The organism is Myxococcus sp. CA040A, from assembly GCF_013336725.1.
GTDB lineage: Bacteria > Myxococcota > Myxococcia > Myxococcales > Myxococcaceae > Myxococcus > Myxococcus llanfairpwllgwyngyllgogerychwyrndrobwllllantysiliogogogochensis.
In genome coordinates this window covers 1-88,505 of record NZ_JABUMR010000019.1, presented here as the reverse complement: position 1 = coordinate 88,505, position 88,505 = coordinate 1, and the positions used below count along the sequence as shown (strand labels likewise).

At 68.4% G+C, this 88,505-nt stretch carries 75 protein-coding genes; 32 read left to right on the top strand and 43 right to left on the bottom strand.

Features of this window, described 5'->3' with window-relative positions:
• Window positions 1-110 precede the first annotated feature (110 nt).
• From HUA75_RS44320 to HUA75_RS44270, 11 genes are all read right to left on the bottom strand, one after another.
• Window positions 111-1,232 (bottom strand): LVIVD repeat-containing protein, encoded by a 1,122-nt coding sequence (locus HUA75_RS44320; RefSeq protein WP_174489900.1) that lies wholly within the window; start codon window positions 1,230-1,232, stop codon window positions 111-113.
• Between the two features lie 214 nt (window positions 1,233-1,446).
• Window positions 1,447-1,731 (bottom strand): hypothetical protein, encoded by a 285-nt coding sequence (locus HUA75_RS44315; protein WP_174489899.1) that lies wholly within the window; start codon window positions 1,729-1,731, stop codon window positions 1,447-1,449.
• A gap of 276 nt (window positions 1,732-2,007) precedes the next feature.
• Complete coding sequence (locus tag HUA75_RS44310; RefSeq protein ID WP_174489898.1) at window positions 2,008-3,786, bottom strand: glycosyltransferase; 1,779 nt, start codon at window positions 3,784-3,786, stop codon at window positions 2,008-2,010.
• A 353-nt stretch (window positions 3,787-4,139) separates the two neighbouring features.
• A complete protein-coding gene (locus HUA75_RS44305; RefSeq protein WP_141640772.1) occupies window positions 4,140-4,994 on the bottom strand; it encodes a glycosyltransferase in 855 nt (284 codons plus the stop codon).
• On the bottom strand, window positions 4,991-5,788 hold the full coding sequence (locus HUA75_RS44300; RefSeq protein WP_174489897.1) for a radical SAM protein: 798 nt from the start codon (window positions 5,786-5,788) through the stop codon (window positions 4,991-4,993). The genes HUA75_RS44305 and HUA75_RS44300 overlap by 4 nt, the downstream gene beginning before the upstream one ends.
• Window positions 5,789-5,936: 148 nt before the next feature.
• Window positions 5,937-6,794: a glycosyltransferase family 2 protein gene (locus tag HUA75_RS44295; protein ID WP_174489896.1), complete on the bottom strand. Its 858-nt coding sequence runs from the start codon at window positions 6,792-6,794 to the stop codon at window positions 5,937-5,939.
• Window positions 6,795-6,960: 166 nt separating this feature from the next.
• A complete protein-coding gene (locus HUA75_RS44290; RefSeq protein WP_174489895.1) occupies window positions 6,961-7,701 on the bottom strand; it encodes an Imm49 family immunity protein in 741 nt (246 codons plus the stop codon).
• A gap of 18 nt (window positions 7,702-7,719) precedes the next feature.
• Window positions 7,720-8,283 (bottom strand): imm11 family protein, encoded by a 564-nt coding sequence (locus tag HUA75_RS44285; protein ID WP_217446561.1) that lies wholly within the window; start codon window positions 8,281-8,283, stop codon window positions 7,720-7,722.
• Between the two features lie 69 nt (window positions 8,284-8,352).
• Window positions 8,353-9,030, bottom strand: coding sequence for an AHH domain-containing protein (locus tag HUA75_RS44280; protein WP_141640776.1), 678 nt, complete (start codon window positions 9,028-9,030; stop codon window positions 8,353-8,355).
• 21 nt (window positions 9,031-9,051) lie between these two features.
• Entirely contained in the window at window positions 9,052-10,218 is a 1,167-nt protein-coding gene (locus HUA75_RS44275; protein ID WP_174489893.1) for a hypothetical protein, read from the bottom strand.
• Between the two features lie 20 nt (window positions 10,219-10,238).
• Window positions 10,239-10,697 carry a DUF4150 domain-containing protein gene (locus HUA75_RS44270; protein ID WP_141640778.1) on the bottom strand — a complete coding sequence of 153 codons (459 nt, stop codon included), beginning with the start codon at window positions 10,695-10,697 and terminating at the stop codon, window positions 10,239-10,241.
• 388 nt (window positions 10,698-11,085) lie between these two features.
• On the opposite strand from HUA75_RS44270, the gene HUA75_RS44265 reads away from it, so the two are divergent.
• Window positions 11,086-12,414 (top strand): carboxypeptidase-like regulatory domain-containing protein, encoded by a 1,329-nt coding sequence (locus HUA75_RS44265; protein ID WP_174457980.1) that lies wholly within the window; start codon window positions 11,086-11,088, stop codon window positions 12,412-12,414.
• A gap of 59 nt (window positions 12,415-12,473) precedes the next feature.
• Here HUA75_RS44265 and HUA75_RS44260 read toward each other — a convergent pair whose 3' ends face one another.
• The gene (locus HUA75_RS44260) at window positions 12,474-14,840 is read right to left on the bottom strand and encodes a hypothetical protein (protein WP_174489892.1); all 2,367 of its coding nucleotides are present in this window, start codon (window positions 14,838-14,840) and stop codon (window positions 12,474-12,476) included.
• Between the two features lie 350 nt (window positions 14,841-15,190).
• Between HUA75_RS44260 and HUA75_RS44255 the strand changes: the two genes are divergently transcribed.
• Together HUA75_RS44255 and HUA75_RS44250 are read left to right on the top strand one after the other, a co-directional pair.
• Window positions 15,191-15,625 (top strand): hypothetical protein, encoded by a 435-nt coding sequence (locus tag HUA75_RS44255; protein ID WP_141640780.1) that lies wholly within the window; start codon window positions 15,191-15,193, stop codon window positions 15,623-15,625.
• Between the two features lie 69 nt (window positions 15,626-15,694).
• On the top strand, window positions 15,695-16,273 hold the full coding sequence (locus HUA75_RS44250) for a hypothetical protein (protein ID WP_141640781.1): 579 nt from the start codon (window positions 15,695-15,697) through the stop codon (window positions 16,271-16,273).
• A 139-nt stretch (window positions 16,274-16,412) separates the two neighbouring features.
• Here HUA75_RS44250 and HUA75_RS44245 read toward each other — a convergent pair whose 3' ends face one another.
• The 3 genes from HUA75_RS44245 to HUA75_RS44235 all read right to left on the bottom strand — a co-directional run bounded on the left by HUA75_RS44245 (window position 16,413) and on the right by HUA75_RS44235 (window position 18,835).
• On the bottom strand, window positions 16,413-17,687 hold the full coding sequence (locus tag HUA75_RS44245; RefSeq protein WP_174489891.1) for a lanthionine synthetase C family protein: 1,275 nt from the start codon (window positions 17,685-17,687) through the stop codon (window positions 16,413-16,415).
• A 194-nt stretch (window positions 17,688-17,881) separates the two neighbouring features.
• The gene (locus HUA75_RS44240) at window positions 17,882-18,088 is read right to left on the bottom strand and encodes a hypothetical protein (RefSeq protein ID WP_141640783.1); all 207 of its coding nucleotides are present in this window, start codon (window positions 18,086-18,088) and stop codon (window positions 17,882-17,884) included.
• A gap of 564 nt (window positions 18,089-18,652) precedes the next feature.
• Window positions 18,653-18,835, bottom strand: a complete 183-nt coding sequence (locus tag HUA75_RS44235; protein ID WP_141640784.1) for a hypothetical protein — start codon at window positions 18,833-18,835, stop codon at window positions 18,653-18,655.
• 501 nt (window positions 18,836-19,336) lie between these two features.
• Between HUA75_RS44235 and HUA75_RS44230 the strand changes: the two genes are divergently transcribed.
• The 4 genes from HUA75_RS44230 to HUA75_RS44215 are packed head-to-tail and all read left to right on the top strand — an operon-like array spanning window position 19,337 to window position 27,152.
• Entirely contained in the window at window positions 19,337-22,591 is a 3,255-nt protein-coding gene (locus HUA75_RS44230) for a lantibiotic dehydratase (protein ID WP_174489890.1), read from the top strand.
• Entirely contained in the window at window positions 22,588-23,544 is a 957-nt protein-coding gene (locus tag HUA75_RS44225) for an efflux RND transporter periplasmic adaptor subunit (RefSeq protein WP_174489889.1), read from the top strand. The genes HUA75_RS44230 and HUA75_RS44225 overlap by 4 nt, the downstream gene beginning before the upstream one ends.
• Window positions 23,537-25,756, top strand: a complete 2,220-nt coding sequence (locus tag HUA75_RS44220) for a peptidase domain-containing ABC transporter (protein WP_174489888.1) — start codon at window positions 23,537-23,539, stop codon at window positions 25,754-25,756. Before HUA75_RS44225 ends, HUA75_RS44220 begins: the two co-directional genes overlap by 8 nt.
• A gap of 4 nt (window positions 25,757-25,760) precedes the next feature.
• Window positions 25,761-27,152 (top strand): MBL fold metallo-hydrolase, encoded by a 1,392-nt coding sequence (locus HUA75_RS44215; protein ID WP_174489887.1) that lies wholly within the window; start codon window positions 25,761-25,763, stop codon window positions 27,150-27,152.
• Between the two features lie 9 nt (window positions 27,153-27,161).
• Here the strand turns inward: HUA75_RS44215 and HUA75_RS44210 are convergent, their stop codons facing one another.
• The gene (locus HUA75_RS44210; protein WP_174489886.1) at window positions 27,162-28,076 is read right to left on the bottom strand and encodes an efflux RND transporter periplasmic adaptor subunit; all 915 of its coding nucleotides are present in this window, start codon (window positions 28,074-28,076) and stop codon (window positions 27,162-27,164) included.
• A 241-nt stretch (window positions 28,077-28,317) separates the two neighbouring features.
• Entirely contained in the window at window positions 28,318-28,500 is a 183-nt protein-coding gene (locus HUA75_RS44205; RefSeq protein WP_141640790.1) for a class I lanthipeptide, read from the bottom strand.
• Window positions 28,501-28,822: 322 nt separating this feature from the next.
• On the opposite strand from HUA75_RS44205, the gene HUA75_RS44200 reads away from it, so the two are divergent.
• Window positions 28,823-29,812 (top strand): lantibiotic dehydratase, encoded by a 990-nt coding sequence (locus tag HUA75_RS44200; RefSeq protein WP_217446560.1) that lies wholly within the window; start codon window positions 28,823-28,825, stop codon window positions 29,810-29,812.
• Between the two features lie 51 nt (window positions 29,813-29,863).
• Here the strand turns inward: HUA75_RS44200 and HUA75_RS44195 are convergent, their stop codons facing one another.
• Window positions 29,864-30,655 carry a trypsin-like serine protease gene (locus tag HUA75_RS44195; RefSeq protein WP_174489884.1) on the bottom strand — a complete coding sequence of 264 codons (792 nt, stop codon included), beginning with the start codon at window positions 30,653-30,655 and terminating at the stop codon, window positions 29,864-29,866.
• Between the two features lie 558 nt (window positions 30,656-31,213).
• Here HUA75_RS44195 and HUA75_RS44190 point away from each other — a divergent pair.
• Window positions 31,214-32,506, top strand: a complete 1,293-nt coding sequence (locus HUA75_RS44190) for an adenylate/guanylate cyclase domain-containing protein (protein WP_254628095.1) — start codon at window positions 31,214-31,216, stop codon at window positions 32,504-32,506.
• A gap of 63 nt (window positions 32,507-32,569) precedes the next feature.
• Here the strand turns inward: HUA75_RS44190 and HUA75_RS44185 are convergent, their stop codons facing one another.
• The 3 genes from HUA75_RS44185 to HUA75_RS44175 form a co-directional block, all read right to left on the bottom strand.
• Window positions 32,570-34,612, bottom strand: coding sequence for a WD40 repeat domain-containing protein (locus HUA75_RS44185; RefSeq protein WP_174489883.1), 2,043 nt, complete (start codon window positions 34,610-34,612; stop codon window positions 32,570-32,572).
• 103 nt (window positions 34,613-34,715) lie between these two features.
• Window positions 34,716-35,444, bottom strand: coding sequence for an SDR family NAD(P)-dependent oxidoreductase (locus HUA75_RS44180; protein WP_174461117.1), 729 nt, complete (start codon window positions 35,442-35,444; stop codon window positions 34,716-34,718).
• Between the two features lie 43 nt (window positions 35,445-35,487).
• Window positions 35,488-36,000 carry a hypothetical protein gene (locus HUA75_RS44175; RefSeq protein ID WP_174489882.1) on the bottom strand — a complete coding sequence of 171 codons (513 nt, stop codon included), beginning with the start codon at window positions 35,998-36,000 and terminating at the stop codon, window positions 35,488-35,490.
• A gap of 184 nt (window positions 36,001-36,184) precedes the next feature.
• Between HUA75_RS44175 and HUA75_RS44170 the strand changes: the two genes are divergently transcribed.
• The 3 genes from HUA75_RS44170 (at window position 36,185) to HUA75_RS44160 (ending at window position 41,691) form a co-directional block, all read left to right on the top strand.
• Window positions 36,185-38,434: a S41 family peptidase gene (locus tag HUA75_RS44170; RefSeq protein ID WP_174489881.1), complete on the top strand. Its 2,250-nt coding sequence runs from the start codon at window positions 36,185-36,187 to the stop codon at window positions 38,432-38,434.
• A gap of 586 nt (window positions 38,435-39,020) precedes the next feature.
• Window positions 39,021-41,099 (top strand): sodium-translocating pyrophosphatase, encoded by a 2,079-nt coding sequence (locus HUA75_RS44165; protein WP_141640798.1) that lies wholly within the window; start codon window positions 39,021-39,023, stop codon window positions 41,097-41,099.
• 394 nt (window positions 41,100-41,493) lie between these two features.
• Entirely contained in the window at window positions 41,494-41,691 is a 198-nt protein-coding gene (locus HUA75_RS44160; RefSeq protein ID WP_141640799.1) for a hypothetical protein, read from the top strand.
• 43 nt (window positions 41,692-41,734) lie between these two features.
• On the opposite strand, the gene HUA75_RS44155 is transcribed toward HUA75_RS44160, so the two are convergent.
• From HUA75_RS44155 to HUA75_RS44130, 6 genes are all read right to left on the bottom strand, one after another.
• A complete protein-coding gene (locus tag HUA75_RS44155; RefSeq protein WP_141640800.1) occupies window positions 41,735-42,382 on the bottom strand; it encodes a hypothetical protein in 648 nt (215 codons plus the stop codon).
• A gap of 74 nt (window positions 42,383-42,456) precedes the next feature.
• Complete coding sequence (locus tag HUA75_RS44150) at window positions 42,457-42,723, bottom strand: hypothetical protein (protein ID WP_246136953.1); 267 nt, start codon at window positions 42,721-42,723, stop codon at window positions 42,457-42,459.
• Window positions 42,724-42,887: 164 nt separating this feature from the next.
• Entirely contained in the window at window positions 42,888-43,928 is a 1,041-nt protein-coding gene (locus tag HUA75_RS44145; protein WP_254628094.1) for a S9 family peptidase, read from the bottom strand.
• A 13-nt stretch (window positions 43,929-43,941) separates the two neighbouring features.
• Entirely contained in the window at window positions 43,942-44,625 is a 684-nt protein-coding gene (locus HUA75_RS44140) for an SdpI family protein (protein ID WP_174489880.1), read from the bottom strand.
• A complete protein-coding gene (locus HUA75_RS44135) occupies window positions 44,622-44,909 on the bottom strand; it encodes an autorepressor SdpR family transcription factor (RefSeq protein ID WP_141640803.1) in 288 nt (95 codons plus the stop codon). The genes HUA75_RS44140 and HUA75_RS44135 overlap by 4 nt, the downstream gene beginning before the upstream one ends.
• 153 nt (window positions 44,910-45,062) lie before the next feature.
• Window positions 45,063-46,541 (bottom strand): hypothetical protein, encoded by a 1,479-nt coding sequence (locus HUA75_RS44130; RefSeq protein WP_174489879.1) that lies wholly within the window; start codon window positions 46,539-46,541, stop codon window positions 45,063-45,065.
• Window positions 46,542-46,867: 326 nt separating this feature from the next.
• Here HUA75_RS44130 and HUA75_RS44125 point away from each other — a divergent pair, with 326 nt between their 5' ends.
• The 3 genes from HUA75_RS44125 to HUA75_RS44115 all read left to right on the top strand — a co-directional run bounded on the left by HUA75_RS44125 (window position 46,868) and on the right by HUA75_RS44115 (window position 51,613).
• Window positions 46,868-50,008 carry a P-loop NTPase fold protein gene (locus HUA75_RS44125; protein WP_174489878.1) on the top strand — a complete coding sequence of 1,047 codons (3,141 nt, stop codon included), beginning with the start codon at window positions 46,868-46,870 and terminating at the stop codon, window positions 50,006-50,008.
• Window positions 50,009-50,216: 208 nt separating this feature from the next.
• Window positions 50,217-50,957: a 3-oxoacyl-ACP reductase family protein gene (locus HUA75_RS44120; RefSeq protein WP_174489877.1), complete on the top strand. Its 741-nt coding sequence runs from the start codon at window positions 50,217-50,219 to the stop codon at window positions 50,955-50,957.
• Window positions 50,958-50,977: 20 nt separating this feature from the next.
• Window positions 50,978-51,613: a TetR/AcrR family transcriptional regulator gene (locus HUA75_RS44115; protein ID WP_174489876.1), complete on the top strand. Its 636-nt coding sequence runs from the start codon at window positions 50,978-50,980 to the stop codon at window positions 51,611-51,613.
• Between the two features lie 93 nt (window positions 51,614-51,706).
• Here HUA75_RS44115 and HUA75_RS44110 read toward each other — a convergent pair whose 3' ends face one another.
• A complete protein-coding gene (locus HUA75_RS44110) occupies window positions 51,707-53,809 on the bottom strand; it encodes a WD40 repeat domain-containing protein (protein WP_174489875.1) in 2,103 nt (700 codons plus the stop codon).
• A gap of 135 nt (window positions 53,810-53,944) precedes the next feature.
• On the opposite strand from HUA75_RS44110, the gene HUA75_RS44105 reads away from it, so the two are divergent.
• Window positions 53,945-54,514, top strand: coding sequence for a hypothetical protein (locus tag HUA75_RS44105; protein WP_174489874.1), 570 nt, complete (start codon window positions 53,945-53,947; stop codon window positions 54,512-54,514).
• A gap of 43 nt (window positions 54,515-54,557) precedes the next feature.
• Here the strand turns inward: HUA75_RS44105 and HUA75_RS44100 are convergent, their stop codons facing one another.
• Window positions 54,558-55,505: a LysR substrate-binding domain-containing protein gene (locus HUA75_RS44100; protein WP_246136955.1), complete on the bottom strand. Its 948-nt coding sequence runs from the start codon at window positions 55,503-55,505 to the stop codon at window positions 54,558-54,560.
• 110 nt (window positions 55,506-55,615) lie between these two features.
• On the opposite strand from HUA75_RS44100, the gene HUA75_RS44095 reads away from it, so the two are divergent.
• The 3 genes from HUA75_RS44095 (at window position 55,616) to HUA75_RS44085 (ending at window position 57,735) form a co-directional block, all read left to right on the top strand.
• A complete protein-coding gene (locus tag HUA75_RS44095) occupies window positions 55,616-55,981 on the top strand; it encodes a cupin domain-containing protein (RefSeq protein WP_246136956.1) in 366 nt (121 codons plus the stop codon).
• Entirely contained in the window at window positions 55,978-56,868 is an 891-nt protein-coding gene (locus tag HUA75_RS44090) for an MBL fold metallo-hydrolase (RefSeq protein WP_174465039.1), read from the top strand. Before HUA75_RS44095 ends, HUA75_RS44090 begins: the two co-directional genes overlap by 4 nt.
• Window positions 56,869-57,030: 162 nt before the next feature.
• Complete coding sequence (locus tag HUA75_RS44085; RefSeq protein ID WP_174457822.1) at window positions 57,031-57,735, top strand: class I SAM-dependent methyltransferase; 705 nt, start codon at window positions 57,031-57,033, stop codon at window positions 57,733-57,735.
• 199 nt (window positions 57,736-57,934) lie between these two features.
• On the opposite strand, the gene HUA75_RS44080 is transcribed toward HUA75_RS44085, so the two are convergent.
• On the bottom strand, window positions 57,935-58,840 hold the full coding sequence (locus HUA75_RS44080) for an RluA family pseudouridine synthase (protein WP_141640813.1): 906 nt from the start codon (window positions 58,838-58,840) through the stop codon (window positions 57,935-57,937).
• A gap of 376 nt (window positions 58,841-59,216) precedes the next feature.
• Here HUA75_RS44080 and HUA75_RS44075 point away from each other — a divergent pair, with 376 nt between their 5' ends.
• The 5 genes from HUA75_RS44075 to HUA75_RS44055 all read left to right on the top strand — a co-directional run bounded on the left by HUA75_RS44075 (window position 59,217) and on the right by HUA75_RS44055 (window position 62,797).
• Window positions 59,217-60,230, top strand: coding sequence for a hypothetical protein (locus HUA75_RS44075; protein ID WP_254628093.1), 1,014 nt, complete (start codon window positions 59,217-59,219; stop codon window positions 60,228-60,230).
• A 49-nt stretch (window positions 60,231-60,279) separates the two neighbouring features.
• On the top strand, window positions 60,280-60,756 hold the full coding sequence (locus HUA75_RS44070; protein WP_174489870.1) for a hypothetical protein: 477 nt from the start codon (window positions 60,280-60,282) through the stop codon (window positions 60,754-60,756).
• Between the two features lie 108 nt (window positions 60,757-60,864).
• Window positions 60,865-61,428 (top strand): redoxin domain-containing protein, encoded by a 564-nt coding sequence (locus HUA75_RS44065; RefSeq protein WP_141640814.1) that lies wholly within the window; start codon window positions 60,865-60,867, stop codon window positions 61,426-61,428.
• Window positions 61,425-61,967: a DsbA family protein gene (locus HUA75_RS44060; protein ID WP_174457819.1), complete on the top strand. Its 543-nt coding sequence runs from the start codon at window positions 61,425-61,427 to the stop codon at window positions 61,965-61,967. The genes HUA75_RS44065 and HUA75_RS44060 overlap by 4 nt, the downstream gene beginning before the upstream one ends.
• Window positions 61,968-62,116: 149 nt before the next feature.
• Entirely contained in the window at window positions 62,117-62,797 is a 681-nt protein-coding gene (locus tag HUA75_RS44055) for a MotA/TolQ/ExbB proton channel family protein (protein WP_141640816.1), read from the top strand.
• 9 nt (window positions 62,798-62,806) lie between these two features.
• On the opposite strand, the gene HUA75_RS44050 is transcribed toward HUA75_RS44055, so the two are convergent.
• Window positions 62,807-63,847, bottom strand: coding sequence for a DNA adenine methylase (locus tag HUA75_RS44050; protein WP_174489869.1), 1,041 nt, complete (start codon window positions 63,845-63,847; stop codon window positions 62,807-62,809).
• Between the two features lie 58 nt (window positions 63,848-63,905).
• A complete protein-coding gene (locus HUA75_RS44045; RefSeq protein WP_174489868.1) occupies window positions 63,906-65,531 on the bottom strand; it encodes a hypothetical protein in 1,626 nt (541 codons plus the stop codon).
• 294 nt (window positions 65,532-65,825) lie between these two features.
• Here HUA75_RS44045 and HUA75_RS44040 point away from each other — a divergent pair, with 294 nt between their 5' ends.
• From HUA75_RS44040 to HUA75_RS44025, 4 genes are all read left to right on the top strand, one after another.
• Window positions 65,826-66,527, top strand: coding sequence for a TIGR02269 family lipoprotein (locus tag HUA75_RS44040; protein ID WP_174457815.1), 702 nt, complete (start codon window positions 65,826-65,828; stop codon window positions 66,525-66,527).
• Entirely contained in the window at window positions 66,528-67,271 is a 744-nt protein-coding gene (locus HUA75_RS44035; RefSeq protein ID WP_141640820.1) for a double-CXXCG motif protein, read from the top strand.
• Between the two features lie 137 nt (window positions 67,272-67,408).
• Window positions 67,409-67,747: a hypothetical protein gene (locus HUA75_RS44030; protein WP_174489867.1), complete on the top strand. Its 339-nt coding sequence runs from the start codon at window positions 67,409-67,411 to the stop codon at window positions 67,745-67,747.
• A 110-nt stretch (window positions 67,748-67,857) separates the two neighbouring features.
• Window positions 67,858-68,736, top strand: coding sequence for an aldo/keto reductase (locus HUA75_RS44025; RefSeq protein ID WP_174489866.1), 879 nt, complete (start codon window positions 67,858-67,860; stop codon window positions 68,734-68,736).
• A gap of 87 nt (window positions 68,737-68,823) precedes the next feature.
• Here HUA75_RS44025 and HUA75_RS44020 read toward each other — a convergent pair whose 3' ends face one another.
• The 3 genes from HUA75_RS44020 to HUA75_RS44010 all read right to left on the bottom strand — a co-directional run bounded on the left by HUA75_RS44020 (window position 68,824) and on the right by HUA75_RS44010 (window position 71,889).
• The gene (locus HUA75_RS44020; protein ID WP_174489865.1) at window positions 68,824-70,245 is read right to left on the bottom strand and encodes a hypothetical protein; all 1,422 of its coding nucleotides are present in this window, start codon (window positions 70,243-70,245) and stop codon (window positions 68,824-68,826) included.
• Window positions 70,246-70,527: 282 nt separating this feature from the next.
• The gene (locus tag HUA75_RS44015; protein ID WP_141640824.1) at window positions 70,528-71,145 is read right to left on the bottom strand and encodes a CAP domain-containing protein; all 618 of its coding nucleotides are present in this window, start codon (window positions 71,143-71,145) and stop codon (window positions 70,528-70,530) included.
• Window positions 71,146-71,415: 270 nt separating this feature from the next.
• Window positions 71,416-71,889, bottom strand: coding sequence for a hypothetical protein (locus tag HUA75_RS44010; protein ID WP_174489864.1), 474 nt, complete (start codon window positions 71,887-71,889; stop codon window positions 71,416-71,418).
• 186 nt (window positions 71,890-72,075) lie between these two features.
• Between HUA75_RS44010 and HUA75_RS44005 the strand changes: the two genes are divergently transcribed.
• Window positions 72,076-72,690: a hypothetical protein gene (locus HUA75_RS44005; RefSeq protein WP_174461137.1), complete on the top strand. Its 615-nt coding sequence runs from the start codon at window positions 72,076-72,078 to the stop codon at window positions 72,688-72,690.
• On the opposite strand, the gene HUA75_RS44000 is transcribed toward HUA75_RS44005, so the two are convergent.
• Window positions 72,629-74,440, bottom strand: coding sequence for a serine hydrolase (locus HUA75_RS44000; protein WP_174489863.1), 1,812 nt, complete (start codon window positions 74,438-74,440; stop codon window positions 72,629-72,631). The genes HUA75_RS44005 and HUA75_RS44000 overlap by 62 nt on opposite strands.
• Window positions 74,441-74,631: 191 nt before the next feature.
• Here HUA75_RS44000 and HUA75_RS43995 point away from each other — a divergent pair, with 191 nt between their 5' ends.
• Complete coding sequence (locus HUA75_RS43995) at window positions 74,632-76,869, top strand: HEAT repeat domain-containing protein (RefSeq protein ID WP_174489862.1); 2,238 nt, start codon at window positions 74,632-74,634, stop codon at window positions 76,867-76,869.
• Window positions 76,870-76,951: 82 nt separating this feature from the next.
• On the opposite strand, the gene HUA75_RS43990 is transcribed toward HUA75_RS43995, so the two are convergent.
• Together HUA75_RS43990 and HUA75_RS43985 are read right to left on the bottom strand one after the other, a co-directional pair.
• Window positions 76,952-78,370, bottom strand: coding sequence for an MATE family efflux transporter (locus HUA75_RS43990; RefSeq protein ID WP_174457806.1), 1,419 nt, complete (start codon window positions 78,368-78,370; stop codon window positions 76,952-76,954).
• A gap of 75 nt (window positions 78,371-78,445) precedes the next feature.
• A complete protein-coding gene (locus tag HUA75_RS43985) occupies window positions 78,446-79,345 on the bottom strand; it encodes a bestrophin family protein (protein WP_141640830.1) in 900 nt (299 codons plus the stop codon).
• Between the two features lie 304 nt (window positions 79,346-79,649).
• Here HUA75_RS43985 and HUA75_RS43980 point away from each other — a divergent pair, with 304 nt between their 5' ends.
• Together HUA75_RS43980 and HUA75_RS43975 are read left to right on the top strand one after the other, a co-directional pair.
• Entirely contained in the window at window positions 79,650-81,143 is a 1,494-nt protein-coding gene (locus HUA75_RS43980) for a mannitol dehydrogenase family protein (protein WP_174489861.1), read from the top strand.
• A 328-nt stretch (window positions 81,144-81,471) separates the two neighbouring features.
• Entirely contained in the window at window positions 81,472-81,927 is a 456-nt protein-coding gene (locus tag HUA75_RS43975) for a hypothetical protein (protein WP_174457804.1), read from the top strand.
• 19 nt (window positions 81,928-81,946) lie between these two features.
• On the opposite strand, the gene HUA75_RS43970 is transcribed toward HUA75_RS43975, so the two are convergent.
• From HUA75_RS43970 to HUA75_RS43950, 5 genes are all read right to left on the bottom strand, one after another.
• The gene (locus HUA75_RS43970; protein WP_217446559.1) at window positions 81,947-83,920 is read right to left on the bottom strand and encodes an adenylate/guanylate cyclase domain-containing protein; all 1,974 of its coding nucleotides are present in this window, start codon (window positions 83,918-83,920) and stop codon (window positions 81,947-81,949) included.
• Between the two features lie 72 nt (window positions 83,921-83,992).
• Window positions 83,993-84,679 carry a plastocyanin/azurin family copper-binding protein gene (locus tag HUA75_RS43965; protein ID WP_371746335.1) on the bottom strand — a complete coding sequence of 229 codons (687 nt, stop codon included), beginning with the start codon at window positions 84,677-84,679 and terminating at the stop codon, window positions 83,993-83,995.
• A complete protein-coding gene (locus HUA75_RS43960; RefSeq protein WP_141640834.1) occupies window positions 84,676-85,443 on the bottom strand; it encodes a hypothetical protein in 768 nt (255 codons plus the stop codon). The genes HUA75_RS43965 and HUA75_RS43960 overlap by 4 nt, the downstream gene beginning before the upstream one ends.
• Before the next feature lie 79 nt (window positions 85,444-85,522).
• Window positions 85,523-87,496 (bottom strand): discoidin domain-containing protein, encoded by a 1,974-nt coding sequence (locus HUA75_RS43955; protein WP_217446558.1) that lies wholly within the window; start codon window positions 87,494-87,496, stop codon window positions 85,523-85,525.
• Between the two features lie 99 nt (window positions 87,497-87,595).
• Entirely contained in the window at window positions 87,596-88,315 is a 720-nt protein-coding gene (locus HUA75_RS43950; protein ID WP_141640836.1) for an SDR family NAD(P)-dependent oxidoreductase, read from the bottom strand.
• Window positions 88,316-88,505: the final 190 nt, after the last annotated feature.

Sequence of the window (88,505 nt, the reverse complement as noted above, 5' to 3'; positions counted from 1 at the left end):
CACAGCCGGTCGAACGCCCCCTCATCCGCAGAGGGCAAATACCCGAATGGACCTCTTCCCACGCAACCGCCTCCTTGTATGCGGTCGCGGCAGTATGATCCTTCTCGCCCTTAACTGATCGGCATTGGCTCTAGCGGTTCGGACACGTCGAACACGAGCGTGTTGCTCGAGGGCCAGAGTCCCATGCCGTAGAGGCGGTCCCCGTCCACCAGCACGGTGTGCACGGCGAAGGGGGCGCTGGATGGCACGCGGCGCACGAGCCGAGGGTCCGCGGGGTTGGAGATGTCGAAGACGACGATGCCAGTGTCCTGACTGGCGACGTACAGCGCGTTCCCCTTGGCCCACACGCTGTTCCAGAGCTGGTCGTCTGGGAGGCTGATGACCTTCTTCAGCACGGGCTTGCGCCGGTCCGTCACGTCGAAGACGGTGATGCCGCCCGGCTTGCCCGGGCGAAGGTAGGCGTTGGCGGAGACGGCGTAGGCGTGGTTGTTCGCGACGTAGATGTCCAACGGAGTGCCCTGCTCGACGTACGTTTCCGACACGAGCTCCAGGCCGCCGGCGGACTCATCCTCGCCTTCACGCCACAGCATGCGGTGGGCGTCGGCGGTGGCCCGCTGCACCACCCGGCCGTTGACGCACCGGGCGAAGCAGCCCGTGAAGTAGCGGTTGCTGGGCGCCTCACATCCCGCCAGCACGGTGGTGGTGCTGCCCCCGTCCCGGGACAGCGTGTGGGTGCCGAGGAGCAGGCTGTCCGCGTCGCGCTCCTCGTGAGTGACGGGCGCGTAGTAGAACCTGCTGGGGCCGCCATCGCCGATGAGGCCCATTGTCACGGTGGAGTACGAGCCGCCCACTCCGCCATCCGCCAGCGCGAATTCCCGCCGCAGCCGGACATGGTAGATGCCGTCTTTCGGGACGTTGGCGAGCGTTCGGGCGTCGCAGGCGGACAGGTCGAAGATGGCCGGGTCGAGGCAGCCTCCGGCGGGGCTCTCGCCCACCTGAGGCACGAGCGCGCAGGACGAGAGCACGCCGGGGTCACCCGTGCCGTCTCCCAGCTCCTCCAGCACGGTGTACGTGCCGTCCCAGGGCGGCGTCCCGGAGTCGGGTGTGCCCGAATCCCCGGGGACGCCTGCATCGGGCGTGGGCTGGGGCGAGTCTCGGCAGCCTGGAGTCGAGGAGAGCAGCAGGCTCCACGTGAGGAAGAGCACCCAGGACGAGCGAGAGGAGGACGGCATCGGGGAACCTCGAGGGGAGACGCCATGCATGATTGCGGGCACCACGAGCAAAGTGGCTGCCCCTTTGAATTCGCTCTGCACGTGGGAACACTTGCTCCGTGAAGGGGAACGAGGCGCGCGCGGCGGGGAATAAGCGCGCGACGGCCCGTCTGGTTTCGCGCTTGCACGTCGAGCGGCCCCTCACTCCTCGCCAGGGCCTGCGCCACGGTTCCCGTCACCCCGACCCCTGTTGATGGGCTGGAGCGCTTCGCGAATCTCCAGCCCGTTCGATTCGCTCCCAATGCCCCGGTGACTTGTAGAGGGAGATGTCGGTTTCAAGCAGCGCATTCCGCAGCGCCTCTGTCTGCCCGCTCTCCTCGTAGTTCACAGGCTGGATTCCGTTAGCGTCGGCGATCTGCAGCTCGCCATTCCAGGAGACCACGGCCACGCGGACACCCTTCGACTTGCAAGACTGGACCAGTCCATCGTCCCCGGCATAGATGCCAGGCACCTCCTGCATCGCGCGTAGACGTCGTTTGGAGCCGCGTCCCGGTCGGCCATCAGTCGGTGCGCTGACGTGGTGGTTCTCGGCGGCTGGTGGAGGACGGCAATCATGCTCCATGCGTTGATGTTGTCCCGGTCCTGGGGCATCTGCCGCCTCACGTCGGCGATTTGACGCCGCAGTGCGAGGACCTCGCCAGCGATTGGCTGCGCCTGCTCACACGGCATTTCCCTTATGACAGGGAACCTGGAGGCCAGTGATTGCCTTGGAGACACAGACCCGCCCAGCGGTTGTTCACCCTCGCTTCGCGAGAATTCGCCGGATGAGGTCGTCTTTGACAGCCCTCACCTCGAGGGTGCGAGGCGTCGAGCGCTCGTGGAAGTAGAGGTACTCCGGGATGTACACGGGCTGTCGGCATGCCTCGACGATGGGGAGCATCGTCGCGTAGTCGGTACACTGCTCAATCCACCGTCCGTCGAGCTGCAAGTCCTCCGGTGTGATGGTGTCGAAGAGCCACTTCCTGAAGGCGCGCAGGTGAATCCATACTTCGCCGCCCCAGTGCCGCCGGGGCTCGACGAAGTCGGGGTGGTAGAGTTTCGTCGGCTTATCCGGTCGGAACATGGCCGCCAACACGACGTCGCAGCCCTGCTCATACTCGGCGCGCAGTCGGCCAACGCCGGTACGGCTCAGCAGCGCATCATCCATATCGAGCACCACCACGAGCGTCTCAGGGTCGGCACAGAGTTCGAGGATGCCCAACCGGAAATTGAGGATTCGTCCCGCATGCCGTGCGTGCCGCACCAGCGTGCACCGGCCCCTGAAAGGCTCGAGCAGCGGGCCCATCTGCCACGGCAACAGTCCTTCACTGGCATCGTCGATGAGGACGATTCCGAAGCGCTGGTCCTCCTGCATGGCGAGGCTCCTGAGACAGCGCCGCACCCGTGAAAGGCCCGCATCCTGCCCCTTGATGAGAAACACGATGGACTCATGGCGCTGCGCATACGCCCAGTCCTCGGGGAGTCCCGTGAGGTCCCATTGGCCCCGCTGCCTTTCAGGCACCTGTCCCTGGCCGACCAGGTCGCGTGCGCGGGAGAGGAACGCCTCATCCGTTTTCAAGACGTTCGGTGGGTGGATGTAGAAGGTCCGTGCATCGCCGCCACGCAGGGTCCTCAGCCCATGCCGCTGTTGATGCGCTTCGAGCGAGCGATACCAGGAGCGGGCGAGCCGCCCATCAATCAGCTCGTTCGGGAGCGGTCGACATGCACGAACCCGCTCCAGGTCGAGCAGGCCACAGCGCACCTCAGGGACGAACGCGCCGAGGGGCGCGTCGTACGGCCGCGACTTCACATTTTCGGGCTGCGGGATGTTGAACGCCACCCCCAGGACGTCCTCAGGTGCCGCGGCCGCTCGCATCTCCCCCAGGTAGTCGTGGCCGAAGTCGCGCCGGCCGACCAGCACGTCGAGGTCGCACTGGAGCACGTACCGGGTCTGTATCTGGTCGAAGCCCCAGAGCTGCGGCGTGACGGGTATCCCGCGCGCGGAGTGCGTTACGTCACACGCGAGGCCAAACCATGCCGCGTTCACCGCCGCGACGAGCCCCGGCTCCCCAGGCGCAACCCAGATTTCGTCGAGGGTCGCCTCTCGCTGAAGCTGCTCGGCCGAAGAAATCAGGCCCGGCAGATCCCCCGGCGCGTACTCGCGAGGAAACGGTCCGGGATAGGGGTCCACGAGGAGGATGCGTCGCGCGAAGCGGCGCGGAGACTCGAGCTGCCCGACGATGTGACGCACCTGGGTGAGGAGCATCGCCACATCCATCGCGCACGCCTTGATGAGGAGCGTGACGTCGGAGGCCGGCGCGAGCTCTCGTGGCTCTGTCGGTCCGGCGGTCCTCCACTGCCGAAGCGCGTGCTGGGTGAGCAACTCCCGGTAGAAGTCGGCGAAGCCCGGGAGCCTTGTGAGCGAACCGTCCTCGCGCAGCTCACGGCTGCGCTGTCGAAGCTCCTCATCCGTCCACCCCAGCGAGGCAAGGGTGAATGCTCGTGCCGCGGCGTCGCGGAAGTAGTCCACGTTCATTGGGACAATCCACGCACCAACGTCGATGAACGTCAGTCCGCCCCCTATGCGTCGGCGGAAGTTCGCACGCTTGATGTTTGCGCAGACAAGATTCTTCTCGAGACAAAAGAGGAAAAATTCCCTGACCTCGTCCAGGGAGAGGTCTTCGGCGGAAAGTGTCTCGAACCAAGGGTAGCGCAGCACCCACGTTCCCTCAGAGAACGTCCACTCTGGCTCGGGAATGAAAGGCATGGTGCCGCGGAGTGCACCGCTCAACCAGTCCACCTTCGATGCTTCGATGGCGCCCGGATGAAATCGCTTCTCGACGAATTCGCCAATGCGTTGGACCACCCCCTCCTGGCCCGTCCCCAGAATCATCGTCCGCCGTCCAGCCGTGCCGCCCACACCTGTGCCTGTGCGAACAGGGCCTGCCGCGAGGCGACGTATCGTTCCGAGCGCCGGTTCGCCGCCGTCACCTCTCCCCCCAGGTTGTAATCGCAGTACGACGGGGCCGTGAGCACCGCGCCTGAAGAGGCTTGGTTCAAGAGGAGGTCAGTGACGAGCCAGTGATCCTCGGCGCTCTCGACCTCGGGATACCGCCAACCTGCTCGCGGATGGAGCAGGAGATTGCAGGATGGCAGCTCGTTCTTGGCCGTGCCCTCGGCCATGGACCTCAGCATGGAGAGCACGTGGGCTGGTCGAAGGAGCTCCTCCGTCGCCGGGTTGTCTTGTTCGAGGAGCCGTCCCTCCCGGACGAGCCGGTTTCCACCAAGCACCCAGCGTGCATCGCGGCGGTCACCCAGTGCGCACGCCGAGGCCAGGGATCGCACCGTCGAGAAGCAATCGTCCGCATCGAGTCGAGCGACCCATCGTGCGTTTCGCATTGCCTCAGCAACAAGAGAAAGTGCCGCATTCCGTGCTCGCGATGGAGAACCACACCGTGTGCTGCAGACAACGAGCGGAAGCTGTTTCCGGAAATGACCGACCGTGACCGCCCAGTCGTCGCTTGAATCGTCATCGACCACCACGACCCCGAGGCCGCCGGTGGGGCGCTCCTGCCTCGCGATGGATTCGAGGCATCTGGTGAGTGGCCCGGCCTGGTTGTGCACATTGACCAAGACCACCACCTCGGAGTTCCAGGCGTGCTGTTCGCTGGCGACCGCTGCCACGGATGTCCCGGCAAGGCTCACGGACCGTACGTGCCCGAACCCGGCGAGTTCCAGCGTCATGACGGCTCCTCGAGATGCGAGGCCTTCGGCGCGAGCACAGGTACAGCGGCCTCTCCAGCGAGAGCGGCGGGGAGCTGTCGGCCTGGCTTGTGCTTCCGCCACCAATCCCGGTAGAGCGCAATCCAGGAGGGGGACATCCGCTCCTCGAGCATCGTCGGCCTGATGTTCGTGGGCACGTAATGTCCATCGCGGAATCGTCCGCACAGCCGGCAGTTGCGCTCGATGAGGTCCTCCATTTCATCGTCATCGGTGGGCAGCTCCGTCCGGCCGCCGCCCTCTCCAGTGATGCGCGTCACTCCGCCCGCCACGGCGCAGGGGAAGTAGCCGAGCGGCGTCAATCCCATCCCACAGTCTCGCATGATGGCGCAGCCGTTGCGGAAGTCGGCGTGCCGGTACGCAGGGTCGTCTACTGGGGCAAGGTTGAAGGGCCCGAAGGTTGGTTGCACATCGCTCGTCTTGGCGGAATTCTCAACCCAGATATCCGCTGGCAGCCGGGCGAGCCGCGACCGGACAGCCTCCTCATGTCCGTTGGTCACGACCTCGATGATGCACTCCGGATTTGACCGGCGATAGCGGCGCAGCTCTTCGATGATGGCGAAGAAGGCGGGATGGAGTGTCGGCTCGCCGCCGAGCACACGGATTCTCCGCCAGCGCTTCCCTCGAGCAAGTGATTGCTCGACGAAAGCAGTGACGCCATCGAGGGGCAGATGGAGTGCTTCCGGCGCCTGCCGCACGGAGCGGTTGCAGTTGAAGCAGCTCAGATTGCAGAGGTAGGTGATGTCTATCTCGATCAAGTCCCGGCTGCGGGCGTACTGAGGTCCCAGCACTTGCGTGAGGCCTCGGGACACCCGGAGATGGCGCCACCATGCCCGAGCCCGGTACCACCCTCGCAGCGGGAACAGCCACCGACTTGAGGTTTTTGGTGGCCTGTCGAAGCTGCTCTCAGCCGGTCTCATGCAGATCCCCCCACGGAAGCTGGTGCGGTGGGACATCCTCGCCGCCCGCCTCGATCTCGGTGCGCCGCACGCCGAAAAGACACTCGGCGCGCGCGAAGAACGCCTTGGCCTGTGCCTCCGACAGCTCACCACCATAGAGCCGCCAGAACCAGCGCAGGCCCGAGATTTTCGCGGGTGAGCGCGGCGACGACAACGCATCCCCTTGGGTGGACAGGTGCCAGGTCGCCGTCCATTGACCGGTGTATGCGACGCGGCTCCCCTGTGCGCGCAGCAGGCGGATGGCGAGGTCCCTATCGTTGAGGCTCCGAAGCCCGTCGCGAAAGCCCCGAACCGTCGCCCACAGGCGTCGAGACACGAATGTATTCGACCCCTGCCATCCCGGATTTCCGATGAGGAAGTCGCTGGGGATAAGCCCTTCAGGCAACGCGCGCTCCCGCTCTTGGCCATCCATCACCAGCCGGAGTCCAGACACGACGATGTCGGCTTGCTCGCGTTCGGCGGCACGGAGGTTTTCAGCGACGTGCGACGATTCCCAGGAATCGTCATCGTCGAGGAGGGCCACGAACCCCTCGCTTGACGAGGCGAGCAGGTGTGCCAGCCCGGTGTTCCAGGCGCCCGCGGCCCCATTGGCTCTCTGATTGTCGAGCATGACGAGCGGCAGCGGATGGAGCAGCCACCGCAGTGCCGCCTGCTGTTCGGCAGTGAATGACGCACCGTCATTCACTATGACGACCTCGCGGACCGCGCGGGTCTGTAGGCGGATGGAAGGCAATGCCCGCCCGAAGAGCAGTTCCCAGCGGTTCCTCGTAGCAATTAGTGCTGAGCATCCTGGACGGGGAGTCATCCATCCCTTCTCAGCGCGGCCTGGCGCCAGATTCAAGCCCCTGGGGCCATTCCAGGCACCAGGCTCTGCCCCTTCGCAGCAGTCGGAGTCTCAGTCTCCGCATCTCGGAATCGCCTCGGGATGCGTTCCAGATCCTTCAAATGAGGGGCGCGCTCAGGGGGCTGCCTTAATCCCACCATCGCGCCAGGGAAGGCATCAGCCGGTGCTCCGGTTCCGTCCGGAGCCCCGCCGCCTTCGCCAGACGAAGCAGGGCCAGGCCCTCGATGAAGACATATCGCTCCGTCTGACCTTCGGGAGTAGGGGAGAAGCGTGTCGCCGCGAGTTCGTTGCTGCGCCGATGGTGAGCGCTGGCTGCCTCCACCAGCGCGACCTCGAAGGCGTCGGCGTCCCGGTCGAAGAGTGCTCGGCACAGGCGCTGGCGGGGCTCCGGCTCGGGGTCCAGCTGGGCCATCCGGTCAAGCAGCGCCTCTTGCCGCGCGAGGTCTTGATCACCTTCGAGCAGCAGGACATGGAGGAAGCGACCGTAGACGAAGTCCTCCTCGTACTCCTCCCCGGGTATCCACTGCTCCGGCGCCAACCGCGCCAGCTCCCGTGCAAGGGTGTCCTGGCCGGCGACCAGCGCGTCGCAGAAGGGGTGGATGTTGCCAGCCCCCGCGAAGCGCACGGCTTGCCCGCTGTCCCGCGTTTCTTTCAGCAGCCGGGCATGGGCCTCCGCCGATAGGGTCAAGTGGCGGAAAAAGCCGTCGGTGTCCGCCTCCGCCAGCAACAGGGCGATGCCCAGCATGCGCTCGTGCCGGGAGACCTCGTGCATCCGCCGGGCCCGCTGAGCCGGTCCCTCCGCCGGCTTGCCCATGGCTTCGCGCAATAGCTCCAGCTCAAGGCGGAGGTTGAGGATGACCGTTCGCATGGGGCGGAGGCCGCGGACTCAGAGATCGTAGTTGTCCTTGAGCCTGAGTTCCGCGCCGTAGTCCTCCAGGGGCATGAACTTCATGCCCGTGCAGCCAGCCTGGAGGATCGCGCGGGCCTGATCCTCGCGGACGATGACCAGTTCCGTATTCTCCCCCAGCCGGAAGAGCTTCGTGTCTGGCCCCAGCTTTCCCGGGTCCAGTACCAGCTTCTCGAAGTCGCGGAGCCGGTCCTTGAACAGCTCGTTCACGGTGAAGACCGAACGCTCCCGGTTTACGCAAGCCACCACGTCGAGCAGGTTGGCCAGGTAGTAGGGCTCTGGCACGACCTTCTTCTTGTGGTTGCGCAGCTTCACGGGCAGAAACTCGAAGCGGGCACCCGCGCTGGACGCGAGGATGCCCCGGAGCTTCTCCGAGACGATGTGCAGGCCCAGCACGTTGCGGACGGAGTCCCCCGGCTTGATGCCCCCATTGGGAGCGAAGTCGAAGACAACGTCGGAGGGGAACCAACTGCTCACCGGGACGCCCTTGGTGAGCATGTAGCTCTTGGCGTCGAGCTCTTTCGGAAGCTTCAGGAGCCTCACGAAGGAATCGTCATCATCTTCTTCGGTCCAAGGGTGGTAGTTCATGAAGGCACGGGTCTGCTTGGGCGCCTAGACACTATCATTCACTGTCCTGGCCCCCGCGTTCGCCAGCAGCTTCCAATACTTCTCCTGAAGGGACATCAGCCGCTCCTTGATGTTGATGAGGACCTCCTCCGTGCAGGCGTCGTCGGACAGCTCCTTCAATTCGTTGGACAGCTGGCGAGCGTCATTGGCGACGTGCGTGTCGTAGGTCGGGTGCGAACCCAGATGGTAGGGCAGGTTGTGGAAGTCGCATCCCTTCAGGGTTCCGGGGAGGAAGATGAGGTTGCGGCCGTTGTGGACGTTGTAGTCGACCCGCTTCAGCATCGCGGCCTCGCGCTCGCCGAACAGGGCCAGGAACTGAGCCTGGGGGATGAGGTGGTGGGCCTCGTTCTCGTAAGGCGTGAAGCCCTTGGAGAAGTTCGCGAAGGAGAGGCCGAGGATGCTGACCGCGACGTACTCGAAATAGTAGCGCCCGACGTGCTCGGGACCGTGCGCGAGAATGCTGGGAAGCAGAATGGATGGCTTGGTTCCCCGTGCCTTGAGTGTGGCCAGGATGCGCTTGGGGGTCCGGTAGCGGTTGTTGCGGCCCGGGTCTCCCAGAGTCGCTGCGTGCCCGTTCTTCCGGTAGTTGGTCGCGGAGTCGTCCTGCTTGAAGACCCAGATGCCCTTGCTCTCGGCCAGCTCCGCGAAGATGTGGCGTTTCATGTCCCGTCCTCCGGACCGACTTCAAGAAGAAGGAGGCGCCAGCACATGCAGGGCGCCTCGCTCACCACTGTCGCTTGCAAGCCAGACCAGAATGCTCCGGGTGCCCCCATATCCTCGGGCGAAGGCGCGGGCGGCCATGGTGATGGCCATGGGCGCAGTGGCGGCGCCAATCTCCCCGAAGCAAATCCCCGTGTTCCACGCGGGCAACTCGGAGGGCAGGCCCCGTCCCATCAGCCGGCTGAGCGCGCAGCCCCAGTCATACGCCCGGCGCTCGTCACCCGTCAGGTTGCCGATGAGGCGGCCCGGCTGCTGCGCGGCGGGCAGCGCCTGCCAGACCTGGGCGCAGGCCTCGGCGAGCGCTTCGCCATTCCAGGGGCGCCCCGCGAACCGGTCATGGGGCTCGCGACGCAGCGCGTGCGCCCCGAGCACGCAGTCGATGCGGGCACCCCGCCGCCGAGCGAGCGCCAGGGGCTCCACCAGGAGAAAGGTGGCGCACTCCCCAGGGAGGACTCCCTGGGGCCTGGACGGGGTCTTCAGCAGCCGCAGTGAGTCGAGCGCCTCCACGACGGGCCGGTCCACGTAGCTGTCGATGCCACCGACGATGCAGCGCGAGACGGCGCGTTTCGCGAGCAGCTGTGTCGCGGCGGCCAGTGCATGGAGGAATCCGGCCTGGTCACCCCGAGTGACACGCCAGTGGCCTGCGGGCACCGGGACGTCCGCCAGACGTGTGAGCCGGGTGAGCAGCAACTGCTCCTGCTGTGGGCGCAGTGCCTCCAGGGTGTCCGGTTCGGACTCCTCTTCCGCTTCGGAGTCCAGGCTGGGCTGAAGGCCGCTGGCCTTGGCGGCGGCTTGGAGGGGCAGTCCGCTGGGGAGGTTGAGGACGAGGCCAGTCTGCCTCCAGTCCTCCTCCGGGCAGGAGCGCCGCAGGTCCGACATGGCGACCGCGCCCAGGCGGAGCAGCCGCCCGTTTCCGGTGAAGCCCTCCGTGCAGCCGGCCACGGTGTGCCCGCGGACCGACTCGGCGTTCCCGGTATCCGGGTCGCGCCCGACGTAGTCGTCCAGCGGCGCAATCCGGAGCAGGCCCGCTCTCGCGGCCGCACAACTCGACGGCGCATCCCAACCGAGCGGAGAGACAGCGCCGAGCGCCGTGACAGCGAGCGCACCGGTGGGCCAGGTCTCAGGCGGCATGGCTCGCGCCTCGGTGGAGTTCACTCATCGCAGCATGGGCACGGTTTGTTGGTGGCGCTGTCGCCCATGGCGACGACGGGGCCCTGCATGACGGGGAAGGGAGGCGTGTTCTTGTCGTTGTGGAGCATCAGGTCAAAGGCGCGCGCCACGTTCTTGCCCTCGAACTTCACGTCGAACGAGTAGTTGACGAACTCGGCCTTGCCCTGGGTCTTGCTGGAGGCTACTCCGCCGCCAGCGGTACCGGCCTCGTCGCCGGTGCTCGTCTTGAAGGTGGAGTCATTCACACACACCGGGTTGCCGCCCACGGATACCTTCTTTGTGCCCTTGTCCGTGTCCGAGGACTGCGCCACGTTGGGATAGGGAATGGGCACAGGGCCTCCCGGGCTGGGCGTCCTGCACACGTCTGGGAACGCCGTGCTGACGCCCCCACTGTCCTTGGTCACCACGGACATCTTGTTGACACCCGTGTTGACAGGCATGACGCCCCCCTCGCGGAGATGAACAGGATAGCGCGAGGGGCACGCAGCGCGAGCCTCCCCGAGGAAAATCAGGCGAGCCTGACAAACCTTCATCGCGGCGGCTTGGACACATCCTCCGAAGTTCTGCGTGGACTCCGTACATTGTGGCCGCCTGCACTCAACCTTGTCACGGTCTCCACCGACCCTGCTCCTCCTTGCCGCCCTGCGCCATCAAGTCTCGGTGATACGGGCAATCCACGATGAATCGTCAGCCACCCGACACTTGCTTGTCCTTTCGGGCATACCCGCAGTGTGTGGTTCTTCACGGTTTCACTACCGTGTCCTCGCCGTGCCGGTCGGCGCCAGTCCTGGCGCTGGCCGCAGCAAACGCAGCCGAGGAGAACCTGTCATGACGACGATGAAGAAGTGGTGTCTCTCAGTCCTGGCTCCCGCGGTGCTTTCGTTCGGGTGCCTCGACGGTCCCGCGGTAGGTCCCACGGAGACGGCTCCCGAGGAGGTCCTCGAGGGGACGGTGTCGCAGGGCCTGGCGACCTTCACCGGCACCGTGCTCGACCCCAGCGGTCAGCCGATTGCCGGCGCCACGGTGGTCATCAACGGCATCAACCGGACCACCGACACGGCCGGCAAGTACTTCGTGTCCGTCAACAGCACGACCGGCTACATCATCAGCGTGAGCAAGTCGGGCTTCGCGCCGATGACCGACTACCTGAGCGCGGGCCTGCTCAACAACACCCACGTCCTGCCCCGCGCGCCCATCCGGCAGTTCAGCGCGACGCAGGCCATCACCATCGAGGCCGGTGACCTGTCCGTGGTCATCCCCGCGGGCTCCCTGTTCAACGCCGCGGGCCAGCCGGTGACGGGCACGGTGCTCGTCTCCGCCGCCACCTACAACCCGCGCGGCATGCCGGGTGACTTCACGGCGGTGAACCAGGGCGGCAGGCAGGTCGCGCTCGAGTCCGTGGGCGCCTTCTTCATCGGCGCGACGACGCTCGACGGCCAGCCGGTGAACCTCGGCAAGGACCGGACCGCCGAGGTCACCCTCCGCGTTCCGCAGGCCGCCGGAGGCCGCATGCCTCCCTGTGTGCTCAACGGCACCTGCCGCGCGGCCGGGTGGCGCTTCGACGCGACCATCAACCGCTGGGTGGAGCAGCGCGCCAACTTCCGCCCGAACAGCGCTGGCAGCACCTTCACGCTCATCGGCGGGCCGGCGTCCACGCCCAGCTCGGTCGTCCCCTCCAACGGCGGCCTCGGCACCTGGAACATCGACCTGGAGTTCACCAACCCCGCCTGCACCATCGTCGAGTTCGTGGGCTTCCCCGCGTACTGCTACGACATCAAGCTCAACCTCGCGATGCAGAACGCGGGCAACACCTTCGTCCCCTTCACGGACACGGTGACGCCGGCCATCCCGTTCGTCGTCCTCTACAACAACCGTCCGAACGTGGACCAGGAAGTCGGCGTCGAGTTCCCGCTCGGTGCGCCCGCGGACTGCGCGGCGAACATGACCATCTTCTCCAACCCCAACCCGACGGACCCGTCCACCTATCCCATCTACACCCCGACGGGCGGCTTCACCCAGTTCAACTCGGGCGCGCCCTGGGGCGGCACGGGCTTCCCCAAGTCGACCGTCACCCCCTTCGGCGACATCACCCTGACGGACATCGTGAACAACACCCAGCCGTGCAACTCCACGGTGACGTTCGTCTACAACCCGTAGGCCGGGCCTGAAACCCCGGCGCGGCCTCATGTGGGCCGCGCCGGGACTCACCGGATGAATCAGGTCGGCGTGGTGCAGGTGCAGGTGCTCGCGGGCGCGTAGCAGGCGTTGCTGCTGGCCGGGACGATGGAGTAGCAGTGCGAGCGTCCCGCCATCACCTCCGTGTCCGTGTACGTGGTGCCAGTGACGGTGGCGATCTTCGCCTTGCCGTAGTTGCACGCGGCGAAGCCGTCCGACTTCATCACCCAGTACTCGGTGGCTCCGGCCACCGCGCTCCAGGACAGGTTCGCCTGGCCAACGCCCGGCGTCACGGTGAGCGCGGGCGCCGCCGTGGGTCCACCCGCGCAACCCGCGTTGATGCGGGCCGGCGAGGAGCAGGCGATGTTGTGGCGAGCGAAGGCGGCATAGATGGCCGTCATGTGCGGCGTGCCGTCGATGAGGTTGCCGTTGTCATCGTCCGCCGCCAGCCACTGCATGTAGCCGTTGGTGGCGCCACAGCCGCTGGACGTGCCGAGCGTACAGTCACAGGCGTGCCAGATGCCGATGTTGCCACTGCCCTGGTAGAACAGCTTGTTGCCCATGGTGTTGGCAGTGTTCGCGTCGTAGCTGAAGGGGGCCGCGCGCAAGTCGCGGGCGACGAGGTCCCACGCCGCCTGACGGACGGGAGAGGCCGCGCAGTGGACCTGCCTGCCGCAGGGGCCGCCGCCGCCGCCGCACCGGCCACAGACGAAGTTCTGCGGCGTGGCGGGCGTGTTGGGCACCTGGGCCGCCCAGTCCGCGTCACGCACGCCCGAGCAGCGGCTGGCGCACCAGGGCGCTCCCGTCTGCGCCTCGTTCACGTTGTAGCCCGTGCCGTCCGGCGTCATGCCGCAGCCCTGGTCGACGGTCTGGAAGAAGCCGTGGCCCACGCACGAGGTCGGCAGGCGGTAGATGGCCGCGATGTCCGCGTAGGCCTCGCTGGAGTTGCTCAGCGTGCCGGCGACGTCGTTGTCGTCCATGCCATGGCCCCACTCGTGGTCGAACACGGCGGCGATTTCGCCCGTGTTCCGGCACCCGCCGCCGCTGCGGAAGAAGTTGACCGTGGACCCCGTCCAGAACGCGTTGCAGGTGCTGACGATGTTCATGTTGGAGGTGAGCTGGCCGTTGAGCCACACGTTGGTGGGCAGCCAGCCTCGGGCAATCTGGGCAATCCGGTTCAGCTCGTAGAAGGAGCTGCGCGACGCGGAGGTGTTGCCAGCGGAGAAGCCCGGCGTGGTGCAGTCGTGCTGCCCGGTGACGCCGCCCAGGTCGATGGTGCCCGGGGCGGAGGCGGTGACGGGGCCGCAGTTGTCCTGGATGCGGATGTACTTGCCGTTGAGGGTGGTGGTGGTGGTGCCCGCCGTGTAGTCGAAGACGCCAGCGCTGTCCGTGTAGTCGTTCGGCCCCGGGAAGCCGGTGTCGGCCCACGGCATGGGCGTGTTGGCGAAGCTCACCCCGCACGTCGCCGTCGCGGTGCAGGTGTCCGTGTTGGTCAACAGATAGGCGCCGCCCTTGATGGTCTGGTCGAAGTAGTGGTTGTCGTCCTCGAGCGACAGCACCTCGCCGCGGGTGGCATCCACCGTGACCTTCCAGCGCTCGTGCTCACCGGGCTGCTGGAAGCCGTAGCTCCACACGAGCTGGTGGCCATAGGCCGCGCCGAAGCCCGCGCCCTGGCGGGCCACGGGGACGATTTCCAGCGTGGGGGCCTTCCAGAGCGTGGAGGGGCTCTCGTAGAGGCCAAAGCGCTCGTAGCCCGCGACCATGGCCTGGTCCGCGGCCAGCAGGGGCAGGGGAGAGATGTCCACGTTGGCCCAGGACTCGGTGCCCAGCAGCACCAGGTTGCCGTGGCTGATGGTGGCCGCCATGCGCCCGTAGCGGACCGGGATGCCCTTGAGCTGCTGGGGGATGGAGACCTGCCACAGGTGCTCGGCGATCTGCTCGACGCGGGGCTCTCCCAACTGGAGCACATCCACGCCAATCGCGGCCTGGTTGGCCTCGATGAACTGGAGGACCAGGTCCCCGACGACGGCCGCGTCCACCCGCGCGACGGCTCGACCCAGCTGGTTGCGGACGGAGTCCAGCGTGAGCTTGTTGCCCGCACCGGTGCCCGGGATGAGGGGGACCGAGCCCATGAGGTTCGCGGCCGTGCCCGTCTGGGCATCGACGTAGACCTGGAAGCCGCGGCCGTTGCGCGCGAAGAAGTCATCCCACGCGCTGGCGCCCGAACGGCTCAGCTTCGGCAGCGCCTCCTCGAGCGGCACCTGTCCGCTGGGGATGGTGAGCTCGGGCTTGAAGAAGGCCTGGCTCGCCAGCGAACCCGGCGCGGAAGGCGCTTCTGGCTTGAACGCCCACGCGGGCGCCGCCAGCAGGGCGGTAAGGCAGACAGCGGACTTCAAGACATGGTGCATGGAATGGCTCCCTCGGCAGTGAATGACTGTCTGGAACGGGGATGACGGAGGCCCGGGAGGGCGCCAGAAATCCCCGAGTTCCTTATATTTTACACTTCACTGAGGGTGTGCCCCGGAGGGCGTGAGGAGTGTTGGCCCGCGGACACTCCTGGCGCGGCGGCGGATGGCAGACGCCATTCTTTGTCGTCTCGGAGACAGGGCAGACGCCGGGGCTTCTTTTCATGAGACGCATTGCGACGGAGGCCGGTGCCAGGGTGCGTAAGCCCTGGAATTGTCGAGAGATTGGAGCCTGCTTCCAGGTCCGGTTAACCTCCAGGGCCGCACTTCACCGCTCAGGGAGCCGGTCCGACATGTCCGAGCAGAAGCCCCGCCTCACGCGTCCCGTGGAGAATGTCCGCGCCGAGCTGCTCGCGGACCCAGACACCCAGCGCATCGCCAAATCGGTGGGCATGGAGCTGGCCGCCTACGTGGAGCTGGTGCTCGACTATGCCCAGCACCCGGAGAAGGAGCCGGTGCTGCAGGTCGTCCCGGACGAGGCGCTGCGGGCCGCCGGGTATGATCCACCCTCCATCCAGGAGGTGGGGGAGTTCTTCAAGAGCGCGGCGCGAGGGGAGCTGGGCCTGGGCCCACCGGCCTCCTACTCCACGGGCTTCGAGGCGACCCAGGCAGCCTCCCAGAACAAGCCCTCCCTGCGGGGCGACGAGAACCAGACGCGGGTCGAGGTCGACGAGGCCACCAGCCAGGCCCTCCTCAAGAACCTGCCCCGGGGGCCTGATCGCCTTTGAGGGGCCGGACGCAACTCCGCCGGGTAGTCCCCGATAATCAGGCAAACCTACATTTCACGAGGAAATCCCATGTCCGTCGGCGGCTCCAGTGGCGCGGGTGGTAGCAACGGTGCGAACAGCGCGAGCAACTCCGCGAGCAACGCGGCGAGCAAGGCCGCCGACGCGGCGAGCAAGGCCGCGAACAGCATCAGCAACGCACTGGGTGGGCTCGGCAAGGCATTGGGGGGCCTGGGCGGACTGGCCAGTAGCCTGGGCGGGTTGGCCAAGGGGCTCAGCGACGCCGTCGGCAAGGTCTCCGAGGCCCTCGGCAAGATTTCCGGCCTGCTCGAGAAGGGCCTCAGCGCCATCACCGGTCCTCTCAAGGACATCGTCGGCAAGGCGCTGGACTCCCTGCCGTTCGGCATTGGCCAGCTGGCGAAGCCGTTCGCCGACAAGTTCATCGACAACGGGCTGTCCATGGTGGCCGGTGGCCCGCTGGCGGGCGTGAGCAGCATGCTCGGCCAGGCGCAGAACGTGGGCAAGCTGGCGGACACCGTGGAGACGGTCCGCAATGCGGCCACCGCCGTGGGCGACATCGCGCAGGGCAAGTTCAACGCCCAGCAGCTCGCCGCCTTCGCGCAGTCGCAGCTGCTGCGCGGCGGTCAGTAGTCCTCGCTGGGAGCCCTCGAGGCTCCCGTGTCACCGGCCCCGGTGTTCCATGCTCACGGCATGGGGCCCGGGGCTTTTTCATGGGCGCGTTCGTGACTGTCTTTGACGCTCTTGTGAGAGCGTTCATGGGGCCGCGGTTTCAGGGAGTTGTTTCGGGCGCCACGTCGCGCAGGGACATCAGCAGCACCCGGTCCCAGGACGGCTCCACGGAAGAGGCCGCCGCGAGCAGCGCGAGCGCGATGCCAGCCGTGCCCTCCAGCAGGCCAGGACGGTCCACCCACGATGGTGCACCCTGGTCGTCCTGGCTCCAGAAGGCATAGCCCCCGATGCCCCGGTCCGGCTGTCGTTGCCGCAGGGTGTGTTCCATCCACTGGCACGCCGTGGAAGCGAAGACCTCTTCCCCCGTGGCTTGATGAAAGCGGTTGTAGATGTGGAGCAGCCCGGCCGCCCCATGGCACAGCGGCGCGTCCTTCACTCCCGAGTCATCCATCGTGCGCCGCGCGGCCTCGCGCGCCAGCTCCAGCGCTTCGGCTTCCCAGTCAGGCTCGCGGACCGCGCGGGCCGCAGTGTACAGCGCCAGTGACACGCCCGGGTCTCCGTAGCACCACGCGGCGCGGGTGGGCTTCGGCGTCCTCCCGGGGATATGGGCGTAAGGAAACCGACGACCCGTGTCGGGCAGGCGCTGCGCCATCACCCAGGACCAGGCCCCACGCAGCAGGCGTCGCGCCTCTGGCTCCGCCACCCCGGCCCGGACGGCGCCCGCCAGCACGACGATGATTCCCGGCACGCCATGGGCCACGCCCAGGTCGTGGCGTCCGTCTGGCAACTCGCGCCGCTGGGCCTCGGGCAGCCAGCGCGGCAACGTCTTCCAGGTGAGCCCTTCCGGGCACGTCTCGACCGATTCCGCCAGCCGAGCCACCACGTCCTCCAGGCAGCGCCGTGCATCCGCGCGAGGCAGTCGCTCCAGCGCATACACCCCCAGCCCCACCAGCCCGGTGATGAGGTCCTGGGGCGCGGTCCAAGGCGACACGGCCAGCCGCTGGGCGAGCGCCGTGTCCACGTCCTCCAGCGCGTCGCCTTCTTCCTCCGCGCCGCCGCCGTGCACGTGCTCCAAGGCCCAGGCCACGCCGCTCACGCCGGAGTGCAGCGCCATCCCCATGGGACGGGAGGCCACCGCCTCCATCGCGTCATCCAGGAGCCTCCGCGCCAGGGCGGCGTGGTGCTCGGAGGGTCGCACACGGTCCAGCCACGTGAAGAGCAGCGCCAGGCCCGTGTCTCCCGTCGCCAGTGATGCATCGGGTGCACGGTGCGGGAGAATGTCCTCCAGTGCCCGAGCCAGCGCGTGGGCGACCCGGAGTGTCTGTTCGCGAAGCGCCCCGTCCACGAGGGGTCGCCAGAGCGGGGCGCCGTTCATGCACTGCTTCTACGACGGCTCGGTCTCGTTGGGCACCCCGTGTGGACCGAGTCCATCTCACCTCGGCGTCCAGGGGATGGGTGCCCAGCCAACGACCTGGCCGGCCGGGCACCCATGACCTTCGGAATGAACTTCACGGTGCGGCCTGACGGCGAAGCACGTCGGACAGCGACGTCACGCACCGCGACGGGCGACTACGGAATGATTTCCCCGGCCTGCTCCGGCGCGGTGTCGATCACGCCGCACTTGCCCGAGGGGAAGTTGGTGTAGGGGTTGGTGGTGCCGGTGCCGCCGACGACGCCATCCAGAATCTGGAGCGCCCCCTCATCGATGGAGCGCAGCGTCTCGCGGTGAAGGGTGAGCTTGCGCTTCGCGACGACCGTCTTCTTCGGCTCGTTCATGGGAACTCCTGATCAATCAAGGATGGCGACACGGGTTTCACGTCACGAAGCGTGACGCGGTTCAAAATCCGCGGCGGACAACACTGAATGTCCGCTCCAGACAGATTTGATTATTACACCAAGCCATGAATGCGTGGAAAGGCAGGGACTTGAGGGAAGGGCACATTCACGGGGGAGCGCATCCACGAACCCGATACCCGTGACTCAGTCCGTCACCATGAGACATTCTTGACCCATCTCACCCGGCTCCCGTCCTCGGCCGATTCCGCCAGCCGCGCCACCACGCACACTCCAGACATCGTCGGGTGTCCGGGCGGGGCAGTCGCTCCAGGGCATGCGCCAACGAGTGGGGGACCTCGAGTGTCTGTTCTCGAATCGCCCCGTCCACCAGGGGCCGTCACTGCGCGGAGACGTCCGTGGACTGCTTCCCTGCCAGCTCCCGGATGCGGTGCCTGGCCGGCAGCTTGTCTGGCCGGGCACCGCCAATCCTTGGAGCGCCGTCCCGGTGTGAGCTGGCGGAGGACGTCCGCGAACAGTGAAGCCTCACACCGTGCCGGTGACGGACTATTTGGTCTTTTGGGCCTCCCCGTTGCACTGGCCGGAGGGGAATTGGGAGGTGTAGGTGGTCTTGGTGCCGCCCACGACGCCATCCAGAACCTGGAGCGCACCCTCATCCACGGAGCGCAGCGTCTCGCGGTGAAGGGTGAGCTTGCGCTTCGCGGCAACCATCTTCTTCGGCTCGTTCACGGGAACTCCTGTTCATCAGCGATGACGACACGGGTTTCACGTCACGAAGCGTGACGCGGTGCGGATTCCGCCGGACACAACACAGACAGCCTGCCCGCCACGGACAGATTTCACTATCACATCAAGTCATGAGTGCTTGGAAGGCCAGGGCGCGGAACGGGCGCAATGGCAGAGGATGAGAACATCAGCACCCAGGGCGCCTGCGACCCGGTGGGTCTGTTCGTGAAGCCATCCGTGGACTGCTTTGTGACACCACCGCCAGCCCCTGGAGCGCCGTCACGGTGAAGGGGATGGATGGCAATACAAGGTTCACGCCACGAAGCGTGACGCGGTGCGGAATCCGTTGCAGGCAACCCGCCCGCCTGCCGCGGACCGCCTCAATCATTGCTTCAAATCATTAATTCATGAAAAGCCTGGGACCGGGGAGAGGGGCGCGTTGACGGAGGTAAGCGCATCCACTATCCCCATGCCCACGACCCAGTCCGTCACCATGAGACATTCTTGACCCACGACACCCGCCGCCCCTCCGCGCGGAAGGCTCCCTTCCGTCACGACGGCTTCCTCGCCATCCGCACCCCGCTGCTGTCCTTGGACGTGCTGGTGGAGTGGGCGAGGGGACTCCAGGCGCCAGGCGCCCGTCCAGAGGAGCGCGAGGCGGCGCTGGCGCAAGATCGCACGCTGCTGCGTCAGCGGCTGCGCGAGCACGTGGAGGACCCGCTGGTGCGCGAGGCGCTGTTCATCGCCTCGCCCTCATTGACAGACAGTCTCCCGACGTGGCTGGAGACGCCGGAGTCCGAGTCAGGGCAGAAGGTGGAGCACACGCTGGTGCGCTATCTGTCGCGCATGGCCGGGCGGGCCACGCCCTTTGGCTTGTTCGCGGGCCATGCGGTGGGCGGCATGGGGGAGACAGCGGCGCTGCGCATCCAGGGGCGCTCCGGCGTGCGGCGACACACCCGGCTGGACATGGACTACGTGAGCGCGCTGGTGGCGCACGTGAGCCAGACGCCGGAGGTGCTCAGCGCGCTCCACTACGTGCCCAACTCCAGCCTGTATCGGGCCGGCGGTCAGCTGCGCTACCTGGAGTCGCGGCTGCGCGGGCGTGAGCGCTCGTACCACCTGGTGGCGGTGGAGCCGGAAGCCCACCTGGAGCGCACCTTGGAGCTGGCCCGGGGTGGCGCCACGCTGGCGGCGCTGTCCGCCGCGCTGGTGGTGTCAGAGGACGTGTCCGAGGACGAGGCGCTCGAGTACGCGCGAACCCTGGTGGAGGCGCAGTTGCTGGTGAGCACCTGGGCGCCCGTCGTCACGGGGCCGGAGCCGCTGCCCTCGCTGCTGGAGGCGGCCCGGGCCACCCCCGCGCTGGCGGCCGTGAGCGAGCGGCTGGCCTCGGTGGCCGCCACGCTGGCGGACCTGGACGCGCGGCCCGCCGGCCTGCCGACCGGGGCCTACCGCGAGCTGGCGCGGACGCTGGAGGCGCTGCCGGTGCCGGCGGAGCTGTCGCGACTGTTCCAGGTGGACATGTTCCGCCCCGCGGGCGAGGTGCGGCTGCCTCGCCAGGTGCTGGACGAGGTGGCCCGCGGAGTGACGCTGCTCCAGCGCATCTCCCCCTCGGCGGGAGATGCGCCACCCCTGGCCCGCTTCCGCCAGCGACTGATGGAGCGGTACGAGGGGCGCCCGGTGCCGCTGCTGGAGGCGCTGGATGAGGAGAGCGGCGTCGGCTTCATGACGTCGAGGGCACCCGGCGCGGGCACCGGGCCGTTGCTGGCCGGCTTCTACTTCCCGGTGAAGGGAGGGCAGGACGGCGCCCGGTGGGAAGCGCGCTGGACCCACCTGCTCCACCGGCTGGAGTCCGTGCGCCGCGCGGGAGAGCTGGAGCTGTCGCTGAACGAGGCGGACCTCCAGGCGCTGGAAGCGCCCCGACCGGCGCGGCTGCCGGAGGCCTTTGGCGTGGTGGGCACGGTGCTGGCGGACTCCCAGGAGGCGGTGGATGAGGGCCGCTTCCGCTTCCTGCTGGAGAACGTGCACGGCCCATCGGGGGCGCTGTACCTGGGGCGCTTCTGCCATGGGGACGCGGCGCTGGAGGCGGCGGTGCGGCGCTACCTGCGCGCCGAGGAGGCGCTGCGTCCGGACTGCCTCTTCGCGGAGGTGGTGCACCTGCCCGAAGGCCGCGTGGGCAACATCCTCTGCCGGCCCGCGCTGCGCGAGCACGACCTGGTCTTCCTGGGCCGCTCGGGATTGCCGGAGGCGTCTCAGGTCAAGATGACGGACCTGTGGGTGTCCGTGGAGGAGGGCCGCATCGTGCTGCGCGCGGGCCGGGCGGGGCGCGAGGTGGTGCCGCGGCTGACGAATGCGCACAACTTCGGGGCCCACGGCCTGGGCGCCTACCGCTTCCTGGGCATGCTCCAGTCCCAGGGCGTGGAGGGCTTGCAGTTCCAGTGGGGACCGCTGGCGGATGCGCCCTTCCTGCCGCGCGTGGTTCATGGGCGACTGGTGCTGGCTGCCGCCAGGTGGCAGGTGCGCGGCGACACGTTGAAGGCGTGGGGCGCGGCCCGAGGCGTGGCGCGCTTCGAGGCGGTCCAGCGCTTCCGCGAGGAGGCGCGCCTGCCGCGATGGGTGTGCCTGAGCGACTTCGACAACCAGCTCCCGGTGGACCTGGACAACGTGCTGAGCGTCGAGTCCCTGGTGCAGGTGGTGAAGGCGCGCCCGCGCGCGACGCTGGAGGAGTTGCTGCCCGGCCCTGGGGACGTGTGCATCGAGGGTGAGGCGGGGAGCTACACACACGAGGTGGTCATCCCCTTCCTCCACCAGGCGCCGGAGGCTCGGGAGCCCGCCACGGACACGGCCTCGCCCACGCGGACCCGCGCATCCGAGCCGGCCGCGGTGCGCGCCTTCCCGCCGGGCTCGGAGTGGCTGTACGTGAAGCTGTATGGCGGCACCGGCACGCTGGACCGGCTGCTGCGCACCACGCTGGGCGAGGCCGTGCGCGCGGTGGTGGCGAGCGGCGAGGTGGACCGCTGGTTCTTCATCCGCTACCACGACCCCGAGCCTCACCTCCGTCTGCGCTTCCACGGAAGCCCGAGGCGATTGGACACGGAGGTGTGGCCGCTCCTGCGCGAGGCGTGCGCGAGCGCCCTGGCTTCGGGCGAGGCGTGGCGGCTGCAACTCGACACGTACGAGCGCGAGGAGGAGCGCTACGGCGGCCCCGCTGGCATGGAGGACTGTGAGGCCGTCTTCCAGGCGGACAGCGAGGCGGTCCTCTCCCTGCTGGAGTCCTACCCGGGAGACGCCGGCGCGGACCTCCGGTGGCGTCTGGCGGTGAAGGGCCTGGACGCGCTGCTCGAGGACCTGGGCCTGGGCCTGGACGCGAAGCTGGAGGTGATGGAGCGGCTGCGGCGCGATTTCGGCGCGGAGTTCAGGGTGAAGAGGCCCTTCGAGACGCAGCTGGACTCCCGTTTCCGGAAGGAGGGTCGCGCGCTGGAGGCGCTGCTCCAGACGCCGTCCGACGCGCAAGGCCCCTGGCAGCCGGGCCTGGTCGCCCTGCGGCGCCGGAGCGAGGCGATGAGGCCCGTTGTCGAGCGACTGCGACAGGCGGAAGCCGAAGGCCGGCTCACCACACCGGTGGCGGTGCTGGCGGACAGCCTCCTGCACATGCACGTCAACCGGCTGTTGCCCGCCGACCAGCGTGCCCAGGAGCTCATCCTTTATGACTTCCTGGCCCGCCTGTATCGTTCTCGCCGGGCCCGGACGATGAAGACATGAGCGACGCGCAACCGCCTCCGCAGAAGCTCTTCCGCCAGGAGGCGCTGGAGCACCACGCCCGTCCGGAGGCCCGGGGCTCGCTCCTTCGCATCGTGCCTGGCTGGACGAACGCGGTCTGGTGGCTGGTGGTGTCGCTCGTTGTCGTCGGCGGCGTGGGCCTGGCGCTGGTGGACGTCAACGACTACGCGCGCGGCCCGGTGCTGGTGCGCATCAAGGGCATGGAGGAGGTCACCGCCACCGCCGGAGGCCGCGTCAGCCGCGTGCTGGTGCACCGGGGCGAGCACGTGCGCGCGGGCCAGCCCCTGGTGGAGCTGTACGCGGGCGACGAGACGGCGGACCGGGAGCGGGTGGAGGAGGAGTTCCGCTCGCAGCTGGCCACGTGGCTGCTGGAGCCGCTCAACGCGGACACGAGGCAGGCCCTGGCCGGCCTGCGGGCCCAGTTGGAGCTGAGCGAGGCTCGGATGGGCGAGCGCGTGTTGAAGGCGCCTCGGGACGGACAGGTGGGCGAGGTGCGCGTGCGGGAGCAGCAGTTCCTGGCGCCCGGCGAAATCGTCGTGTCGCTGGTGCGCGAAGGCGCCGAGGCGTGGGCCGTGGCCCTGCTGCCCGGCCAGTACCGCCCCATGTTGCGTGTGGGGCAGCCCCTGCGCCTGGAGCTGACGGGCTTCCCCTATGCGTGGCAGTCGCTCCAGGTGGCCTCCATCAGCGACGAGCTGGTGGGCCCCGCCGAGATGCGCCGCTACCTGGGCCCCGGCCTGGGAGACGCCGTCACCGTGGACGACGGCCCGGTGGTGCTCGTGGAGGCGCGCCTGCCCCGGGAGACCTTCGAATCGGATGGAGAGACGTACGCGTACCACCCCGGCATGGCGGGCGAGGCCTGGGTGAAGGTGCGCGCGCGCAATGGTTGGTTGACGCTGCTGCCGGTGCTGGAGCTGCTCGGGAAGCGCCGTGACTGAGCCCACCCCTCCGCCCTCGTGGTCCGAGCGCTTCCCGGCCTTGCAGCGGCTGGGGGCCCGCTTCGGCCGTCGTCGCATCCCCGTGGTCTCCCAGATGGCGGCCACCGACTGCGGCGCCGCGTGTCTGGCCATGGTGCTGGGCTATTGGGGCCGCCACGTGAAGCTGGACGAGGTGCATGCGGCCGCCGGCCTCACCATTCGTGGCATCTCCGCCCGCGCCATCCTGGAGGCGGGCCGGCGCTTCGACCTGGTGGGCCGCGCGGCGCAGGTGGACATGGACCAGCTCCACCTGCTGGAGCCGGGCGCGGTGCTGCACTGGGAGTTCCGGCACTTCGTCGTCTTCGAGCGCCTGTCCCGCGCGGGCGTGGAGGTGGTCGACCCCGCCTTCGGTCGGCGCCACGTCTCGTTGGAGCAGTTCCGAAAGTCCTTCACCGGGGTGGCGCTGCTCTTCGAGCCCTCGGAGACCTTCGAGACGGCGGCCCCGCGCCGTGGCCCCAATCGCTATCTGCGCCTGCTGCTGGAGGAGCGGCCCGCGCTGCTGCGCGTGGCGGTGATGTCGCTCCTGCTCCAGTTGTTCGCCCTGGCGCTGCCGTCGCTGACCGGCGCGGTGGTGGACCGGGTGGTGCCCAGCGGCGACGTGCCACTGCTGGCCACGCTGGGGGCGGGGATGTCGGCGCTGGTGGGCTTCCAGTTCCTGTCGTCGCTGGTGCGCGCGCACCTCTTGCTGCAACTGCGCACGCACCTGGACGCGCGGCTGACGCTGGGCTTCCTGGACCACCTGGTGCACCTGCCGTTCTCCTTCTTCCAGCTGCGCTCGGCGGGCGACCTGATGAACCGCCTGAACAGCAACGCCACGGTGCGCGAGCTGCTGACGGCGGGCACGCTGTCCGGGCTCCTGGATGGCAGCCTCGTCCTGCTCTACCTGGGGCTGCTGTTCGCCGGCAGCGCGAAGATGGGCGCGCTGGTGACGGTGCTGGCCCTGCTGCAGGGCGCGGTGTTCCTCTTCTCCAGCCGGCGTCAGCGAGAGCTGATGGCGCAGAACCTGGAGGTGAGCGCCTCGGCGCAGAACTACGAGGTGGAGCTCTTCACCGGCGTCCAGACGTTGAAGGCGATGGGGATGGAGGACCGCGCGGTGCAGCACTGGTCCAACCTCTACGTGGACGTGCTCAACGTGTCGCTGGAGCGGGGCAGGGTGTCGGCGCTCACCGACTCGCTCACCGCGACGCTGCGGATGGCCTCGCCGCTGGTGGTGATGGGGCTGGGGGCGCTGCTTGTCATGGAGGGGCAGCTGACGCTGGGGCAGATGCTGGCCCTCAACGCCCTCGCGGCGGGCTTCCTGCTGCCCGTCTCCAACCTGGTGACGACGGCCTTCCAGCTCCAACTGGTGGGCAGCTATCTGGCGCGCGTGGACGACGTGCTGGAGGCGACCGCCGAGCAGCCGCCGGGCGCACAGCGCCGCAGCCACAGGCTGGAGGGGCGCATCCAGGTGGAGGGCGTGTCGTTCCGCTACGGCCCCCACTCGCCGCTGGTGGTGCGGGACGTGTCCGTCACCATCGAACCGGGCCAGTTCGTGGCTGTCGTCGGCGCGTCTGGCGCGGGCAAGACCAGCCTGGCGCACCTGCTGCTGGGGCTGTACCTGCCCAGCTCGGGCACCATCCGCTACGACGGGGTTGCGCTGCCGGAGCTGGAGCTGAAGGAGCTGCGGCGGCAGATGGGGGTGGTGCTGCAGAACCCCTCGTTGTTCCGGGGCGACGTGCGCCGCAACATCGCCTATTCGGACCCGCTGATGCCGCTGGAGGTCGTGCAGGAGGCGGCGCGGCGCGCCCAGGTGCATGACGATATCTCGGCCATGCCCATGGGCTACGAGACGGTGTTGAGCGAGATGGGCTCCTCGCTGTCCGGCGGTCAGCGGCAGCGGCTGGCGCTGGCTCGCGCCCTGGCCTCCAACCCCTCCATCCTCCTGCTGGACGAGGCCACCAACGCGCTGGATGCGCGCACGGAGCGCGCGGTGCAGGACGCCTTGTCGGAGCTGCGCTGCACGCGGGTGGTCATCGCCCACCGACTGAGCACCGTGCGCGAGGCGGACCTCATCCTGGTGATGAAGGGCGGCCAGTTGGTGGAGCAGGGCACGCATGAGGCGCTGATGGAGAAGGGTGGGGACTACTTCGATTTGGTGTCCGCGCAGGACCGTCCGCAGAAGGCGGCGGGGTAGGGCCATGCGCTTCGCGCCGGACGTCATCATGGACCTCACGCCGCTGCCGGAAGGCGTGGGCGGCGTGCCCTTCACGGAGCTGTTGCACGGGTTGCTGCGCGAGGGCTTCGAGCCAGAGGGTTCGAGGCGCCTGCTGGAGGAGGCCCGCGCGCGGCTGGGAGGGCTGCTGCGCCCCGAGGGCGTGGACGACGGTGGCTTCCTGGTGGAGCCGTCGGTGCTCTTCCCTGAACAGGGCGAGTGGTGGTGGGTGCTCCAGCAGGGCGAGGCGCGCTGGCACACGCGGTTGGCGGTGGCGGACGTGGCGGCGGTGGCCGACTTCCTGCGTGCCACGGCGCTCGCCTCCACGCTGGATGAGGTGCGCGAGGCGTGGCCCTTCGACGAGGCGGGATGGCGCGACACGCTCTTCGCACACGTGCCGCATCCCACGCCCTGGAAGGAGCCTTCCGGTCCAGGCATCTACCGGCGCGAGCACGCCAGCGTGGTCATCCGCTCGCGGACGACGTCGGTGCTGGTGGACCCGATTCCGCTCCAGCGGCGGATGAATCACATCGGTCAGGCGCCGGGGAACCTCGCTCCGGGGAGGCTGGGCGCGGTGGCCATCACCCATGGCCACGTGGACCACTGGCACGTGCCGTCGCTGCTGTCCCAGCTGACGGACGCGACGGTGCCGGTGCTGGTGCCCCAGGTGCCCCGGCCCAACCTGCTGACGATGCAGGACTTCGCCCAGGTGCTTGGCACGTGCGGCCAGCGCGCGCTGGCGCCCGGGTGGGGCGAGACGGTGCACGTGGGCGACATCCGCGTGGACGTGCTGCCTTTCTACGGAGAGCAGCCCGCGCCGGAAGGTCCCCCGCTGGGCGAGGGCCTGCGCAGTTGGGGCAACTGCTACCGCTTCACCACCGAGGACTTCAGTTGCCTGTTGCTGGTGGACAGCGGGACGGACCCGGAGGGCCGCATGGAGGCGGTGGTGGCGCGCTCGCGACGGGAGCTGGGGCCGGTGGACGTGGTGCTGTCGTGCCAGCGCGAGTTCCTCTCGCCCTTCTTCGGCGGGCTGAGCCACTACTGGGCCGCGCTGCCATGGGCGCGGCTGCGTGCGTTGTACGCGGACCATCTGGGCGGGCGGTTGCGCAGCGCCACGGCGGGCCCCTCGGGTGTGGCCGAGGTGTGCGCCGCCGCGGGGACGCGCTGGTTCATGCCCTACGCCAACGGCTTCGAGGGCGTGGGCAGCGCCATCCGCGATGTCGGCTGGGGGCTGGGAGAGCCCTCCGAGGCGGCCTGTTGCGCGGCGGTGCGCGACCACCTGACGGCGCTGGGCGCCGACACGAGAGTGCTGGACTGGAGCCCGGGAGACGTGGCGCGCTTCGAGCGCGGCGAGCTGCGGTTGGACGTCACGCGCTGAAGGAAGCGCTCAGGGCACCGTGGCGGCGCGGCCGCGCGCGGGGCTGTCGGGCTGGAGGTACACGTCCGCCACCAGTCCGCTGGCCAGTCGGCCTCGCAGCGCGTCGGGGACTTGGAGCAGGGCCTCCGCCTTCTGGTGGCGCGAGGCGGGGTCCACCTCCGGCGACAGCCGGTCCACCGTGGCCGTCAGCTCCACGCCCACCGTGCTCAACAGCACGCGCACGGTGTCTCCGGGACGCAGCCCGGGGGCCAGCCGCTCCGGCACGGCGAAGCGCAGCCGCAGTTGTTCACTCACCAGCCGCAGCACCGGCGTGTCCCTGGTGACGCGCATGCCGGGCGTGAGGTACTGCTCGGTGACGATGCCGGTGAAGGGCGCCTTCAACCGCGCCAGGGCCACGTCCCGCTCGGCCTGCGCCATCCGGGCCTTCGACGTGCCCAGCTGCGCTTGCGCCAGGTAAAGGTCCGCTTCCGCCATGGCCACGTCGTTGCGCGCGGTCTCCTCTGCTTGGGCGGCGGAGAAGTCACGGATGCGCTGCTCGCGCTCCAGGCGCTGTCGGGCCTGGGCCAGGACAATGACGGCACGCTGCGCGATGGCCTCGGACGCCCGCGCGGTGGACTGACGCGCGGCCAGCTCCAGCCGCATGGGCTCTGAGTCCACCGAGGCGACCAGCTCGCCCGCTTCCACGCGCTGGCCCACGTGAGCCTTCACCTCGCTCAGCCGGCCCTCCACCTCGGCCACCAGGTCCAGCACCTGACTGGCCACCACCACGCCCAGCAGCGGCCTCGGCGCGGACAGCACCTGCTCCGTGGGGGCCGGCGTGGGCGTTTGCGCCAGCGCGAGCCCCGAGGTCGCCAGCATCAGCCCCGTGAGGGCTCCCGCCCGCGCCCATCTCCGCCGGTAACGCACTGCTTGCCTGGAACTCATGCCGTTCACCGCAGTGTAGCTCAGGAGGCGGGCCTCGACACGCTGGCGGCGGGGGCCCGGGTGACAGGCTGGCGAGCGAAGAGGCGCGGACGAAAGGCGCACTCCCTGCCGTCGGTCCTCGCGCGCGAGTCTCGGTGGACAGCCCGAGGGCTGCCGACCGGGACGGCCTCGCGGCGCGACGTTCGTTCAATGACTCGCGCGCGGATGTCGCAATCCCGATTCAGCGCGCCCGTCAGTGATTTCACAGGGTGCGGGTGCGCGGCACCACGGTGGGCTGCACCGTCTTCGAGGGGCTGTTGTCGATGTCATCGATGGCGAGCGACACGCCACCCATCACGCCCTCCAACTGCGGCAGCTCGGCGGAATCGAGCGTGCGCAGGGTCTCCTTCTTCAGGGTGAGCTTCTTCGAGGGTCGGGTGCTCATGGCTGGGCGCTCCTGGTCCGGGATGAGTGTTCGAACACCGCACGCCCCACGGGTCGCACGGGACGGGCAAGCCTAGGTCACGCAAAACGACAGCCTCAAGAAAAACCTGCACTATTGCTGTATTTCGAAACCCGAGGGTTCCCTCTCCGAGACGACATCGCCCCGCGACAGGCCTCCCCGAACTCCCTCCTCGACAGACGGGCGTGAGCGCCTGGCGGGGCGGACGCGCCCGGAGCGCGCGTCTGCCTTCGTCGCCGCGGACTTCTTCGTCCTTCGCACCCCATTGCTGCCCTTCGATGCCCTCACGTCATGGAGCAAGGGATTGGAGGGCCTGGAGGCCGCGCCGGGTGAGCTCGAGGAGGCGCTCCAGCGAGACACGTCGCGACTGCGCGCGCGGTTGCGGCATTGGGTGGAAGCACCGCTCATCCGGGAGTCGCTCTTCATCGCGTCCCCGGCGCTGGTGGAGAGCCTGCACTACTGGCTGGAGGACGCCGACTCCGAGCAGGGCCGGAAGGTCGAGCGGACCCTCGTGCGGTACTTCGCGCGGATGGCTGGACGCGCTGGAGCCCACTGGCGCCACCTGTTGACCCGGCTGGCGGCCTGCTGGCGTGAGAAGTCGTGGGAGCTGGTCCTCACGGAGGATGACCTTCGCGCGCTGGAGTCCCGGGACACACCACCGCTGCCGGAGCCCTTCTCCATCGTGGCGACGGTGGTGGGTGCCAGCACCGAGCATGGGGACAACGGCGCCTACCGGCTCGTCCTGGAGAGCCTCTCGGGGCCTTCGGGCGCGGTGATGCTCGGCATCCTGGCGCGGCGCGGAGCCCAGATGCGACCCTTCGCGGAGAAGCTTCGAGCAGCCGAACGTGAAGGCCGGCTCACGCTCCCCGTGGCCGGACTGGCCGAGAGCTTCCTGCACATGCACGCCAACCGGACGCTGGCGAGCGACCAGCGCGCGCAGGAACTCATCCCCTCGGCACTATCGCTCGCGGCTGGCGAGGACCCTCACGGGCGGCGCATGAGGCCAACGCGAAGGGCCGTCGTCAACTCGCTTCGCTCAGTCCGGAAGCCCTCTCCCACGCCGAGCCCGCGCTACGGGCGGGGCGGTTTCCCGTCGTCGCTGGGGAGCGGCGGGGCACCCCCCCCGAAGTGCTTGCGGATGTGGTCGCCGAAGAAGGTGATGGTGGTGGCCACGATGACGAGCACGACAGACAGAAGGATGAAGGTGGTTTTCAATATCTTGAGCATGGAGCCTCGGTGCCATTCTAGAGGGAGCGGTCACCCCCTCGAGGGGACGCGGCGGATGGGGCAGTGAGGAGCGCTCCAGCAGATGTCCGAGGAGAGTGGCACGGGGCCTGATGAGGCGCTATCCGGTATAGGAGCGAATCCACGTCACGTAGTTCGCCACGTTGGTGAAGATGGTGAACTGCTGGCAGCCGCCCGTGCCATCCCAGCTCATGACACCGTGCAGCTTGCCATTCAGGACGAGCGGATCCCCCTCATCCCCCTGGCAGGCGCCGATGCGCTGGTTCACGAGCACCATGCACAGCTCAGCACCTTCCACCGGATTTCGGAGGATGACCCACGCGCAATTCGTCGGGGGTGAGACAGGCATGCTCGCATACTTGAGCTGGGTCGTGGTGCCTCCTCCTGTCCCCGATGTGCCCCACCCCGTGACGGTCAGCGAGGTTCCGATGTTTGGGGGGCCGGACGGGAAGGCGACGGGAGACACCGCGGTGGTCACGATGAAGGGCTGGGCGACCTGGATGACAGCCACGTCATGAAGGGGTGCATCGTCCACCACCCCGTAGTCGGGATGGGGAATCCAGCGCATCACCGACCGGGCCTGCTGGGTGGGCTCGGTGACGTCGATCCTGACTTCGCCCATCACCACCGTCAGCTCGGAGGCCGTGAATCCTTGGAGGCAGTGCGCGGAGGTGACAACCCAGCCAGGCTGGACCAGTGCGCCGCCGCATTTCGTGACGCCACGTCCCAGGATGCGGACGTGATAGGGGAACTCCCCCACGTGCGCATCATCTCCACCCCGGATGGTCTGGGTTGCCGCGCTGATGGATTCAGCCTCCGGTGCCGCCACCGGAGTCCCGCATGCCAGCACTCCGGTCACCGCGAACCCCACGAGCCACGCTTGCTTTGTCATCGGCCCTCCATGTCGAGTGGCGGGAATCAGCGCGCGTGAGCAGCACCTGCGCCCGCTCCCAGGAATCCTCGCACAGTCGAGGATGGTCTGCCATTGTGTGGCCCTCGCAACCAGGTGGTGGGAGCAACAGCGCCGTGGCTCGATGCCGTCCGGCCTGGTGGGGCATGCCCTCCTTCTTCCTGGACCTGCTCCATGGCGCTCGCCTGCACGGCGGGGTTGGCGTTGTTGGGTGGCGGTGCGCGCGGTGGTGGTGTCCACCCAGGTGGCGCTCGCGATGGTGTTGCTGGTGGGGCAGGGCTGCTGGTGCGGTTTGTCTGTTCAATCACGGCATTGTCGACACGTGCAATGTCATTGCCCCTGGGGACGACAGACGCGGGGTTCGCAATGAATTGTCCCGCGGGACGGAAGGCGGGTTGGCGATGTGTCCCAGGCCCGTGTCCCGCGCCTTGGATTGAAATCGGGCGTGAGGGGCGCGATGTATCGCCGTGTATCCCGGGCCGTACCGGGAGTATCACCTGTCACCCCGTGAGTCGGGGCCTCTGGTAGCGTGCGCGATACATGGTTTCGACGCTCGTGACTCCTCTTCCCGAACCGGCTGAGCCGGACCTGTCCATCGCCTTCGAGCGTAACCTCGTCAACGAGCAGATTCGCGTGGCGCGGCGCCTGGGGGCGCTGCGCTTCGTCGGTGTGCTCGCCTGGCTCTGCCTGAGCGTGGGCCTTGCGTGGCCCGCGTCCCCGGTGGCGCTGGGCGGGTATCTGGTGCTCGCGGGTGCGCTCTGGGCGGTGGCGGGAGGGGTCGCCCGCTGGTGCCGGTTCGCGGGCATGGCCGTGGCGCTGGTGGACGCGCCCATGGTCTTCCTCCAGCAGTACGTCACCCTCCAGGCCGGAGTGCCCGCCGACCTCGTGGGGCCCATGTCCTGCGGGGTGTACTGCGTGCTCCTCGCGTTGTCGGTGCTGTCGCTGGACGTGGGCACCGTCGCGCTCTGCGCGGTGATGAGCATGGGCTTCACGGTCACCCTGATGAAGCTGGGCGAGCCTGGCGCGTGGAATCTCGCCCCCGTGCTCGTCGTCATCCTCGGCGTCACGGCCCTGACGCTCGGCTACGCCACGCACCGCATTCAACGCCTGCTGCACGGCATCTCCCGCGAGCAGGCCCGGCTCGAGCGGCTGGGGCGCTACTTCTCCCCCGAGGTGGCTCGCCACATCGCGGAGCGGGGCACGGGACTGGCGAATGGCCAGCATCGCGAGGTGACGCTGCTGTTCTCCGACATCCGAGACTTCACCTCCATGTCCGAGCAGATGGACAGCCCCCGGGTGGTGGCGCTGCTCAACGAGTACCTGTCGCGCATGGTGGAGGTGGTGTTCCGCCATGGCGGGACGCTCGACAAGTTCATCGGCGACGGCATCCTCGCGTACTTCGGCGCGCCTCTGGACCACCCGGAGCATGCGCGCGCGGCGGTGGCGTGCGGGCTGGAGATGCTCGACGCGCTGACAGTGCTCAACGAGGAGCGCGTGGCGCGGGGCGAGGAGCCGCTGCGCATCGGCATTGGCATCCACACCGGCCGCGTCGTCGTGGGGGACGTGGGCAGCACCCAGCGGCGCGAGTACACGGTGATTGGCGACGCGGTGAACCTGGCCAGCCGCATCGAAGGGCTCACCAAGCAGGTGGGAACGCCGCTGCTCGTGTCCGCGACCACGCGCGCCAACGCGGGAGAGACCTTCACCTGGTCCCCCGCGGCCCCGGTGGCCGTGAAGGGAAAGAGCGAGCCGGTGGCCACCTTCGTGCCCGGCGTGGGCATCGCGCTCCTCGCGGGGCCTGTGGGGGCGCGGGTCGTCACTCCACACGGTTGAGTGAAACCTCGGCTCCGCCGTCGCCTCTTTCCACGTCGGTCTGTGGCGCACCCGGGGCTCGCGCTAGCGGGAGTCTTCTGGCGCGCCCGCGAGGGACTCAGGCGCTTCGAGCTGGACGGCGGGCCCCATCCAACCAATCGAGGAGTAGGGAAGGACTTCCTCGGGGCCCGGCCCGATGCGGCCCTGGATGCGGAGGCGGACCCCTTTCCCGGTGACCTCCAACAGGGTCGCGAGGTCCGTGACGAGGCCGTGGTAGCCGAACCGCACCAGCATCACCTGACCGATATAGGGGGTGAGGTTGTCGCGGCAAAGGTCGGGGCCCCGCGTGAAGACGGGCTGGGCCTGGTAGTGATTGGTGGGGAGTTCGCCGGGCGGAGGAGTCGGGTGCTTCACCGCATGTGCCCTGGCGCCGTCCTCCAGTCGCGTGTGCCGCGTCCCCAGGGCCCAGCTCCAGGGCCAGGCATATTGCCCGTCGACGGCGAACATCAGCCGGCGTTCAAGCTTCTCGAGCAGTCCAGGAGGGCAGGACACGGTGCCGTCCGACCGCACGTGGGTGAAGGCCCAGCCTCGCTCCGTCGGGAGGAACTGCCCTGGCTTCTCTGGCCAGGGACACCAGGAGGCGGGTGGGGGCAGACGGCCCGCTTCGAGGTCGAACGAGGCCTGCGTCCTCAGCTCTCCGTTGGATGCGCTCCAGAACGCGAGCGCATAGGGACCGATGCCCACGAGCGTGTCGTCGCCTCCCCAGAGCAATCCCTGGAGGCCCTTGATGGCGGTGAGCCGGCGCAGGCGGCGGGGCTTCCGCCCGATGGCCCATAGCTCGACGCCACCGTCAGTGGTCAGGCACGCGGCCACGGTGCCATCGGGGGACCAGGCCCAACGGTGGGTGTCTGTCTGGTCACTGGGGTGCGCGAGCGCGGAGAGCTTCAGCCGACACAGGAAGGCTTCGTCCTCGAAGATGCAGACGGTGGGATGGACATAGTCATCCATGAGCACCGCCAGGCGTCGTCCATCGGAGGACCAGACGACCTCGCTGATACCGACATGAGGCTGCTTGCCGGGGATGCGTTCGACGAGCGTGGCGAGGTGCTCGCCGGTGTGCCCATCGATGAGCTCGAGCCGTTGGTCGTCATGGACCAGGCGCGCACCGTCGGGTGAAAACGCGATGGGTGGTTTCACGCCTCCGAGCTGGAACTGGCTCGTGCCGCTCGCGACGTCGGTGGACGACGCGCCGCCCGTGCCGGCGTAATCGAAGGCCTCCTCGTCCCAATCTCCTCCCGGCGTAAAACGGTAGCCATGAACGCGGGAGCCATCGCGGCTCCAGCGAACCCACGTGTCCGGGTTCGGGCGGTCGCGAGGCGGGACTGGCGGTGGCGGGCACCAGCGCACGTCCGTGCAGTCCTCGTTGAGCGAAGCGCCTTCCCGGAATGGGACGATACAGCCGAGTCCTCCGTCGGGGCCGGGAGTGGAGACGAACAGGCGCGTCTCGTCGGGCGACCAGCACCAGGCGGGAAGGTGTCCGAGGTTCTTCACGTCCTCGGGGCGCTTGACGTAGCGGGGATCCGGCGAGCCCCAGCGCCGGGTGACGTCGACCTTGAAGGACGGAGGGCCCTCGGAGAAGGGGCGCAGCGCGCCGATGACGACGTCATTGAAGACGACGCCGAGCCACTGGCCCGACGGAGACCACTGGATGCAGGAGGACACCCTGCGACTCGCCACGCCCTTGTCGAAGCCGTGGCTGGCGACGACTCGGCCCGTCGCCAACTCCCAGATGCGCACGTCGCCCCCGAAGAAGCCGAACCAGGCGTCGACGCGGAGGCTGGCGACGGCCAGATGCCTTCCGGAAGGGCTCAACGCGAAGGAACTCTGGGCACCCGAGGAGTGCGGCGTCTCCACCAGCCGCGCGCCCGTATCCAGGACGCGCTCGGAGACCCACCGGTGGAGGTCCGTGACGCCCCTTCGGCGCTGGAGTCGCCGCAGCCGCGCCCGCAGGGGAGGCAGGTCCCTGTGGGCCTCGAAGTGGCTGAAGTCGGCCTGCTTCAGCAGCGACTCGAGGGCCTCGTCGGAGGAATGGTTCAGGGCGTGGAGGTCGATGAAGGGGCCTGGCATGGAGTGGATTGTCAGGGCGCGGCGGCCGCGCCCCGGTCCTCGACAGGAAGAACGGGGCTGCTCACGCGGGGTCGCGCGACATCGCCCCAAGTCGACGAGGCGCTCACACCGCCGTCCATCCTCCGTCCACGTCGAGCACCATGCCGGTGGCGTAGGCGCACGTCGCCAGGAACCAGGCCGCGTCGGCCATGTCCCGAGGGACACCGGGCCGCTTCATCGGGACGTTGCTCGCGAGCGTGTCCAGGAACGCTCCCACCTGCGAGGCGGGCACGCCCCAGTCGATGGCGGTGTCGCGCGTGAGGCCCGGAGACAGGACGTTCACCCGGATGCCCCTGGGCGCGAGCTCGATGGCGAGCGAGCGGCCCATGGCGTTGATGGCGCCGCACAGGCCCGCGCCGCCCGCGTAGTTGGCGAGCGCCGCGTGGCCCGCGATGCCCGAGCACAACACGATGGCGCTGCCTTCGGCCATCTTCGGGACGGCGTAGCGACATGCGGAGAGCTGGCCGAAGAAGCGGTCATTGAAGAGGGCCCGCCAGGCGCTCATCGGCACCGTCTCCACGGGACCGAACACCGCGCCACCCGCGCACGTCACCAGCAGGTCCACGCGTGGCACGGAGTCGATGAGCCGCTGCACTTGCGCTTCGTCACCGACGTCCGTCACCACGCCCCGGGCGCCATGCCCGATTCGCGCGAGGGCTTCGTCCATGCGCCCCTTGTTCCGTCCCGCGATGACGACCTCGGCCCCTTCAATGGCATATCGCTCGGCGATGGCCAGTCCAATGCCTGTGCTGCCACCCGTGATGATTGCGAGCTTCCCATCCAATGCGCCCATGGCTGCCTCCAGTCGAAAGGGGCTCCACGTCCACTGCCGCCATTCAGAACCCCGGGTTGAAGCCTCCCTCGGGAAACGCCTGCTTCGCGAGTTCCTGCATCACCGGGAAGCCGTCCAGGAAGCCTGCCTGGGCGGCGGGGATGGGTTTGCCGCTCGCGTCATGGAAGGCGATCTCCCGACACGTGAAGCAGACCACCGCGTCCACCCACGTCTTGCCAATCCAGAAGCGGAAGGCGATGTCCGGGTTGAACCCACACTTCCTCGGAGGATAGGACGCGGGGTCCTTGGCGGAGACCCAGAGGTCCGCCAGGGCCCGGCGTTGCTTCGAGCTCAGCTCGGGACCCTCCTTGGGGAGGAGGAAGAAGCCGCTGCGAGGAGTGGTGTCGTCGCGTGCGGGCCCCATGTCCCACGTCTGGTCATTGTCCGCGAGGAAGATCTGCACCCGGTCCGGGCGGCGGAAGAAGTCCTCCGGGGTGGGAGGGGTGGAGCGCCCCGCGGCGGAACACGCGGTGGCGGCCATGGAAGACAGGAGGAGGGCGAGGATCGCGGTGCGCATCCGCCCAGCCTAACCCTGACCGCGTCAGCGTCGCACGACCTCAATGGCGATGATGTTTGTGATGTGTTGGGCCAGGGCTCCCCGCCCACTCCGTGGCGGATTCGAGGTGCCGCCGCCATCCCTTCGAAGGCTTCTTGAAACTGGGCTACTCTCGCAGGCTCCATGCGACATGGGGGTTGGCACGATGAAGCGCGCTTGGCTGCGATGGATGTCGGTGTTGAGCCTGGGAGCCCTGTTCGTCACGGGGAATGCCCTGGCGCAGGCTCCCGTCACGGTGTCGCCGGAGACGCTCCGGGCCGAACGTCGGGTGAGATTGGTGAAGCTGTGGGGCGACGTCCGGTTCCGCCACCCCAGGGCCTTCTCCATGCCCGCCGAGTGGGATGCCGCGTTCCTTTCCGCGCTGCCCAAGGTGGAGGCGGCGGGGGACTCGGCGGCCTATGCCGCCGCGGTCCAGGGCATGCTCGCGACCCTGGGAGACGGGGCCACGCGAGTGGAGTCCGAGAAGCGTCCTGACGCGGGCCAGCCCCCCACGCTTCGCGCGCTCAAGAGCTGGGAGAAGGATGTCCTCGTGCTCGACCTGCGCAACCTCCTGGGGCCACAGGGCTCCACGTCGTTGCAGGAGTTGAGGACGACGCTGGACGCGGACGCGGCGAAGGCTCGCGCGGTGGTGCTGGACTTGCGCATGCGCGGTCTCAAGCGCTACGGCCTCGCCTGGATGGTGGCGTCGTTGTTGCCCCACCTCGTCGACGGTGAGCTGCGTGTTCCCGGTCTGCGCGATGTTCGCCACAGTGGCCTGCGGCCACAGGGTGAAATGCAGGGCTTCTACGGCAGTGAGTTCAGGATACCCACGGACGATGTCGTCACGGGCACTCCGGGCAAGAAGCCCGCGCTGCTCGTCTTCCTGGTCGACACGGACTCCGCCATCGACCAGCCCGTCCTGGCCCTGCGCGCTCGCGGCAAGGCGCTCCTGGTCGCCGAAGGCCCACTCGATGACGGCGCCATGAACAACCAGGACACCTTGCCGCTGGGAGAGGGCTACAACGCCTTGCTGAGCGTGGACGAGCCGGTGCTGCCCCTGGAGGCGGACGTGAGTCGCCCCGCGCGTGTTCGTCTGGAGGGCCCGGATGAAGGGATGCGCCAGGCGCTCCTGCTGGCCTCCCGCCCGCCTCCCAAGCCGAAGGCCTCGGCCGCGCTCCCCCGGCCCGCGCTCCCCTGGCGCCCGGAGCCGACCTACAAGGACGCGCTCTATCCCTCGCGTGAGATGCGACTGCTGGCCGGGGCCAAGCTGTGGACGGTGGTGCGCTTCTTCTTCGCCTACACGGAGCTGATGGACCGGCCCTGGGACAGCCGCCTGCCAGGGCTGCTCGAGAAGCTGGAGGCGGCGAAGGACGCGAAGGCGTACGTGCTCGCGTTGGCCGAGGCGACCACTTGGCTCCAGGACGCCCATGCGATGGTGCGAGGCCACCCGGAGCTCCAGCGGTTCTACGGTGCCATCCCGCCGGTCTGGGTGACGGACCTCGACGGCAAGGCGGTGGTGGTGGAGGTGCACGAAGCGGCAGCCGCGTCGGGGCTCGTTCCAGGTGACATCATCGAGAAGGTCGACGGGGAGCCCATCGACGCACGGGCGCGCCGGTTCGCCCCCTACGTGGCGGCCTCCCTCGCCAGCTACCACAGGGACCTGACCCTGCAGATCGCGCTCGGGGGCGAGGTGGGCTCCACCGCCGTCCTGGGCGTGCGAGGTGCCAAGGGGCCCAAGGAGGCGAAGCTCGTCCGCACGTCTCGGCGGAATCTGCCTCCCTCGAAGGCGGAGTCCTACCGGCTGCTGGAGGGAAACCTCGGCTTCGTGGACCTGGGGAAGCTGGAGGTCCAGGACGTGCCCGCGATGTTCGAGAAGCTCAAGGACACACGCGGCATCGTGTTCGACCTGCGCGCCTATCCCCGCGGCACGATGTGGGCGCTCGGGCCCTACTTCGACGTGAAGGGCTCACGCCCCTTTGCCTGGTACATGCGCCCCTACGCGGGAGGACAGAACGTCGGTTGGGTGAAGTACGTCGACTCGCTGCGGGAGACGGACCTCCCCAAGTATCGGGGCCGCACGGTGACGTTGATCGACTCGCGCACCATCAGCCAGGCCGAGCACACCGGGCTGCTGCTGAAGGCCGCGGCGGATACCGTCTTCGTGGGCAGCGCCACCGCGGGCACCAATGGCGACGTCACCGAGGCGATACTGCCCGGAGACATCTCCTTCTATTTCACCGGTCAGCAAGTGCTCCACGGGGACGGCCGGCAACTGCAGCGCAAGGGCCTGGAGCCCGACGTGAAGCTGCGGCCGACGGTGGCGGGACTCCAGGCGGGGCGTGACGAGCTGCTGGAGCGCGCGCTCCAGATTCTGCGCGCGGAGCCCCCCAACAAGCCCGCGTCCTCGAGTCGCTGAGCGGCGCCTCCCGTCTTCGCCGGTGCCGCCACGCATGTGCCAGGGCCGGGGCGCATGCGTGGCGCTCACGTCTTCTCTGGAATAAGAGATTTCGAGATAAACATGTCTACATCCACCAAGAAGATGGACAGCCGATCCGCCCTTCCCAGGGCGGGCAGGCGTCGTCTCCGCGAGCCCTGATACAGGCGCTGAGCACCGCTTCCGCCCGGTGAAACGGGCGCGGACGAAGAAGTCGGGATTCACCCCACGGGTGAAACACAGACCATGATTTCGCTCTGGGTGCGTGCGGCCTGGCTCCCGCCTGGGATGTGACACTGGGAGCGGATGCTCCCCGCTCCCCGGCCAGGCGCTCGCCGAGAATGACTCGGAGTGAAGCCCTTCCCCGTGGAGGCGTGAGAGCGGGCGTCATGAGCCCTTCTTCGCCTCCCTGCACCAGCGCCCTCCCTCGACAGGCCGCCTCCCTGATCGCTCCCAGAAGGCTCCCAGGTTCGGTGGAAATCCCGTATAGGGCCTGCTCGCAACGTGCGCGGCACGCGAGCGCCCCAGAGGGGGGATGTCAGCCCCGGGGACTGCTCTGGAGGATTGGATGGAGTTGTCGAGTCTCGAGTCGAATTTCTGGGCAATCGCACCGGGTGTCATCGGCGCCGTGGGGCTGCTCTTCTCTGCGTTCTTCTACTTCCGGGTCAAGGCACTCCCCGACGGCGACGCGACGATGAATCGCATCGCGGGCTACATCCGCGAAGGCGCGATGGCGTTCCTCGTCCGTGAGTACAAGGTGCTCGCGGTGTACTGCGCGGTCATCGCGGTGTTCATCGGCTGGGCCCTCGGCGGTCTCGCGAGCGTGAGCTTCGTGGTGGGCGCGTTCCTGTCGCTGCTCGCGGGCTACATCGGCATGAAGGCCGCGACGTTCGCGAACGTGCGCACCGCGCAGGCCGCTCGCACCGGCTCGAAGCCGAACGCGCTCCTGGTCGCCCTGGATGGCGGCGCGGTGATGGGGCTCGCCGTCGCCGGCCTGGGCCTGATTGGCATGGGCGGCGTCTACTACTTCTTCAAGGGCCACGCGCAGCTGTCGCCCATCCTCCACTCGTTCGCCGTGGGGGCCAGCTCCATCGCGCTCTTCGCGCGCGTGGGCGGCGGCATCTACACCAAGGCCGCGGACGTCGGCTCCGACATCGCCGGCAAGGTCATCGAGAACATCCCCGAGGACGACCCGCGCAACCCCGGCGTCATCGCCGACAACGTGGGCGACAACGTGGGCGACGTGGCCGGCATGGGCGCGGACATCTACGAGTCCATGGTGGCCGCCATCGTCGCCGCCATGGCGATTGCCCTGACGGCCAACGCCACGGAGCTCTCCCGCCTCGTCGTCGACTCCTCGGCTACGGGAGGCGCGAAGGTGGCCGGCGTGGTGCTCCCGCTGGTGCTGTCCGCGGTGGGCCTCATCGTCAGCCTGCTGAGCATCTTCATCGCGCGCGCCCTCAAGAAGATGAACCCCGCGCAGGTGCTGCGCAGCGCCCTCATCCTGCCCCCCGTCATCCTGGTGGGCCTGTCGTTCGTGATGATGAACGTGTTCGGACTCTCCCAGAACATCACGGTGGCCCTGGCCGCGGGCGCCTTCGGCGGCGCCATCATCGGCCTCGTCACGGACTACTACACGTCCTCCACGCCCGTGCAGCGCATCGCGGAGGCGTCCATCACCGGCGCCGGCACCAACCTCATCCGCGGCCTCGCCGTCGGAATGGAGAGCGTGGGCATCTCCATGGCCACCATCGCGCTGGTGGCCTACATCGCCGACCAGGCGCTCGGCCTGTACGGCATCGCGCTGTCCGCGGTGGGCATGCTGGGTGGCACCGCCGTCGTGATGACGGTGGACGCCTACGGCCCCATCTCCGACAACGCGGGTGGCATCTCCGAGATGTCCGGCCTGGGCCCCGAGGTCCGCGCCATCACCGACGAGCTGGACGCGGTGGGCAACACCACCGCGGCCATCGGCAAGGGCTTCGCCATCGGCTCGGCGACGCTCACCGTCATCGCGCTCTTCTCGGCGTTCAACATGGAGGTCAACCACACGCGCATCGCGGCGGGTCTGCCGGAGATGAGCCTGCTGCTGACCAACCCGAAGGTCATCGTGGGCCTGCTGCTCGGCTCCATCCTGCCGTTCATGGTGGGCGCCTCCACGATGCTCGCCGTCGGTCGCGCGGCGGGTGCCATCGTCGAGGAGATTGGCCGCCAGTTCCGCGAGATTCCGGGCCTGATGGAGCTCAAGGCGGACCCGGACCCCAAGAAGATCGTCGACATCGCGACCAAGAGCGCGCTGCGCGAGATGATCTTCCCGGGCCTCGTCGCCGTCGTCGCCCCGCCGCTGGTGGGCTACGTGCTGGGGCCCAGCGCGCTGGCGGGTCTGCTGGCGGGCGCGCTCGTTGTCGGCGCCACCATGGCCCTCTACATGGCCAACGCGGGTGGCGCGTGGGACAACGCCAAGAAGTACATCGAGAAGGGCAAGCTGCCGGGCCACGCGAAGGGCTCGCACGTCCACAAGGCCGCCGTCGTCGGCGACATGGTGGGCGACCCGTTCAAGGACACCTCGGGTCCTGGCGTTGCCATCCTCATCAAGGTCATGAGCGTCGTCTCGCTGCTCGTGGCCTCCCTCATCGCGCTCCGGTAGTCCGCGTGATGTGGCGCGGCGCCTCGGTTCCGAGGCGCCGCATGGCAGTCAGTGGCACGGACCTCGCGGCCTCCTCCAGGGGCCGCGTGGGTCCTCGGAAGCTCCGACGGGAGGAAGACGCGGGCCCTTGGCCCCTGCGCACCTCCTGGACGCGTGAGCCCGCAAGCGGCTCGCTCCTCCAATGTCAGACAGCGAACACCTCACGGACTCCGCCATGCGGGGCACCGGGGCGGTGCGTGCGCGCGTGCTACCTTTCGGGGTGTTTCGCGACCGCCTGCGCACCAGGCATGGGGGGGCAGCAGCAGCGACCCTCGCGAGCCTGACGCGCTCGCACCCGCTCCCTCGGGTGTGAGGGATGAGTGCCACCGCTGTTCCGCTGTCAGAGAGGTGTCCCATGGTCCTGGAGCTCTCCCAGCAGCAGATTCATCTCCTCTACGCCTGTCTGGCTGAAAGCATCGAGGACCTGCATGACGAGGTCATCCACACCGACATGCGCGAGCTGCGCGACTCGCTGAGGGACAAGCTCCATCAACTGCAGGCCATCCAGCGCCAGGTCGCGCCCCTGATGCAGCGGGAGCAAGTGGTCCGTTGACGCCGACCGCGCGCCAGGCGCGTCGGCGTCTGGGATTCGGGCGTCAGGGCTGGAGCGACACGCCCGCCTCGCCACGGCGCTTCAGCTCGCCCGCGGCCTGCACCGCCTTGACGAGCGTGATGACGATATAGGCGCGGATGATGAGGCCGAAGACCTGGGGCTTGCCGCCCTGGTTGATGGTGTCCATCACCGTCAGGACCGTGTCGCTGAGGTACAGGAGGATGGCGAGGATGGGGCCCGCGCGGGTGCCGCGATAGGTGAAGAATCCAAACACCGCGGTCACCGCGCCGAAGAGGAGGGAGCCCACGCCCATCCCCAGGGCTGTCAGCGCCTCATTCTCCGTCACCATGGCGACCACGCCGAGCAGGGTGTTCAAGCCCGCCAGGAAGTAGAGCATGTACGCGGCGGACTTTATCCGCTGCTCGGGGTCCGTGGAGGACCCGGGCAGGGGCAGCCCGTTGCGCAGCACCGCCAGCTCCACGTTGAACACCCCGGATTGGATTTGAACGCTCAGGGTGCTTCCGTCCGGGAGCGTGAAGTTCACGCCCTTCTTGAGCTCGGACGACCCGCCGTCCGTGGTCCCCACGACCTTGCCATCGAGGATGACCGTGAACTTCTTCCAGGCCAGTCCCCACGACAGCTCCAGTCGTTGCGGCCCGCCTTCCTCCAGCGCCAGCTTCTTCGCACCCATGTGAAGCCCCCACCTCCGACCCGGACCGGGTCGGGAGGCCGACGCTAGCCGTCCGAAGAGGGGCGATGCAAAGCTCAGCTCCGCGCCATCCATCCCAGTCCGATGATGAGCAGCACCGTCAGGTGGAACCAGCCCACGTTGCGAGCGAGCAGGGCCCAGCCCTCGCCCGAGCCCGGTGAGGTGCCGCGCCGGATGGCCGCCAGCTCCTGGTAGCCGAGCACGAGCCCCACGAGTCCCGGCACGAAGCCGATGAAGCCCACGGTGGCGAAGATGAGCGCCAGCGTCGCGCGCTGAGAGGGTTTCTCCCCCAACGCCACCGTGTGACAGCGCGAGCAGAGCATCCGTCCCACCTGCCACTTGCGGCACCTTTCACACAGGAAGGTGCCACAGCGGCTGCAGGTCCCCTCCGCGGGGCGCTCGGGATGTAGGGGGCACGGAGCGTGCGTCGCATCCATGCCCCTCTGTCTACCATGCCCCCCAGGGCGCACGTCGAACGGAGCCGGCGCTACGGCTTGGAGAGGAGAAAGGACGCGAGCTTCTCGACGACCTGCTCGTCCACATGACCTGGGACCGCGTATTCGGCGGGCCCGGATTTGCCGGTGCCCTTGATGAACAGGTGATTGTTCTCCGGAACAGTCACCACCTCGACCTGGGCAACGCTTTCGAGACCACTTCTCCAGGACGTCAGGTCCTCGTCGGTGACCTGGTAGTCCCGTGCGCCTCGCATGATGAGGATGGGGCGCTGGAGCTTCCGGGCCATGGCGACGCCGTCGCGTGACGCCCAGTCCTGCCAATACGCGGCGGGCGCTCCCAGCAGTGTCCCGGTGCCGAGCTTTCCTGCCTTCAGCAGGCCCACGGTCTGCTCGAACTCGGCGAGCTTCTCGGCCGGTACTTCGAGATACCTCAGTTGTGCGAGCACCAGGTCCCAGGGCGGACGTCCGGGAGGCGCCAACAGGACCGCGCCCGCGACGGGCGCCGCGAGGACCGCGATTTCCGGAGCGAGGAGGGCGCCCAGGCTGTGCCCCACCACGAAGACCCGCTCGGGATGAATCTCCGGACGTGCCTTGAGGACGCCCACGGCCGCGACTGCATCCACGACGACCTCATCGTCGATGGAGAAGTTCGTGAGCTGCGGGCCGTACTGAAAGGTTCGCTTGTCGTAGCGCAGGACGGCGATGCCGCGAGATGAGAGCCCCTCCGCGATATCCTTGAAGGGCTTGTTGGGGCCAATGCTCTCATCCCTGTCATGGGGACCGGAGCCGTGGACCAGGACGACGCCAGGGAATGGGCCGCTCCCGGTCGGCACCGTCAACGTGCCCTTCAGCAGGAACGGCGCTCGTCCCACGGAGACTTCCTCGGTCCGGAACGCGGCGCCGTTGACGGCGGACGTGGCGGACGTGGGTTGCACGACGGCCTTCGCGGGGGCGGGCTCCGACACACGCGGCTCTGGCGAACTCGCACAGGCCGCGGCGACCAGGGTGATGACTCCAAGCATCTTCGCCCGATGAGGGGCGGCGTCTGATGGGCGACAGGCAGCGCGAAGCATGTGGCTCTCCTCGTCACACGAAACGTCGTGGGCCTTCGTTGTTCGTCGACCTGCCTTTGCCCCCCTCGATGCGGCGATAGAGGACGTACGAGTAGATGACAGGGATGATGCAGGCGATGGAAACGGCCACGAGCACGGGGGGCGGCCCTGCGCCCAGCAGCCCCGAGACGAAGATGATGATGCCCGCGAGGACAAAGAGTCTTCCTCCCAGGCGGTGCGTGCGAAGCCAGACTTCGTCGCTCGCCAGCGTCCAGGGGGTTCGGATGCCAACGAAGAAGTTCTTGGTGAGCTTCCCCATGACGTTGCCCAGGAGCACGAAGAGCAGACCCGTCGCCGCGGGAACCACTCGCTCCATGGGTACGGCGGTCCCGATGCCCGCGAGCAGGAGCAAGGCATTCATCAGGAACAGGAACGCGAGCGTCGTCGCCAGGACGAATTCGAAGACACCCTGAAACCGCTCCATGCGGTAGCCCTTGGGCGAAATCCGGGGGAGCACCACCAGCAATAGAGAGATGCCGGCCATCATCAAGGGCAGGACGAAGGGCCCCCACGGTTTCGGCGTGTGGCCATCCACGGCTCCCCGCGCATTCCAGTGGGTGGGTATCGCTTCCGGGAGTCGGCTGTAGAGCACGGCTGCCATCACGAACGACGCGATGACGAGTCCCAGGCTCAGCACGTTCGCGCGGCTGATTCTCATCGCTCTTCTCCATTCGGCTTGTCGACCTTGAAGAGGTCGAGAAGCAGGGCCGCTACGTCCTCGAACACAGTCGTGTTGAGGGAGTAGACGATTTGTTGTCCGCGTCGCTCGCAGCGCACCAGGTCGGCGGCCTTGAGGACGTTGAAGTGATGCGACAACGACCCCTTCGTGATGTCGAACGCCTCCGCGAGCTCCCCCGCGCTCTTCGAGCCGCCCTGCAAGAGCTTGAGCACCTTGCGCCGGGTCGGGTCCGAAATCGCCTTGAAGACTTCCTGCGTCCGCATCGCTACCTTTTGATTGTTTGATGGATTTCAAAATAACGACTTCGAGAATCCTGTCAAGGGGGGCAGGGGAGAGGTCGTGTCGCCCTTTGGGGCAGAGTGCGAGCTCATCTGCCACGGCCCCGGCGCCCACGCACGCCAGGGCCCCTTACGCGATTACGGCGTACAGGAGATGTTGGCGGGTACGGCCCACAGCTGGTACCGGCTCGTGTCGTCTCGAGCCGCGTAGAAGACGCGGGTCCCGCTGCGCGCGAAGCCAAACGGGGAGGAGGTCTCCAGGGGAGGACTGGTGGTGACCTCCGCTGTCGTGGCGTCCGTGCCTCGGGTTACCCAGAGGTTGGTGAACGCCGTCAACGGCGCCGCGCTGAAGAGCACCGCGCTCGCGCCCGTGGCGAAGACAGGCGAGATGTACTCGTCGGAGACACTCAGGAAGCCGGGGAGCTGCCGCGTCTGCGCGGCCGTGCCATCCGTCACCCAGAGCCGCACCGTTCGTGGACTGGGGCTGGGACTGCTGATGGCCACGGAGAAGTAGAGCTTTCCATTGGAGCGCGCCACCTCCTGCAGGAAGGGCAGCGCGTCGGGCTGGTTCGCGAACGGGTTCGGCAGCTGGGTGATGGTTGCCTTTCCACCGCCTGCCAGCGCGACGCGATACAGCCCCAGGCGCTGGGTGGCGGGGTCGGCGTTCGTCAGGTACACGAAGCCGCCCAGCGAGCCGAGCATCCTCATGCTCTTGCCGAAGGTCTCCAGCCGGACCGTCCCCGCCGCCGTTCCGTTCGTCTTCCACACCTCCGTATTGGCCCCGTCGTGGAGGGTGAACAGGGCCCGCCCGCCATCCTCCGTGGAGCCCACATCGCCCACGGGAACCACGCCCGAATCCAGGCGCTTGACGAAGGCCGTCCCTCCCGCTGTTCCGTCGGTTCGCCAGAGGGTGGTGCCGCCATCCGGCTGCGACAGGAAGAAGAGCAGCGCGTTGCCCACCCGCATGGACTGTGATGACAGCGAGGCCTCGGTGCCAAAGTTCACGACCTGGACCGTGCCCGCCGCCGTTCCATTCGAGCGCCACAGCTCCACCTGTGTCCTGGGTGGCGACGACAGCGGGACGGAGAGGAAGAACGTCACCGCGCCGCTCTGCGCCGTCACGAGCGACATCTGCGAATCTCCTGGCCCCGGCGTCACGTCCTTCACCAGGTGGGTGCCCACCTCCGTCCCGTCGCTGATCCACGGCTCGAGGCCCGTGTCCGCGTTCCAGACGCGGAAGAAGAGCTTGTTGCCGGTGGCCACCAGCGGGCCCAGCTCCCGGTTCCTCGCGGGCGTCGTCGCCGGGAAGGACTTCACGGGGACTGTGCTCGCGTCCGTCCCCTGGCTTCGCCACAGCGTGGCGCGGCCATCCTGGAAGTTGACGCCGAAGTAGAGCGTGCCCTGGACATCCACCAGTCCCGAGGGCGCGACGATGAACGCTGGCGACTCAGGGGTTCCCGGCGGGACGACGATCTTCACCCGCTGGGCCAATCCCGAGCAGACCTGCGCCGTCACCTGGGCCAGCGCAGGCTCCTCCCGCGACGTCGCATCCAGGGGTGCATCGCCACACCCCAACCACCCCAGGCAGCACAACGCCAGGCCAGACTTCACACGCATGTCGTCTCCTCTCCTTCTCACAGAAGGAGTTCGACGGTGGGAACCGCCAGGGCACTGAGCAACTGCCCTCGGAGCACGGGCCCCTGTCGGACCCCTGCTGGCGGTTGGCCCCCAGGTCTCCTCATGCCCGCACCGAGGCGGACCGTCCCAGGTCGAAAGGCACCCTGGCTCCATTCTTTGTGACGGTGCGCTTCACCTGGACCCGCTCTGGCTTGCTGGCCTGCGTCGCGATGCGTGCCCGTTTCGACTTCCTGTCTGGCGAACCGCTAGCATGGGCATACACGCATGCGTGGTCGTGCCAGTGCTGCCCCCGGGGGGAATCGTTCATGAGTGTTCTGCCAGGAGTAGACCTCAATGACCCGTTGCCAGGTCGCGTCTTCGAGTTGCTCGCGGAACGTCGATTCGAGGATCCGCTCCTGAGCGAAGCCAATCGAGCGCGTGCGCTCGCGGCCGTGCTTCAGCGCCCTGAATGGGACAGCCTTCTTTCCGACCTCAAGCTCAGCGAAACGACGCTGGCGGTGTTGGATGCCGCCTGCGAAATCTCCGGCAGCCCGGCGGTGACGCCGCTTCACGTGCTGGCGGGATTCCGTCATGTGGGGGCCCGCGTCCGGGATACCTCGGCGAGCTACATCTATATCCTGGCTGATTCGCTTCCGGGGCCGCATCAATGGATGGATGTCTCAGGTCCCCGGGGAAAAGGGGGCTCGGTGGACCTGACGCACGCGACCCTGGTCCCCCTGCTCAGGGCCGCGCGCGTCTACTCCCAGTTCACGGGGACCAGTCCAAGAGAGATCCACGCCCGCCATCTCGCGGGAGCGCTCCTGGCCCCCGCACTTCAAGGTTTCTCTCCACTCGAACTGGAGCTGGCGGAGAGCATGGGCTCCGAGAAGGCCGCCTCCGAGGTGCTCCACAGCCTGCGCCAGGGACTCGTCATGTTCCTGGACGGTGGCGACCATCGGCACGATCCACCGGCGACCTGGCGCATCGTCTTCAGCCTTCCGCGCCTGCTCTCCTTGCTTCCACCCGAGGAGCCCACGACAGGAGCGTCCCCTTCCATCCACGAGAGCCCGCTCCCTGAAACGCAGGGACCGCAGGCCCCCACGGGGGCAGAGGGCCCGGCTGAACACGCCGCCCCGCCAAACGATGGCGCAGGACTTGCCTCGTCGATTGGCTCGGACTTCCTGCTGGAGCCAGTCGGCGGGATTCGCTCCGACGTCGTGGATGGAGTGGACCTCGCGGACCGGCTGAACATCGAGCCCGATGTGAGCGCCCTGGCGTCCATCATCGCCGCGCGCTCGGTCGAGCCTCCCCTGGCCATCGGGCTCTTCGGTGACTGGGGCACGGGCAAGAGCTTCTTCATGTCGAAGATGGAGAAGCGGCTCCGGATGATCTGCGCCCAGGAGCCCCCCGTGCAGGACGCGGCCGGGAACCTCTACTACTTCCGTCACATCGCGCAGATTCGCTTCAATGCCTGGCATTACTCCGATGGAAACCTCTGGGCGAGCCTGATGGCGCGTCTCTTCGAGGGCCTGTCACGCTATGGGATGGAGAACGGGCGAGCGGACGTGGAGGAGAAACTCCGGGCTCAGCTCCGCAGCGCGGAAGTCGTCCTCGGTGACGCCCAGGGACGAATCACCGTCGCCCAGGCCCGGCGCCAGCAGGCCGAGCAGCACGCGCGGGACGTGCATCAGCGACAGCGCCAGTTGGAGGCGACCTTCCTTCGAGGCGTGGGCAAGGGAGTGCTCGACAAGGTCAAGGCCCAGCTCTCCGAGCAGATCACCGCGAGGTGGCCCGAGTTTGGTCCGAAGGAGTTGCTGAAGTGGCATGACCAGCTCCACCAGGGTTGGGGACGCTTCACCGAACTCTGGGCCTGGGTCCGACAGGGCGGACGCGCCCGTGCGGCGTTGCTCATCTTCGCCGCGCTCGTCACCACGGTGGGACCGTTCGCCCTCGCCACGCTGTTCGGCTCGGAATTCTGGGGCAAGGTGGTCAGCGCCGTAGGCGGGCTGCTGACGTCCCTGGCGGGGTGGAGCGCCTTCCTCCTTCCCAAGGTGAACAAGGTCTTCGCCGCGCTTGATGCCGCGCGGAAGGACCTCGACACGATAGACGCCACGCTGGTCAAGGACGTGCAGACGAAGCTGGGTGAACTCGAGAAGGAGGAGGCCAGTGCCCAGGAGGTCGCGCGCAAGGCGAGCGTGGAGGTCGAGCGCCTCAAGACCGACCTGGCCAAGGCCCATCCCACGCAGCGACTGCGCGACTTCCTCTCCGACCGGGACCAGAGTGGTGACTACCGGCAGCACCTGGGACTCATCTCCCTGATACGCAACGACCTCTCCGCGCTGAGCGACTTGCTCGGAAGCGCGCGAGACACCCAGAGCGCCGGGTTGCCGGCCGTCGACCGCATCGTGCTCTACATCGACGACCTCGACCGCTGCCCCGAGGAGCGCATCGTCCAGGTGCTGGAGGCCGTGCATCTCCTGCTCGCCTTCCCACTCTTCGTCGTGGTCGTGGGGGTGGATTCTCGTTGGCTGCTGCATGCCTTGAAGAAGCGCTTCGAGGCCTTCTCGTCGGAGGACGCCGCGACGCCGCAGGCGTATCTCGAGAAGATTTTTCAAATCCCCTTCACGCTTCATCGCATGGAGGCGGATGGGTTCGGACAGCTCATCGACTTTCTCCTGCCCACCGCGACGAAAAGCCAGGGAACAGCCCCTCCGGCCCACGTGACGCCGTCCACGAGCCCCCTCGCGGTGTCGCCCGAGGCGCCAGCGCGGCCTCCCGTGCCGCCCATGCAGGGGCCACAGCGGGACGTTCATCCCACGGCTGGGGGCACGAACAAGCAGCCCGCCGTGGTGGCACCCAAGCCGATGCTGAAGTTGCGGCCCAGGCTGCTCCAGCTTTCCCCCACGGAAGTCGCGGTCATCAAGCGCATGTGGCGGCTCATTCCCACACCCCGCGCGACCAACCGGCTTGCGAACTGCTACCGACTCCTGCGCGTGCGCCTCTCGGAGTCACGCGAGGCCGCGTTCCTTGGCAAGGCAGGCCCCGCGGAGTACCCGTTGGTGGTCACCTTGCTGGCGATGATGATCGGCTTCCCCGAGGAGTTCTCGCACGTCCTGCAACGGGCGAAGGACCCAGGGCTGACCCAGAAGAACTGGGGCGAGCTCAGGGACTTGTTCGCAAGCGATACCCGGCTTGCCCAGCTCGCGCGGACCCTGGCGCAGCTCGACCTGGAGAAGTCAGTCGATTCACTCCCCATCGAGTCGATCCGCTACTGGCTGGGCGTCGTCTGCCGCTTCTCCTTCCACCTGCGCGATGAGCTGCCAGACACGGGCAAGTCGGCCACGCAGGTGCTCGCGGACGCAACGGCCACATTTGCCCGGGAGACCCCGCTGCCAGCCCAGAAGGGGGCGCCACCCATGCTGCCTCCTCGCCCGACAAGCACGCCTCACGATGAACCGAAGGCGTGAGCACGTCCCAGTCCGTCCTGTCCACTGAGGCAGGACGCACACGCGAAGGCGACACGCTGACAGCGCACGGGCCCCGAGCGTATCGAATGGAACTTCGATGCGCGGGGCGGCCCACACGCACATATGAACTGGTCGGTTAAAAAGTGTTGACGAGGGAGACCTCGGGCTCTAGATATTTTAAACGACCGGTACATAAGTTGAGGCCGACATGGCGGAGTTCAGTGGCAAGGCGGCATTGGTGACGGGTGGTACGCGGGGAATCGGCGCTGCCATCGTCCGGCATCTGGCGAGGGGCGGCGCGGACGTCGCCTTCACCTATGCGAGCTCCGGGGAGAAGGCGGCCGCGCTGGTGGATGAACTCACGGCGCAGGGCCGACGCTGCGTGGCCATCCAGGCGGACAGTGGTGACCCCCACGCTGTCCGGCAAGCCGTGGAGCGCACGGTGTCGGAGCTGGGGCGCCTCGACATCCTGGTCAACAACGCCGGCATCTTTCCGTCCGGACCGTTTGAAGGAGTCTCCCTCGAGGAAATCGACCGGACCCTGGCGGTCCACGTCCGAGGCGTGTTCGTCGCCGCTCAAGCCGCGCTCGCCCACATGACCCACGGTGGCCGCATCATCTCCATCGGCTCGTGCTTCGCTCAGCGCGTTCCCTATGGCGGCGTCACGCTCTACGCGATGAGCAAGTCCGCGCTGGTGGGCCTCACGAAGGGCCTGGCGCGGGAAGTCGGTGAGCGAGGCATCACCGTGAACGTGGTCGACCCCGGGTCGACCGATACGGACATGAATCCGGCGGATGGCCCCCAGGTCTCGGCCGAGCTGGCGCTCATGGCGGTCAAACACTTCGCTCGACCCGAGGACATCGCCGCCACCGTCGGACATCTGGCGGGCCCGAGCGGGCGCTTCATCACGGGGGCTTCTATCGCGGTCGATGGCGGCTTCACCGCGTGACCCGCGTCAGCAGGCGACAGATGACGACGAAGAAGGCGACGAAGCAGAAGCCCGTCTCCGTGATGGGGCGGCCCCGAGGGTTCGACCGCGACGAGGCGCTCGTCGAGGCCATGCGTGTCTTCTGGGCACGTGGCTACGAAGGCACGTCCATCCAGGACCTCGTCGAGGCGATGGGCGTCAACAAGCCCAGCCTCTATTCCATCTTCGGCTGCAAGGAGGAACTCTTCCGTGAAGCCGTCGAACTCTATGACCGGACCGAAGGCATCCATGTCTCGCGCAGCCTGGAGGAAGCGACCTCCGCGCGCGAGGCGGTGGAGGACATGCTGCGCGCCAATGCACGGGCCTATACGGCCGCCGACAAGCCACGCGGGTGCATGATTGTCCTGGCGTCGCTGTTGGGTGCGCCGGAGAACGAGGCGGTGCGGACCTTCCTCGCGGAGAACCGCCTGAGCGGTGAGCGCGCGTTGAAGCGCCGGCTTCAGCGGGGAGTCGCCAACGGAGAGCTTCCCAAGTCCACTCCCGTGGAGAAGCTCGCCGCGTTCTACACCACGGTGCTCGAGGGCCTGTCCATCCAGGCCCGCGATGGTGCTTCCGTCGAGAAGCTGACCGCCATCATCGATGCCGCGATGCTCGCGTGGCCACCTGTCGCCGGTTGAGCTGTCATCAACGAGCCAGGCCCCGCCGACTCTCGCCCCCTTGGGCAGTTCATCCGCGCGGGCTCGTAGGTGCCGAGGCGGAAGCGGGGGCCTTTAGCGGTTCTGGATGACGAGCCGCGCTTCGTCCCAGACGAGCCCATGACGCAGCAAGGTCTCCGAGAGTGGTGCTCCCGCGGGCGGAGGATGCGCCAGGGTGTCGAAGTGGAGGAGTCGGAGGGTGCGGTCGGAGGACGCCGAGGCCAGCACGGACATCCCAGGTGAGAAGGCCACCGCCGAGACAAAGCCCTGTTGGCCCCGGACGCTGCCCAGCAAGTCTCCGCTGGGAAGGCTCCAGACCTTCACCCGCATGTCCATGCCGCCGGAGGCCAGGAACCTGCCATCGGGCGACACGCTCAGCGACAGCACGCCCACGGCGCCCTCATCCATGCTCTTCAGCAGGAGGCCATCGCTGGAGTTCCAGAGCCGGATGGGCTGCTTCATCCCCGCCGTCACCAGGTGGTTGTCGCCCGGCGTGAAGGCCAGGGCGCGGACGCGGTCTCCCACGTCCCACTGGCGCAGGGGCTGGCGCCGCGCCAGGTCCCAGAGACGCACGACCTTGTCCGCGCCTCCGGAGGCCAGCCGCGTCCCCGTCGAGTCGATGGCCAGGGCCCAGAGCTTCCCCGTGTGCCCTACGAGTCGCCCGAGCAGCACGCCGTCCGGCACCGACCACAAGGAGACGTCCCGCTCATCGCCCACGGCCAGGACCTTCCCGTCCGGACTGAAGGCGAGCGCCCGCACCGAGCCGTTCACCGTGGACAGCTCACGGAGCTGCCGGCCCGTGGCGGCTTCGAGCAAGCGCACCTGTCCCGTCAGTGTGCCCGCCGCGAGAAGCCGGTGGTCCGGGCTCGACGCGAGCGAGACCACCGCCTCCGTGCGCTCTGCTCGTGATGCGGGGGCGCTCCTGTCCGCGAGGTTCCAGCGGCGCACGCCGTCCTCCGCCCCCGTGAGGAGCTCCTGTTCCTGGGTGAAGGTCAGCGCTTCCACCCAGGCCTCGTGACCTCGAAGCAGGACCTCGGCGGGTGAGGCGGGCCGGGCCCAGACATGCAGCGCTCCATCCATTCCCCCGGATGCGAAGGTGCGTCCATCCGGCGACAAGGCGATGCACGCCACGGCGGCGCGGTGGGCGTCCAGGCGCTCCAACAGTTCGCCGCTGCGAGCATCGAAGAGCTGCACGCGCCCATCCCAGCCCGCCTGGACGACGAGCCGGAACAGCGGGTCGATGGCTGTCGTCGAGATGTCGGCCTGAATCCTCAACACGTCGACGAGCTGCCCGGACCGGGGATTCCAGAAGCGGATGGAATGGTCCGAGGCCGCCGACATGGCGAGGCTTCCATCGGCGGAGAAGGCGGCCGACACCACCATCTCCTCATGGCCGGTGAGGCGATGGAGCGCCTCGCGGGTCTCCAGGTCCCAGACGCGAGCGGTCTTGTCCATGCTCGTCGACAGCAGCCAGCGGCCGTCCCCCGAGAAGGCCACGGCGACGGCATACGCGTCGTGCTCGAAACGCAGTTGCTCCGTGCCTGTCGCCACGTCCCAGACGCGCACGGTCTGGTCCAATCCGCATGACGCGAGCTGGTTCCCGCTGGGGGCGAAGGCCAGTCCCCGCACGACATCGGTGTGTCCCTGGAAGACGGCCACCTGCTGGCCCTTGCGAACATCCCAGAGGCGAATCTCTCCCGGTCGTCCGGCGGAGGCCAGCAGGCGGCCGTCCGGAGAGAACGCGACGGCGTGCACCTCCGCCGCATGGCCCTTCAGCTCCGCCACCGGCTCACCGCTGGCCGTGTTCCAGAGACGGATGACGGCGTCGAAGCCCGCGGAGGCCAGCAGCTTCCCGTCCGGCGAGAAGGCCGCCGCGAGCACGGAGCCCTCTGTCTTCGTCGTCCAGAGCTGGCGGGAGGCCCGGTCCGTTGCCCAGCCCAGGCCCCATTGGGCCTCGGCGGAGTCCTGCGTCGCGCGAGCCACGGAGAAGTAGCCCACGGCGAGCCCCCACTGCCGGGACTCGAGGGCTGTGTCCCCCTTCGCCAGATACACGCGTGCGCGGAGGTCCTGCTCGGTCGGGGAGGGTTGAAGGACCTCGGCCTGGCGGAGGGCGGGGCGCGCCGCACAGGAGGTGAGCACCCACGCCAGAATCACCAGTCGCCAGCTCGGTCCGCGCATGTCTGGACGCCTTTGTAGCGAAGCCGGCGTACGAAGACGATTTCAAGCGCGCGTTTCCAGAGCGACGCCACTCAGACGTCGGTGGTCTTGGGTGCGGCGCTTCGCTTGCGTGCGGGCCTGAGGCACACTCCGCCCATGCCGCCTCCGGACAACCGCCGCACGAAGTCCCCCCTCCTCATCGCCGCCGGAGTGGGGCTGCTCGTCGTCCTGGGCCTCGCGATGATGCTTCTCCGTGGCGGCCGGAACTTCGCGTGGACCTCGGAGGATGTCGGGGGCCTCGCGGAGCTGGCGTCCATCCAGTCACAACTGCAACCCCTGGACGCGTGCAGGATTGAGTACGGCGCGCGTCGTGGCGGTCGCCAGGTCTTCGGCTCCTCGGATTCGGTGAAGGTCTTCTCGTGTGCCGAGTCCAGTGAGGTCGTCGGTGTCGACGTGCCCGTCGAGCGGAGGACGGAGGGCGTCACCTTCGACATGGCCCGTCAGTCCAGGACGGAGCCGTGGGAGGTCCTGGTCGACAAGGACCGGGTGGCGCTCCCCGCGCTCAAGGGCGCCCTGGAGCAGCTCGCGCCCCTCATCCTCGAACAGTACCCGCCCGTGCTTCTCCGGCAACGAGAGCAGAGAGATGCGTACGACCGCGAGCTGAAGGCGCGGAAGGACGCGCAGCAGGCGCGCGAACAAGACGCTCGAGACTCCTATCCGCGGTGAAGTGGTCGGGAGCAGGTCCCGCACCCCTCCATCCTCGGGTGGTTCATCGAGCGCGGCCTTCCATGTTCGGCTGAATCCCCTTTCGTGAGGCCGCCCGTGGCCGTGCCTTTCCCTGGAGGGAGAAGCGCTCGCTCAGGAGCTGGATGAAATACGTCAGCGGCGCGGAGCGCTGGCGGGAGGCGCGGGTGACGGCGCTCCAGCGGCGGCGGATTCCGCGAGGGGTGAGTCGGACCGTGTGCAGCCCGTTGCGTTGGGCCGGCAGCATCCATTCGGGCAGCGCCGTCACGCCGACGCCGCCACGCACCAGCTCAATCAGCGCCTCGGTGAGGGGCACGGGGGAGACCCGCTGCGGCTCGAGGCCCTCGGGCCAGAACACGCGCGTGAAGATGTCGAGCTGCTCCCGAGGCGCGGCATAGGTGAGCAGGTTCTCCGACACCAGTTCCCGCGCCGTGACGTGCGCTCGTCGCGCCAGCGCGTGGCCCTCGGGGACCACCAGCATGAGCTCGTCCTCGAAGAGCGCCGTCTGCGCCAGGCGGGCCTGCCGAGGGACGTCCGTCGTCAAGGCGAGGTCCAGCTCGCCATTCAGCAGCGCCCCCAGCGGCTGGCGCGTGGCCTCCAGGACGATGCGCAGCTCGACGCGCGGGTGCTCGGCCTGCCATCGCCCGAGGATGGGCGGCAGCCAGCCATACACCGTGTAGCAACCCGTGCTGAGCCGCAGCAGGTCGTCCTGCGGGTGCGCGCGGCAGATGGCCTCGGCCTGGGCCACCTCGCTCAAGACGCGCCGCGCGGAGACGAGCAGCTTCTCGCCCGAGCCGGTCAGGAGCAGGCGTCGCTGACGGCGCTGGAAGAGCTGCACGCCCAGGCGCTCCTCGGCATCGCGGAGCTGATGGCTCAGCGCCGAGGACGTGAGGTGGAGCTGCCGGCTCGCCGCGGCCAGGCTCCCGGTGTCGGCGACCGCGGCAATCAGCTTGAAGTGACGGAGCTCGAGCATGCCGGGCAGTTTCACATGAACCCCATTCAGCATCATGGAGAAATCGTTTCGCTGCGCTCATGGCCTCGGCCTCCTTAACGTTGGCGTCCCCATGCAAGGAGGGCGGACAGATGCCCCACACCGACAGCTTCCCGAGCCCGCAGAGCCCTGTCGTATCCCCCTGGTCGTCCGTGCGAATCGACGACATCGAGCCCGTCATCGTCGGCCCTGGCTGCCTGCGCAGGGACCTGCCAAGCACACGTGACGTGAGGGTCTGGGTCGTGGACATGGCTCCCGGAGCTCAGTGGCCCTCCGTGGACGTCCACGACACCGGCGAGGAGGTCTTCGTGGTGAGCGGTGAGCTCATCGAGGGAGAGCAGCGCCTGGGCCCAGGCACCTACCTGTTCTTCCCACCCGCGAGCCATCACCAGCCGCGCACCGAGACCGGCGTGCGCCTCTTCGGCATCAATCTCGTGGCCTCCTCGGTGGCGCGATGAGCATCGACAACGGGGACATGCTGGTTCGGCCCGCGCGGACGGGCCGCCGGGACTTCCTGCGTGCGGCGGCCGTGCTCTCCGCGGGCGCGGTCCTGTCATCCCCTGGCGTGGGACGCGCGACGAAACCTGTCGACACCGCGACGCTGCGCGCCCAGCGGCTGGCCTGGGCCGGAGTGCGATTGCGGCTCGGTCAGGACACGCTGTTCTTGGACCCATTGGTCGACTCCACCGTGTGGGGGGCCGCGCTGAAGGATCCGCTCGTCCCGATGGACGCGGGTGACGGCGGGCGCTACGTGCTGGTGACGCATCGCCATCCCGACCACTTCGACCGGATGGCCGTCCGTCAGGCGCTGGGCGACACCGGCACGCTGGTGTGCCCCCCGGACATGGCCGCGACCGCCGCCGCGTCGGGCTTCCGCGTGCGGCCCGCTCCGCTCTACGAGCCGGTCCTGCTCAATGACTTCACCGCCACCGCCGTTCCCGCCGAGGATGGTTACGGAGACACCCAGGTGTCGTGGATCGTCTCCGGCGGAGGCCGCCGCATCATCCACTGCGGTGACACGCTGTGGCACGGGTCCTGGTGGCACATCGGACGTCAGTTCGGCCCCTTCGACGCGGCGTTCCTGCCCATCAACGGGGCGCGCTTCGGCTGGCGCAAGCCCGTCAGTGACGTGCATGGCGTCCTGACCCCGGAGCAGGCGGTCGCCGCGGCTGTCGTGCTGGGAGCAAAGCTCCTCGTGCCCATCCACTACGGCGTCACGTCCTCCGAGGACTATCAGGAGGTTCCGGGCGCGGAAGCGCTGCTCCTGGCCACGGCGCGCAAGAGGAAGGTGAACGTGGAGCTGGCGCGTCCGGGAGAGTGGCTGACCTGGCAGGCTCGGGGCTGAGTCCCCGCGCGCGGAGGCCGGGAGGGGAATGGCGGGGTGTGGCACGGAGAGTGAAGCTTCGCATACAATGTTTCACTCTCTCCGCGTCAGCGAAAGGCCCCTCGCACCATGGATTCCTCTTCCTCGCCCAAGAGCCCTCGGCGTGCCGTGGTGTGGTCGACGATGAAGTCGTACCTGAACGAGGCCGTGTCGTCGGCGCGGACGCGGCTCAACGAGCACGTTCCCCAGTTCGGGGCGCTGGAGCAGAAGTACCGGCAGCTCTGGTTCTCGCGCATCTACCAGCACAACTTCTGGCTGGATTCGGAGTCGCGCTCGGGGCCGGGCTCCACGCTGAAGGCGACGGAGTCCATCCGCCGCGAGTTGCCGGAGGTGCTCCGCAAGGCCCAGGCAAGGACGATGCTGGACGTGCCCTGCGGCGACTTCAACTGGATGCAGCACGTGGAGCTGGACCTGGAGCAGTACATCGGCGCGGACATCGTCCCGGACCTCATCGCGCTCAACCAGCAGCGACATGGAAGCGAGCGCCGCCAGTTCATCGTCCGAGACCTCATCCAGGATGACCTGCCGAAGGTGGGACTGGTCATGGTGAGGGACCTGTTCATCCACCTGTCGTATCGGAACATCTTCCGGGCGCTGGCCAACCTCCGGCGCAGCGGCACCGAGCACCTGCTCGCGACGACCCATGTGGGCTTGAGCCGCAACGAGGACATCGTCACTGGCCTGTGGCGGCCGGTGAACCTGCGGCTGGCGCCGTTCCATTTTCCGGAGCCCATCCACCTGGTGGAGGACGCTCACAAGGGCCGCCACATGGGGCTGTGGAGGTTCGCGGACCTGGACCTGAGCCAGGGCCAGAAGACTGGCACCTGACGCAGGCCGCCCGCCCGCGGCATCCCGGCCGATGACCTCCTGTCCGTGCCTCACGGTCGAACAGACCCGTGCGGACGCGGCCCGCCTGGGTGATGGGCCAGAGGCCTGTCCGTGCCTCACGGTCGGACAGCCCATTGCGTGGCAACCGGTGCCCGACGCGCACGAGCGGTTCGACCGCTGGATGGGGAGTTGCTCGGCGTTACCGCGAGGATCCTTGGGCGTGGAGTTCGAGCGGGAGCGGCGCCTGAAGCTGAACCTGCTCGCCCGAGCGTGGATGCTGGAAGGTGAGCGACTCCGCGTGCAGCAGGTAGCCGCCGTCTCCGGGCAGGCCGGGGTGCTCCGCCAACGGCAGGCCCCCCACGGCGAAGAGCGGGTCTCCCACGAGCGGGTGGCCGATGAAGGCGAGGTGGATGCGGATCTGCTCGGAGCGTCCCGTGTGGATGTCCACCTCGAAGAGGGTGTGCTCGGTGCGCCGCTCCAGCACGCGGGCCGTGCTGTGTGAGGGCTTTCCCCGTGCAGTGGCGCCATGCACCTCGCCCAGCAGCGGGTGGGGCACCAGTCCGATGGGCGCGCGGATGTCGTACGTCTCCTGGGTCGCGATTCCCTGGGCGAGTGCGCGGTAGCGCTTGTGTACGCGGCCCTCTCGCCAATCGCTCGCCAGGCGCGCGGCGGCGTCGCGGGTGCGGGTGAAGAGCACGAGGCCCGACGTCGCGCGTCCCAGCCGGTGCATGGGAACCGCCTCGGGCCATCGCGCCTGGACGAAGGAGAGCAGGGTGTTCTTGAGGAAGCCCCCCGAGGGCAGGGTCGGCAGTCCGCTCGGCTTCACCACGACGACCAGCTCCGCGTCCTCGTACACGAGTTCGAAGGACCGCGGAGTGTCCGCCTCTTCCCAGGGTGGGCGGTGCCAGCAGAGTAGCTGCCCCGGCCTCAGTGACTCCGAGCCGTCGGCGATGACGTCGTCGAGTCGCACCTCGCCCCGCGCGAAGCGCGCCCGCCACTCCTCCTCCGAGGAGTGACGATACTTGTCCGTCAGGTGGGCGAGCGCGCTGCTGCCCGGTCGGCTCCCGAGCTTCTCGCGGTACACATAGCCATCGTTGAGCAGCACTCGCGCACCCTACACCGCGTGCCCTCGTGGTGGGAGACACTCCGCTTCCCGCCGCCGTACTCCGCGTCTTGCTCACCGCCCACAAGGGGGTGACACATGGCTCCCCTGGGACGTGGAGCTGGCGCTCCCTGAAGGCTGTCCTTGCGAGACTGTTGCATCCAGGGTTCAGTAGACAGCCATGGCCTTCGTCCCCTGGCTGCCCTTGCTCGTCGCCCTGCATTCCGTACCCGCCGCCCCAGCGAAACCGGCGCCTGCACCTGTCTCCTTCGCGAGCTGGTTCGACGCGCGCGTAAAGGAGGAGGCGCCGAATATCACTGAGCGGTACCAGGTGGACCTCGACGGTGATGGTCGCGAGGACGAGGTGGTCTGCTTTCCCATGGCGTCAGTCGACCGTCCGAAAACCTGGGACGGACCTCCCGTCACCCTGGTGGGACTGGCCAGTGGTGAGCGCTTCGCGATGAGCGGAGGCGCGGGAGTGGACGAGCCTCTGGGCTGTCCGTCGCCCACCTCGACCGCCTCCGGCTCGGGCTTGCCGACCCTGCTCCTGCAACGTGCTGGCGCGGGGACCTCGTCATCGGTGACGCTGCGCTTCGACCGGAAGGGCCCGATGCTCGTGGCGAGCAACGTGAATCCACGCTTCAGCTTGAGGCGCATGGATTTGCTGACCCAGAGCGCCGCCACGTTCCACTACACACCACCGGACCCCGAGGACCCTGACTCCGAAGGGAATGAGTCCAAGTGGGAGGGTTCGGCTCGGGTGGTGTCGGACCTGGAGTCCACGGTGCTTCCTTCTCCGGGACAGGTCACCTGGGGGCAGAAGAACTGGAAGGGGCCCGAGGATGCGGACCTGACGGTGAGCCTGCGTCGCCGGGGCGACCTGATGGTGGTCAGTGTCCGGCTGAGGGATGACAAGACAGTGGTCGCCGCGGATGCGAGTCCCAAGGCCATCCTCGCCGCGGACCACCTCGAGCTGCGATGGATGGAGTGGGGCACCACCAGGTTCATGAGGGACCAGCAGGTGGAACTCGGGGTCGCGCGCAACAAACAGGGGGCGCCCGTGGCCACGTGGTTCAAGCCTCCCAAGAAGAAGGACACGCCACCGCCGACGATTCGGTGGACCTCCCCGGAGGCCGTGGAGGTGGAGGTGCCCCTGGCCTGGTTCATGCCGACGCCCGCGAAGCTCGATAATTACGACCCGACAAGGGCCACGGCCCAGTTCACGGTGTTCTTCTCCGATGGCGACGGGCGCGGACAGGAGACGCTGGTGAACGCCGACCCGGGCATGCTCTTCGTCGCCGACCCGGGACGGCCCTTTCCCTCGCTGGCGCAGGTCGTCCAGCCGTGGGTGCGGGTGGAAGACGGCGCCACGCTGCGCAGCCTCCTCTGGTAGTCGTTGTCAAAGGGTCAGCACGGCGGCGGCGCGCGCGTATACTCCGCCCATGGCATGGCATCCGCGACTTGTGGTGCGTAGAGGCAGGGGCGACGTCATCAGCTCGCCCTCGAGCCATCTGGGTCATGGGTTCCAGGGCTTCATCGGCGTGGTCTTCTTCTCGGCCCTCGTCGCGGTGGCCGTTCATGGGGCGCCCCTCGTGCTCCTGGCCTCCTTCATTCCGGGGCTCTTCCTGAGAGATGCCTGGGCCTGGTTTGGCGCCACGTCTCAGGAGCGGGAGGCCTATCGCGCGGAGCTCGCGGCGGTCGCCCGCGCTGGCGGTGGCTTGCCACCCGACCAGAGGGTCATCGTCGAGGGCAGCACCCGAGCTTCGGTGTGGGCGCTTGGTGGGTTCGCAGGGTCCCTTCTCCTGCTGAAGCTCACCCACCATCCCCTTTTCCTTCTCGGGGCCATGGCCGCGGCCGCCTTCGGCGGAGCGGTGCTGCTCGACGTGATTCGCCATCTCAAGGCTGTGCGCCGCGCATAGGTCGACTGGGCGGCAGTGCTCCCTCCGCTGCCCGTTCCAGAGGCCAGACTCCGAGCCCCTCGGTGCAGCCAGCGGCCCCACGGCCCAGCTTTGCGCGAGGAGGATTTCATGGCCTTTTCCGCCAGACAGTCGACCGCGCCCTTGCCTCTCGGCACGCTCGCGCCGCCCATCCGTGCTCCGGTGACTCCGGACCAGAAGGTCTCGCTCGAGGAGTTCCGTGGGGCCCCGCTGGTGCTGGTGTTCTACCCAGCCGACTGGAGCCCGGTGTGCAGCGATGAGCTGGCACTCTTCAACGAGCTGATGCCCGAGTTCGAGCGCCTCGGCGCGAAGGTGGTCGCCATCTCGTGCGACGGCGTGTGGTGCCATCTGGCCTTCGCCCGCGCGCGCAACCTCCACATGGTGCTGGCCTCCGACTTCCACCCGAAGGGAGAGATTTCGCGCGCCTACCATGCCTACCGGGAAGAGGACGGTATCTCCGAACGCGCGCTCTTCGTCATCGACGCCGAAGGCAAGATTTTCTGGAGCTATGTCTCGCCCGTGGCGGTCAACCCTGGTGCCGATGGAGTCCTGGACGCGCTGGAGCGCCTCGCGGAGCAGGGCACCGCCGAAGACGATGGAGGTCCGTCCCTGAGTCAGCGCGAGGAGAGCACCGAGCAGGAGGCACGGCCATGAGCAGACTGCGCACTCCCGTGGGTTCCCATGACCACATCCTCGGACCTGTCGACGCTCCCGTCATCCTGGTGGAGTACGGCGACTTCCAGTGCCCCTTCTGCGGACAGGCCTACGAGGAAGTGAACAAGGTGCTGGCCTCGATGGGCGACCAGCTGCGCTACGTCTTCCGCCACTTCCCCCTCACCCAGGCGCACCCCTACGCGCTCCAGGCCGCCGAAGCCGCGGAGGCCGCCGATGCCCAGGGCAAATTCTGGGAGATGCACGGCATGCTCTACGAGAACCAGCAGGCGCTCGACCCCGAGTCACTGCTGGCCTACGCCCAGAAGCTGGGATTGGACATGGAGCGCTTCACCCGCGAAGTCTCCGAGCACCGCTACCTGGAGCGCATCCGTCGCGACTTCATGGGCGGGGTTCGCAGCGGAGTCAGCGGCACCCCGGGCTTCTTCATCAACGGCGCGCGCTACCAGGGCGACTTCAGCGCCTCCTCGCTCATCACCGTCCTTCAGGGCGGAGGTATCGAGTCGCCCAGCTACTTCTGAGCCCACGCGTCGCCCATGACTGAATGATGACCGTCTGATGGAGGCGAACACACCCTCGTGGGCGAGTGGCTGCGTACCGTGGCGGCTGGGTGCTCCCACCCAGGGGCCTTCGTGGCCCCACGCGCGAGGAGGCGCGTCCCGGATCCGCCATGCAATTCACCCTCTCGGGGCTGTGGGGCCACATGGGCCTCTTCGCGCAGGGCATCGTCATCGCGATGGGCATCATGTCGGTGCTGTCATTGGTCATCCTCGCCGAGCGCTCGCTGGTCTTCCGTGCGTCCCGTCGACACTCCCGCAGGTTCGCCTCGGAGATGGCCACGTTGCTCTCTCAAGGGGACTTCGAGACCGCGTCCCACGCGAAGCTGGGCGCGGACGTGGGCTACCTCGGCCGGACCATCCGCGCGGGGCTGACCGCGTACCGCATCTCCTCCGATGACAGTCGTGACGAGGTGATGGAGTCGGTGGCGCGCAGCCTGGAGCGCCAGGCTCAGCGCGAGGTGCAGAGCCTCAAGCGCGGCCTGGGCCATCTGGCCACCGTGGCCTCCACCGCCCCCTTCGTGGGCCTGCTCGGCACCACCATGGGCATCGTCACCGCGTTCGAGCAGATGGGCGAGGCAGGGGCGGGCGGCATTGGCACCATCTCGACAGGCATCTCCGAGGCGCTGGTCACCACCGCCTTCGGGCTGCTCGTCGCCATCCCCGCGGTGATGGGCTACAACTCCTTGCAGGGCTGGGTGGATGCCCGCGCCGTGGACCTCGCCGAGGCCAGCAACGAGTTCCTCGACGCCGCGGCGCGGGCCCTCAAGCGCGCGCGCTCCGCCGTGGTGTGATTCCTTCACCTACTCGGCGATGAGCAGCACCTCGCGGCTCGTCTGGTTCGTGGAGAGCGCGTACTGGTAGTCCCGCGCTCTCATTGTGACTTTGCGCTTGTGACGCTGGAGCATCCGCTTCAACTCCTCTACCGAGGGGACTCCATCCGAGCGATAGGACACGACGAGGATGCTGTCCCGCCACCGCTCGAACACCGCCTCGAAGGCCGACGCGATTCGCGCCGGGCTGGCCCACGGCGTCTCCACCCGCCGGTAGGGTTTGTGTTTGTAGCGGGCATCGAACCGCTCCGGCCAATTGCTGTACTCCGTCAATCCCTCCATGAAGTGATAGAAGCCCAGGTAGTCGACGCCAACACCCTTGGCCGAGATGTATGGCGGGTCGAGGTACGCCAGGTCTGCTTGGGCTTCGAGCCGCACCGCGTCCCCACACGTCGCGACGTTCACCCGGCCGTTGTCGAAGATGGCGTCACTCGCGGCGGAGGCGGCCTTGGCGATGTGGTCCGCGAAGGGCCTGTCCCACGTCGCCTTGTTCCCGAAGGAGCGCTCGACGCTCGCCTCTCGCATGTAGAGGTTGGCGCGGTGGAAGAGATTGTAGGGGCGCTTGGCGATGCAGGCCTGGAACACCGCGTGGTACGCGAGGGCCTGTTTGTAATCACCCGGCAGCTCGGCCAGGTTCTGCGCCAGGACGTCGAGGAGCTGGTTCTCGTCGTCCGGGTAGTAGATTCCACCGAAGGTTCGCGCGATGAAGTCTCCATAGGTCCGCTGCCGCCGGGCGAGCAGCGCCGTCACGTCGTCGCGCTCGAAGCGCGTCGAGGGGTTTTCGATGAGCGCCTTGCCGATGAGGTGGTTGGAGCGAAGGCAGTCGTTGTAGTGGACCTGCTTGCCTTGCACCTTGAAGAGATAGGACACCGAGCCCGTGCCGCCGAAGAGGTCGACGACGGAGTCGAACTCCAGGGACTGGAGCTGCTCCCAGAGCCACCCGAGGACCTTGAGCTTGCTGCCCTGATACCGGGTCGCGGGGAAGCGCTCGATGGAGGGCGGGGGGCTCACGGGCTGCTCACGTAGACGAGGCCCTCGGCGCCGGTCAACCTCCGCGACGCCCAGGGGCTTACGGCGTCGGAGGCCGCGCGGGGGGCACGGTGTCTTGTGGAGGAGCCACGGTGTTCACGGGCGCGGAGGTCCCCGTCGGAGTCACGAGGTTCGCGGGGCCCGGGGACTCTCCTGGCACCTCGGGCTCGGGTGGCTCGTGTCCGCGCAGGGCGATGGCGGGCAGTGAGGCGGTCAGCACACCCACGTCGAGGAAGCCGTGGAACCCCTCGTCGGCCAGCTCCGGGAGCATGCGGATTGCCGCGGGCGTCTCCGGGCGAATCGCGACCTGGGGACCCGGGGTGATGCCCATGATGTTGCAGTCCATCTCCCCGTTCAGCTCCAGGTCACATCCCCACCGTCGGCCCTGCGCGTAGCCCACCTCCAGCACCTTCAAATCCCGGGTGCTCTGAAGCAGGTGCTTCGACATGGGGACGAAGTCGTCGCTCCAGTCCGCGTCCCCCAGCCGTGTGTGGGCATTGCCCGCGAGCACCAGGAACACGTCCTGGGGGCGCGCGCTGCGCGGGTTCAGCACCTTCCGGGCCATGTAGGCGTCGCGTGCCTTCCCATGGTTCATGTCCGTGTCCATGGCCACGACGAAGACGGAGCGCCCGGCGGCACGCAGCGCCCGGACCCGGTCGATGAGGTCCATCACCGCGCGGCTTCCCCGGCCGTCCTGTTGCAGCTTGCGCCAGAAGTTCCCGCGCAGCAGCGCATCCTGGTCCGCGGGGCGTCCCGGGCTCGCCAGATAGGTATTGATGCGCTCCTGCTCCTTCTCCGGGATGGCGAGGGCCACGGTGACGCCGAGCCCCGTCTGGACGGCCTCGCACGCCAGGTCGCCCACGGTGGCGGGAATCTCGCGGGTGCCGAGCTGCTCGCCGATGAGCACCGTCAGCCCGGGCCGCAGCAGTGACTGGAAGCCGGCGACTTCCCGCGCGCAGGGCTCCGGCACCTCGTCCTTCCAGCGCGTGAGATAGAAGGACGGGTCCCTGGCGAACGAGTCATCGCGTGCGAGGCGGAGCGAGCCGGTGAGCGTCTCCAGCGAGGGGCGTGACTCCAATCGCAGGGTGAGTGTCTGCTCCAGCTCCAAATCCCGGGTGCCCTGCACGGCTCCGTTCAGTTCGACCCAGGGCGCCACATCTCGCTCCCGCTGGGCGAGCTCCACGGGAGCGCCTCGCCTCACGAAGCTCTGCTCGAACCGCTCCATCAGCATGAACCGCGAGTTCAGCTCCCCTGACGCCTCGGGCTTGATTTCAACGTCGTTGCTGAAGGCCACGCGTTTCATGCGGAAGATGCGGATGACGGACTCGCGCTCGGAGATCAGCTCGCCGGCCACCAGGTAACGCGTGGAGTCACCGTCGCTCTGCCAGCCCCAGGACTGCGCGCTGAGCTGCGCGGTCCGCCACTCGGTCAGCAGATATCTCGGGTCCTCGAGGGGCTTGAGGACCCAGCCCTTCTCCGTCATGAGCTTCGTGGCCTCGGCCAGGGCCTTGTCCACGGGTATCATGAAGATGTGCTCGTAGCGGGGCTGCTCGGGCTCGGGTGCGACGGGGGGCGCGGCCTCCGCCACGGCTGGCGCCTGTGTGGGACGCGCGGTCGTCGCACATCCCGCGAGGAGCAACACGAGACCGGCCAGGGCTCGACGCATCGGAGGGCTCTCTTCCTTCGAAATTCCGCAGGCGGGGCTGGAACGTCCGGCCGCCCGAAGAATATCGGAAGCGCCCACCAGGTCCTCCATGGGCCGTTCGTCACCGTCGAGGAGGGGAGGGCTCTTCCCTCGTCCAGGCTCGATGGGGACGTGCTCGCGCTCCAACGCACCTGCGGGTTGAGTGGGTCACCCCGACGATGAAGTGGTGAATGTCCGACAACACGCTCGCACCGCGGTGTCACGCGAGCGCGGCACCTCGGCATCTTCACGATGATGATTGCCCGGGGGGCCGGAATGACGACACACAGGTGGTGGATCGTCCTGCTATGGGTCACCGGCTGCGCCGGAGCACCCGAGTACAGCCGTGCCGGTGAGTTGCTCGACACAAGCGTGGATGACTCGGCGGAGGACTGCGCGCAGTCAGCCGGGGACAACGACGAAGGCTGCTACGCCCCTTCCTGTGGCGAGGAGGAGTGTGGCCTCTACCGCTGCGAGGACCTCGCCTCGCCGCCGTATGCACTGAGATTCCCACCCGCGCAGGCCGCAGGAGGCGCGACAGCGCGCATCCAGAGGTACTGGGGCGGAGCTGTTCCCCTTCCAGGGCGGCAGCCGGTGTTCATCATCCCGTGGTACCGGCGCGACAGTCTGCCGAGCGTCAAGGCGGCGCGGAAGGCCATCGCGGATTGGAGCCGTCGCGAGAAGGAGCGACACCACATCTTCCCGCGCGCCTTTGAGGCGTACTTCCGGGGCGTCGGCATTGACATCCACCAGTACACATTGCTCGTCGACGTCGCGGAACACCGGCGGGTTCATGCGGGAACAGCGGGTGCCCCGTGGAACAAAGACTGGTACGACTGGATACGCGCACACCAGCTGGACGCGACACGTGAGGACCACTTCCAGCAGGGCGGACGAATGGTCGAGCGCTATGGTCTCATCGGCGTCCCCATGACGTACTGGAAGCGACTGGCGCTGTCCGCTGCGGCGGGAGATTGAATGCGGTACTACACGCTGACACAGCGAGGCGTCGAGCCGTCGAGGTGGACCGGTGCCTACGACCTGGGACGGGAGTGGGTACTTCCCGGAGTGGAGTGCCCTACCTGCAAGACTGCTTGGGGAGGTGGAGGGTACGACTACCCGACGGTCGACCTCTCCGAACTGCCGCAGCGTCGGGACTTCGAGCAGCCGCGGTGCGTGCCCTGGGACCAATTCGTGCGCCTGCGAGAGCGCGTGTTACCGCTGGTTCCGCCGGGAGCCATCGTTAAACCAGGCACGGGGTTTGGCGCGTTGACTGGCAGGGCCCGTGGGAAATTTCCCCCCGTGGTCATCCACGTGCCGTGGATGCTCCTGATGGAGCCGGCAGTGGTGGCGCGGCTCAAGGGGCTTACGGGGTTCATCCCCGTCGCGACGCGCTTCAAGGCGCGTCCTGGGATGCGTGACCTGGTCGAGCTTGAGGTGCGGCCTGGCGGAAGCATTTCGGGAGCCGCTGCCCATGAGCCCTGCAGTACCTGCGGGCGCACGGGCTTTGTGCTGCCCCCTTTTGGCCAACTTCGCCTGAGTGAAGTGCCCACCGTCGATTTCGCGCGGAGCGGTGCGTCCGTCGTGGTGGTGAGCGAGCGTGTCGTCGAGCGTTTGGAACGCGAGCTGGAGGAGTCGGAAGTTGTCGCGGTGGACGTCACCGGCGGGGCCCTGACGGCACGTGCGGTGCGGCCACCTGCCGGGGCCACCCATCACCACTAACCCTGCTGCTCTCGCCACCAGGACCTGGGCGGGAGTTCGACACCGGCGCCCGTTGCGTTCCCGGAGTCCTTGGATAGCGGCGCCACCCAGGGGCCCGCGTTGACAGGGCCCTTGGGTGAATCCGAGAGTCTCCGTGCATGAAGAAGAAGCACCGCCGAATCGTGGTCGATGACGTCACCTTCGCCTGGGCGGGCGACTGGTCCCACATCGGTGGGAGGCGCGTGGTGTCGCTGCGCGCGTGGCACCAGACCGACGACGAGCGGCCGGTGGGCCCGGTGCTGTCGGTAAAGCTGGTGAACAGGCACGGCGGCATGGTCGATTGCGCGGCCGCCGTGCCTCAGGACGCTCGCGCCGCCATCCTGCTCGGGAGGGCGCTGGGCTGGTCTCCGGAAGGTCGCGGCGTGTTCTGGATACTCCCCACGCATGGCCTTGCGCTCCAGGACCTCGACGTCGTCGACCCGACGATGCTGGGATGAGGTGGCTGGCGACTGGCCGCTCCCGCCTCCACGCCCGCTGACGGGCCGTGCGGACGAGCTGGTGGCTCGTCATCCAGACACCCTACTTTCAGGCCAGGAGGAAGCGTCCCATGAGCGGATCCTCGTCACGACCCGTCGAGAAAAGCGGAACCTTCAAGTTGGGCGGAGACCTGCCCATCCACCGTCTGGGCTACGGCGCCATGCAGCTCACCGGCCCCGGCATCTGGGGACCTCCGAAAGACAGGGCGGAGGCCGTGCGCGTCCTGCGCCGCGCCGTCGAGCTGGGCGTGGACTTCATCGACACCGCCGACTCCTACGGCCCCTACGTCAGCGAGGAACTCATCGCCGAGGCCCTGCACCCCTACGCCAAGGGCGTCGTCGTGGCGACCAAGGCGGGGCTCGTGCGCACGGGCCCCCATGAGTGGCATCCCGTGGCCGCGCCGAAATACCTGCGCCAGGAACTCGAGCTGTCCTTGCGCCGGCTGAAGCTGGAGCGCATCGACCTGTACCAACTTCACCGCATCGACCCGAAGGTCCCCGTGGAGGAGTCGCTCGGCGAGCTGAAGGACCTCCAGAAGGAAGGGAAGATTCGCCACATCGGCCTGTCGGAGGTCTCCGTGGAGGACATCCAGCGGGCGCGCAAGGTGGTGGACGTGGTGTCGGTGCAGAACCGCTACAACCTCACGGACCGCGTCCACGAGAAGGTGCTCGACTACTGCGAGCGGGAGAAGCTGGGCTTCATTCCCTGGTTCCCCCTGGCCACGGGCGGGCTGGCCAGGCCCGGCGGCGCGCTCGACGCGGTGGCGCGCAAGCACCAGGCCACGCCCGCGCAGATTGCCCTCGCCTGGCTGCTGGCCCGCTCGCCGGTGATGCTGCCCATTCCGGGCACCTCGTCCGTGAAGCACCTGGAGGAGAACCTCGCGGGCGCGGAGGTGAAGCTCGGCAAGGAGGAGCTGGCCGCCGTGGATGCACAGGCGTCGGGACGCTGACGCCGCGAGGCTGAAACGACGAACCCCGGACGCCGGGCACCCGCGACAGGGGCCGGCCTCCGGGGCGCCATCAGCCTCGGCTCCTGCCTACGGCAAGGTCAGGATGCCCCACTGCAGGAAGAAGTTCTGGATGGACGAGCGCAGGCTGTTGGTCTGCGGGATGCCCTGCGACGTGCCGTAGGTCCAGACCGCGGCATGCCCATTGGGGCCGTACGGGCACCGGGCGTACCCGTGGATGGCGATGGAGTGGCCGTTGGCCACGGAGGCCGACGCGAAGTAGGGGAAGGTCGCCGCCGCCTGCACGTAGCCATACGAGTCGACCCGGCCCGTGCTGCCGATGTTGGAGAAGACCGTGGCGCCGTTGATTTGATTGAACGAGCCGCCCTGGCTGACGGACGGGGTCAGCAACGGGGTGCCATCCACGCGGTAGACGGCCTGCTCCTTCGCGGTGGCGGAGCTGCCGGGGCTCGTGTAGGTGACGAACGTGGAGCCACTGACGCGTCCCTGGTGGTCGAAGCGGGCCGTGCAACTGGAAATGCAGGGGACGAGGCGAGGGAAGGGGAAGGGAATGACAATCACCTTGCCCCAGGGCCAGTTGAGGATGATGTCCTTGTAGTAATAGAAGACCCACTTCGTGCAGTTGAGCTTGAGCCTGACCTGGCTGATGCCTGTCACGCTGGTGGCGATGCCTGACGCGTTGCCTCCAATGGCGACCAGGGAGTGCTTGGCGCCCGGCCCGTTCCAGCCCGCGAGGGTGCCCGAGGCGTTCGTGAAGTTGATGCCATAGCCCAGGAAGGCCGGGCTGTGGGTGTAGACGGCCTGCCACACGCAGGTGCAGGGGCCGCTGAGCATGTACTTCGACATCGCGTGGGTGTAGGCGAGCGCCTCGCCGAGCAGCCGGGGGTTGTTGGCCTTCACCGCCTCGATGAGGTCAATCTCCTTGTCGGGGTTGCTCTCCTCGAGCTTGGTGATGACCTCATCCAGCTCCGCGCTCAAATGCACCACGTCCGAGTTGGACGCCGCGCCGGGCGCCACCGTCAGCGTGCACTTGTCGTCCCCATCCGTGCAGTCCAGGTTGACGGTGATGGGAAGGGTGGCGAGGGGCTCGGCCTTCGGGTCCTTGGTGTCCACCAGGACCAGCCGCTGGTTCCAGCCGGTCTCCCAGGGCCGCAGGAGTGCCTTCTCCAGCTTGACCTCCGACTCCTTGCCGGGCTGCGGGCTCACCTCCACGCTGTCATTGGCGCTGTCCTTGCCGTCATAGGAGACGAGCTTCGCGCCCTCGGGAAGGGCCTGCTTGTCCGACCAGAGGATGCCTACCCGCAAGGCTCCTTCCTCCAGCTTCAGGCTGGTGATGGTCGCGACCGGGCCTTCCTCTCCTTCACCAGGTTCGGCGGCGGCTCGCGCCGACGGAGCCAGCAACAGGCCGCCGAGCGCGAGCACGGACAGCGGAAGGGAACGCAGGGGGAGCGAGACGAGGTCCAGGAGACCTCGTACGGAACGATATGACATGGGGAAACTCCTTATGAAGCAGGAGACACGGTCGACAGGGGTTGTCGTCCGTGGATGTCTGTCCAAGCAGGTCCCATGCCGGTTGATGTGAAATGTCTGTTTTAGCAGGGCTGGCGCGGAGGTCTTGATGGGGGTGTGTCTGACTTTGGACAGGGGCTCGTGGCCTTTTGCGCCACGAAACCGCCCGGGGTGTAGCGCGTGACGCTACTCGCGTGGCCCGCACCGGAGGCGCAAGACAGACGCCGTGGGCGCGTCCATGCCCACGGCGAAGCTCCCTCGGCGTCACGGCGTGCCGAAGTCCTGGGTCCAGTAGTGCCGGTAGGTGCTGCTCGGGGCATTGAAGTAGCCGATGCCAATGTGCACGAGCAGCGGGTTCATGATGTTCGTGCAGTGCCCGCTGCTGGCCATCCACCCGTTGACCACCGCCGCCGGCGTGGAATACCCGGCCGCGACATTCTCCGCGGCGCGCCGGTAGGTGTAGCCCGTCGCGGTGATGCGCTGCCACGGCGTGGAGCCATTGGAGCCGGTGTGGCTCATGAAGTTGTTGGTGCCCATGTCCTTGGAGTGCCTGCGCGCCGCACACCGCAGGCTCGCGTGGTGCGTCAGGGCGGGCGCGGGCGCTTGCGTCACCCCGCCACAGACCGCGCCCGCGGCCCGGCGCTGGTTGACGAGCGCGAGGACCTGGTCCTCGAAGCCCGCCCAGGCGGGGTCCCACGTCGCCACATCGTCGCAGACCGCGCTGGCCGTGACGTCGCCGGCCGCGGTGCCGCCTGTCTCCGTGCGGACCGCTGGCACCAGGGCGCCTTCCTCCTCCGCGATGGAGGACGGCGTCTCCGGACCACCACAGCCACCGAGCAGCGCGGCACCCAGCAGGAACAAGGGAATGGAGCGGGAGGTCATGTCGAATCCTTTCTCAAGCAGATGTGTGGCCACCTCATCGGAGGCGGTCTCCTCATCCTGGCGAGGCTCGACGGGATGTCGAGAGGGAACCCGGCGCCCGCCTGCTCGCGCGGTGCGCCGTGCGCCCACTCCAATGCAAATGTTACCGGGACACAGTGTCGTCGCCGGCTCAATTCCTCACATGCCACCCGTTGTTCCCGGGACGAACGCAATGTTCCGCTGTCGCTGGTTCAGCATTCGCCCGGAATGAATCGCGGGGAGCCCCAAACCCTAGAAGACGCGAACGGGCCGGAGCCGAATCGAGGACATGCCATTGCCGAGCGCGCCCTGGGAGTTGTCTCCCCACCCCCAGACGACGCCGTCCGACTTCACGGCGAGGGAGTGCTGGGCGCCCGCGGAGATGGACACCATCCCGAAGAGCCCCTGCACCTGCACGGGTGATGTCCGCCGGACCCCCAGGCTTCCATCGCCAAGCTGTCCCGTGTCGTTGGCGCCGAAGCTCCACACCGTGCCTCCTGTCTTCAAGGCGAGTGTGTGCCCGTCGCCACCGTCGATGGCGGTGATGCCGAAGAGGCCCGGCACCTGGGGCGGTGTCCGTGAGAAGGCCGGCGCGCTGACTCCGAGCTGCCCCTGGGTGTTGTCGCCCCAGGCCCACACCGTCCCATCCGAGCGCAGGGCCAGGGAGTGGTTGCGACCCCCGAGGAGCACCGTGCCCTGTCGAGCGAAGCCCTCGGCTGCTCGCACGGACCCCAGCTCGAAGCGCCGGAGCTTCCTCGGATGCCACGGTTCATGATTCCCCCCATCGCGCGGGCGACAGGGGACGCAACGAATCACCCAACCGACCTCGCTGACAACAGGGACTCGGTCCCCTCGTGAGGGGGTGGTCTGGGGTACGCTGTGGGGGAATCTCTTCAGCGAAGGCACGCCACCATGACCGCGCAGCTCCGCGACACCGTCGAATACCGCAAGCACGCCTTCGAGCTCGCGGGGGTCCGTGGCTCCAGCCTGTTCGAGCCATCGACGCAGGGGCTGACTCCCGCGGCCATGTCGACGGCCTGCCAGCGAGGCTTCCTCTGTCTGTACCGCGTCGCGGAAAAGCGGCTCCAGCTGGAGGAGCTGCGCATCGGCCTGTCGGCGCAGGAGGAGCAGGCCGTCCAGGAGGGCCGGGGCACGCCGCTGTTCGGCCAGCTTCCCGCCTACGTCAGCGAGACGCACGAGCGGGTCATCTACACGCGCTTGCGCGCGCCCGTGGCCTTCACCGGGGGCCTGCTGGTGGTGGACGGCTTCACCCGAGGGGTCCCCGTCCAGGACGGACTTCACCCCGCCTGGAGTCGCAAGCGCATCCAGGAGCTGCTCTTCGAAGGCGGGCGTCTGGTGGAGGAGCGGGACTGCGGGGAGGTGATGACGCGCGTGCGCGAGCGGGTGCGCGAGAAGTCGCTTCAGCTGGACCTCGCGGCCCACCGGGCCCAGCTCGCGGAGTGGCTCACGGACGCGTTCCGTCTGGACTACGGCTCGGCGACGTGGGCCGCGCCGCGCGGAGGATGAACTGGGGGAGCAGCTCCTCGCGGAACTTCCTCCAGAGGGCCACGTGGTTGTAGTTGCCCGCGGTGAACATCACCACGAGGTCCAGCTCGGGGACGACCATCACCAGCTGTCCGCCGTTGCCGCTGGCTTCGTACTGCGAATACACCCGGTCGCCCACGCGCAGCTCGTGGCGCCACCACGCATAGCCGTACGTCCTGCCGGGCTCCATCGTCGCGTGGAGCGCCGTGGAGCGCTCCACCCAGCGCTGGCTCACGACGCGCCGTCCGTTCCACACGCCGCCCGACAGGTAGAGCTGCCCGAGCTTCAGCGCGTCGCGGGGCCGCATGAAGATGCCGCCCCCCAGGTACTGCTCCCCTGAAGGCATCAGGTCCAGGTGGTAGCCGCGCAGCTGGAGCGGCTCGGCGACGTTCCGGGTGAAGAACTCCGGTATCCACGTCCGCGTGGCCTTGCGCAGCACGCCACCCAGCAGGTTGATGTTCGCCGAGCAGTACACGCCCTTCTCGCCCGGCGCCCGCGTCATCGGCAGGTCCAGCGTGTACTTGTACCAGTCGGGCACCGTGTCATCGAGGCGCTCCTCGTTGCCCGGAGAGGCCTCGTCGTCGTCGTCACACGCGAGGCCCGTCGACATGGTCATCAAATGCTCGACGGTGAGCTTGCGCTTGCGCGCATCCAGGTGGGCGAGCTTCCCCCGGTACTCGGGAAACAGGGAGACCACCGGCGTGTCGACAGTGAAGGGCGCGCCCTGGTCCAGGGCGATGCCCATCAAGAGGGGCGCATGTGTCTTGGACGCGGAGCGCAGGTCATGGGGCCGCTCCTTGTCGAAGCCCTGGAAGTACTCCTCGAGCACCAGCTTCCCATGGCGCGCCACGAGCAGCCCCTGGATGGCGGGCGCCGCGTCGGGGCCGGGCTGCTGGTCCAGGATGCGCTGCACGAGCTCGCGCAGGGGCTGGACGTCCATGCCGACGTCGTCGAGAGAAGCCGTCGTCCAGCCATCCTCCTCCGCGATGGGTTTTTCATACACGTACGCGCCCGTCGCGGGGATGCGCGGATGGAGGCCCACGGCCTGGTCCCGCTCCCGGGGCGTGAAGTCGAACGTGGCGTCCAGCGGTGGGTAGAACAGGGACAGCCGCCGGGCCTGGGTGTCGAAGCGCCCTTCGAGGCGCGTGGTGCCCCGGGTCGCGACGAGCTGGACGAGGCCGTCCTGGACGCTGACGCGAAACAGCAGCCTGTTGCCGAAGTTTCGCTCCGGATTGCGGATGAAGGCGCTCAGCGTGCCGTCGGCCTGCTTCTGGATGACCAGATACAGGGAGAAGCGGTCCTCGAGCGGTGCGACGTCGCCCCGCCAGATGTTGGCCCGGAGGGCACGCAGCTCCACCGGGGTGGCGAACTTCATGCCGCTGGTGCGCACGCGCGGCTGAATCCAGTGGCCGCTGATGCGCTGGCCGTCGTCCGAGAGCGTCCCTCGCAGCTCGCCCTGGCCGCCGGGGAGGATGAAGGAGACCGCGTTTCCCTCCAGGCGCGCGGGCACGTCGAAGCCCGCGATGCGTGCGCGCCAGGCGTGCGCATCGCGCGTCAGCGTCAGCTCGCCCCGGACCTCCGGACCCAGGACGCGCTCACTTCCCCACGTGCCCACCAGGGCCTGCGCCGGGTCGGCTGGCGCGGGCGCCGCACCCGTGAGCCATGGGAGCCAGGCGAGGAGGAGCCAGAGCGTCGATGGAGCCAGGGAGGTCGAGTCGCGATGGGAGGCCATGCCGCGACGCAAGCTACCAGAGGGCCTCCGCCGGGCCAGGCCGGTTGTCACCTGCGTGAGACACGTCACAGCCGTGTTCCGGGCGTGTCATCCCGTGAGCCGCGAGAGGACAGGAGCCCTGGAAAATGGGAGGCGCGCCCCGCCTGAAACAGCCTGCCAGGGGTATCGGGCAAGCTGGTAGCGTGCCGCGCATGGCGAGCAAGAAGAAGTCCACGTCGAGTGAGTCCCCCGTGGCGGCCTCCTGGAGCCAGGTCGGCAAGTTCCTGGGAACGCAGTGGCCGTCGTTCGTTGAAAAGCATTCGGCCGGAAAGAAGCCGTGGTCGCGAGGGGGGCCCATCAGCGACGCGTTCGCGTCCTGGGGGCAACCCCTGCCCAAGGATTTGACCCAGTTGCTGCAGCCGCTGGCGGAGTGTGAGCCCCCGCCGCTCGAGGAGCTCACGCTCGGCTCGGATGCTCCGCGGACGACGCCCGGCAACCTGATGGAGCAGCGCATCGTCGCGGCCCAGAGCTACCGGCCGCTCTGGAAGGAACTCACGGGCGGCTTCGTCGAGATTGGCGCCACGTCCTCGGGTGACCTCTGGCTGTATGCCCGTGAGCCCCAGCGTGGAAAGGCTCGCGCGCAAATCTATCTCTTCAACCATGAGACGGATGGCATCGAGGCGCCGCAGGCCGAGAACCTCGACGCCCTGGTCTTCCGCGCCGCGCTCGTGCGGGCCCATGCGCGGGGCGAGGTCGACGCGGAGACGTTCAAGCAGGCCCGTCAGAAGCTGGACACGTGTGTCGGAGAGCTGGGCTTCGAGGAGACCCTGGCGGGAGTGAAGCCCTACGTGGCCAAGGAGGAGCCGGCCTACAAAAACGACCTCAGGGCTGGCTGGCTGGTGACGTTGCTGACGGAAGTGGGCGCGTCCGACGCGGAGCTGCGCGGAGCCTTCGACGTCGAGATGAACCCGCCGCTCACCGAGGAGCGACTCGCCACGAGCGCGGAGCGGTTCAAGACGTATCCGCCCGCGGCCTTCTACTTCTGCATGGCGAGCTTCTTCGCTGGCGACGAGGCGCGGCTCACTCAGGCACTGGAGCTGTGTCGGCTGAGCGATGCCCCCCTGGTGAAGGACCTGGTCGCGCTGATGGAGGAGCTTCGCGCGGGCCGCAAGCAGCTGGGCGCCATCTCCGACGTCCAGGCCCTGCGACAGCGGGTGATGGGACTGGCGCTGTGGGACGAGGAGGGGCGTGCGCGGGCGAAGGAGAAGGAGGCCGCGGCGGCGGCGGTGAAGGTCGCGAGCGCCGCGCGAGAGGGTTCGCTCGACGCGCTCGCCTGGGAGGCCGTGAAGGACCCCGCGCTCGGCGCCGCCATCCAGGAGGCCTATGCGGCGGACCCGTCCATGCAGGCCACCGTCGCCCTGATGTCGGCGTGGAAGGACGAGGAGAACTACCGCGACGAGGGGGTCATCGCGGAGCTCATCGCGGAAGGAGACCGTCGCGCCACGCCGCTGCTCATCTCCATCGCCCGGTACGGGGAGGGTGGCGAGGACCTCATCGCGCTGGAGGTGCTCGCGGCGTGGGCCGAGCCTCGCGCCGTCGAACTCGTCCGTGACGCGGCGTTCGCCGAGGACCGCTTCCACCTCAAGCGCCACCTGTTCATCCAGCTCATCCAGGCCCTGGGAGACAAGGCGAACACGAAGCACCTGCTGGCGGTGCTGCGCATGTATCCGCTGAAGGACGGGGATTCGGAGCGCAACCGGATGCTCGGCGCGCTCGTCTTCGCGCTCGGCGAGCTGGGGGACCCGGCTGCCGGTGACACGCTCCTGCGCTATCTGGAGCGCACGGTGGACGCCGTGGGCAAGGAGGCGCCCATCTCCTTCTCGGAGGCCGTCTGTTACGCGCTGGGCGCGGTGGGGGAGACCCGGGCGCTGGCGCCCCTGCTGGCGCGCTTCGAGGAGAAGCCGTGGAAGCTCTCCAGCTCGCCCGCGACGTGCTTCGCGCTCGGTCGGCTCGCTGGAACCGCCGACCCCGCGTCGCGCGAGAAGGCCCTCGCGTTGCTCGAGAGCAACCGCTTCTCGAAGGGGTTCTTCATCGACGTGAACAAGCAGAAGCACCCGAATACCATCGCCGGGCTCTTCCGCGACGTGGGCGGCCTGACGGTGGCGGCGTCGGGTCAGTTGATGCTGGAGGTCGCGATGGCCGGGCTCACCGAAGGCGCTCGGCGCGAGGAGGCGCTGGCGAACCTGCGCGAGCTGGTGACGGGCGTGCTGACGCAGTGGGAGGCGCGCTCCTCCAAGTACTGGACGGGCTATGACGGGTACGCGCTCCTGGCCTGGGCGCTGCTGGCGCTGCGGGCACACCCGGACCTGGGCCGCGAACTCGCGCGTCCGTTCGTCACCTCCGACGTGCCGCTCGTGCGCCTGCTGGCGAAGCAGGTCGTGGGCGCATAGGCCGCACCGCGCGGGGCCTGGGGCCGGGCATGGGTGTAAAGCCCGGCCCCGCGGGCTTCGCGGCGTTGCTTTTGGATGGGGACTACTTCGGCCCTTCGCGGAAGATGGCTCCCGCGAGGGTGGCCGCCACCGTCACGCCGGCGAACGCCACGAGCGCCGCGGAGACGAGCGCGAACAACATGGGCAGCCCCGCGCCGAAGTACACGACGGCGACCCAGCCCACGCCCGCCGCGACGACCATGCGCGCGGTGCCCGCGAGCACGGGCCAGAAGACGCGCGCCACGCCCTGGGCCGCGAACCCCAGCACGAAGCCCAACCCCAGCAGGCCGTAGAACGGCGCGACGATGCGCAGGTACGTCACGCCCGGCGCCAGCACCGCCGCGTCCTTGCTGAAGAAGTGCAGCCACGCATTCGGCGCCACGGCGGCGAGCAGCCCGATGGACCCCGCCACCCCGAAGCCCAGCCACGCGCCCACCCAGGCCGTGCGCCGGGCGCGCTCCCAATTGCCCGCGCCCGCGTTGGTGCCGACCATCGTCAGCGCCGCCGTGCCCAGGCCGAAGAGCAGCGGCACGAGCAGGTAGTCGAGCCGGGCGGCGATTCCATAGCCCGCCAGCGCCTCCACGCCGAACAGCCCCACCGCGCCCGTGACGATGATGACCGTCAGGTTGGGCTGCACCGCGCTCAGCGCCGTCGGCAGGCCCACGCGCAGGATGTCGCGAATCAGCCGCGCCTCCAGTCGCACGGGCGCCAGGCGCAGCGAGGTGCGGCCCGAAGCCAGGTGCCGCAAGAGCCAGAGCGAGGCCCCCAGATAGAACAGGACCATGGCCAGCCCCGCGCCCGCGATGCCCAGCGCGGGCAGCGGCCCGGCTCCGAAGATGAGCACGGGGGAGATGACCACCAGGATGCCCGCGCCGGCCAGCGTCACCGTCGCCGGCAGCTTGACGTTGCCCGCGCCGCGCAGCGCCGCCGCGAGCAGGTTGACGACCCAGAAGGGGATGGCGCCCGCGAAGAGATAGTTCGAGTACCGGACCGCCGCCTCCAGCGCCCCCTCCGCGCCCCCCAGCGCCCGGTAGAGCGCCGGTCCGAAGAGCCACGCGAGCACGGTGGAGGCCAGCCCCAGCCCGAGCCCCATCACCACCGCGTGCCACACCAGCGCGTCCGCGTCCTCCTTGCGATTCGCCCCCGTCGCGCGGGCGACCGCGGAGGCCACTCCGCTGCCGATGCCACCGTTGGACATCATCGTCATCAACATGAAGATGGGGAACACCAGCGACACCCCGGCCAGCGCGTCGGTGCCGAGGAAGCTCACGTACCAGGTCTCCACCACCCCGACGAACGCCTGCGCCACCAGCACCACCGTGGTGGGCACCGCCAGCTTCAGCAGCGTCGGGAGGATGGGGGCGTTGAGCAGGGCCTCGCGGATGCCGCTCGCTCCCCCGGGGCTCGTCCCGCGCTCGCTGCTGGCCTCGGTGCTCAAGGGGACCGCGCTCTTCAGCTGCATGGGGTAGCTCCCGGGTGACGTATGATGAGCGTAATATGGTCTTGCGGGGGCTCGCAGTGAAAAACGCGCCAGGGCTCAGGTCAGCACGAAATCCTTGTCCGGGAGCAGGGGCGGAGGGAGTGGCTCTCCCGCGAGGTCCATCACCGAGCGCTCGATGGCGCGGGTCATGGCGTCCAGCGGCAAGTCATTGGGTTCGGTGCCGAAGGGGTCTTCCAGCTCCGCCGTCACCGTGTCGAGCGCGATGAAGGTGTAGGCGACGAAGACGGAGACGAGTGGCGTGGACCAGCCCAGGCTGCCGGTCAGCGCGAAGGGCAGCAGCAGGATGTAGAGGTACACCGTGCGATGCAGCATCACGCTGTAGACATAGGGAATGGGCGTGCCGGCGATGCGCTCACACCCGCCGAGCACCTCCGAGAGTCGGTCCAGGTTGTCGTCGAACGAGGTCACGAGCACCTCACCCAGGCGGCCCTGGTGGCGCAGGCGGGCGACCCACTCGGCCAGGCCGAGGACCACCCGCGCGGGGCGGTGCTCCGCGGCCACCACGCGCTCGCGCACGCCGGAGTCCAGGGCGTCGAGTGGAACCGAAGTGCCGCGGAGTTGGTGGTTCAGCGAGACGGCCAGGGCGCGGAGCAGGTCCGTCACCTCGCGACGCTCTTCCAGGGAGAGCGCGGGGGAGGGATGGGTGAGTGCCTGTCTCATGAAGGAGCGCGAGACAATCATCAGCGAGCCCCAGAGCTTGCGGGCCTCCCAGAAGCGGTCATACGCGGTGCTGTTCCGGAAGCCGAGGAAGATGGCCAGCGCGACGCCGAGCAGGCCCAGGGGGCCTTCCCGCAGGTTGAAGGGATGGGGGCCGGTGGCCACCGCCAGGCAGGCGAGCGCCAGGAAGAAGCCCAGCCGAGGCAGGATGCGGGGGACGACGGAACCGCGCCAGACGAACAGCATGCGAAGCCAGTGCATTCGCGGACGAACAATCATGCGGCCCCACTAACCATGGCCGAGCGCGCTCGTCGACCACGGAACCCGGGGGCACGGGGTGGGGTTTCGGGCCATCGCGCTTGAAGGGGCGGGTTCGCGGATTCGCGTCGACGCCTGCTTCGCGGCGGCCGAGGTCGCGAGCCCTGGGCCGAGGGTCGGGCGTTGCCTCATTGGTGGAACGTGGACACGCATCTCCTCCAAGAGGTCACGGTCCATTTCGTGGGCGGAAACGCTCCGAGCGACGCATGGGCGCGTGGCCCTGGACCGACGTGGAAGCGCGACGGTTCGCCCTGGAGGTCGGCTCGTGATTCGTCTGAGCAACAGCACCCTGGTGTCCCTTCCGGCCGGCGTGGAGGGCCCCGCCTATGACCGCACCCGGGTGACGCCGGGCATCGCCCACCTGGGCGTGGGCCAGTTCCATCGCGCGCACCAGGCGCTCTACCTGGACCGCTGCCTCGCCCTCCCCGGGCAGGAGCGCTGGGGCATCGTCGGCATTGGCGTCCTGGATGGAGCCCGGGAGCGACACAAGGCGGACGCGCTCCACACGCAACAGGGCCTCTACAGTCTGACGGAGTTTCCCGCGCGGGGCCGTCCCACGGTGCGAGTGGTGGGCTCGCTGGTGGGCTACCTCCATGCACCCGAGGACCCCGAGCGCGTGCTGGAGCTGCTGGCGGCTCCGGACCTTCGCCTCGTCACCCTCACGCTCACGGAAGGGGGCTACAACCTGGACGAGGCAGGGCAGTTCCTGCTGGAGACGCCCGCCGTCGCGAGGGATTTGGACAGCCAGGTGCCGACCACCGCCTTCGGGCTCGTCACCGAGGCGCTGCGTCGACGGCGTGAGCGGGGCCTGGGGCCGTTCACCGTGCTGAGCTGCGACAACCTCCGTCAGAATGGCGAGGTGGCCCGGGACGCCTTCCTGTCATTCGCCCGGGCCCGGGTGCCGTCGCTCGCGAACTGGATGGAGGAACACGTCACGTTTCCCAGCGCCATGGTGGACCGCATCACCCCCGGCGTGACGGAGCACGAGGCGGCCCGGCTCAACGAGGCCAGCGGACTGGATGACGCGCTACCTGTGTACTCCGAGTCATTCATCCAATGGGTCATCGAGGACAGGTTCTGCGCCGGGCGGCCGCCCCTGGAGCGGGTGGGTGTCCAGTTCACCGACGACGTCGGACCCTACGAGCAGGTCAAGCTGCGGCTGCTGAATGCCTCACACAGCCTGCTCGCATTCCCCGGCCTCCTGATGGGCTACCGCTTCGTCGCCCAGGCCATGGAGGACCCCGCGCTGGTGTCCTTGCTGCAAGCGTTCCTACGCGAGGATGCGGAGCCGTTGCTGCATCCGCCGCGAGGGTTCTCCGTGCGGGACTACGGCGACACGGTGCTGGAGCGATTCAGCAACCCCGCCATCAACGACCAGCTCCTGCGCATCGCCAGCGACAGTGCCTCCAAGCTCCCCCTCTTCGTCCAGCCCACGGCGCGAGAGGCGTTGCGCCAGGGCCGCGACACCCGGCGCATCGCGTTCCTGCTCGCCGCGTTCTGCGAGTACCTGCGGGGAGTCGACGAGCGCGGCCATGTCTTCCTTCCCCTGGAGCCGCACCTGACGGGGGCCGAGGTGAGGCGCGCGCACGCCACGGACTTGAAGGCGCCCCTGGGCCTGGAGCTGTTCCAGGGGTGGGGTCTGGCTGAACATCCCGGGTTCGTGAAGGACTGCATCCACTTCCGACGGGAGCTGCGCTTCAAGGGCGTCTCGGCCACCCTGGCGGAGCTGGCGCGGTCGACGGAAGCGGCCTCGGCTTGACCGCTGGCGAGGGCCGGTATGTCAGGCCCTCGCCTGGCCCACCATGACCGACGCGCTCATCCGCTTCCCTCGACCCCGTGTCCGTCGACCCGCCCCGGTCGAATCCAAGGCCGCGAGGTCGGAGGGAAGGCAGACCCCAGGGAGGTGTCGGTGTGGCGCGCCTGCCAGTGCCCGAGTCACGGGGTGCCGGAACTCAAGGGGATTCTGGTCGACGCTGAACTCAGCAGCGTGATTGCAACGGTTGTTTGGTGGCGTGAGAAGAGGGCTTCATGATGACCGCGGGCGTTCGAGCGCGCTTTCGCGCCGCGCCTGACTGGAGTCCATCTCGATGCGAAACCTCGTCAGTGGGTGCCGCCGTTCCCTGGTGGTGGCCCTTGGGTTGTTGCTGGCCGCGTGCGGTGACGCGCCCGTCGAAAGTCCGGCCCCACCGGAGATGGCACCCCACCTCCCCAGCACCCCGGATGGACAGGTGCATGCCATGTCGTTGCAGGCCTTCATCGTCTGTGACCCGCCGAATGTCTTCACGTCGTGCGAGGGGTACGTGACAGGGGGCGTGGCGCCCTACACCTTCTATTTCGGGCGGAACATCATCGAGTACGAGACGGGGCGGCAGTACTCGGTGACGGGGCCAGGCACGGGGGGCTGGTACCCCTATGGCTGCACGCCTCCTTCCGAAGAGCAGCCCGCGACCTTCGACGAGCAGCCGACCCTCCGGGTGCGCGACGCGCTGGGCAACTACTCCCCGCTGGTGACGGACTCCTATCGCGCCTGCCACGCGCCGTAGTGGGCGCCGCCAGTGCGCGCTACTTGCTGTCGAGCGTGAAGACGCCGTCCCAGTCCTCGGGCGGCGGCGTCACGAGCAGGGTGTCGCACCGCGCGGCGAAGCGCTGGGAGGGAGGGTCCTCGGGCGAGGCGAGGAACACCGCGCGGGCCTCGGTGAAGCGCCGGGCCCGGTAGAGCGCGAGGCCCTCCGCGAAGCGGACGAGGTGAGGCGCGGGAGAGGTGCCCGCCACGCCCACGAGCTCGAACACTCGGACGGGCTGCTGCTTGCCTTTGACTCGCAACAAGTCCAGCTCGCGGGCCAGCACCACACCGCGCGCGGCGAGCAGCGTGTCCTCGGCGACGAGCGTGCGGGTGCCGTAGACCTTGGCGGCACCCTCCAGTCGCGAGGCGAGGTTCACCGTGTCGCCGATGACGGTGTAGTCCTGGGCCGCGCTGGAGCCCAGGTTGCCCGCCACGGCGTGGCCGGTGTTGATGCCGATGCGGCAGTCGAGCCGGGGCAGCCCTCGCGCCTCGAACACCGGAGACAGCCGGTCCACCACCGCGAGCAGGTCCAACGCGGTGAGGCACGCGCGCGCCGCATGGTCCTCCAGCGGGAGCGGCGCGTTCCAGAAGCACATGATGGCGTCGCCGATGAACTTGTCGAGCGTGGCCCCGTGCTGGGTCAGCACGCCCGTCGCCTGCTCGAAGTAGGTGTTGAGCAGCGCGACCAGCTCCTCCGGGCTGAGCTGCTCGCTCATCGAGGTGAAGCCCACCAGGTCGCTGAACAGCACCGTGAGCAGCTTCCGCTCGCCTCCCGGCGCGGCCTTCTCCGGATTCTTGAGCAGCTCGTCCACCACCTGCGGCGCGAGGTAGCGCTTGAAGAGGCCTTTGATCTGATCTCTCTGTCGCAGGCCGCTGACCATCTCGTTGAATGCCTGCGCCACCCGGCCCACCTCGTCGGTGCCGCGCACGGGCACCTCGACGGTGAGGTCTCCCAGCCGCACGCGCCCCGCCGCCTCCTCCAACCGCACCAGCGGCGAGGCCAGCCCGCGCGCGAGGAAGAAGGCGGCCGCCAGTGCGAACAGCGCGATGCCCACGGCCGTGGGCACCAACCACAGTCGGAAGCGCCGGAGGATGGGCTTGATTTCAGCGTCGAAGTCCCGGAGGACGAACACCTGTCCCATCCGGGCCCCGTCCACGCCGAGGAGCGTCCCCTCGCGCACCAGATAGTGCGTGTCGCCGAGGTACACATCACGCGCCTGCCCGGCCTCCAGCTTCGGACCGTCCAACCGCGTCTCCAGCGGGAGCTGGGACGCCGTGGCTCCGTCCTCCGCGCGGACAGCGAAGCTGGCGCGGGTGTCCGCCATCTGCGGCCCCGGTGCCCTGGGAGCCATCGGGTCCTCCATCAGCACGTCTTTCACCCACTGGCCCGACAGCACCACCCCCACCGGTTCGCGCGAGGCCCCATAGGCGGGCTGCGCATGGACGAGCAGCAGGTCCCCCTCGCGCACCTGCTCCAAGGGGATGAACGTGAAGGGCAGGGCGCGCAGCTGCGCGGGAGACCAGAGCGCCGACGTGGGACCGCGCCTCAGCGCGGTGTCGAGCAGCGGCAGCGCCAGCGGCTGGTCCCCCAGTTGCTCCGGCTCCGCGCGGGTGTAGACGAGCCGCCCGCTGGCGTTGAAGAAGGCCCAGGGAGGCTCGCCCCCGAACGCGTCGGTGTCGGCGGAGGAGATGACCTCGCGGGCATAGCGGATGCCGTCGGTCTCCGCCGTCTCGTCTCCGAGCCCGGCTGCGGCGTCGAGGGAGTTGACCGAGAGGGACATCCCCCTGAAGGAGTGGTCCATCGTCCGCGCCTCGGCCACGTCGCGAATGCGCTCCTGACTGGCGCGGGCGAGCTGCTGGAAGGCCACCAGCGTGCGCTCCAGGTCGCTGGCGATCTTCTGCTTGGCCGCCGCCTCCACCGCGAGCGTGGTGAGCACGAGCGCCGCGACGAGCGCCGCGCCTGCGAGCGCCATGAAGGCGAGAACGAGCTTCCGGGTCAGCGTCACCGCGCGAAGGATAGCCGCGCCCGGGCGCTCCCCGCGAATCTAGGGACTCTTGCCGGAGTAATCGGGCCGGGGGCCGTACTTCTTGCCGTGTTTGTCCAGGTGGGTGTCGTCGGCGCGTGTCTCGGTCAGCTCGAGCGTGGCGGTGGCGGTGCCGCCCGACTCCACGACGACCTCCACGCGGGCGATGTTGCTCTTCTCGTCCCGCCGATGCACGGCGAAGAGGGGATGGCGTCCGGGAGGCACGCCTCGCAGCTCGAAGCGCCCGTCCTTGTCCGTCACCGCGAAGGCGCGGTTGGGCACCACCACCACCGTCGCCACCATCTGCTCGTGGATGTCGCAGTACACGTCGATGATGCCCGTCTTCTTGAAGGTCTCGACGTAGGCCTCGCCCGGCCGGTTCTTGCCCGCGTCGAACCTGCGCGCCACCGAGCGCGAGAAGACGTTGTGCAGCACCACGTCCCGGTTGGAGAACTCCACCTTCTGTCCCGCGACGATGGGCAGCACCGAGGGGAAGAAGGTCTTGTCCCGCTGGCTCATCTTCGCCACCTCGGCGGGGGGCTCCTCGGTGTAGCCGGTGAGGTAGACGACCACGCCGGAGCGGTCCGCCTTGGGCGTCGGTTTGCCGTCCGGACCGATGACGAGGATGCGCACCTCTCCTCGCACCGCACCCGGCTCGGCGCTCGCGAGGGACGCGGTCAGCAGGAGCGACAGGAGGAGCGACTTCACAGCGCCACCGCCCAGATGAGCCTCGGCATGAAGCGAGGGGTTTCGTCGGTGATGCCCGTCAACCCGACGAAGGTACCGGCGGTAATCCACATGCGCCCGAACGTCCAGGCCACGCTCGGACCGACGAAGAGGTGCGGGTCGCCTTTCACGTCCTTCAGCCCGAACTCACCGAAGGACTCGAACGACAGCCGCAGCTCGTCCGGGATGACGGGATAGGAGACGCCCGCGGAGTACGTCCCGAGGATTTGGACCGGAGCGTCGCCGCCGCGCAGCCCGGGGATGCCCACCTGTGCGCCCAGGTCCAGCGCCACGCGCAGCCCGCTGTCCCACTGGTAGGAGCCGACGAGGTCTGCGTCCACGCGCGACGGGCTCGCCTCGCGGATGGACTGGTGCCAGACGGCGCGGATGAGCGGTTGGAACGCGCGGTCATCGCCTCGGGGAAAGAGGCGGTAGCGGAAGTCGGCCTCGAAGGAGTCCAGCTCCGTGATGTCCCGGTTGGCGCGCACCTGGAAGGGGATGGCGAGCTCCAGGTGCTGGCTCAAGCCGATGACGGGGCCCCACCAAATCCAATAGACGGAGGGGCGGTCCGGGAACGCGGGCGCGCGGCTGCGGGCCCACAGCCACTGCTCCAGCTCGACGTCGCCCTTGGGCACGATGTCGGTGTCGAACGTCCAGATGAAGGGGCGGCGGCCGGCCAGGGCAGGCTCGGCCCACGTCACCCCCAGGATGCATGCCACCAGCGCCAACCAGCGGACTGCTCGCATTCGCGCTCCCCACCCCGGGCGTCAGGGTGCTCGTGCTGGTGCCTAGCACACCACGCCCGGAGGTGGGACCGACAGGTGATTACAGCCGGTCGCTGATTCGCTGCTGCAACAGCCAGTCGTAGAGCTCCAGGGTGGCGTAGGCGGTGTCCCACGTCGCCTCGTTGTGGCCTGCGTTGGGGATGACGGTGACGCGCATCTTGCTCTCACCCGGGCCGCATTTCGTGTCGAGCCACGTCTTGACGCTCGTGGCGCGGGATGGCGTGTCCAGGGCGCCGTGGAAGGCCCAGATGGGCAGCGGCTTCAGGTTGCAGATGTTCGCGTTATTGGTGGGCGTGGAGGTGATGGAGATGGGGACGATGGCCGCCAGTTGGCTGGTGTGGTTCATGCCCAGCTCGATGCTGATGTTGCCGCCGCCGCTCAGGCCGGTGACGTAGACGCGGTCCGAGTCCACGCGGTAGTCCTTCTTGGCGTCCTCGATGAGCGCGAGCAGCGAGGGCGCGGCGAACCAGCCGGTGCCCGCGTTGTCGAAGGGGAGGCGCTGATTGGGCGAGATGACGATGGCCTTCATCGCGGCGCGGAAGCTGGCGGAGGAGAATTGCCGGGCCAGGCCCTCCGGATTGCTCAGCACCGCGGTGCGGTCGACGGTGAGGGTGCTGCCAGCGATGCCGTGCATCCCGATGATGAGCGGCCAGCGGGTGGTGCGGTCATTGTTGTACTGCTCGGGCAGGAAGAGGGCGTAGTCGTAGCGGACGTTGCGGACCAGCGTCTGCTGTCCGGCCGCGCACGTGGTAGGGCCGGTGGGAGTGGCGGCCGGTATGCCCATGAGCTTCAGCTCGCGCAGCCGGCAATGGGGCTTGTCCTTGCACACCACCCGGACCTGCGTGGTGATGACGGGCGTGGTGAAGGTGAGCGTCTTCTGCGTGGTGCTAAGCGGGTTTCCGTCCACCACGGTGCCAGGAATGGTCTTCCAGCAGCCGCCATTCCAGGCCTGCAGCTCGAAGGCAGGCATCGCGTTGGTCGCGGTCGCCGAGGTGCCCAGGTGCAGCTCCGCGCTGCTCACCTCGTAGGCGCCCTGGAGGTCCACGTCGAGGTAGTTGTGCGTCTGGAAGTGGAAACCGGACTCCCACCGGGTGGTGGGATTGCCGTCCACCGCGTTCGCCGGCGGGAGGGATGTGTTGAAGGAGCCCGCGGTGGCGGGTTTCTTGAACGCCACGTCGGTAAGCACGGCGGGCGGCGCCGTCACCGTCACGCTCACCTCGTCGGAGGCCGTGGCTCCGTCGTCGTCCGTGGCGGTGAGCCGGAAGACGAAGACGCCGGCGGACAGGCCCGCGACGCTCAAGGAGGCGGTGGTGGTGCCGCTCAGCGTGGCCGAAGGGCCGCTCACCTGTGTCCAGGCCAGCGACGTCACCGTGCCGTCCGCGTCGGTGGCTCCGCCGACCAGCGTCACGCTGGTGGTGGGCAGCGTCAGCGACCTGTCCGCGCCCGCGTCGGCCACGGGCGGGATGTTCACCTGCGTCGAGTGGGGCGTGCCGAAGACCCACAACTCCTTCACCCGGCAGTTGTCCGCGAGCGGGTCCCTGCACGAGAAGCGCACCTTGTTCGCCGTCACCGGCTGCGTGAAGGTGGTGGACACCGCGATGCTCGTGTTGGCCGTCTGGCTGGCTCCGGGGATGGGCTTCCAGCCCGTCCCGTCGTCGTAGAACAGCTCGTAGCTCTGGATGACGCGGGTGTCCCGGAAGCCGGTGTAGAGCTCCATCCGGGCCAGGTCGAACGTCCCCTGCAGGTCGATGTCGAGCAGGCGCGTCTGGTTGTAGATGCCAGGGCACCATCGCGACGTATCGGTATTGATGTCCCCATCCACCGCATACTCCGGACGGAACGGGTCCTGCGTGGAGCTGGCCGTGGCCGGCTTGTTCAAGGTGACGTTGATGAGCTCGTCGATTCTGGCGCGCTGCTGCGTGGGCTGGAGGGCGCGCTCGTCGCCCTCCGGTGCTCCGCAGCTCACGAGCGCACTCGCAGCCAACATGCTGATGAGGGATTGAAGCCGTCGCAAGGTGTCCTCCTCGGGATGGGGAAGAGGACATCTTGCATCAGTCACAGGGTTTCAAATCCGCAAAAGTTGTTATTCGTGTAATTCGCATGTAATGTCATGTCACCACTTGCCGGCGTGTGCGCCTCCGTCCACGTGGAGGACTTCGCCCGAGACATAGGTCGCGCCGTGAAGGTAGAGCACCGCGTCCACCATCTCCGCCACCGTGCCGACCCGGTGCATGGGGGACATGGTCCTGAGAAAGGGATGTTTGTCCTGGGAGTGCATGGGCGTGTCGATGGCGCCCGCGGCCACGGTGTTCACGCGGATGCCCTGGCCCGCGTATTCGATGGAGAGCGCGCGGGTGGCGGTCTCGAGTCCGCCCTTGGTCAGGATGGCGAGTGCTCCGGAGACGCCCGAGATGGGCTGACCCACCAGGGACGTGCCGATGTTCACGATGTGCCCTGCCTTCCGGGGCACCATCCACCGGAGGGCCTGCTGGCTCATGTGGAAGAAGCCCGCGATGTTCGTCGATACCAGCTGGGCGAAATCGCTCTCGTCATAATCCGTGAAGGGCTTTGCGATGAAGAGGCCCGCGTTGTTGATGAGCAGGTCCACCTGCCCGAAGCGCGACTCCGCGACCTCGAAGACCTTCCGCGCCGTCGCCTTGTCCCCGACATCGCCGTCCACGAGCGCCAACTGCTCCGTTGGAACGAGCGAGGGCTCGCGCGACGTCTGCCTCGCCGTCCCCACCACCGAGAACCCTCGCTCCAGCAGGGCCCGGGTGAGGCCCAGACCAATTCCACTCGACGCACCCGTGACGACCGCGACCTGTGAACCCATGGCTTCGCTCCGTGAACGGGCGAAAAGCCCGTCTCGACGGGCCTAGGTCCAATGCCGTTCACTTTAGGGACGGACGCGACGTAGGGGCCTGCGGGAGCGTGCTCGTCGGTCCGGGCGGGGACGCTTCCGTGGGTAGCTGCTCATCTTGATTTTCACCGCACGCGGATACCGTCTGTGACTTCGCCGCAGC

Excerpts from the sequence above, each read along its gene's own strand:
- HUA75_RS44320 (WP_174489900.1), bottom strand. The coding sequence starts at position 1,232 with ATGCCGTCCTCCTCTCGCTCGTCCTGGGTGCTCTTCCTCACGTGGAGC.
- HUA75_RS44315 (WP_174489899.1), bottom strand. The coding sequence starts at position 1,731 with ATGCAGGAGGTGCCTGGCATCTATGCCGGGGACGATGGACTGGTCCAG.
- HUA75_RS44310 (WP_174489898.1), bottom strand. The coding sequence starts at position 3,786 with ATGAACGTGGACTACTTCCGCGACGCCGCGGCACGAGCATTCACCCTT.
- HUA75_RS44305 (WP_141640772.1), bottom strand. The coding sequence starts at position 4,994 with ATGACGCTGGAACTCGCCGGGTTCGGGCACGTACGGTCCGTGAGCCTT.
- HUA75_RS44295 (WP_174489896.1), bottom strand. The coding sequence starts at position 6,794 with ATGACTCCCCGTCCAGGATGCTCAGCACTAATTGCTACGAGGAACCGC.
- HUA75_RS44290 (WP_174489895.1), bottom strand. The coding sequence starts at position 7,701 with ATGCGAACGGTCATCCTCAACCTCCGCCTTGAGCTGGAGCTATTGCGC.
- HUA75_RS44280 (WP_141640776.1), bottom strand. The coding sequence starts at position 9,030 with ATGAAACGCCACATCTTCGCGGAGCTGGCCGAGAGCAAGGGCATCTGG.
- HUA75_RS44275 (WP_174489893.1), bottom strand. The coding sequence starts at position 10,218 with ATGCCGCCTGAGACCTGGCCCACCGGTGCGCTCGCTGTCACGGCGCTC.
- HUA75_RS44270 (WP_141640778.1), bottom strand. The coding sequence starts at position 10,697 with ATGCCTGTCAACACGGGTGTCAACAAGATGTCCGTGGTGACCAAGGAC.
- HUA75_RS44265 (WP_174457980.1), top strand. The coding sequence starts at position 11,086 with ATGACGACGATGAAGAAGTGGTGTCTCTCAGTCCTGGCTCCCGCGGTG.
- HUA75_RS44260 (WP_174489892.1), bottom strand. The coding sequence starts at position 14,840 with ATGCACCATGTCTTGAAGTCCGCTGTCTGCCTTACCGCCCTGCTGGCG.
- HUA75_RS44255 (WP_141640780.1), top strand. The coding sequence starts at position 15,191 with ATGTCCGAGCAGAAGCCCCGCCTCACGCGTCCCGTGGAGAATGTCCGC.
- HUA75_RS44250 (WP_141640781.1), top strand. The coding sequence starts at position 15,695 with ATGTCCGTCGGCGGCTCCAGTGGCGCGGGTGGTAGCAACGGTGCGAAC.
- HUA75_RS44245 (WP_174489891.1), bottom strand. The coding sequence starts at position 17,687 with ATGAACGGCGCCCCGCTCTGGCGACCCCTCGTGGACGGGGCGCTTCGC.
- HUA75_RS44240 (WP_141640783.1), bottom strand. The coding sequence starts at position 18,088 with ATGAACGAGCCGAAGAAGACGGTCGTCGCGAAGCGCAAGCTCACCCTT.
- HUA75_RS44225 (WP_174489889.1), top strand. The coding sequence starts at position 22,588 with ATGAGCGACGCGCAACCGCCTCCGCAGAAGCTCTTCCGCCAGGAGGCG.
- HUA75_RS44215 (WP_174489887.1), top strand. The coding sequence starts at position 25,761 with ATGCGCTTCGCGCCGGACGTCATCATGGACCTCACGCCGCTGCCGGAA.
- HUA75_RS44210 (WP_174489886.1), bottom strand. The coding sequence starts at position 28,076 with ATGAGTTCCAGGCAAGCAGTGCGTTACCGGCGGAGATGGGCGCGGGCG.
- HUA75_RS44205 (WP_141640790.1), bottom strand. The coding sequence starts at position 28,500 with ATGAGCACCCGACCCTCGAAGAAGCTCACCCTGAAGAAGGAGACCCTG.
- HUA75_RS44195 (WP_174489884.1), bottom strand. The coding sequence starts at position 30,655 with ATGACAAAGCAAGCGTGGCTCGTGGGGTTCGCGGTGACCGGAGTGCTG.
- HUA75_RS44190 (WP_254628095.1), top strand. The coding sequence starts at position 31,214 with ATGGTTTCGACGCTCGTGACTCCTCTTCCCGAACCGGCTGAGCCGGAC.
- HUA75_RS44185 (WP_174489883.1), bottom strand. The coding sequence starts at position 34,612 with ATGCCAGGCCCCTTCATCGACCTCCACGCCCTGAACCATTCCTCCGAC.
- HUA75_RS44180 (WP_174461117.1), bottom strand. The coding sequence starts at position 35,444 with ATGGGCGCATTGGATGGGAAGCTCGCAATCATCACGGGTGGCAGCACA.
- HUA75_RS44175 (WP_174489882.1), bottom strand. The coding sequence starts at position 36,000 with ATGCGCACCGCGATCCTCGCCCTCCTCCTGTCTTCCATGGCCGCCACC.
- HUA75_RS44170 (WP_174489881.1), top strand. The coding sequence starts at position 36,185 with ATGAAGCGCGCTTGGCTGCGATGGATGTCGGTGTTGAGCCTGGGAGCC.
- HUA75_RS44165 (WP_141640798.1), top strand. The coding sequence starts at position 39,021 with ATGGAGTTGTCGAGTCTCGAGTCGAATTTCTGGGCAATCGCACCGGGT.
- HUA75_RS44160 (WP_141640799.1), top strand. The coding sequence starts at position 41,494 with ATGGTCCTGGAGCTCTCCCAGCAGCAGATTCATCTCCTCTACGCCTGT.
- HUA75_RS44155 (WP_141640800.1), bottom strand. The coding sequence starts at position 42,382 with ATGGGTGCGAAGAAGCTGGCGCTGGAGGAAGGCGGGCCGCAACGACTG.
- HUA75_RS44150 (WP_246136953.1), bottom strand. The coding sequence starts at position 42,723 with ATGCTCTGCTCGCGCTGTCACACGGTGGCGTTGGGGGAGAAACCCTCT.
- HUA75_RS44145 (WP_254628094.1), bottom strand. The coding sequence starts at position 43,928 with ATGCTTCGCGCTGCCTGTCGCCCATCAGACGCCGCCCCTCATCGGGCG.
- HUA75_RS44140 (WP_174489880.1), bottom strand. The coding sequence starts at position 44,625 with ATGAGAATCAGCCGCGCGAACGTGCTGAGCCTGGGACTCGTCATCGCG.
- HUA75_RS44135 (WP_141640803.1), bottom strand. The coding sequence starts at position 44,909 with ATGCGGACGCAGGAAGTCTTCAAGGCGATTTCGGACCCGACCCGGCGC.
- HUA75_RS44130 (WP_174489879.1), bottom strand. The coding sequence starts at position 46,541 with ATGCGTGTGAAGTCTGGCCTGGCGTTGTGCTGCCTGGGGTGGTTGGGG.
- HUA75_RS44125 (WP_174489878.1), top strand. The coding sequence starts at position 46,868 with ATGAGTGTTCTGCCAGGAGTAGACCTCAATGACCCGTTGCCAGGTCGC.
- HUA75_RS44120 (WP_174489877.1), top strand. The coding sequence starts at position 50,217 with ATGGCGGAGTTCAGTGGCAAGGCGGCATTGGTGACGGGTGGTACGCGG.
- HUA75_RS44115 (WP_174489876.1), top strand. The coding sequence starts at position 50,978 with ATGACGACGAAGAAGGCGACGAAGCAGAAGCCCGTCTCCGTGATGGGG.
- HUA75_RS44110 (WP_174489875.1), bottom strand. The coding sequence starts at position 53,809 with ATGCGCGGACCGAGCTGGCGACTGGTGATTCTGGCGTGGGTGCTCACC.
- HUA75_RS44105 (WP_174489874.1), top strand. The coding sequence starts at position 53,945 with ATGCCGCCTCCGGACAACCGCCGCACGAAGTCCCCCCTCCTCATCGCC.
- HUA75_RS44100 (WP_246136955.1), bottom strand. The coding sequence starts at position 55,505 with ATGCTCGAGCTCCGTCACTTCAAGCTGATTGCCGCGGTCGCCGACACC.
- HUA75_RS44095 (WP_246136956.1), top strand. The coding sequence starts at position 55,616 with ATGCCCCACACCGACAGCTTCCCGAGCCCGCAGAGCCCTGTCGTATCC.
- HUA75_RS44090 (WP_174465039.1), top strand. The coding sequence starts at position 55,978 with ATGAGCATCGACAACGGGGACATGCTGGTTCGGCCCGCGCGGACGGGC.
- HUA75_RS44085 (WP_174457822.1), top strand. The coding sequence starts at position 57,031 with ATGAAGTCGTACCTGAACGAGGCCGTGTCGTCGGCGCGGACGCGGCTC.
- HUA75_RS44075 (WP_254628093.1), top strand. The coding sequence starts at position 59,217 with ATGGCGTCAGTCGACCGTCCGAAAACCTGGGACGGACCTCCCGTCACC.
- HUA75_RS44070 (WP_174489870.1), top strand. The coding sequence starts at position 60,280 with ATGGCATGGCATCCGCGACTTGTGGTGCGTAGAGGCAGGGGCGACGTC.
- HUA75_RS44065 (WP_141640814.1), top strand. The coding sequence starts at position 60,865 with ATGGCCTTTTCCGCCAGACAGTCGACCGCGCCCTTGCCTCTCGGCACG.
- HUA75_RS44060 (WP_174457819.1), top strand. The coding sequence starts at position 61,425 with ATGAGCAGACTGCGCACTCCCGTGGGTTCCCATGACCACATCCTCGGA.
- HUA75_RS44055 (WP_141640816.1), top strand. The coding sequence starts at position 62,117 with ATGCAATTCACCCTCTCGGGGCTGTGGGGCCACATGGGCCTCTTCGCG.
- HUA75_RS44045 (WP_174489868.1), bottom strand. The coding sequence starts at position 65,531 with ATGCGTCGAGCCCTGGCCGGTCTCGTGTTGCTCCTCGCGGGATGTGCG.
- HUA75_RS44040 (WP_174457815.1), top strand. The coding sequence starts at position 65,826 with ATGACGACACACAGGTGGTGGATCGTCCTGCTATGGGTCACCGGCTGC.
- HUA75_RS44035 (WP_141640820.1), top strand. The coding sequence starts at position 66,528 with ATGCGGTACTACACGCTGACACAGCGAGGCGTCGAGCCGTCGAGGTGG.
- HUA75_RS44030 (WP_174489867.1), top strand. The coding sequence starts at position 67,409 with ATGAAGAAGAAGCACCGCCGAATCGTGGTCGATGACGTCACCTTCGCC.
- HUA75_RS44025 (WP_174489866.1), top strand. The coding sequence starts at position 67,858 with ATGAGCGGATCCTCGTCACGACCCGTCGAGAAAAGCGGAACCTTCAAG.
- HUA75_RS44020 (WP_174489865.1), bottom strand. The coding sequence starts at position 70,245 with ATGTCATATCGTTCCGTACGAGGTCTCCTGGACCTCGTCTCGCTCCCC.
- HUA75_RS44015 (WP_141640824.1), bottom strand. The coding sequence starts at position 71,145 with ATGACCTCCCGCTCCATTCCCTTGTTCCTGCTGGGTGCCGCGCTGCTC.
- HUA75_RS44005 (WP_174461137.1), top strand. The coding sequence starts at position 72,076 with ATGACCGCGCAGCTCCGCGACACCGTCGAATACCGCAAGCACGCCTTC.
- HUA75_RS44000 (WP_174489863.1), bottom strand. The coding sequence starts at position 74,440 with ATGGCCTCCCATCGCGACTCGACCTCCCTGGCTCCATCGACGCTCTGG.
- HUA75_RS43995 (WP_174489862.1), top strand. The coding sequence starts at position 74,632 with ATGGCGAGCAAGAAGAAGTCCACGTCGAGTGAGTCCCCCGTGGCGGCC.
- HUA75_RS43990 (WP_174457806.1), bottom strand. The coding sequence starts at position 78,370 with ATGCAGCTGAAGAGCGCGGTCCCCTTGAGCACCGAGGCCAGCAGCGAG.
- HUA75_RS43985 (WP_141640830.1), bottom strand. The coding sequence starts at position 79,345 with ATGATTGTTCGTCCGCGAATGCACTGGCTTCGCATGCTGTTCGTCTGG.
- HUA75_RS43975 (WP_174457804.1), top strand. The coding sequence starts at position 81,472 with ATGCGAAACCTCGTCAGTGGGTGCCGCCGTTCCCTGGTGGTGGCCCTT.
- HUA75_RS43970 (WP_217446559.1), bottom strand. The coding sequence starts at position 83,920 with ATGGCGCTCGCAGGCGCGGCGCTCGTCGCGGCGCTCGTGCTCACCACG.
- HUA75_RS43960 (WP_141640834.1), bottom strand. The coding sequence starts at position 85,443 with ATGCGAGCAGTCCGCTGGTTGGCGCTGGTGGCATGCATCCTGGGGGTG.
- HUA75_RS43950 (WP_141640836.1), bottom strand. The coding sequence starts at position 88,315 with ATGGGTTCACAGGTCGCGGTCGTCACGGGTGCGTCGAGTGGAATTGGT.